An 81,176-nucleotide genomic window follows, 5' to 3' on the forward strand; every position below is an offset into this window, starting at 1 on the left:
GCGCTTGCCGCTGCCCGTCTTGCCCCGACGGCGCGCCGTTTCGCTCACCGCGCACCAGCCGCCCTGCGCGTCGTTCCATACCAGTGAATAAGCCTTGTTCATTTGGAGTCCTTTTTATTCGATTGATAAATTATTCGATTGATAAATGTTCGTGCGAAATAAAACCGCCGATCACGCCTGCTCAGAAATACTGAGCAGCCTGAACCCATACGCTCGGCGCGCGGGTCGGCGAATCGCCGCCCCGGCCGAGCGGCAGTGCCGCCGTCAGCGAGACCTGCCGCTTGGTACCGAACCAGCTCGCACCGATACCCGCCGCCTGCATGTGTTTCGTATTCCGTTCGTTCGTCCATGGACGCCGGCTGATCTGCACGGCGCCCGCGTCGACGAACATGCTGACCTGCCACCCCGGCGCGGCGAGATAACGCAATTCCGCGCTGGCCTGCCAGCCCTGGTCGCCGCTCCCTTCGCCGAGCGCGTACGCACGCACGCCGTACGGGCCGCCCAGACTGAATTGTTCGGAAGAGTCGAGATTGCGCGACGCGAGCTGTGCGCCGACCTGCCCGTATAGCTGGAACCGGCCGCCCAATGCCTGAATCCGCTGCAGGTCCAGATTGAGCTTCTTGAAGCTGCCGATCGTGTTCGTCAGCGGATTCGCCTGAAGCAGGTCGCTGCTGCGCAAGCGCCCCACGCCGAACATCACCGAGAAACCGGTGCGGCCGCCGCCCAGCCAGCCGTCCTGGCCGTTGCCGCTGAGCCCGAAGGTCCACAGGCCGACATTCTTGTCGTTCACCAGCGAGACCATGCCGTAGGTGTCGTGCAGGTTCTTGTTCTCGTATTGCACCTGCGCCGTGACGCTGAGATCGCGCGCCCGCACGAGCGGTTGGGCGACGTAGACGGTCTGCACGCTGGCGCGCCCGCTCAGCTCGACATCCGCAAAGCGCCCCGCCACCCGGTAGTTCAGCGACGAATACGCGACGCCGACCCGCGTGGATGCCGGCCCCACCGGCACCTGATAGGCGGCGCGGGAATAGCGTTGCCGCTCGTCGCTGACGAGCCCGCGCAGGCTCAGGCGATCGCCGAGCCGCAGCGGCGCATTGACGTCGATGCTGCCGGTGACGCGATAGCGCCCCGTCGACACGCCCCCGTAGTTGTCGAATTCGAGCGATCCGGAGGCCGGCGGCCCGCGTTCGGCGTCGACGACGAGATCGGTGGTGCCCGGTGCTTCGCCGGGGCGCAGCGTGCCGCGCGCGCCGACGCCCGCCAGATCGTCGAGCAGCAACAGGCTGCGTTCGAGGCTGGAGCCGCGGACGACGTCGCCCGGATGCAGCGCGGCCAGCGGCTGCCGCAACACGGCAGCGATCACGCGGGACTGGTTCTGGATCTCGATCTTGCCGTAGCGCCCCTCGGCGACTTCGATGCGCACGACCCCGTTCTCGATGTCCTGCTTCGGCAGATAGGCGCGCGCGAGCACATAGCCGCGCTCGCGATAGTAGGCAGTGATCCGCTCTGCCGCGCTTTGCAGGTCGGCAAACGTGAGCGAATCGCCTGCCAGCCCGGCGACGAGCGCCTGCAGCGTGGCCGTGTCGAATACGGTGTTGCCGCTGACGTCGAACGCGCGCACGGCGATGCGCGGCCCGGCGGCCGGTTGCGGCTGCGCGGCGCTTTCGGAGGGGACGATCTCGAGATCGGGGGCGGCTTCCGGCGGCAGCGCCGGCCGCGACGTTTCGACGTCGCGCATCGTCGCCCCGGCAGTCGGCACTTGCGCGTGCGCCTGCCCGGGCGCGCTCGCGACGCCCGCGCCCCACAACAGCGACAGGCACAGCATGCCGCCAGCGCTTCGAAGCGCGCGCGGAACACCGCGACCGTCGATGGATACGGCCGGCGCACCGGCTGCACACACCCCCGCGACGACAACACTGCCGATGTCATTCCGGCAACGGACGACGATTCTTCGTTGATCTACCCACATGCGCCACAGCATCCGAAGTGCAGTCGCCGGAACGCTCCGGCGATCAATTTATTCGGCGGATGCTACAGACAGACAATCGGGATGTATGTAGATCAGGTACGAAATTTACGCGGTAATTCTCGTTCAAATGCAGTCGCGTACTAAGTCACTTTCTTCAAAGATAGCAATCCTATTGATCTGTCCCGACCGGACAGGCATCGTTCGTGCGTGATCGACGCGTCGGCCGCACCAGCCGGCCCCCTCTCGACACGACATGCGCCGCGACGGCGACCACCGCCGGCTTCACGCGCGCCGATGCGCGGCGGTCGCCGCCGCGAGTGCCGCGAACCCCGCCGCCCCGGCGAGCAGCGCCGCGGCCGCGACCCACAGCGCCGGCGTGAACGATCCGTATCGGGCAACCAGCGGCGCCGCCACGAGCGGCCCCGCGATCTGCCCGACGCCGTACGACGCGGTCGCATAGCCCATCAGCCCGGCCGCGCGCTCGCCGTGCAGACGCCGCGCCTCGCGCATCGCGAACAACGTGATCGCGGTGAACGGCAGGCCGAGCAACGCACTGCCGACCGAAAAGCCGGCCGCATTCGGCCATACGATTCCGGCCGCGATGCCGAGCGCCTGCAACGCGCAGCCGGCCGAGAGCAGCAACCGGTTGTCCCAGTGGCCGGGCAACCGCGAAGCGGCGATCGCGCCGACGATCAGCGCCGCGCCGAACATCGGCCAGAACAGGTCGGGCCACGGCGAAGCGGCCGGCAGCGCGCCGCGCGCGATCACGGGCAGGAATGTCGCGGTGATGATGTAGCCGAAGCCCGGCATGCCGTACAGCACGACGAGCCACGCGGCGTCCGCGCGGTGGCGACGTGCGCCGGCCGGCGCCGCGGAAGCTGCCGGGGTAGCGACAGCCGCGTTCACGGCCGCTCCGACGGCGGGCACGACCGCAAACGTGCGCCAGATCGCGACCGACAACACGGCCGACAGCGCCGCGAAACCCAGCCAGCCGGTCGCCGCGCGATGGCCGGCCAGCACACTGCCGATCAGCCCCGTCGCCACGATGCCGACGCCGGGCCCCGCGTAGATCACCCCGCTCCACTCCGGCGCGTACAGTTCGGCCAGCCGCTTCAGCCCCCATTGCGACATGAACACGAACGTCCACGCACTGACGACGCCCGCGACGAAACGCACCGCGAGCCACAGGGGCAGCGGATGGCCGACGCCCATCGCGGCGGTGAGCAGCACGGTGGCCGCGAGACCGAAGCGGACCATCCGCGCGGGCGCGACGCGCAGCGCCGCGCAACTGACCGCGCCGGCGAAATAGCCCGCGTAGTTCGCCGACGCGAGCCAGCTGCCGGCCTTCAGACCGATCGAGCCGTCGGCAAGCATCAGCGGCAGCAGCGGCGTGAACGCGAAGCGACCGACGCCGAGCACGATCGCGAGGCCGGTCATGCAGGCCAGCGCGACCACGCGGGCTTGGCGGTCGGCTTCGTCTGACGAAAGCGCGTGGACGGCGGACGGTGCATCGGGACGGGACATGGCGGCGGCACGGGCCGCCGCATGCGATGCGCCGGCCGGAACGGAAATCGGGACGACCTCATCCTAGCTTGACCAGATGTTCTCGAAAAATGAATAATCAAGAACACATCCATCCCTCGGAGAGAATCATGGATCTGGCGGCACTGGCGATTTTCCGGGCGGTCGTGCGCGAGAACGGCGTGACGCGCGCGGCGGCCAAGCTCAATCGCGTGCAGTCGAACGTCACGACGCGGATCAAGCAGCTCGAGGAGGAACTCGGCGCGGCGCTGTTCGTGCGCGACGGCCGCCGGCTCGTGCTGACGCCGGCCGGGCATACGCTGCTGCCCTACGCGGAGCGTCTGCTCGCGCTCGCCGACGAGGCGCGCGACGCGGTGCGCGAGGACACGCCGCGCGGGCGGCTGCGGCTCGGCACGATGGAAAGCACGGCGGCGAGCCGCCTGCCGGCCGTGCTCGCGCGCTATCACCATGCCTGGCCCGACGTGTCGCTCGAACTGGTGACGGGCACGACCGGCTGGCTGATCGACCGCGTGCGCGACTTCGAGATCGACGCCGCGCTGTTCGCGCGCCCGCCCGCGCCGGAGACGCTGCCCGACACGTTCGAGACGGCGCCGATCTTCCGCGAGGACCTGGTGCTGCTGACGCCGCGCGGCCATCCGCCGGTGCGCACGCCGCGCGACGTGATCCTGCCGACGCTGATCGCGTTCGAGCGCGGCTGTACCTACCGGAAATACGTCGAGCAATGGTATGCCGCGCACGAGGTGAAACCGGCGCGCGTGCTCGAACTCGGCTCGTATCACGCGATCGTCGCCTGCGTCGCGGCCGGCGCGGGCATCGCGGTCGCGCCGCGTTCGGTGCTCGACCTGCAGCCCGAGACCGGCAACATCGCCGCGCACACGATTCCCGCACTCGAAGGCATCGATACGCTGCTCGGGTGGCGGCAAGGGTATGCGTCGGCGGCGCTCGCCGCGCTGCGCGATGCGCTGGTCGACGCCGCCCGGCAACCCGGCGGTGCGGCAAAGCCGCCGGTGGCCGTGCCGGCCTGAAGCGCCGGGCAGCCGCAGCCGCGCCCGCGCCGGCCGGCCCCGCAAACGCGAAGGCCCGACCGGCATCAACCGGTCGGGCCTTCGTATTTGTCACGCGATGCCGCCGTCAACCGGACGGCATCGTATCGGCTGCGACGATCAGAGGCGTTCCTCGACCCAGCCCTTCACGCCGGCCAGCGCACCCGGCAGGTTGTCAGGCTCGGTGCCGCCCGCCTGCGCCATGTCCGGACGGCCGCCGCCCTTGCCGCCCACCTGCTGCGCGACGAAGTTCACGAGCTCGCCGGCCTTGACCTTCTTGCTCGCGTCGGCCGTGACGCCCGCGATCAGGCTGACCTTGCCGCCTTCGACGGCCGCCAGCACGATCGCCGCGCTCTTCAGCTTGTCCTTCAGCTTGTCGACCGTTTCGCGCAGCGTCTTCGCGTCGGCGCCGTCGAGCGTCGCGGCCAGCACGTACACGCCGCCGATTTCGACGGCCTGCTGCGCGAGCTCGTCGCCCTGGCTCGATGCGAGCTTCGACTTCAGCGCGCCCAGCTCCTTCTCGAGCGACTTCACCTGGTCCTGCACCTGCGCGATGCGCTGCGTGAGCTCCGACGGCTGCACCTTCAGCGCGGCCGCGGCTTCGTTCACACGGGTGTCGAGCGCCTGCACGTAACGCAGCGCGTTGTCGCCGGTGATCGCCTCGACGCGGCGGATGCCGGCCGCGACGCCGCCTTCGACGATGATCTTGAAGAAGCCGATGTCGCCGCTGCGGCTCACGTGCGTACCGCCGCACAGCTCGCGCGAGAAACCGAGGTCGAGCACGCGCACTTCGTCGCCGTACTTCTCGCCGAACAGCGCCATCGCGCCGCCCTTGACCGCTTCGTCGTACGGCATCACGCGCACGATGCCCGGTGCGTTCGCGAGGATTTCGGCATTGACGATCTGCTCGACGCGACGGATTTCGTCGTCCGTCATCGGCGCGTTGTGCGCGAAGTCGAAGCGGGTCTTTTCCGCATCGACCAGCGACCCCTTCTGCTGCACGTGCGCGCCGAGCACTTCGCGCAGCGCCTTGTGCATCAGGTGGGTGGCCGAGTGGTTGCGCTGCGTGCGCGCGCGGCGATGCGCGTCGATCTCCGCGCGCAGCACGTCGCCGACCTTCAGCGCGCCCTGCTCCAGCGTGCCGTGGTGGCCGATCACGTCGGCCTGCACCTTCAGCGTGTCAGCCACCGCGAAGCGCGTCGACGCATTCGCGAGCACGCCCTGGTCGCCGACCTGGCCGCCCGATTCCGCGTAGAACGGCGTGTGGTCGAGCACGACGACCGCGTCCTGGCCGGTTTTCACTTCGTTCACCGACGAACCGTCGACGTACAGCGCGACGACCTTCGCGTCGTCGAACGCGATTTCCTCGTAGCCGTGGAACGTGGTTTTCGCGCCCGTGTATTCGAGGCCCTGCGTGGCCTTGAACTTGCCGGCCGCGCGCGCCTGCTCGCGCTGGCGCGCCATCGCGTCGTCGAACGCCGGCTCGTCGACCGTCATCCCGCGCTCGCGGCACACGTCGGCCGTGAGGTCGAGCGGGAAGCCGTAGGTGTCGTGCAGCTTGAACGCGAGCTCGCCGTCGAGCACCTTGCCGCCCTTCGCCTCGACGTCGGCCAGCGCGGCCTCGAGGATCGACATGCCGTGCTCGATCGTCTCGAAGAAGCGCTCTTCCTCCTGGCGCAGCACGTCGGTCACGCGCTGCTCGGCTTCCTTCAGCTCCGGATACGCGACGCCCATCTCGGCGACGAGGTCGGCCACCAGCTTGTGGAAGAACGCGCCCTTGCGGCCGAGCTTGTAGCCGTGGCGGATCGCGCGGCGCACGATCCGGCGCAGCACGTAGCCGCGGCCTTCATTGCCGGGGATCACGCCGTCGACGATCAGGAACGAGCACGCGCGGATGTGATCGGCGATCACCTTCAGCGAGTTGTTCGTGAGGTCGCTGATCTCGGTCACGCGCGCGGCGGCCTTGATCAGGTTCTGGAACAGGTCGATCTCGTAGTTGCTGTGCACGTGCTGCAGCACCGCGGCGAGACGCTCGAGGCCCATGCCGGTGTCGACCGACTGCTTCGGCAGGCGCGTCATGTTGCCCTGCGCGTCGCGGTTGAACTGCATGAACACGAGGTTCCAGATCTCGATGTAGCGGTCGCCGTCTTCTTCGGGCGATCCCGGCGGGCCGCCCCACACGTCCGGGCCGTGGTCGTAGAAGATTTCCGTGCACGGGCCGCACGGGCCCGTGTCGCCCATCGTCCAGAAGTTGTCCGACGCGTAGCGCGCGCCCTTGTTGTCGCCGATGCGGATGATGCGCTCGGTCGGCACGCCGACTTCCTTCGCCCAGATGTCGTACGCCTCGTCGTCTTCCTGGTAGACGGTGACCCACAGCTTGTCCTTCGGCAACTGGTAGACCGTGGTCAGAAGCTCCCACGCGAAGCGGATCGCGTCGTGCTTGAAGTAGTCGCCGAACGAGAAGTTGCCGAGCATCTCGAAGAACGTGTGGTGGCGCGCCGTGTAGCCGACGTTCTCGAGGTCGTTGTGCTTGCCGCCCGCGCGCACGCTGCGCTGCGCGGTGGTCGCGCGCGAGTACGGGCGCGGATCCGTGCCGAGGAAGACGTCCTTGAACTGGACCATGCCCGAGTTCGTGAACATCAGCGTGGGGTCGTTACCGGGCACGAGGCTCGACGAGCGGACGATCGTGTGGCCCTTCGATTCGAAGAATTTGAGGAATTTCTCGCGGATTTCGGCAGCTTTCATGGCGTGCGGGGACAGTCTGGCAAAGACGGCTTCAAACGCCGGCGCCCTGGGCGGGGCGCGGCGGCATGGATTTGGAAACGATCGATTATACGGGATCGGGGCCGGCTTCCGGGCAAAGCGCGGGCAAAGCGGCCGGGCCCTTCCCGGGTCCGGCGCCGGCCCGCGACCGGCGCGAGCGGGCGCCCGGCCCCCTGCGCGGCCGATTCGCCTTAAGATGCTCGGCATGCCAATCGGCCGTGCCCCGGCAAGGCAGGCCAGCCATGAAAGGAGACGATTCGACGATGGGTGCCCTGAGCCATATCCGCGTGCTGGACCTCACCCGCGTGCTCGCGGGCCCGTGGTGCGCGCAGACGCTCGCCGATTTCGGCGCGGACGTGATCAAGGTCGAGCGCCCGGGCGCCGGCGACGACACGCGCCACTGGGGGCCGCCGTACCTGCAGGACGCGGACGGCGCCGACACGGCCGAAGCCGCGTACTACCTCGCGGCGAACCGCAACAAGCGCTCGGTGACGATCGACATCGCGACGCCCGAAGGCCAGCGGATCGTGCGCGAGCTCGCCGCGCAGAGCGACGTCGTGCTCGAGAACTACAAGGTCGGCCAGTTGAAGAAATACGGGCTCGACTACGCATCCCTGCGCGCGGTGAAGCCCGATCTCGTCTACTGCTCGGTCACCGGCTTCGGCCAGACGGGCCCGTACGCGCACCGCGCGGGCTACGACTTCATCGTCCAGGGCATCGGCGGCTTCATGAGCATCACCGGCGAGCGCGACGGCGAGCCGGGCGGCGGCCCGCAGAAGGCCGGCGTCGCGATCGCCGACCTCTCGACCGGCCTCTACTCGACGATCGCGGTGCTCGCCGCGCTCGCGCACCGCGACCGCACCGGCGAGGGCCAGTACATCGACATGGCGCTGCTCGACGTGCAGGTCGCGCTGCTCGCGAACATGAACACCAACTTCCTCGCGAGCGGCAAGCCGCCGGTGCGCTGGGGCAACGCGCATCCGAACATCGTGCCCTACCAGACGTTCCAGACGCGCGACGGCTGGATCATCGTCGCGGTCGGCAACGACGGCCAGTTCCGCAAGTTCGTCGAGGCCGGCGGCCGGCCCGGGCTGGCCGACGACGAGCGTTTCGCGACGAACCCGTCGCGCGTGCGCCACCGCGACACGCTGGTGCCGATCCTCGCGGAGATGGTCAGGGCGCGCGACAAGGCCGACTGGATCGACGCGCTCGAAGCGGCCGGCGTGCCGTGCGGGCCGATCAACGATCTGGACGAAGTGTTCGACAACGAGCAGGTGATCGCTCGCGGGATGCAGGTGTCGCTGCCGCATCCGTGCGGCGCGGACGCGAAGCTCGTGCGCAACCCGATCCGGATGAGCGCGACGCCGCCCGACGCGCGCACGGCCCCGCCGCTGCTCGGCGCGCATACCGACGACGTGCTGCGCGACATGCTCGGTTACGACGACGCGAAAATCGCGGCGCTGCGGGCGAAACAGGCGATCTGAGCGCGGTTGCCGGCCCGGGTGCGCGCCGGCATGCTGCGTGCGCCGCGCGCCGTCAGGCGCGAGCCAATGCGTCGAGCCAGCCGCGCGCCGCGGGCCAGTCGCCGAGGCCGCTGTCCGCATTGATGTGGCCGCGCGGGCCGATGTCGTGGAAGGCGCTGCCCCATGCGTTCGCGCACGCGCGCGCGAACGCGGGCGACCCGTACGGATCGTCGCGGCTCGCCACGACGGCGGTCGGAAACGGCAGGCGCTCGTGCGGCACGGGCCCGAAGCCGTGCGCATCGTCCGGAAACGCGGGGCCGGCCGGATCGGGCAGCGCGACGAGCAGCGCGCCGCGTACTTTCGCGAGCGCGGCCGGGCGGGCATAGCGCGTCGCCCACCACGCGGCCGTCAGCGTGCCGAGGCTGTGCGCGGCGATCAGCACGGGGCCGGGCGCGGCCTCGACCGCGCGGTCGAGCGCGAGACACCAGCCGTTGCGGAATGCATGCTCCCAGTCGGGCATCGCGACGCGCGAGAAGCGTGCATCGGCGCGCTCCCAGCGGCTCTGCCAGTGGAGCGGGCCCGAGTTGGCGTAACCCGGCAGGACGAGAACGGGGAAATGGCTCATGGAAGGTGCGTCGACGCGTGAAATCGTTATGTGGCGTCGACGCAGTGTCGCACACCCGTTCCTCCCTGATGCTGCCTGTCTGAACGAAACCGGAAGGATGTGCGTGGGGTCGGGTCGGGACGCGCCGGGTGCGGCGTCGCGACCGGTGGCGAGCCGCCGTGCCGGCGGCCCGCGTCGTCGGTCAGCGTACGTTCGCGCCGACGATGCCGCCTGCCGCGGCGCCGGCGACCGTGCCGATCGGGCCGCCCGTGATCAGGTAGCCGAGCGCGCCGCCCGCGGCCGCGCCGATGCCGGCGTTGCGCTGGGCATGCGTCATCGCGCATGCGCCGAGCTGAGACAGGACCGCGACGATCACGGCGGTACGAACGACAAAAGTGGTCTTCTTCATCATGGTTCCAGGTATTCCCCGCCCTGCGCCCATCCGCACGACGGCATTCGATTCGGTGCCGCCATCATAGGGAAGGCCAAACAGCGCGGGCAATCCGATTTACGTCGTGTTACAGCCGACACAATATCGAGATAAACCGGCGAAACCGCCTTCCGCCGTGCCGCGAGCCGCGCGGGACGCACCCCGGTCAGGTAGAATCACGGGATTAAACCGGCGCGACGCGCCGACACAGACACAACCTGACGCCACCGCATGAGCACCGAACGCAACGACGCCCCCGCGGCTTCCAATTTCATCCGCAACATCATCGACGACGACAACCGCACCGGCAAATGGGGCGGCCGCGTCGAAACGCGCTTCCCGCCCGAGCCGAACGGCTATCTGCACATCGGGCACGCCAAGAGCATCTGTCTGAACTTCAGCGTCGCGCGCGACTACGGCGGCGTGTGCCACCTGCGCTTCGACGACACGAACCCGGAAAAGGAAAGCGTCGAGTACGTCGACTCGATCGTCGACGCGGTACGCTGGCTCGGCTTCGACTGGCGCAAGGACGCGGTCGATCATCAGTATTTCGCGAGCGACTACTACGACAGGCTGTACGAGTTCGCCGAGCTGCTGATCAAGCGCGGCAAGGCCTATGTCGACAGCCAGAGCGCCGACGAGATGCGCGCGAACCGCGGCTCGCTGACGGAAGGCGGCAAGCCGTCGCCGTTCCGCGACCGTACGCCGGAAGAAAACCTCGACCTGTTCCGCCGCATGAAGGCCGGCGAGTTCAAGGAAGGCGAGCACGTGCTGCGCGCGAAGATCGACATGGCTTCGCCGAACATGAACATGCGCGACCCGGTGATCTACCGGATCCGCTACGCGCACCACTACCGCACCGGCGACGCGTGGTGCGTGTACCCGATGTACGACTACACGCACTGCATCTCGGATGCGCTCGAAGGCATCACGCATTCGCTGTGCACGCTCGAATTCGAGGATCACCGCCCGCTGTACGACTGGGTGCTGAACGAACTCGCGGAGGCCGGCATCTTCTCGCGCCCGCTGCCGCAACAGATCGAATTCTCGCGGCTGAACCTCACGTACGCGATCACCAGCAAGCGCAAGCTGCTGCAGCTCGTCACCGAAGGCCACGTCGACGGCTGGGACGACCCGCGGATGCCGACGATCGTCGGCGTGCGCCGCCGCGGCTTCACGCCGGAGAGCATCCACCTGTTCTGCGACCGGATCGGCGTGACGAAGATCGACTCGTGGATCGACATGAGCATCTTCGAAGGCGCGCTGCGCGACGACCTCGACGACAAGGCGCCGCGCACGGTCGCGGTGCTCGATCCGCTGAAGCTCGTGATCGACAACTATCCGGAAGACCTCGAGGAAGCCTGCACGGCGCCGGTGCACCCGCACCACCCGGAGCGCGGCGTGCGCACGTTCCCGATCTCGCGCGAGCTGTGGATCGAGCGCGAGGATTTCGCCGAGAACCCGCCGAAGGGGTATTTCCGCCTGTTCCCGGGCAACAAGGTGCGCCTGCGCTACGGCTACGTGATCGAATGCACGGGCTTCGACAAGGACGCCGACGGCAACGTCACGGCCGTGCACTGCAACTACTTCCCGGACAGCAAGTCGGGCACCGAAGGCGCGAACAACTACAAGGTCAAGGGCAACATCCACTGGGTCAGCGCGAAGCATGCGCAGCCGGCCGAAGTGCGGATCTACGACCGCCTGTTCAAGGTGCCGCATCCGGACGCGGGCGGCGCGAACTTCCTCGAGGCGCTGAATCCCGATTCGAAGAAGATCGTGCAGGCCTACCTCGAGCCGGGCAACGCCGATATCGCGCCGGAAACGCGCCTGCAGTTCGAGCGCCACGGCTACTTTGTTGCCGATCGTGTCGATTCGAAGCCGGGCAAGCCCGTGTTCAACCGGATCGTCGGGCTGCGCGACAGCTGGGGCAAGCCGGCCTGACGGCCTGCCGCGCACGGCGTCGACAGCCGTCGTCGCGCGACCAGAAAAAAACCGGCCTCAGGCCGGTTTTTTTATTGCACGCATCGAAGCGGAACGCGGCAGCGAGCGCCGCCGCGCGCGGTCACGCGCCCGACAGGCGCCGATGCAGCGCCGCCAGCGACAGCTTCGTGCGGAACAGCCGCGCGAGGCTGCGGCTCACATACGCGTCGACGTCGCCCGGCACGGTCCAGCGGTACGCATCCATCTCGGGAATCATCGAACCGTCCCGGCGGCTCGGGAACAACGACGTGCACGTGCAGCGCGCGGGATCGATCTCGCCGTCGGCCACCAGCACCGCGAACAGGTGCAGGTCCTTGTCGTGCCGATACGCGAAGCAGCCGAGATCGACGAGCCGCGCCGGCGCGAAGACGATGCCGGTTTCCTCGAGCAGCTCGCGCAGCGCGGCATCGACCGGCGTCTCGCCCGGTTCGCCCTGCCCCTTCGGGATGTCCCAGTGCGTGGTGTCCGTCGCATGCGCGAGGAACACGCGGCCGGCCGCATCGAGAATCACGACGCCGCACGACACCGTGCGCGGCGCGCCGCTCCGCCTCATCGCGCGTGTGCTCAGCGCTTCTGCAACTGCCACTTGCCCGCGGCCGTCTTGCAGTAGACGGGCTTGAGCGTCATCGTCTGGCCCTTCGCGGTGATTTCGGTGGCGATTTCGCGGCAGGTCTTGCCGTCGCTCTCGGACGTGGACGGCGTCAGCTTCGCATCGATCTGCGTGCCCCGGCCGCTGCTCTGCCACGTCGTGGTCTCGCCGTCCTTGCCTTCGTCACGCACCTGCGCGGCGGCCTGGGCGAGCGACGCGCGGTCGGCCTTGGTGAAATAGCTGATCGGCGTATCGTTCAGGAAGTTCAGGTTGTTCTGCGCATGGGCGGGCAGCATCGCGGCTGCGCACGCGGCGCCGGCCAGCACGCGCGTGACGATGGAAAGGGATGCACGCATCGACATGTTGTTCTCCTTGGATGTTCGATCGAACGACGCGGTGCAGGCCGGCGAACCGGCACGCACCGCGCCCGTCAGCGAGCGAGCATAGCATGCGTGCCGTCGGCGCCGCCTAGTGCGCGGCCGGCGCGGCCGTTTGCGGATACCCGTCGGTCAGCGTGCCCAGGAACGCGATCACGTCCTTGATCTCGGCCGTGTCCAGCGCCGGCGCCTCGCCGCGCTTGCGGTCGAACGGCGCTTCGCGGTTGATGTTCGGCCAGTAGCGCTTCGGCAGGTCGTCGTAGATCTGCACCTTGCCGTGCACGACCGGGTAGAACTTCTCCGGATGGATGTCGCGTTCGACGTAGAAGCGCATGACGTCCTCGAGCGTGTGATACACGCCGTTGTGGAAGAACGTCTTGCGCAGCGCGACGTTGCGCAGCGACGGCGTGCGGAACAGCCCGCAGAATTCGTCGCGGCCCTTCAGGTCGGTGCGCTCCGGGCCGCACGCGCCGAGATCGTGGAAGCGCGGGTCGCGGTTGACGGGCAACGCGCGGTTGCGCGGCACCGCGATCGCGATCAGCCCGAAATCGCTGAACTGCGGCGGCGTGCCGTCGAGCGCGCGCTGGCTGATGTGGCAGCTCGCGCAATTGCCCTTCTTCTCGTCGTTGAACAACTGCAGCCCGCGCATTTCGGCCGGCGTGAGCTGCGCATGACCGGCGAGATACGCGTCGTACTTGCTCGTGTACGGCGAGAACAGCTCGGGCGTCTGCTCGAAGGTCTCGAGCGCGCGCAGCACGGCCTTGAACGTCGCCGCGTCGTCGTCCAGCACCTTCACGCCGAACACCGCGCGGAATTCGTCCGCGTACGGGGCGGCCTTCACGGCCTGCGCGACCTTCGCGGGCGAACTGTTCATCTCGAACGGCGACGTGAGCGGAATGCGCGCCTGTTCGGCGCCCGTATCGACGCGGCCGTCCCACGTGAGGCCGCCCGTCGGGCCCGCGTCGACGCTCTCGTCGCCTTCGTCGTCGGAATCGTGGAAGTGCTCGGTGAACTGCGGCACGCCCTGCAGGTACTTGAGCGACGGCACCGCGCGAAAGCCCGAGCGCTTCATGTCGTCGCCGCCGAACTGCACGGCCAGCGCGTTGGACGGCCCGAACGCGTGATCGGGGCTGTGGCACGACGCGCAGGCAAGCTTGCCGGAACCTGACAGCGTAGGGTCAAAGAAAAGTTGCTTGCCGAGCGCCGTCATCCGGCGCACGCCTTCGTAAACTTGTGCACGCGTCTGCGGCTGGTTCGTCGCGACCACCGCCCCCGTGGCGGAAGCCGTTGCGGACGCAACCAGATTCGCGGCGCCCGGCGCACTCGCCGCGCTCGCGGCCTGCCCGGATGGCGCCCCCGCGCCCGGCTGCCCGTCACAGCCGGCAAGGGTTGCAAGCGTGGTGGCCAGCGCGAGCGCGCCGGTCAGGTGCAGCCACGAACGCGCGAACGCGCCGGCTGTCGGTTGGCGAGGCTTCATCGAGTCGTCGGAAAGTGGGTTCATGAGCGGCCGGAGTTTATGTCAGCCGCATGACCGTTACATGACGGTCGATCGACAGCTAATCGAAAGGACGCCTACACCCGGCTGTCAAATCGAGCCCTCAAAATGCTTACAGCCGGACATGCCACGGTTACCCTCGCGAACCGGCGGTACACGGATGCTCCGGTTCCCCACGCGACAAGAGAGAGATAGAGAGTACAACGGATGAAAAACCACGCCTGGATTCGCTTTACACCGATCGCCGTTGCCGCGGCCGCCGCCCTCACCGCCTGCGGCGGCGACGACGTGCAGCAGCAAGGCCTGTCGACGGTGAAGAACGTCGTCGTGATCTACGCCGAAAACCGCAGCTTCGACAACCTGTACGGCAACTTCCCCGGCGCGAACGGCCTGCAGAACGTGACCGCGGCCAGCGCGCAGCAGAAGGACCGCAACGGCCAGGCGCTCGCGACGCTGCCGAAGGTCTGGGGCGGCCTGACCGCCAAGGGCGTGACGCCCGCCGTGACCGAGGCGATGACGGCCAACCTGCCGAACGCGCCGTTCGCGATCGACGATCCGAACGGCTTCAACACGTCGATGAGCGTGACGACGCGCGACCTGTATCACCGTTTCTACGAGAACCAGATGCAGATCAACGGCGGCAAGAACGACATGTTCGCCGCGTGGGCCGACTCGGGCGGCCTCGTGATGGGCCACTACACGCCCGACGCGACGAAGCTGCCGCTGTGGAAGATCGCGCAGCAGTTCACGCTCGCCGACAACTTCTTCATGGGCGCGTTCGGCGGCTCGTTCCTGAACCACCAGTACCTGATCTGTGCGTGCGCGCCGTTCTACGCGAACGCGGACAAGAGCCCGGCCGCCGGCTCGATCTCGGCCGTCGCGGCGGACGGCAAGTCGCTGCAGCTCGCGAGCAACTCGCCGGCTTCCGCGCTCGACGGCATTCCGAAGTTCGTGAATTCGGGCAACCTGACGCCGGACTTCTACGCGATCAACACGATGCAGCCGCCGTATCAGCCGAGCGGCAACAAGGCCGCCACGGGCGGCGACCCGAACCTCGCCGATCCGTCGGCCGCATCGACGCTGCCGCCGCAGACGCAGCAGAACATCGGCGACCTGCTGACCAACGCGGGCGTGTCGTGGGCATGGTACGGCGGCGCGTGGAGCCAGGCGCTGCAGGCCGCACAGAGCGGCACGGCGAACGTGATCTACGGCCCGAACATGACGGCCCCGAACTTCCAGCCGCACCACCAGCCGTTCAACTACTACGCGAACCAGGCGCCCGGCAGCACGAGCCGCGCGCAGCATCTGCTCGACGGCGGCACCGACGGCAGCGCGTTCATCAAGGCGATCGACGCGGGCACGCTGCCGCAGGTCTCGTTCTACAAGCCGCAGGGCAACCTGAACGAACACGCGGGCTACACGGACGTCTCGACCGGCGACCAGCACATCGCGAACCTGCTCGCGCACCTGCAGGCGAGCCCGCAGTGGAAGAACATGGTCGTGGTCGTCACGTACGACGAAAACGGCGGCTTCTGGGATCACGTGTCGCCGCCGAAGGGCGACCGCTGGGGCCCCGGCACGCGGATTCCGGCGCTCATCGTGTCGCCGTTCTCGAAGAAGGGCTTCGTGGATCACACGCAGTACGACACCGCGTCGATCCTGCGCTTCATCACGCGCCGCTTCTCGCTGCCGCGCCTCGCGGGCCTGCAACAGCGCGACGACGCGCTGAAGGCCAACGGCGCGCAGCCGATGGGCGACCTGACGAACGCGCTGCAGCTGTCGCCGAACCTGTAACGGCACGACGCGGCACCGGCCGGCATCGATGCCGGCCGCACCTGACGAAGGGCGACCCGGGTCGCCCTTCGTCGTTTCACGGATGCACGCGTGCCGGACGCCGGCCCCGGTGGGCGCGCTGCCCGGAGCCGTCGCATGCGAACCGCGCGCCGCGAGACGCGCGCTACCACCCGTACTTCATCTCGACGCCAATGTAATCGGCGTTGTGCCCGCCCGCCTGCCGGATCGCATCGCCGACCTGGAAGTGCACGGCCTCGATCGCGCCGATCAGGTTCGCGGCGATCGTCCAGTCCGCGCGCAGCTGCACGTACATCCCCGTCCACAAGCCGCCCTTGCCGGCCGTGCCCGGCACCACCGCGTTGCCCTGCTGGTAGACCGCGTCGCCGGTCGTCTCGCGCCACTGGAACCCGAGCGCGCCGAGCAGCGACAGCGCCGGCGACGGCTTCAGCGTCACCGACGGCTTCACGTGGATCAGGTTCGCGTAGCCGGTGAAGCCTGCGAGCGTGAAGTAATAGCCGTTCGGGAACAGCGGATTGAAGGTTTCGACGCGGCCGTCGTGCGGATGGCGATCGCCCGACGCCGCGTCGACCTGGAGCGCGACGCGCGGCGACCACGGCGCATCGAGCCGGTAGCCGGCAATCGAGCCCAACGCCCACGCGCGGATCGTGCTGCCGCCGACCGTGCCCGTCTGCAGCATCGTCTCGAGATCCCAGTCGAAGCGGCCCTGCGTGCCGGTGTAGCGCAGGTCCCACACGTCGCGCCGCTCGGCGCCGCTCGCATCGAGAAACCGCGCGTTGCCGCGGTTGTAGCGCGACCAGTAGCCCGACAGGTCGCCGGGCCCGACCGACTGCCGCTCGAAGCGCACGCCGCTGAACGTCAGGTCGCGGTTCGACACGTCGTCGAACGCGGACACGCTGCGGTTCTGCACCGGCTGCGTCGCATACGCGATGAAGCGCCATTTCCGGTATTCGTAGTCGGCCCACACCGCGTCGAACGCCTGCCGCACGTTCGGGCCGTCGCGCGCGGCGATGAAGCGCTGCAGGTCGAACGCCATCTCCTGCCGGCCGACGCGGAACTTGAACGTGCCGCCGCCGAGCGCGCCCGTGTAGGTCGCGAACGCCTGTTCGAGATCGAGCGGATTCCTGTCGACCGGCGCGATCGTGTTCTTGCCGAATGCGCGATCATCCTGCAACTGCACGAAGAACTGCCAGTGCGAACCGAGATGCGCATCGGCGTGCACTTCGACGCGCTGGATCAGGTACGTATCCGATTGCGCGGAACCGATGCCGAACAGCGGCGCGTCGTTGGTTTCCAGGCGCTCGCGCAGGTTCACGCCGAGCGACAGGTACGACGCCGGATCGTTGCCGAGCGGGATGTACTTCAGGCCGTCGAGCGGCGCGCGCGGCACGCACGGATTCGCGAGCGCCGACCAGTCTTCCTGCCAGCGGTTGAACAGCACGGCCGGCCGCGCGGCCGGGCACGCCGACGCGCTCGCGCCGCCGGCGGCGGCCGGCGCCGATTCCGCCCGCGCCGCATCGACGCTCGCGAACAGCAGCCCGGCCACCACCGACGCGCGCGCAACGCGGTCGAGACGCGCCCCGCCCCGCCGCGCAATCATGCACGCTCCGGCGCGGCCGGCCGGGCGGACATGCCCGTGCATGCCGCCAGCGCCACGAGTGCGCCGGCCGGCGCGAGCAGCGCCCAGAACCCGGCCTGGCGATAACCCAGCGCACCGGCCGCCGCGCCGAGTGCGAACGCGACGATCGCCGGCCACATCTTCGCGAAGCGCGCACGCGCCGCGGCGCGCACGCTGTCGGGCGTGCCGGCGGACAGCAGGTCGACGACGTCGAGAATCGCCTGCGTGACGTTGCCGGTCATCACCGTGTTCGGCACGCCGGTGCGCGCGATCACGCGCGGATGCGCGTTCTGCACGCCCATCGCGAACGTGCCGACGATGCCGGTCAGCAGCACCGGCAGGCCGTCGGACTGGATGACGGGCGACGCCCACACGCCGGCCGCGCAGAAGCCGAGCAGCAGCAAGCCCTGGACCGCATGCAGCGCACGCGCGCCCTGCCAGGCCGGCCGCCCGGCAAACGCGCGTGCGATCAGGCTGCTCGCGACCACCCCGCACACGAACGCCGGAAACACGCTGAGCTTCAGCAGGACGCCCTGCCCGAACCCCGCGGCGCCCGCGCCGATCAGCACGAAGTTGCCGGTCACGTGCGCGGTGAAAAGGCCGAACAGCGCGACGAAGCTCAGCGTGTCGACGAAGCCGGCCACCGCGGCAAGGATCGTGTCCTCGTGCTTCATCGCGCCGCGCCCGCGTGGATCTCCGCGATATAGCCGCCCGGGAACCGGACCAGCGCCGCGTCGCGGCCGTCCGACGTGTACTGCGGCACGAGCACGCTCACGCCCGCGGCCTGCGCGCGCTTCAGCGTCGCGGCGAGATCGGGCACCTCGTAGCCGGTCATCTCGCGGCCGAACGGGTACGGCAGATGGCCGTCCGTCGCGAGCACGGTCATCCTGCCGAAGCCGGATTCGATGCGGATGCGGCGATACGTGTCGCCCGGCCGGCCGATCTCGACGCCCGGGGCGTTGCGAACGTCCGACACGACCTTGCCGTGCGAGAACGCGACGAAGTCGCGCACCAGCGTGTCGGCGCTTTCCGGCGACACGTACACGCGGTTCTCGGGCACGGTCTCCAGCGCGTCGTAATGCGGCGCCTCGGTGTGCCAGTAGAGCTGCATGTTCACGCCGCCCGGCCAGCGGATGATCGCGTCGCGGCCGATCGGATCGGGGAACGTGTCGACGACCACGTCCGCGCCGTGCGCACGCGCCGACTTCATCGCGACATCGAGATCGGTGACGAGATAGCCGGTGCGCTCCGAACAGAACGGATACGGAATCGGCGTCTTGAAGCCGAACACCGAGATCGTGCCGGCCGGCGTGAGCACCAGTTGCGACATCGTCTGGCTCGGCGTGGGCGTGACCTGGAACACGCCCTGCTTCGATTTCTTGCCGCCGAACGTCGCGACGAAGCTGTCGGTGAATCGGTCGAAATCGTCGGGCGGCACGCACACGTGGGTCGTGTCGTACTGCGGGCCAACCGCCACGGCCGGCGTCGCGACGGCCTTCGCGGCCGGAGTCTTCGCGAAGGCGACGGGCGCGACGGCAAGCCCTCCCGCGATCATCACGGCGAGCAACACGGATCGAATGGTTTTCATGACAGGTTTTCCTGGTTGTTTCATCGTCATCGGGTGGTGCGGCCGTCGCCGGCCGGATGCTTCGCATCGGCGAGCAGGGTCGCGAGCACGAGTGCCGCGATCAGCCCGAGATGTTCGAAAAAGCTGTTGAGCGCCGTGAAATGCGCGGGGCCCGTGCGGTTCCAGAAGTCGTTCGCCACCGCCATCGCGACCAGCGTCAGCACGCCGAGGCCGCCGGCGCCGAGCCACGTGAAGCGGCCCAGCAGGATGCACAGCGAACCGGCAATCTCGACCGCGATCGCGAACGCCGCCCACAGTGCGGGCGGATGCAGGCCGAAATGCGCCTGCTCCGCCACCGCGCCGTCGAAATCCAGCGCCTTCGCGACGCCGCCGATCAGGTACGCGGACACCAGCGCGAGACGCGCGAGCGGCAGGACCCACGGCTGCGCCAGCAGCGCGTGGACCCACGCCGGGTTGCCGGTGCCGCCGGGGTTGGTCGGAGCCGCCATGTCAGACCGCCCAGCACGAGCAGCCGAACGCGCCCCAGAACCCCTTCGCGTCCGAGGTCGGCAACGCACTGCCCCACGCGCCCGCATGCGCATGCTGATGCACGTTGCACGCGTTCGCGCAGCCGCACATCGCGGCGGCCGCCGCGCGCTGCAGCGGTGCGCCGGCGCGCTGCGTCGCGCCCCAGCCGCCGTAACCGCCGTACTGGCGCACCGGCGACCAGTCCGGCATCGCCGGCGGAACCGGCGCATCGTGCGACGCGAACGGCCCCGCGCCCCACACGATCCTGCCGCCGACCACCGTCAGCAACGCGGACGTGTCGACGATCTCGTCCTCCGCGCAACTGAAGAAATCGCGATCCGGGACCACCAGGTCGGCAAGCTGCCCCACCGCGATGCGCCCCTTCCGCCCCTCCTCGTTCGAGAACCACGTCACGTACTCGGTCCACATGCGCAGCGCCGTCTCGCGGTCCAGCAGGTTGCGCTGCGGGTACAGGCGCAGCCCGCCGACCGTCCGGCCCGTCACGAGCCACGCGAGCGACACCCACGGGTTGTACGACGCCACCCGCGTCGCGTCGGTGCCGGCCGACACCTTGAGGCCCTTCGACAGCATCTTCGCGACCGGCGGCGTCGCCTCGGCCGCCTGTGCGCCGTAGCGCTCGACGAAGTATTCGCCCTGGTACGCCATCCGGTGCTGCACCGCGATGCCGCCGCCCAGCGCGGCGATGCGGTCCATCGAGCGCTCCGAGATCGTTTCCGCGTGATCGAAGAACCAGTTCAGGCCCGCGAGCGGGATGTCCCGGTCGACCTTCTCGAACACGTCGAGCGCGCGGCTGATCGTCTCGTCGTAAGTCGCATGCAGGCGCCACGGCCAGCGGTTCTGCGCGAGCACGCGCACGACGCCTTCGAGGTCGTCCTCCATCTGCGCCGGCAGATCCGGGCGCGCCACGCGGAAGTCCTCGAAATCGGCCGCCGAGAACACCAGCATCTCGCCCGCGCCGTTGTGGCGGAAGTAGTCGGTGCCGTCGTGATACTTCGTGCTCTTCGTCCAGTTCACGAAGTCTTCCTTCTCCGCATTCGGCTTCTGCGTGAACAGGTTGTACGCGATCCGGATCGTCATCTCGCCCGCGTCGTGCAGCTTGCGGATCACCTCGTAATCGTCGGGGTAATTCTGCGACCCGCCGCCCGCGTCGATCACGCCGGTCACGCCGAGCCGGTTCAGCTCGCGCATGAAGTGGCGCGTCGAGTTGTACTGGTACTCGAACGGCAGCTTCGGCCCCTTCGCGAGCGTCGCGTAGAGGATCGTCGCGTTCGGGTTCGCGAGCAGCAGCCCGGTCGGGTTGCCCGCCGCGTCGCGCAGGATCGTGCCGCCCGGCGGCTCGGGCGTGTCCTTCGTGTAGCCGACCACGCGCAGCGCGGCCGCGTTCAGCAGCGCGCGGTCGTACAGGTGCAGGATGAACACCGGCGTATCGGGGGCGGCCGCGTTGAGTTCGTCGATCGTCGGCAGGCGCTTCTCGGCGAACTGGTGTTCGGTGAAGCCGCCGACCACGCGCACCCACTGCGGCGCCGGCGTGATCGCGACCTGCCGCTTCAGCATGTCCATCGCGACCGCGAGCGAGCGCACGCCGTCCCAGCGCAGCTCCATGTTGTAGTTCAGGCCGCCGCGGATCACGTGGCAGTGGTTGTCGATCAGGCCCGGCAGCGCGCTGCGGCCGCCGAGGTCGACGACCCGCGTCGCATCGCCGGCGAGCGGCATCACGTCCGCGTCGCGGCCGACCGCCACGAAGCGGCCGTCCTTGATCGCGACGGCCGTCGCGACGGGGTTCGCGCGGTCGAGCGTCGTGATGCGGCCGTTGTGCAGGATCAGATCGGGTTGATTGTCAGTAGCGCTCATGAAGTGTCCTCGATGCAATCAGAAGCCGAGCCAGTGGCGGACCGGTGCGACCGCCGCGACGCCGATCAGCATGCCGGCCAGCCCGACCAGGGCGATCAGCGGCGGTGCGGGCGAGCGCACCTTGACCACGCTGTAGACGACGCCGACCAACGCGCCGGCGCCCAATGAAACTAGATACGATTCCATCCGCCCCTCCCGACTCGATTAGAATGACCCGCAATGCCGCCCGGGCGCCGTGCGCGGGCGGCGCGATCCGCCGCCGCCCCGTCGGCTTCGCTTTCCTGCCACGCTTTCCTGCCATGCAACATCTTCCCGATCTCGAAGCCTGGGCCATCTTCGCGCGCGTCGCGGAGACCGGTTCGTTCGCCAAGGCCGCCGACCTGCTCGGCGTGTCGCAACCGACCGTGTCGAAAGCGATCGCGCGCCTCGAAAAGCGCCTCGGCTCGATGCTGCTGTACCGCACGTCGCGCAAGCTGTCGCTCACGCCCACCGGCGAGCTGCTGCGCGACCGCGCGATCCGGCTGCTCGCCGACGCCGAGCTGATCGAGGACGAAGCATCCGCGCACGCACTCGAACCGCATGGCCTCGTGCGCGTGAACGCGCCGATGTCGTTCGGGCTGCGCCACCTGTCGCCGGTGCTGCCCGCGTTTCTCGAACGCTATCCGCGCGTCGACATCGACCTCGTGCTGACCGACCACTTCGTCGACATCGTGTCGGGCGGCTTCGACGTCGCGATCCGGATCGCCGAGCTGAACGACTCGTCGCTGCGTGCGCGACGCCTCTGCTCGGTACGCCGGCCGCTCGTCGCATCGCCCGCGTATCTCGACCGGCACGGCCGGCCGACCCATCCGGGCGAGCTCGACCAGCACGTGTGCCTGACCTACACGAACATCCCCACACCCGACTACTGGCGCTTTCGCCACGTCACGTCGAACGACGAATTCGGCGTACCCGTGCGCGGCCGCATCCGCACCAACAACGCGGACGTCATCGCCCCCGCGCTGGTCGCAGGCCACGGTCTCGCCCTGCAGCCGACGTTCCTGGTCTGGGATGCACTGCAACGCGGCGAGCTCGAGGAAGTGATGCACGACTGGAAAATCGCCGATATCAACGTCAACCTCGTGACACCGCCGGGCATGCTGCGCGCCGCACGCGTGACGGCCCTGCTCGACTTCCTCGTCGAACATCTGTCCCACGCGCCGTGGGCGCTGCCGCCCGTCTGAGCCCGCGACCGCCGGCGGCCCGCTACTTCGCCGGTACGGCCGGAATCGACTCGTGCGGCGTCGCGGTGCGCTGCGCCGCCTTGTGGACCATCGTGTACGCGTAGTCGACGCCCATCCCGTACGCGCCCGAGTGCTCCTTCGCGACCGCCATCACCGCGTCGTAGGTGTCGCGGCGCGCCCAGTCGCGCTGCCACTCGAGCACGACCTGCTGCCAGGTGACGGGCACGACGCCGGCCTGGATCATCCGCTGCATCGCGAAGTCGTGCGCATCCTTCGACGTGCCGCCCGATGCATCCGCCACCATGTAGATCTCGTAGTCGCCTTCGAGCATCGCGCTGAGCGCGAACGTCGTGTTGCAGACTTCGGTCCACAGGCCCGACACGACGACCTTCCTGCGGCCGTTCGCGGCCAGCGCGTCGCGCACCTTCTGGTCGTCCCACGAATTCATCGACGTGCGTTCGAGCGTCTTCTGGCCGGGAAACACGTCGAGCAGCTCGGGGTAGGTGTAACCCGAGAAGCTGTCGCTTTCGACCGTCGTGATCGTGGTCGGGATGTCGAACGCCTTCGCGGCCTTCGCGAGCCCGACGACGTTGTTCTTCAGCGTTTGCCGGTCGATCGACTGCACGCCGAACGCCATCTGCGGTTGCTGGTCGATGAAGATCAACTGGCTGTTCTCGGGGGTGAGGACTTCAAGCTTCGGGTTGCTCATGGCACGAATCATCCTTCTGGACAGGGAACGTTTGAGGCTTGCCTCGACCTGTAAACGGCGAGGAGCCGACTGTGCGTTGCTCCGGAACTGCGTCATCCGGTTGCAGCCATTTAATCGGAAAAGTCGCGGCTCGGACATCCAAGAAACGGAATCGATCGAATTCCGAAAGCGGGGTCTCTCCGAGGCGGTCCGCCCTTTTGTTCGGCACGGAAACCCGATACGCTTCCTGCACATTGGAGGCCCGCCGTTCGCCCCCCGACCGTCACGAGAGGTTTTCATCATGAAGCCGTATTTTCTGTCGCTGCTCGCCGGCATCCTCGCCGGCGTCATCTACGGCGCGCTCGGCGTGAACGCGCCGGCGCCGCCGGTCGTCGCGCTCCTCGGCCTGCTCGGCATGCTGGCCGGCGAACAGATCCTGCCGCTCGCGCGCCGGCTGCTGTCCGGCCACCGGCTGCCGGCCGCATGGCGCGATGCACAATGCGGCCAGCACCTGTTCGGCGCGCTGCCGGGCGCGGCCGCGAACGACCGCAAGCCGTCGTGACGCAAGGCTCATGACCAACGTCGAACTGTTTCATTACCTGCTGCTGTTGATCTGCGGCGCGGGCGCGCTCACCTGGCTCGCCGAACGGATCTCGATTCCACCGGCCGTCGTGCTGCTGCTCGGCGGTTGCGCGGTCGCCGTCGCCGGCAGGCGCGTGCCCGACATGGACCCGGCGCTGCTGCTCGCGGCCGTGCTGCCGCCGCTGCTGATGTCGAGCGGGTTCTATACCGCGTGGAAGGAATTCCGCCAGGAGCTCGCGTCGATCGCATCGCTCGCGCTCGGCGCGGTGGTGTTCACGACCGTCGCGGTCGCGCTGGCCGTGCATGCCGCGAACCCCGCGCTGCCGTGGGCCGCCTGCTTCACGCTCGGCGCGATCGTATCGCCGCCCGACGCGGTCGCGGCGAAAGCGATCCTGCAACGCCACCCGCTGCCCGCGCGGCTCGTCGCGGTGCTCGAAGGCGAAAGCCTCGTCAACGACGCGTCGGGCCTGCTGCTGTACCAGATGGCCGTCTCGGCCGCGCTCGCCGTGTCGATCACGGCGGCAAGCGCCACCGGCCTGTTCTTCTCGCTGACGCTGATCGGCATCGCGGTCGGCCTCGCGTGCGGCCATGCGATGTGCTGGGTGCTGCCGCGGCTGCGCGACCCGATGCTCGGCATCGTCGTGACCTTCGCGATGGCATGGGGCAGTTACGGGATCGCGGAAGCCGTCGACGGCTCGGGCGTGCTGTCGGTCGTGACCTGCGGCCTCGTGCTCGGCGTGCGCCAGCATCGCGTATTCGACGCCGACATGCGGATCAAGGCGAAGGCGACATGGGAGGCGATCGTGTTCGTGCTCGACGCCCTCGTGTTCATCCTGATCGGTCTCGCGCTGCACGCGATCCTCGCCCGCGTGAACCACGAAGGCGCGCTGCTGATCGCCGGCCTGCGCGTCGCGCTGCCCGCGACGGCCGCCGCGATCGGCGCGCGCGTCGTGTGGGTGTTCGTCGCGATGTGGCTGCCGGGCCGCCTGCGCGCGCCGCGCGCGGGCCGCCCGCCCTGGTCGTGGCGCGAGGCCGTCGTGCTCGGCTGGTCGGGCATGCGCGGCGTCGTGAGCCTCGCGGCCGCGATCGCGCTGCCAGGCAACTTTCCCGGCCGCGACCTGATCCTGTTCAGCACCTTCCTGCTGATCATCGCGACGCTGGTCGTGCAGGGCGGCACGCTCGCGCCGCTGATCCGCATGCTGAAGCTCGGCCCGGCCGCGCGGCACACGATGTCCGAACACGCGGTACGCGCGCAGACGTTCGGCGCGGCGCTCGCCGAACTCGACGCGCTCGAACGGCGCGGATCGGACCTCGAACGCCAGTCGCTCGAGCGCCTGCTCGCCGAATACCGCAATCGCGTCGCGTTCAACGAACGCGCGCACCGCGACGGCGCCGAACCGGCCGGCGTGCGTGCGCGAATGCTGCGCGTCGAACTCGAACTCGTCGGCGTATCGCGCCGCGCGCTGCTCGACCTGCATCGCGACGGCAAGGTCGACGATACGGCGCTGCACCGGATCGAATCCGAACTCGATTTCGAGGAGCTGCGCCTGCAGCGCCTGCTCGAACCGTAACGCCCGGCGATGCCGCCGGCCCTCCCCCTTTTTCCCATGGAACTGCAATGAGCGAACTGTCCGTCGAAGCGAGCATCGGCCCGGTCGACTACCTCGTCCACTTCAACGATGGCGTCCACCAGTGGCGCGCCGACGAACCCGCGTCGCTCGGCGGCGGCGATACGGCGCCGACGCCCGTCGCGCTCCTGCTGTCGAGCCTCGGCGCGTGCACCGCGATCACGCTGAAGATGTATGCGCAACGCAAGGGCTGGCCGCTCGCCGAAGTGCACGTGAAGCTCGCGCACGAACCGGGCAGCGCGGGCAGCACGATCGTGCGCCGCATCACGCTCGACGGCGACCTGAGCGGCGAACAGCGCGAGCGCCTGCTGCAGATCGCGAACGCGTGCCCGGTACACAAGATCCTCACCCATCCGATCGCGATCGACACCGCGATCGCCTGACGTCGCCCGCATCGACCACGAGATCCCCACCATGTCCGCCTCGATCAAGACCCTGCTCACGCCGCGCGAAAGCGACATCGGCAACCTCGTCGTACGCCGCGTGCTGCCCGCGCGCGCCGCGCGCCTCGTCGGCCCGTTCATCTTCTTCGACGAGATGGGGCCCGCCGTCCTGCCGCCCGGCCAGGGTATCGACGTGCTGCCGCATCCGCACATCGGGCTCGCGACCGTCACCTACCTGTTCGACGGTTCGCTGATGCATCACGACAGCCTCGGCTTCCGGCAGAAGATCGTGCCGGGCGACGTGAACTGGATGACGGCCGGGCGCGGCATCGTGCATTCGGAGCGTTCGCCCGACGAGGACCGGCCGCGCGCGCAGCCGGTGCACGGCATCCAGACCTGGGTCGCGCTGCCGGTCGAGCACGAAGACACCGCGCCCGCCTTCGTTCATCATCCGGCCGACACGCTGCCGTCGTTCTCGCGCGACGGCGCCAGCGTGCGCGTGATCGCGGGCGCCGCGTTCGGGCTCGCGTCGCCGGTCGCCGTGTTCTCGCCGACCCTCTATGCGTATGCGGAATTCGCGCCGGGCGGCCGGCTCGCGCTCGACGCCGAGCACGACGAACGCGGCGTGTACCTCGTCGACGGCGATCTCGCGATCGACGGCACGCCGCTCGCCCCCGCGACGATGGCCGTGCTCGAACCGGGCGCGACCGTGGCGCTCGCCAGCGCGAACGGTGCGCGCGTGATGCTGCTCGGCGGCGCGCATCTGCCGGGCGATCGGTTCATCGAGTGGAATTTCGTGTCGAGCGAGCGCGCGAAGATCGAGGCCGCACGCGCGGCGTGGGCCGCGCAGACCTTCGGCAAGGTGCCGGGTGAAGAAGACCAGTGGACGCGCCAGCCGGAGCGCAACGCGCAGTAAGCCGGGCCGGCCGTCCGCCGGCCGGAGACGGCCCGCGCATCGGCCGGCCGTCGTTCGCCTATCGCGTCAATCCCATCAGCTTCGCGAGCGTCGGCCAGCGGTCGAGCGACTCGATGAACGCGCGGCGCGCCTGCTCGTCGACGTAACGCTCCGGATCGAGCGCGGGCAGGTGGCGCGCGAGGCCGATGACGTCGTTCGGTTGCGACAGGCGATCGTCGTCGCCTTCGCCGGGAAGGATTACTGTTCGTCGATCCATACGCCATCCGGAGTTTTCACCGCGTAACCCGCGGCCGTCTGTATCGTCACCGTGCCCTCGTTCTCGCCCACCATCCGCGTGCGCGGCAGGTCGGCCGCGTACTGCGCGAGCGTCGCGCCCGGCTTGAACGGGCTGTTCGACACGAGGTTCGACATCAGCTGCGCGAGCGCGAGGAAGCTGGTGGGCTGCTCGATCACGGTCGTCGCGCCGTGGTTGCCGGCGAAGCCGACGAGCCGCACGCCCACCGGCCCGTGCACGATGCGCGGCGTCGGAATCTCGCGCAGGCCCGCAACCTGGTTCTTGTCGCCGCGCAACGCGGCGCCGTGCTCGGGTACGAACACGATCACCGCGCGGCGGCCCGATTGCGCGATCAGGTCGGCGAGGCGGTCGAAATCGCCCATCAGCTTCGTCGCGCGCTGCGGATACGAGTCGATGCTCGTCAGCGAGCTGCCGACGACCCGGTTGCCGTCGTGCAGGCTGATCGTGTTGTAGTACAACGCGACCGGGCCCGGCACCGACGCGCGCTGCGCGTACCAGCCCGCGAGCGTCGCGTAGTCGTCCTTGATCGGCGAACCGTCGAACGCGTGCATCGCGACGGGCGCGGCCGCGTTCGAGATCATCGGCGCATCGGGCACGCCGAGGTTGTCGTGAATCACCTGCAGGAAGTTGTCGAAGTGGCCGTCGTGGTTCAGCAGCGACTGCACCGAGTAGCCGGCGCTCGCCAGTTGCGAGAACAGGTGGCACTGCGGCGGCGCGGGCTTGTACAGGTCGGCATGCGCCTCCTGCCCGCAGCTCGCGCGCAGCACGCGGATCGCGGCCGGGCCGCTGTAGCTCGCCGCCGTGCTGAAGTTCGTGAACAGGTAGTCGAAATGGCTCAGCATCGGGTGGTTGCGCACCTTCGCGGCGTCGAGGTCGTCCCACGACAGCGAGCAGACATGCAGCACGATCACGTCGAACTGCGCGGCCGGATCGTTGCCGAGATGGCCGAACGCGACCTGGCGCTGCGACTCCTGCGTGCGGAACGTCGCGAGCGCGGCGTTGTGGTCCTCGGGCTGGTCGGCGCGCGCGGCTCCCGCCGCGTTCGCCTGCTGCTGCGGCAGCGGCGCGACGACGCGCGCCATCAGCCCGTTGCCGGCCTGCCACAGCGGCATCGCGATCAGCACGGCCAGCACGAAGGTCGCGACGCGCAGCCAGCGATTGACGATGAAGTACACGATCAGCGCGCCGGCCACCGTCAGCACCAGCACCGGCGGCAGCAGGCGCGGCAGCAGTTCCATCCAGTAGTCGAGGCGGAACGTGCTCACTTCGCGCGCGGCCTCGACGAGACGGGCGAGCGGCGGCGCATGCAGTTCGCGCGCGAGCAGCGGCACCGCGATCGCGAGCGCGACCAGTTGCCGGACGATGCGCCACGCGCGCTGCCGGATCGGCGCGCTCGCCGCGAGCGCCACCGCGAACGCGAGGTTCGCGAGCCACCACGGCTGCAGGCGCCCGGTCGCGAACATCGCGAACTTCAGGATGAAATACAGATTCCAGAACGTCATCTAAACCACTCCATGATGGGCGCCGCGTCAGTCGCGCGCCCGATCGAGTTTCGGCGCCAGCATGGCCCGCAGGCCGCGCGCCGCACCCTTCCACATCCGCACATAGCCGTCCACGCCGACGCGCAGCACCTCCTTCAGCCCGCCGAGCGGCGTATCGGCGCGCTCGCCCGCGTGCCAGTCGAGCCACGCATCCGCGCGGCCGAACGTGCACTGCACGAGCTGGCGCTCCTGTTCGAGCGTCAGCTCGTCGAAGCTCACGCCGACATGGGTCGGCGTCACGCGGCTCACGCGCACCGGGAACGGGAACGGCCGGTCGCCGCGCGTCACGCACACCGTCAGCGTGTCGCCGACCGCGAGCGTGAGCCCCGGCACCGCCTCGAGGCCGAGGCCGCCGGTCGAGTAGTCGCTCGTGAAGCACGCGGCCGTCGAGCCGTCGGCCAGCAGCAGCGTGGCCGGCACGCGCATCGCGATGCGGTGCGTGACGCGCACCTGCCGGGTTTCGCGTGCGACCGCCAGCGCCGCGCCGAGCATCGCGAGGTTGTAGGCGGTCCAGCCGAGCGTGATCAGGATCGTCGACGCCTCGTCGCCCTGGTCGGCCACGAGCCGCCACACGCCGGCGACGATCGCCAGCACGTTCAGCGCGAACAGCACGAGATACGGCTTCGACGTCGACCAGTCGACGTAGCCTTCGTCGATCTTGCCGCCCTTGTCGGTCACGTTGAACTTGCCGTGCTTCGGGCTGAAGAACGCGACGGTGGTCGGCAGCGCGATGTACCACGCGAGCACCGATTCATAGACCTCGGCCCAGAACGAGTGACGATAGCGCCCCTGCATCCGCGAGTTCGCGACGTTCGACAGCACCAGGTACGGAATCACGTAGCTCGCGAGTGCGAGCGCCGATGCGTTGATGAAGTACAGGTGGAAGAACAGGTACGCGAGCGGGATCGTCAGGAACACCAGCCGCGGAATCCCGTAGAAGAAATGCAGCATCGCGTTGCCGTAGCAGATCCGCTGGATGAGGCCGAGCCCGCGCCCGAGGAACGGGTTGTCGATGCGGAAGATCTGCGCCATCCCGCGCGCCCAGCGCGTGCGCTGCTTCACGTGGCCCGCGAGGCTCTCGGTCGCGAGGCCGGCCGCCTGCACGGTCGGCAGGTACGCGGACGTATAGCCGCGCCGGTGCAGCTTGAGCGCCGTGTGCGCGTCCTCGGTCACGGTCTCGACCGCGACGCCGCCCACCTCTTCCAGCGCACTGCGCTTGAGCACCGCGCACGAGCCGCAGAAGAACGTCGCGTTCCACAGGTCGTTGCCCGACTGCACGAGCCCGTAGAACAGGTTGCCCTCGTTCGGGATCTCGCGGAACGTGCCGAGGTTGCGCTCGAACGGATCGGGCGAGAAGAAATGGTGCGGCGTCTGCACGAGCGCGCACTTCGGGTCGCGCAGGAACACGCCCATCGTCGTCTGCAGGAACGAGCGCGTCGGCACGTGATCGCAGTCGAAGATCGCGATGTATTCGCCGTGCGTCTTCGGCAGCGCGCGGTTGATGTTGCCGGCCTTCGCGTGGCGGTTGTCGTCGCGCGTCAGGTAGTCGATGCCGGCCTCGGCCGCGAACGCCGCGAACTCGGGGCGGCGGCCGTCGTCGAGCAGGTAGACGCGCAGCTTCGCCGCCGGCCAGTCGATGCTCTGCGCGGCGAACACCGTCGGCTTCACGACCGACAGCGGCTCGTTGTAGGTCGGGATGTAGATGTCGACGCTCGGCCAGCTGTCGGGATCGTCCGGCAGCGGCACGACCGTCCGGTCGAGCGGCCACGCGGTCTGCACGAAGCCGAGCAGCAGGATCATCCACGTATAGGCTTCGGCGCCGTACAGCAGGTAGCCGGCGACGGCCTCGACCGGGCCGCGGAAATCGAGTGTCTGCGTGGTGCGCCACCAGACGTAGCGCAGGGTGGCGAGCAGCGCGAGCGACGCGAGCGCGAGCGTGGGCAGATGGCCCGGCAAGCGGCGCAGCGCGAGCGCCAGGAGCGCGACGATCGCGAAGAACGCGAACTGCGCGCCGGGCATCAGCGGCGACATCCCGGCCGCGGCCCACAGCAGCGCACCGGCCGCGAGCAGCAACGGCGCGAGCCAGCGGCGCCGGCTGACGCCGTTCGCGCGGGCGTCGAGCCACCCGCCCCAGCGGGCCCACGGCAGGCGCGCGAGCATCGCGTCGAAGCGCCGGCCGGCGGCGCGCGCGATGACGTAGACGGGCACGACGAGCGTGTCGAACCAGGCCAGCGGATCGCGTGCGGGGCGGCCATCGGCCGTGCGCGGCGCACGCACGATCGCGCGCCACAGCCATTCGCGCGGACTGAGCGGCTGCAGCACGCCCCAGTCGTGCGCGAGCCGCAGGAACGCGACGCGCACCCAGCGGCGCACGTAATCGGGACGGCCCGGCGGCGGCGCGTGGAACAGCAGGCGCACGAGCCAGTCGACCGTCGTACGCTGCGCCGGCAGCCCGATGCCGCGTGCGAACCAGTCGGCTGCCCGGCGGCCGGACGCGCGCAGGCGCGACGCGACGCGCGCCTTCATCGCGCCGCTCCCCGGCGACCGGCCGCGGCCGCCGCCAGCCACGCGTCGACCCAGTTCGCGACGCCGTTCAGGTCGTGCGACGCCTGCGAGTACGGCGCGTCGTCGAAGATCCAGCTGCCGCGCGCGAGCGCCTCGGGCAACGCCGCGTCGACGTGGATCCGCTGCTCGAGCATCGACGCCGGCCCCGCGACCGCACGCAACATCGCGAGCGCGTCGCGCTGCATGTCGCGCGCCGGATTCAGCCGGTTCACGACGATCTGCAGTTCGCCGCCGCCGGCGCGCAGCGCGCCGAGCCGGGCGGCCGTCGTCGCGCAGGCGGCCGGTTCGGGCGGGACCACGACGAGCGTCAAGTCCGCCCGGCGGATCGCCTGCTCGGCCTGCGTCGACGGATAGCGGGCGGTGTCGACCAGCACGACGCCGTCGGCCGGCAACGCGATCTCGTCGAGCGCGTTCGACAGCCATGCCGGATCGGCCGCGAGCCGCGCATCGCATGCGGCCGCGCCGGCCGCATCGACCTGCCCGTACGGCACGAACAGCACGCCGTCGGCGTTACGCCACGTATGCGCATGCCACGGCTCGACGCCGCCGAGCACGCTCTGCGCGAGGCCGTGTTCGGCCAGCGTATCGAGGCCGAGCGTCGCGCCCATCAGGTTCTGCGCATCGAATTCGACCGCGACGACCGGACGGCCGCGGCGCGCAAGCAGCACCGCGAGCGCGGCCGCCAGCGTGGTGCGGCCGGCGCCGCCGGTCGTCGACGTAATGGCGATCGTCTTCATCGCGCCGCCTTGCCGGCCGGCTCGGCGCCGGGCAGCAGCCGCCCGCGCAGCGCGACCGGCACGAGTTCGCACGGCACCGCGTTGCGCAGGTCGATCCCGCGCGGCGCACGAAAACCGCGGCCGATGCCGAGGTGCTGTGCGACGATCCACACGGGCACCGCGATCACGATGCCGGCCAGGAAACCGATGACGAGTTCGGCGATCATGCAACCCCCTGCTTGCGCAGCGGCATCGCGCTGCGGGTGGCGCCGCGCGTACGCGCGGCGGGAATGACGGGCGCCGATGCGTCGCCGGGCGCGTGCGTCGCACGGAGCGCCTCGAGCGCGACGATCGCATCGATGGCGTCGATCGCATCGCTCACCTCCGCCGCTTCGGCCGATGCCGCGTCGCGGCCGGCACGCACGGGCGGCGTGGCCGCGAACAGGTCGCTGTAGTCGGCGATCGGCGCGCGGCGGTTCTCGGCCTTCAGCGCCTCGAGTTCGGTGTCGATACTGCCCTTGCCGAGACACACGACGCGGTCGGACAGCGTGTCGACCGGCACGTCGAAGATGCGCGTGAGCGCGTCCTCGGCGTCGGCCGGCTCGCACGCGAACAGAAACACGTACAGGTGCCCGGCATCGGCCGTCACGACGTCGCCCGCGCGGCGCGGCCGGCAATGCCGGAGCGCGTCGACGTGCGACACGCCCGGCAGCAGCGCGATCTTCGCGAGCGTGTGCGGCAGCGCGAGCACCGCGCCGCGATCGAGCACCGCGCGCATCCGCTGGCAGAACGCGCCGACCGGCAGATAGCCGAGCACCGGATCGCCGAGTGCGGCCGCGAGCGCCGCGCGATAGTCGGCCGCGACGGGCCGCGCATAGAGCTGGCCGCGCAGCGCGTGCACGGCGGACTGGATCCGCGCCACCGGCAGGTCGCGCGCGACGATGCGGCTCGCGCCGACGCTCAGCACCAGCATCTCGAACTGATGGCGCAGCACCTCGCCGCGCTCGACGATCACGATCTTCAGCGCGCCGCCGCACTGCCGGCGCAGCGCGTGCACGCTCGCGCACAGCGCTTCGAGCTGCGCATGCGAGCGGAACACGAGCACCGCGGTCGCCGCCTGGGCATGCGCGCAGGCCGCGACGACGGCCGCGTTGTCGCTGACGATTTCCCAGCCTTCGGGCACGCGGTTCGCGCCGTCGAGCACCGCGCGGCAGGCGACGACGCGATCCTCGTCGCTCGCGAGCTTCATCCGTTGCGCGGGCTCGGTCGCATCGCCGTCGACGCTCGCCGACAGCCGGCCGTCCGGCGCGAAGCGCAGCGGCCGCACCTCGCCGGCCGCGAGCGTGTCGCCCGCGCGCCAGAAATCGACGATCCACAGCAGCTCGCCATGCGTGCGCTGCAACTGCGCGACGCCCGAGCAGACGCCGTGGAAGCCGCTGCGCGGCGCGCGATCCGCGTCGCGCACGAGCGGCGCGTCGTCGGTGCGCGCTTCGTCGGCCGCACGGGTCGCTTCGGGATCGAGCAGCAGCACGAGCGCGATCCGGCGCGACCGGCACCAGTCGGCGAGTGCATGCGCCTCGTCGGCCAGCGCGCTCGGGTCGTCCCAGCTGAACCAGCGCTGCGCGCCCTCGATGAAATACAGCGAACGCGCGCGAAAGCCGTAGCGCTGCATCGCACGCAAGCCGCCGGTGAGCCGCGCGAATGCGCCCGGCGCGGCGCGGCGCGATGCGGGATCGGCGGCCGCCTCGGCCGCCGGCGGCATCGCGAGCACGTTCAGGTTGCGCGGCCAGCCGGCCGGCTGGGCGCCGCCCGCGAAGCCGCGCGCCTGCATCTGCCCGGCCACGGCGGCCGCGTCTCGCGCCAGCACGACGGTCACGTTGCGCGTGCGCGCCTGCCGCACGCTTTCCCAGACGAGCGCGTCGCACGCCGGCGTGCCGGCGGCCGCGTAGATCGCGTACAGGCCGCCGGCCTCCAGCTGCGTCCATGCGTCGGGCAGGCCGTCGATCGCCAGCCGGTTCGGCGCACCGGCGCGACCGCCGGCCGGCCCCGCGCGCAACAGCATGCGCAGGCGGCCCAGCAGGCCGGCGGGGCCGGACGCGGGACGGGTCGAATCGATTTCAGTATTCACGACGTACCCCTAGTAATCCGAGTAGAGCCGCACCGGCGTCGGCGTGACGAGCCAGCTGCGTTGCGCGCGCGCGTCGAACGCATAGCGCAGGTACACGAGCGCCGAACTCGGCGCGTAGTCGTGCGAACGGTCGACGTGCAGCTGTGCGCCGACGCTCAGGTGCGGATTCACGCGGTATTCGACGATGCCGTTGACGCCGTACGAGAACGACACGCCGCCCGTCGAGCTGCCCGCGTACACGAACCCGGCCGCCACCTGCTCGGCCCGCAGGCTGGAGAACGTCGGGTAATACAGCGAATCCTTCTCGTAGCTGTTCGAGATCCCGCCCGTGACGGTGAAATCCCACGACAGTGCATCGTGCCGCCCCGCCCATTCGATCGGCACGCCGAGCGACAGGTAGCGTTGCGGGCTGTAGTAGCCGCCCTGCCCGTACGTGTAGTAGCGCAGGTTCTGCGCGTAGTGCCACGCATTGCCGACCAGCCCGGTGCTGATCTTCATCGTCGCGCGCTCGTACACGGGCACCGTGAAGCCCGTGCGCAGCGTGACTTCCGCATTGCGTTCGACGTCGCGGCCGGACAGCACGCCCGCGCCGAGTTCCGCGAACAGGTTGGTGCGGCCGATGTCGACCGACGCGCGCAGGTTCACGCCGTCGCGCCGCACGCCGCCCCAGACCGCGCCCGTCCACGGGTCGCGCATCCCCGCGTACGACAGCACGCTGCTCGTTTCCGGCCGCCGCGACGCGTTCACCGAGAAACTGGCCGGGCCCGCGTCGAAGCGGTAACGCACGCCGCCGACGAGGTAATGCACCGGGAAACCGAGCGGCGACGTGCCCAGATCGAAGCGCCACGCGTCCGACAGGTAGCCCGCGCCGAGCGCCACGCCCGTGGCCGTCTGGTGCAGCGACCCCGGCGGATTCGCGATCGCCGCGGCGCTCAGGGCGTTCAGCGCCCTGAGCGCCGCGTAGGTGCCGAACGTCCTGAGTGCGTACGCGTTCGGGTCGCTCGTGTCGAGCGTGCCCGGGTCCAGGCGCACGGTGTCGACCTGCGCGAACACATGCCCGTCGTAGCGGACCGGCATCTGCACATAGACCGGCACCTGCTGGGCGCGGTACGACGAGATGCCCTCGTCGCCCGACTTGTACGCGGGCGTCCAGCCGGTTTCGATCTCGGGATTGCGCCGCTGCTCGAGATCCGCGAACGCGGCCTGCGCGGGCGTCAGGCCGTCGCGGCCCGGGCTCACGCCCGCCGTGCGTTCCTGCGACCGCGACAGCCGGTACAGCGACGCCGCGTCGTCATAGCGGCCCCGGGCCTCGGCCACGCGCCCGGCCGCGACCGTCACGTCCGCCCGCGCCGGATACGCGGCCTGCAGCCGGTCAGTCACCTGCGCAGCTTCGTCCGGGCGACGCAGCGCGTTCAGGCGGCGGACGGCCGACAGCTGCGTGTCGACGTCGTCGTCCGGCGTACGCGCGAGCACCGCCTGCACGCGCGCCAGCGCGGCCGCGCGGTTGCCGTCGTCCTCGTCGATCCGTGCGAGCGCGAGCTGTGCATCGGCATCGTCCGGCGTACGCGCGACGACCGGCGCGAGCGCACTGCGCGCCGCATCGTAATGGCCTTGCGCGCGTTCGAGATCGGCCAGTTCGATCGTATAGCGCTTGTCCGCACGGCCGGCCGGGCTCGCCCGGTCGAGCCGCCGGCGCGCCTGCGCATAGTCCTGCTGCGCGATCGCATCGTCGGTCTGCCGCAACACGAGCCGCAGCGACTGATCCTCGAGCCTCGCCGTCTGGGCGGGCGTCAGCGACGCGTCGCGGCGCAGCGCGTCGAGCCACGCGGCGAGCGCGTCGTCGCGCCCCGCGCTGCCGAGCAGGTCGCCGTAGCGCAACCGCACGTCCGCATCGGCTTCGCGCGGATGCGCGGCGATCCAGTCGTGCAGCAGCGCGAGACCGCGCTCGGGTTCGCCCGCGTCGATCCACTGCGCGCCGATCGCGGCGAGCATGTCGGGGTCGTCCGGCGCACTCGCCTGCGCATGCGCGAGCGACGCGGCCAATGCCGCGCGATCGCCGCGCCCGAGCGCACCGCGCGCGTCGGCCAGCGCGCCTTCCGCGTCGAGCTTGCGCGCGAGCGCGCGCATCCCGTCCGAACGCTGCGCGTCGGCAACGGGCGCGAGCGCGGCCTGCGCGCCGGCCACGTCGTCGAGCGAGTTGCGGTACAGCGCGGTCGCATAGCGCATCTCGGGCGTATCGCCTTGCGCGAGCCCGTCGTCCATCACCGTGCGGCCGAGCTGCGGCAGCCCCATGTCGCGATAGAGCCGCGCAAGCGCGAAGCGCGTCCACGCCGCGTCCGGCGCCGCGCGCACGGCTGCTTCGTAGCGTTGCGCGGCCGGCCCGCGTTCGCCCTTGTCCGCGAGCGCGCGCGCCTGGTTCGCGAGCTGCTCGGCCCGCAGGCCGTCGAGCGCGCGGCGATCGTCGCGGCCCGTCACGCGGCCTTGCAGCGCGTCGAGCAGCGGCCCGATCCGGTCCGCGCGGCCGGTGTTTTCATACAGCGTGGCCGTGCCGCGCACGGCCGACAGGTTCGGCGAACGCGCGGCCAGCAACTCGCGCAGCAGCGGTTCCGCGCGCGCCCAGTCGCGCTGCGCGAGCAATGCGTCGGCGAGCTGCAGCTTCGCGTCCGGGTTGCCCGGCTGCATCGCGAGCGCGGCCCGCGCCGCCCGCTCGGCGTCCTGCGGGCGCCCCGCGGCGGCGGCGGCCCGGCCTTGCGCGAGCAGCCCCCAGAATTGCGCGGTGCGCGCGAGGCCCTGCCATTTGCCGCGCTGGTCGGTCGCGAGCGTCGCGGCCCGCGCGAACAATGCGCGCGCCTCGTCGTGCCGCCCTTCACGCAGGCGCAGCAGGCCGAGGCCGCCGACCGCGTCGGCGTCGTCGGCGCGCGCCCGCACGGCGCGCGCGAGCAGCGGATCGGCGGCGGCCAGGTCGCCGTGCGCGAGCGCCTGCAGGCCGCGCTGCTGCGCGATGTAGTCGGGATTGCGTTCGAGCTGGCGCTGCGCGTCGCGCTGGCGATCCAGCGCCGCGGCGCGGTCGACGAATTCGGTGTCGTCCGGCACGAGCGCGAGATACGCATGCAGCGCATCGAGATAGGCGAGATCGCTGCCGGCCGACTGCAGCACGCGCCGCCACAGTGCCATCGCCTCCGTATGGTCGGCGTCGGTGCGTTTCGCGAGCGCCGCCGCGATCCGGCCCGCCTCCGGCCGCGTGTCGGCGCGCTGGTTCAGGAGCCGCACGAGCGCCATCGACGCGCTCGTGTCCTGCGGGTCGGCCGCGACCGCGCGGCGCAGCGCGGCGATCGCCGGCTCGCGCCCGCCCGGCGCGTTCGACACGATCTGGTAGTACTCGGCGCCGAGCGCGCCCGACGGCGCGCCGTTCGGGAACAGCGCGACGATCCGCCGGGCCGCTTCTTCGGCGCGGCCGCTGCGCGCGAGCAGGCGGATCTGCGCCATCTCGCCGCGCCCGCTCGTCGCGACACGGTATTCGTCGGCCGCCCGCCGCGTCGCCGGCGCATTCGGCGCCTGCGCCCGCAGGCGCGCGAGCGAGGCCTGCGCGCCTTGTGCATCGCCGAGCCGCAGCAGCACGCTTACCTGCTCGGCCAGCAGGCCGGGATCGCCCGGCGCGATCAGCAGACCCTTGCGCAGCGCGTCGCGCGCGAGGTCGTCGCGATGCTTGACGCCCCACATCCGTGCGACGGCCAGCTCGCGCTGTGCGTCGGCGGACGCGGAAGTCGCCGGCGTCGCCGCGCCCGGCGCCGCCGCGCACACCGACGACACGAGCCACGCGAATCCCGCGACATGCGGCACGACGCGCGTCAACGGGCGGCGCACGAACGGCCTCCCCAGCGTGCGTCGAGCGTGCCGTCCGCGTCGAACCGGTAGCGCCCTTCGCGCCAGCCGAGGCCGAACAGCGTCAGCACGCTCGTGTAGTAGCCGGGCGCCGACTGGCGCGCGAGCGTCTCGGCGCGGGCCGCCTGCGCATCCGCGAGCGCGCGCTGGCCGCGCGCGTCGAGGAACGGCACGGCCGCCGCCGAGAACCCGCCGTTGCCGTCGTTCGGCCCCGCGACGCCCGTCGTCGTATCCACCTTCTCCGGCGGCGCGCCATGCGCGGCGATATGGTCGGCGAACGGCGCGAAGCGTGCGAGCAACGGGGCGGCGAGCGGATCGGCGCGATCGAGCATGCCGGCCCACAGATACACGCGGATCGCGTTGTACGCGCTTTCCGCCCGCGTGTCGCGATCGGGCCCGAACCCCGTGCCCGCGCGATACAGCGCCCAGTCGGGCGAAAAACCTTTCGGCGCCGTGTCGAGCAGCACGCGCCCGGTGCTGGCGGCCAGCGCCGCCCAGCGGCGGTCGTCGGGCAGGCGCGCGCCGAGCGCGCGGATCACCTGCGGCGGCGAATAGCTCGGGTTCACGCGCCACTGGCCGTCGGCCAGCCGGAACCCGGTCGGCCCCGGCAGCAGCGTCAGGCCGAGCCCCGGCACGGTCGCCGTCTCGGTGTCGAGCACACGCCTGGCGAGCAGCGCGCCGCGCGCCGTATAGCTGCGTTCTTGCCACAGCCGCCCGGCCTCGACGAGCGCATACGCGATCCACAGGTCGGCGTCCGACGCGGCGTTCGCGTCCAGCACGCGCCACGCGCCGTCGGGCGCACGGCCCCACAGCCATGCGGGCAGATGCGCGCTCAGGTCGCCCTGCGCGAGGTTGTTCTCGGTCCATGCGAGGATCGTGTCGAACGTGCGCCGGTCGTTCGCGACCAGCGCGAAGAACAGTCCATATGCCTGCCCCTCCGATACCGTGCGTGAATCGGCCGAGCCGACGTCGATCACGCGGCCGTCGGCCGAGATGAAATCCCGTTTGAACGCATCCCAGCGCGGCCACGCCGCGCCGCATCCCGCACCGCCCGCCTCGACCGCGTTGCCGGCCGCGGCCTGCGCGCGCGCAGCCGTGCCGGCCGCCGCGCACGCGAGCACAACCGCCAGCGCGCATGCCGCGCCGGCGCGCCGCGCCGGCCGCATCGCCCGTCGCTTCGCCATTGCCCGCGCCATCCGTTACATCCCCCGTCGACGCGCGGCGATTCGCTGCAGCACGCTGAACACGCCGAGCGCGAGCAGCAGCCCCGCGACGACGCCGACCGCGCCGAGCACGACCGGATGCTGCGCCGCATGCGTCCACACCCGCGCATACCACGGCACGAAGCCGACCACGTAAGGCTCGCCGATGCGCAGGCTGTCGACCTGCCCCGGCCGTACCAGCGCGAGGTCGCCCTGCAGTTGCGACACGAGCCCGGCATTCTCGAACACGTTGAGCAGATCGCCGAGACGCGGCTGGTCGGTCGCCGTCAGCGCGACGACGCTGCGCCCGCGGCTGCCCGGCAGCTCGAACCCGGCGAGCGCCGCGAGCGACCCCGTCTGCTCGATGTGCGCGCCGCCGTCGGCCAGGCCGACGCCGTTGCGCCAGCGCTCCTTCACCGAGAACGCGACGCGCGCGGCGCCCTCGCCGCCCGTGCCGCCCTGCTCGCCGATCACGAGCGGCAGCGCCGAGCGCCAGTGCGCGAGCAGCGGCGACGCGGGCGAGCCGTCGATCACGAGCAGGTCCTTGCTGCCCGACAGCGCGGCGACGTCGCCGGGCCGCGCGACCTGCACGCGCAGCGCCGGGTAGCCGGTCCATTCGCCCATGTGGCCGAGCATCGTCAGGTACGCCTCGAGCTCCTGCGGCGACGGCCGGTCGGGCAGCACGACGGCCGTCTGCGACAGGTCGGCGAAGCGCGTGAACGGGAAGCCGCTGTTCGCGAAGAACGCGAGGTTCGGCAATTGCGCGTAATGGACGAAATGCGAGAAATCGATCGTCGAATCGGGATCGATCGCCGCGCGCTGCGGCTCGGTGGCGGTGCTCGAACAGAGCCCCGTCTTCTGCGAGTCAAGCGTGAACCGGAACTGCAGCTGGTTGCCGCTGCCGACCCGGAATGCCGGGATGTCGACGTCGCTCGTCACGCGCCCTTCCGGCACCGACAGCAACGGCAGCTGCATGCGGCCGTGCGCGTCCTCGGCATGGGCCGGCCCGAGCCGGTAGGACTTCACGAGCTGGTCGTTGATCTCGACGGCGAGCGTCGAGTTGTCCTGCACGGTCGGCGCCGTGTAGCGATAGCGCAGCGTGATCGGCACGCCCGCCCCGTTCCACGAATGGAGATCGGCCGGCACGCGCAGGTTCAGGCGGATCGCGTCGGGCGAGGTGCCGCGCACTTCCAGGTCGCGCACGTCGGGCACGAGCTCGCGGAACGCGATCGGCCGGTTCACCGGCAGCCAGCGCGGCGCGTCGTACGGCTTGCGCGGCGCGCCGAGATCGACGTGCGCGACCGTGGCGGCCGGTCCCGACAGCGCCGCGCGGCCGAGCACGAGCGTCGCGACCGCGTCGTCGACCTCGGCCGCCGTGCGGCCCGTGACGACGAGCAGCTTGCGCGCCGGCGCGGCCGGGTTGTCCACCACCGCGAGCAGCGGGCCGTTGATCGGCGGCAGCGCGAGGCCGGCCGGCAGCGTCGCGGCCGTGCCGACCACCACCGCCTGGTCGCCGGCCGGCAGCGCGGACGACACCGGGAAACGCGCATGCCGGTAGTCGGCCAGCGCGCCGAACCAGGACGCCAGCACGCCCGCGCTGCGCAGCGTCGCCGAATCGGGCGATGCCGGCAGCACGAACGGCAGCCGCACGCGGCCGTTGTCGCGCCGGTCGAAGAACGGCGCGGGCAGCAGCGCGAGATCGTTCGGCAGGCGGACCGGCGACTCGTCGAGAATCAGCTCGCTCGTCGGGCTCACGTCGGCCCACAGCGCCGAGTTCGCGGGATCCTCGCAATGGTCGAGCGTGTAGTGCGCGATCAGCCGCACGCCGATCTGGTTGAAATCCGAGAAGTAGCGCGGATCGACCGGAATCTCCTGCGTCACCGTGCGGCCCGCCTGCGCGGCGTCGAACGGGACGGTCGCCACGACCTCGCCGTTTATCGACACCTTCAGGTGCGACATCGGAAACACCAGCGCCGGCGAATACGCATAGGTCAGGCGCAACCGCGCGCCCGTGACCACGCGATCGAGCCGCACGCCGGCGTTGATCGTGCGCGCGTCGTCGGCGCCGCGCAGGCGCAGCGGATCGAACGCGCCGAGCGACGCGAACGGCAAGCGCACCGTCGTCGCCGGCAGGCCGGCGGAGGGCGTGCTGGCCGCCGCGGGCGCGGCCGCGAGCACCGGCGCCGGCGCAGTGCCGGCCGCCGATGCGGCTGCCGGCACCGCCGGCATCGGAGCGGCCGACAGCGCGGCCGCGTGGAATGCGCCGACCATGGCGGTCGACAGTACGAACAGCGACAGGGCAGGCTTCATGTGCCGCTCCATTGCGCCCGGGTCATCCGGTCATCCGCCGCGTCGAACCCGACGCGCGCAAAGCAGCTATGCCCGTGAGTGCATATCCTCACTGCTTCCCTCATATCACTAACTGGCCTGAATCAATTATCGAAACGATGCGGTGATTTCTTTAATCCCTGTCATCGTGTTGCGTGCGCCTGGCACTGGCACCCGCCTATTCGTCACACTATCTCAAAAATCGGACAAAACTTACCCCGATTCGCGCAGGCGAGGCGAAAAAGCCTCGATCCGGTCGAAACTGCGGCGTGAACGGGACGAACGGTAAGAATTGCGCCATTGTCGGCGGACGAGCCGAACGGCATACTGCCGGCGCGATGCGGCCGGCCGCCGGCGGTCCGTTGCGGATCGCGCTGGACGCGCTGCCGCAAGGCGGCGCGTATGCTACCGCAAGCTTGCGCCGCACGACGCATTTTTTTCTTCACGGATCACCGACTTGGATCAAATCGCCGACACCGCCACCCCGTCCCCGGATACGTTGCTGCGCATCATCGCGGTACAGACCGAAATCGCGAAACTCGGCCTCGATCTCGGCAGCGTGATGGCCTACGTGGCCGAACAGGTGCCGCGACTCACCGGCGCGAGCGCCGCCGCGGTCGAGTTCGCCGAGGGCGACGACATGGTGTACCGCGCCGCGTCGGGCACCGCCGCCGGCATGCTCGGCCTGCGGCTGCGGCGCTCGGGAAGCCTGTCGGGCCTGTGCGTGCGGCAGGGCCGGTTGCTGCACTGCGTCGATTCGGAAACCGACCCGCGCGTCGATCGCGATGCGTGCCGCCGGGTCGGCCTGCGCTCGATGCTCGTGATGCCGCTCACGCATGCCGACACGACGGTCGGCGTCCTGAAGGTGATGTCGCCGGACGTCGACGGCTTCTCGCAAGCCGATGCCGGCACGCTGCGGCTCACGGCCGACCTGATCGCCGCCGCGATGTTCCATACAGCGCGCAACGAGGCGAACGAGCTGTACCTGCGCGCGACGCACGACGCGCTGACGGGCCTGCCGAACCGCGCGCTGTTCTACGACCGCCTGCGCCAGTCGATGCACACGGCGCTGCGCGCGAACGGCCGGCTCGGCATTCTGAACATCGACATGGACGGGCTCAAGCCGATCAACGACGGCTTCGGCCACCGCGCGGGCGACGCCGCGCTGCGCGAGATCGCCACGCGGATGCAGGCGGCGGTGCGGCGCTCCGACACGGTCGCGCGCGTCGGCGGAGACGAATTCGCGGTGATCCTGCCGAACATCGGCAACCGCGACGACGCGCAAGCGCAAAGCACGCGGCTCGCGCGGCAGGTCGGCGAACCGTTCGAATTCGAGGGGCGCCCGCTGCCGCTCGGCGTCAGCGTCGGAATCGCGCTGCTGCCCGACGACGGCACCGACATGAACGCGCTGATCGAGCACGCCGACCAGGCGATGTACGAAGTCAAGCGGACGCGGTCGCAGCGCACGGCGCGCGCGTAACGGGCGCGCACACCGGCGTCAGCCGATCTGCGGAACGGCGATCGCGAGCCCCACGACGAGCCACTGCAGGATCGCGACCAGCATGGCCGCCCGACACAGGCCGACCGCGCCGCGCACCCGCGCGTCGAGCGGCCGGCCGGCCTTCCCCGCGTCGATCCAGCCGAGATCGGCGAGTGCCCGATCGAGCGCCGCGAGCCCCTCGTCGACCGATGCCTCGCCCGACGCCGTGCGCGCCAGCGCGGCGAACAGCCTGCGGTCGATCTCGATGCGCACCGCGTACCACAGCGCCGCGATCCCCGCCCCCGTGCTGACGACGGCCAGCAGCACGCGCGCGACGGTCGCCGGCGCCCAGCCCGACGCAAGCCACCACCCTGCTCCGGCCGCGGCCAGCGCGGCCGCGATCGCCCAGGCGCCCGCGTCGAGCGCGCCGCGCGCGGCGGCGATCCGGAACGGTGCGGACGGATCGCGCATCACCGGCCTCCCGCGCCGCGACGGCGATCGATCCAGTGCTGCAGCACGGCCACGCCCTCGTCCGACCACACCGCGCGCGGCCGCAACGCACGCACCGCGGCCAGCGCGTCGCGCGCATCGCCGAGCCCGTGCCGCATCGCCAGCCACGCGGCCGCGCACAGCACGCTGCGGCCGTAGCCGAGCGCGCAGCACACCAGCACGTCGCGCCCTTCGCCATGCAGCCGTTCCAGGGCCGCGACGGCCTGCGCGAGTTGCGCGGCCGTCGGCGCGACCAGATCGAGCTGGGGCACGGCCGCATACGCGAGCGACGCGTCGGCCGCCGCCCAGCGCGGCATTTCGGCGGTCAGGTCGAGCAGCGCGGTGAAGCCGTGGCGGCGCACGTCGCGCGTCGTCGGCGTGCGGCCGATCGAGACGCGTTCGTCGATCCGCACCGGCGCCGGCTGCCGGAACGTCCAGGCCCGCGAATTGACGAACGCGCCGGCGATCGTCGGCGCGAGCAGCCAGCGGACGAACACCGGGTAACGCCCGTGCGCGTCCTTCAGGAAGGCGCCGGGCGCGCCGCGCCAGTAGATCCACGCGACGCACGCGAGCGCCAGCGCGACCCACCCCGCGGCCAGCGCCCAGCCGGGTGCGTGCGGCACGCACACCAGCGCCGCGAGCGCGAACGCCGCCGCGCCGAGCGCGTAGCGGCGCGCGAGCGCGCGGCCGGCCGCACCCGGCGACGCGTCGGCGCCCGGCAGCCGGCCCGACGCATCGCGCAGCGGAAACAGCAGCAGCGCAAGGCAGCCGACGGCGGCGCCGGTCGGCACGTCGATCGCGTGATGCTGGTAGGTCGTCAGCACCGACACGCCGATCGCCGCGAACCACAGATGCAGCACGGCGCGCGCGACCCTGCCGCGCAGGTGCCGCGCATAGACGGCCCACAGCACGACGAGCAGCCCGATATGCAGCGACGGCGCCTGGTTGAACGGCTTGTCGAACCCCATCAGCAGCGTGAACAGCGCACCGGCCACGCCGCCCGCGTCGGGCCGCTCGAACCCGAAACGCAGCGGCCACGCGATGAAGCACGCCACCGACACCAGTTGCACGGTCAGCAGCCGCTTCACGTGATCGAGCAGATCGGCGCGGCGGGTCCAGAAGAAGAACGACAGCGCGTACAGCAGGTCGATCGACCAGTACGGCACGATGGTCCACGGCACGAACGGAATCGCATGTTCCCAGCCGAACGCAAAGGTCGGCACCGCCGCGCGACGCGCGGCGAGCCAGTTCGCGAAGCCGTAGGTCGAGAAGAACACGGCGCCCATCGCCGCGAGCCAGCCGACGCGCAGCGCCAGCGACGCGTCACGCGCGCGGCCGTCCACCGGCTCGGCGAGACCGCCCGCGCCGCCGCCGAGCGCGCTCATGACGCGTCGATCCGCTGCGCGAGGCTCACCGAGAAGATGCCCATTTCGTCGATCCGCTGCTCGAGCTTGCGGAACCCCGCCCGCGCGACGAGTTCGTCCATCTCGGCCTGCGAGCGGCGGCGCATCACCCAGGCCGCCTCGCCGCGATGATTGTTGAGCACGCGCGCGATGAATTCGATCTGCGGATGCCACGGCTGCCCCGTATAGACGAGATAGCCGCCCGGCGGCACGGCCTGCGCGAGCCCGCGCAGCGAACGCTCGATCAGCGCGTTCTCGCCGAACAGCTCGTAGAGCCCCGACACGATCGCGAGCGTCGGCCGCGGCTCGAGCGTCGCCAGCGACGCCTCGTCGAACGCGTCGCCGCGCTCGAAGCGCGCGATCGGCTCGAGGCCGCGCTGCGCGATCAGCACGCGCCCGGCCTCGACGTTCGGCGGGCTGTAGTCGCGCAGCGTGATGTCGTCGGGCGCCGCGCCGTCGCGCTCGGCCGCCGTCGCGATCGCATCGAGCACGTAGCGCCCGTGCCCCGCCGCGATGTCGACGATCCGCACCGGCGTGCCCTGGCCGCGCAGGCGGCCGATCGCCGCGCCGATCAGTTCCTGCAGATGCACCTTGCGCTGGCGGATCCCGACCCAGCCCGGCGCATCGAGGTAGGTGCGGTCGATCAGCGCGCCCACGCCGAGCCGCCCCTGCGCGCGGTTGCGGTACACGTAGTCGAGCGTCGAGCCCGAATCGAAGCCGAGCCGCAGCCCGAGCGCGATGCCGTCCGACAGCGCGCCGCCGGCCTTCAGGCCGGCGCGCGTGAGCGCCCAGTACGCACGTGCGAACACGTTCGCGGGCGGCCGCCCGAGCGCCGCGTACTCGTCGTGGAATGCGCCGCGCCGGTCGGCGTCGGCGAGCGACACGCGCGGGCTCGGCGCGTCGAATTCGCGCAACACGAACGCGCGCAGCGGCGCGAGCGCCTGTGCGCGATCGCGCTCGCCGAGCGTGTCGTGATAGAAGCCCGGCAGCACGATGCGCTCCTTGCGCGCCGAGCCGAGCCGTTCGAAGAAGCGGTCCTGCGGGCCGCGATGCACGACCCAGTCGGCGCCCGAGATCAGCAGTTGCGTCGGCACCGTGATCGCGGCCGCGTCGGCGACGATCCGCTGCGCGGTGTCGTGCAGGTCGAGCAGCATGTTGACCGCGATCGGCCGCGTGATCAGCGGATCGGACGCATAGCTCGCGATCCGCTCGGGATCGTGCGTGAGGAATTTCGGCTTCACGTAGCTGTTCACGTAGAACAGCCCGCGCAGCCGGTGCATCAGCCGCAGCCCCGGCCGCGCGAACGGCACGTAGAGCTTGATGTGGAACGCCGGCGACGCGACGACGAGCGCGCGGATCGGCGGTGCGTAATCGTGCACCCAGGTCGCCGCGAGCACCGCGCCGACGCTCTGGCCGACCACGGCGACATCCTCGATCGCGATGCCGTGCGTGTCGCGGATGTGTTCGACGAAGGTCTGCAGGTCGCGCACCGATGCGGCCGCGCTCGGGCTGTAGCCGCGCGCGCCCGGCGAGCGCCCGTGGCCGCGGGCGTCCCAGGCGAAGAAGGCGAAATCCGGCAGGTCGAGTTCGTCGACGAGGTGCGCGACGCGCGCCGAGTGTTCGTGGCCGCGATGCAGCAGCACGATTGCGCCGCGGCAGCGCGGGCCGGTGGCCGGCCAGTGACGATAGAACAGCGTTTCGCCGTCGTGCGTGATGAAGTCGGCCTCGCGGGCCGTGCGTGCGTTCATGCTATTTCTCTCGTTTCGTTATTCGAATCATATGGCGCCGCCCTCCGGCGCCGGGTACCGCCACTGCGCGATGCCGTGCTCAGCCGCCCTTTTCGGCGATGCCGGCCTGGACGCGGCGCACGACGGTCACGATCGACAGCACGATCAGCAGCCGCCACAGCCACGCGGCGATGCTGCCGACCGGAAAACCGAGCCCGATCCACAGCGCGAACGCGCCCAGGGCGAGCGCGCGGTCGCTCTTGCCGAACGGGCCGTCGTAGCGGCGGCTCACGCCGACCAGCGGGCCGATCAGCCCCGCGCATTCGACGATCGCCGCCGTCAGCGCGAACAGCCAGACGTCTGCCGCAGCGAACGCCGACACCGCGAGGAACGGCAGCACCAGCGCGATATCGGACACGACGTCGCCGAGTTCGTTCAGATAAGCGCCGAGCGTACTCTTCTGGTTGTGCTCGCGCGCGAGCATTCCGTCGATCGCATTGAGCGCCATCCGCACGAACAGCCACAGCGGAATCAGCAGGAACAGCGCGCGGGCGAATACGCCGAGCCCGGCGAGCGCGCCGACGACGATCGAGCCGCCAGCCGCGAACAGCGTGACCTGGTTGGCCGTGACGCCGCGTGCGGCGAGCGAATTCGCGAACGGACGCAGGCGATTCTGGAATTTGGGTTTGAGTGCGTAGAGGCTCATCGTTTTATTTGCGCGGCACAGTCGGATACGTTCGACGCCGCCATGCCCCAGGCGGCGCAACGGCCCACGTCGGCCTGTCGTGGACGGCCCTAATCGTCGCCGAGCGGCCCCGATGCGTCAAGCGTGCACGCGGCCCGCCGGCGCGGCGCCAAATCTGGCGTTTTTGGCGGAAACTCGCGATAATCCGCTGGCCCGGCCGCAGCGACAATCGTTCGACCTGTAGCCGGGCACTCGTGCAACAGCCGATCATCACGCCGCCGAACGGTGCACGCGCCGCGACGCGACAGCGGTATGACGGCGACTCGTCCGATTATCGCGGACCTGCGACAGGCAGCCACGAATTTGAAAAAATTTAAACAAAGGCCGTCCGGCGCGCATCCTGCCGCGCCGGCATTCCGGGATCCGGCCCGCCCTTGCGGCGGCCGGGCATGCAGGCAGGAGGCGCAGCGCCGATGAACATCCTCAACGTCTGGCAGCGCGACTTCCTGCTGTCCATCGTACGGCTCGTCGCCGGTGCGTATCCGGTCTGGCATCAGGCGCCGCCGACCCCGACACAGAAGATCTATTTCTCGAACCACACGAGCCACATCGACACGCTCGCGATCCTCGCCGCGCTGCCGCGCGACGTACGCGCGGTCGTGCGACCGGTCGCCGCACGCGATTACTGGGACAGCAGCGACCTGAAGCGCCATATCGCGCAGAAGCTGCTGAACGTCGTGCTGATCGATCGCCACCGCGAGTCGGGCGGCGACCCGCTCGACCCCGTGCGCGACGCGCTCCGGCAAGGCCATTCGATCATCATCTTCCCCGAGGGCACGCGCGGCGCCGAGATCCTGCCGCAGCCGTTCAAGAGCGGGCTGTTCCATCTCGCGACCGAGTTTCCGCACGTCGCGCTCGCCCCCGTCTATCTCGAGAACCTGCAGCGGATCATGCCGAAGGGCGCGATCTGGCCGGTGCCGCTGATCTGCAAGGTGCACTTCGGCGCGAACGAGGCGCTCGACGCGCAGGAAGACAAGCCGACCTTCCTCGCCCGCATGCGCGACGCGGTCGTCGCGCTCGCGCCGCCGCAGCGGCCGGCCGGCTGAACGCGGCCCCCCCTTTCCTTTTTCCGGATATACCCATGCGAACTCTCTTCTGGGAACTGGTCGCGGGCGTCACGGGCGTGCTCGTCGTCGCCACCGTGATCGGCGCGATCCTCGGCGCGCGCAGCGGCGGCGCGAGCACGACCATCGACAACCTGAACCAGCGCATCCGCGCGTGGTGGGCGATGATCGCGATCATGGTCATCGCCATCAGCCTCGGCAACAACATCACGTATCTCGTGTTCGCGGTGCTGTCCTACCTGACGCTGCGCGAATTCATCACGCTCACGCCGACCACCGCGAGCGACCATACGACGCTGTTCATCGCGTTCTTCGTCGCGATCCCCGTGCAGTACCTGCTGCTCGGGATCAACTGGTACGGCATGTATTCGATCTTCGTGCCCGTGCACCTGTTCTTCGCGATGTCGCTCGTGTCCGCGCTCACGCAGGACACGCGCGAATTCCTGAGCCGCAACGCGAAGATCAACTGGGCGCTGATGGTGTGCGTATACGGCCTGAGCCACGCGCCGGCCGTGCTGATCCTCGACATCCCGCACTACACGGGGCAGAACCCGCTGCTGCTGTTCTTCTTCCTGTTCGTCGTGCAGATCAGCGACGTGCTGCAGTACGTGGTCGGCAAACTGTTCGGACGACGCAAGATCGCGCCGCAGCTGTCGCCGTCGAAGACGATCGAAGGGTTCGTCGGCGGCGGCCTGCTGGCGACGCTGTGCGGCGCGGCGCTGTATCGCGTGACGCCGTTCAGCTTCGGCGCGGCGTTCGGGATCTCCCTCGCGATCGTGATCGCGGGCTTCGTCGGCGGCCTCGTGCTGTCGGCCGTCAAGCGCTCGCTCGGCACCAAGGACTGGGGCTCGATGATCGCCGGCCACGGCGGGATGCTCGACCGGGTCGACTCGATCTGCTTCGCCGCCCCGGTGTTCTTCCACCTCGTGCGCTACCTGTACGTGTGACGCCCGGGCGGGCGGCGCGACGCCGCCCGCGCCGTCGCGCGCGCATTCAGTATCCCTCGCGCAGCGCCTTCGGCACGACGTAGCGGCCGCGCGCGGCGTCGAACTTCACCGTGTAGCGCGCGTGGAGATCCCGGTCGCCGCGCGAACCCGTCTCGGTCACCGTCAGCGGATAGACGTCGCCGCTGGCCGTCGTGTCGGGCACGATCGTGAACGTGCGGCTCTCGCAATGCGACTTCGCGTTCCCGCAATCGAGCGAGCCCTGGTTGTCCAGCGCTTCGTCGATCCGCGGCGCGGCCTCGACGAGCGCATTGCCGTACGGCAGCCAGATCGACCGCATCGCCATCGTGTAGCCCTGCAGCGTGACGCCGTCGCCGATCGTGAAGCCGAACAGGTGCGGACCGTAGCGCTCGATGCGCACGGTGCCCGGCTCGCCGTGCTTGCCGGACGCGATGTCCGCCTTCTTCACCACCGGCGCGAGCGTCTTGCCGTCCGCGGCCGGCTTCAGCACGTACAGGTCGATCGTGCCGGTCGTGCCGTCCGAATCCATCCCCGGCATGCCGTTCTGCACGGCCGCCTCGGTCTCCCCGCACATCGCGAGCAGGTAGCGCGGGCCGTCGGCCGTCGCGACGCGCAGCGAACCGCACGGCGCATAGATGAAATCGCCCGGGTCCGACTGCCAGCCCTTGCGGTCCGCGCGCCAGGTGCCGTAGCTGTCGTGGATGAACGCCTGCAGCAGGCCGTCGGACGCGATCGGCCCGGCGGCGCGCGCCGCCGGCGGCGACGCCGCCCACACCAGGCAGGCAACGGACAGTGCCAGACGTCGCACCAGGGGATGAGCGGATGAAATCATGTCGGCGTCGAGAGCAACGAGGAACAGTATGGAAAACAGACGGCCGGCAGCATCGACGCGTCAGCGCGGTTGCGCGACCGGTTCGGGATCGAAGGCCGCCAGCCCGGGCCACGCCGCCCGGCCCCACGCGCCGTCGGCCGGCGCAAGCCAGCGCTGCAGCGTCGCGTCGTCGAACGCCTTGCCGAACGGATCGGCACGAAATCCGGCCACCCATTGCCTGCGCCCCGCGATGTATGCGCCGCCGAAATCCGCCCAGCTGCCGAAACAGTCCTGCGCGCGCTGCGCGTTGAGCAGCAGCACCCGCCACGCGGTGTCCGGCCCGGTCCAGCCCATCAGCATCGCCACGCGCGCGAGGAACGCCATCCGCGCGCAGGCGAACGCGAGCGCCGCGCGCGGATCGTCGGTCGGCTGCAGCCCATGCAGGTCGGCGCGGAACCACTGCGTCTCGAGCACGCGCGCCAGATGCGCGCGCGCATCGTCGTCCGTCGCATCGGTGCGCAACTCCATCTGATGCAGCATCTGCGCGCGCAGGAACTTGCGCGACGTGTCGTTCAGGTGGCTCGTCTGCGCATCGTCGAAACCCGTGAACCCCGTCGCTTCCACGTACGGATGCGCGAGCAGCAGCGCCCAGTGCTTGCGGGCCGACAACGCGGGGCGACGCGCGACGCGCCCGCGGACGTAGCGCACGATCCGCCACAGCACGAACAGGGCAACGATCAGCTTGAATATCATGGTCTTTGCCCCTTCATGCGCGCGCGGCGGCGTCGCGCGGCGCCTCGTATCCGGGCCAGCCCACCTCCTCGGTTGCAAACGCGGGCGGCGCCTCGTCCGCACGCGCGGCCGGCGCCAGCGTCGCGCGCACCGCGTAGCGCACCGAACCGGCACGCGGCGGCCGCGCCTGCAACAGCTCCGGTTGCCGCGCGGCGACCAGCCACTCGACGGTCGGCGTCGGCTCGGCGAGCCGCCCGAACAGCTGCGGATGGCGCGCGACGAGCCGCGCTTGCGACGCGGCGTCCGTCACGTCCTCGATCCGGCACCACCCCGAGGCGGTATGGACGACGCCGAGCGCGATGCAGTCGGGCGGCGTGCGATCCGTCGTCCCCAGCGCATTCAGGCAGGCCAGTACGTCGTCGACGTAGCGCTCGACCGGCGGCCGGTTCTGTTTGCCCTTGACCTGATCGACGTCGAGGCCGCCGTCCGCGCGCACCGTGACGCCGATCGTGATGTGCGGCTGGCCGCTCGCGTCCCGGAAGCTCAGCAACCGCAGCGTGCGCGCCTCGATCGCTTCCGCATAGCGCCCGCCATAGCCGCCCGCCAGCGCCTGCCGGTCGGCGAACTGGCCGAGGCAATGGCGCATCACGTAACTCTCGAACGCCATTTCGGCGCGCAGCAGCGCACTGTCGGGCAGGAATTCGACGAAGCGCCCGTTGGCCGTGTCGCACCACGTACGCAACGCATCGGGCTGGCTCTCGCGCCAGCCGCGCGCGATCCGGGACGCCATCTCCGCGTGCTCGCGCTCCCACAGCGCGAGCGCCTGCGGGCAATTGACCCGATCGAGCTTGCCCTCGAGCCCGGTCCCCTTGCGCGACTCGAGAAACTCGACGAGCGTGGTTTCGAGCGCGAGGAGCGCCGCGTCGTTCGGGTCGACCCAGACGACGGGCGCCTGCCGGCCGGCGTCTGCGTCGCCGGCCGTCTTCGCATCGGCGCCGAAGCGCCTGACGACCCACGCCGGCGGCGCGGCCTGGCCGAGCGCCTGGCGCGCGTCGTCGAGCGAGACGATCGTGCGCGCGGGCGCGAAGTTCGCGACGACATGCCGGTAGAAATGGTTGAGCAGCCACGCGCGCACGGCGTCGGCGTCGCCCCGTGCGCTGCTGCGCGCGGCGATCGCCGCTTTCAGCGCGTCGGCGTTCAGCGCATTGCGCGGCGCGTAACCGGCCCGCCGGCCGACGGCCGTCATTGCCAGAACTTCCACCAGCGCTTGTTCGGCGCGGCCGCCGCGCCCGCCCCCGCCGGCGCGCCGGCCTCGCGGATCCGCTGCTTGATCATGTCCACGTTCAGGTCGGTCGGTTCGGCCGATTGCCGGTTGAGGACCAGCACGCGCTCGTAGAAATACTTCACGTCCGGCTGGCGGCCCAGTCCGTACGCCGCGTCGGCCGCCGCGGTCAGCACGCCGAGGTCGTTCGATGCGTCGGCCTGCGCCCGCGCGGCGTCGTACAGCGCCGCCGCCTGGTCCGCGTGAGACTCCGACATGTAGGTGACGAACACGAATCGCGCCACGAGCGCATCGTCGGGCAAACGGTCGTCGAGCTGATCGTGTTCGCGCTGCCAGCCGACCAGGCGCTCGAGCCAGATCGGCAATTCGTTGCTGCGCTCGACGCGGTACAGCGCCCGCACCACGTCGCACACGTACCAGTTCGGATCGTGCCGGCTGTAACCGTATTCGGCAGCGTAATGCCACAGCTGCTCGGCGGCCTCGAGCATCTCGTCATCCTTGCCCTGGCGCGAGAGCGCGTAGCGGACCCCGTCGTAATGCTCGGCAAACGAGCTCGCCGCGATCCCGTTGCGATGCAGTACCAGCGCCTCGTCGAAACGCTCCTGGCCGCGATAGAGAATCGCGAGGTTGTTGCAGAGCATCGAATACAGGTGCGCACAGGCATCGTACGGATGCCCGTTGCCGGTCTCGAAGAAATGCTCCATGCTCGCGCGGCCCTGCTCGTAGACGGCGATCCGCATGCGCTCGAGATCCGCGCGCACCGGGGCCTGCTCCGCCGCCGGCAGTGCGTCGATCGCCTCCTCGGCCGCGTCGTCGATCGCACCGGCGAACCCGTAGCTCCACAATCCGCTGGGCAGCGACGGCGGCGGCAGTTTCATCGCGGCGGCGACGCCCAGCGCGCGGATGCACGCTTCGGTCAGCGCGAACGTGGTGCGGTTGTCGACCATCTCGCCTTCCTGCGCGGCCGCGAGCAGGCGCGCGGCCTGGGTCGTCGCGTCGATACGGCCGGTTTCGCCGTCGTAGACCGCGGCGAGCCGCGCGATCCACGGATGGTCCGGCACGCGCCGCCGCGCGACCTCGCACGCGGCATCGGCCACCGCGTAGCGCGCGTCGTCGCCTTCGAGCGAGCCGAGCGCGGCGAAGATCTCGCCGTGCGCCGGCGAGCGCGCGGCCAGCGCATCGGGTTGCTCCGCGCCGAGTTCGACGAGCCGCTCGAAGGTCGGCTCGAAGCCGGCCGCGCGCATCGCGCACAGCGGCCACCAGACCGACGTATCGGACGGCTCGGCCAGGCGTGCGTGGATGATGTGCCCGACCCGGTCGAGCATGCTGCTTTCGACCTGGTACACGTGGAAGAACGCGCGCCGCCCGGCGTCGTCGAAACGGCCGGCCTCGAGCAGCCACGGCAGTTCGTATTCGATGAAGTCGTCGCTGCCGTCCGACTCGAGGCTGTGACGCGCCATCTCGCAGCGGGCAAGCGCGCCGTCGAGATCGCCCTGCGCGTGCGCCGCCCGCGCGTCGAGCCGCGCCAGCCGCACCTCGGTCTCGCGCCGCGGCGGCGGCGTCCAGCCGGCGACAAGCGCCTCGACGGCCCGGCGTATCGTCGCGCACTGCAGCGGCGCGAGCTCGATCATCGCGTTGCCGACCCGCAGCCAGTCGTCGACGTCGATGTCCTGGTCCGCCCCGGCCGATGCGACGGCCGCCACCGCGGCCTCGGCCGCCGCGCGCGCCTCGTCGTTCCGGCCGAGACGCCGCAGCGCCCACGCCCGCAGGCATTGCCGGTTCGCCTCGTCCGATGCGCGGAACGCGGCGCGCTCGGCGATCGCGCCGCACAGCACGTGCCGCAGTTCGACCGCGTCGAGCGCGTGCTCGGCATGATCGTATTCCAGCGTATCGAGAATGCGTGCGCGCACGTAGCGCCCGGCATCGAGCGTCGGCGACGCGAGCACGATGTCGCGCATCTGGCCGATCTCGTGCGACACGGCGTCGTTCTCGCCCAGGTGCCGGGCGATCTGCAGCCGGTACAGCGCGAGTTGCATGCGGATATCGGGCTGCACGTCGGGCTGCGCGGCGTCGTGTACGCCCGTGCCGTCGTCGTCGATCACGGCGCGCGCGGCAGCCGGATCGCCGGCGTGCATCCAGAGCGCATGCAGGCGCGCGATCGCGTCGAGCGAATCGGCGCGCAACGGCTGGGCGCGCAAGCGGGCCGCAAGGTCGCTCGCGCGGCTCGAGTCGCTTTCCTCGAGATCGGCTTCGAGCCGGTCCATCAGGGTGTCGAGGGGCTGGCCCGTCAAGGGCATCGTGGTTGTATCGATATTGGTATTGGTATTGGCGCTGGGAGTCATCGACTTCTCCGTCTCGGAATCGCGATAGCTTATCAGGAGACGGACGGGTCGCGGCCTCGTCATTCGCGCCGGCCGGCGTTACGATCTCGTTCTTCACTCCCGGACCCGCTCGATACGCACGGCGCATCGACCGGTCCTGCCCGACGCGGAACACGCATGAACCTGACCTTGCAGGATGTCGCATGGCACCGGTCGGTCGGGCGGCTCATCGAGTCGCTCGACCGGCCGGGCTTCTGGCTCGCCCTGATCCGGCTGATCGAGGAATACGTCGCGGTCGACAGCTGGGTCGCGCTGACGTTCGGCGACGGCCGCCCGCTGGTGCTCGCCGAATGCCCGTACGAAGGCGGCGGCCCCGATCCGCTGTTCCGCGACTACGTGCAGGGCCTGTACCAGCTCGACCCGTTCTACATCGCGAACCGCGACGCGCCGAGGAGCGGCCTGTTCCGGCTGTCCGACGTCGCGCCCGAATGCTTTCGCGACACCGAGTACTACACGCTCTATTTCACGCACAACGTCGTCGAGGACGAGGTGCAGTTCAACGTCGTGCTCGACGACGCGCGCACGCTGTGCCTGTCGCTCGGCAGCAAGCGGCGCTTCAGCCCCGAACAGGTTGCGCTGCTCGACCTGATCCGGCCGTGGGTGGCCGGGCTGATGCGGCAGCGGCTGGCATTCGAGCCGGCGTGCGCCGAGCACGGGCCGTCGCGCCGGCCCGGCGCGCACGACGGCTTCGAGCAGGCGATGGCGCGGCTCGGCACGCCGCTCACCGCCCGCGAACTCGACGTGATCCGGCTGATCCTGAGCGGCCGGTCGAACAAGGAAGTCGCGAACAAGCTGGCGATTTCAGCGGAAACGGTCAAGGTGCACCGGCGCAACATCTACGGGAAGCTCGCGATCAATTCGCAGTCCGAGCTGTTTTCGCTGTTCCTCAACGCGCAGGCCGGCGGATGACGCACGGCCCGTCCGGGCCGCGCCGCCTCCGCCCCGCGCGGCGCATCACGCCGGCGTCGTGCCGGCCGCCGGACGCGCGAGCTTGAATTCGCCGACCGTCTGCGCGAGCCGCGCCGCCTGCTCGCGCAGCAGCGCCGCGGCCGCGGCGGACTCCTCGACGAGCGCCGCGTTCTGCTGCGTCGCGTGATCGAGTTGCGACACCGCCTGGTTCACCTGCGCGAGCCCGGTGCTCTGCTCGTTCGCGGCAACCGTCATTTCCGCGATCACGCTCGAAATGCCGCGCACGCCCTCGACGATCTCGTCCATCGTCGCGCCGGCCGTCTGCACGAGCCCCGACCCGCCCTCGATCTTGTCGACCGACGCCTCGATCAGCTGCTTGATTTCCTTCGCGGCCTGCGCGCTGCGCTGCGCGAGCGTGCGCACCTCGCCCGCGACGACCGCGAAGCCCCGCCCGTGCTCGTTCGCGCGCGCCGCCTCCACGGCCGCGTTCAACGCGAGGATATTGGTCTGGAACGCGATGCCGTCGATCACGCCGATGATGTTCGAGATTTCGGTCGAGGCCGCCGTGATCTCGCTCATCGTCGCGACCACCCGGCTCACCACCTCGCCGCCGCGCATCGCCACGCCCGACGCCGATTCCGCGAGCCGGTTCACCTGCGTCGCCGCATCGGCCGAGTTGCGTGCGGTGCCGGCGATCTCCTCGAGCGCCGCCGCCGTCTCCTGCAGGCTCGACGCCGCATGCTCGGTGCGGCTCGACAGATCCTGGTTGCCCTGCGCGATCTCCGCGCTCGCGACGCTCACGGATTCGCTGAAGCCGCGGATCTCCAGCAGGATCGCGCCGATCTTCTCCGCAAACACGTTGAACGCGCGCGCGATCTGCGCGGCTTCGTCGTCGCCGTCCGCCTGCAGCCGCTTCGTCAGGTCGCCGCTGCCGCTCGCGACGTCGGTCAGCGCGTCGCGCACCAGCAGCACGCGCCGGAACGCCGCGTTCGTCAGCGCGCCGACGAGCGCGGCCGCGATGCAGGCCACGATCACGATGGCCACGAGCGTCGTCGTCGCCACGGCCCGCATGCCGGCCGTCACGTCCGCCTGGTCGAGCGCCATCACGAGCGACCAGTCGGTACCGGCGATCGTGCGGGCGCGCAGCAGCTTGGTCACGCCGTCCACCTCGACCGCCACCGGCTCGGTCACGGTCTGCAGCCCGGCGAGACGCTCGGGCGTCAGCGCCGGCGACAGCTCCGTGGCCGGTTTCATGATCAGGTCCGTCTTCGCGCCGGCGATGAGGCGCCCGCTGCGGTCGACCAGGAACGCGAAACTCGCGGGCGTCGGATGCATCGACGCGACGATCGCGCTGGCGCGCTCCAGGTAGAGGCTCGCCGCCAGCACGCCCTTCAGCGCGCCGCCCCGGACGACCGGCGCCGCGAACGCGAACGCCGGCTTGCCGGTCGTCGCATCGCGGTACAGCGCGGTGACGACCAGCCGGCCGGCGTCGACGGCCTGCCGGTACCACGGCCGCGCGGTCGGATCGTATCCGGGCGCAAGCGGGACGTTCGAGAACGCGGTGCGGTCCGGCAGGCCGAGCGTCAGCACCTGGAAGCCGCCCGACTTGCCGAGCAGCGTCAGCGCCGGCACCGGATCGCCTTCGCCGACCGCCAGCGTGTCCGCGAGCGCCTGGGTCTGCTGCGCCCGGCTCGCGATCCACTCGTCGAGCGCCAGCGCATGGCCGGCCAGAACCGACTGCAGGTTCCGGTCGATGGTTTCGTCGTTGTGGCGCTTGACGACCTCGTAGACGAGGCCTCCCGTGACGGCGAGCGCCGTGACGACGATGGCGACGCAAGTTGCCAGGATTCGGGTGCGAATGGATGACAGCATGGTGACGGCGATCTCCGGTTGCGCGTTGTTATCGAACAGTCAAATGAGTACGCAAACGGATTTAACGACCTGCCGCCCCGCGACTTGAGGTTTGACAGGTCAGACCACTCAAAAAAAGTGGATGCTCCCGGCCACGGCCCCGGGAATCAATACCCCCGACGGGTTAACACGCCGGCAGGATGGGAAACCGGCGGGATCGGCGCATACTGGGCCCTCCTTGCCCACCCCTTCCGGCGCCCCGGCGACCGGCCCCAGCGACATCGCCCATGAAACTGAAGCTCGACATCGTCCAGCTCGCCGGCCGCGACGGCGACACGCACTACAACCTGCAGCGCACGCTCGAGGCGATCGCGACCTGCGCGCCCGGCACCGACATCGTGATGTTTCCTGAAGCGCAACTCACCGGCTTCCTCGATCCGTCGAACCTCGCCGAAGTCGCCGAGCCGCTCGACGGCCCGAGCGTCGGCGCGGTCATCGCGGCCGCCCGTGCACGCGACGTCGCGGTCGTGGTCGGGCTGATCGAGAACGACGGCGGCCGCTTCTACAACACGACCGTGTTCGTCACGCCGGACGGCGTCGCGCTGCGCTACCGCAAGACGCACCTGTGGGTCAGCGAGCGTGGCGTCGTGCTGCCCGGCGACCGCTACGCGACGCTCGAGTGGCGCGGCGTGCGGATCGGCCTGCTGATCTGCTACGACAGCGAATTCCCCGAAACCCGCCGCGCGCTTGCCGCCCTCGGCGCACAGGCGATCCTCGTGACCGACGGCAACATGGAACCGTACCGCTACGTCCACCGCACGTCGGCAACGGCGCGCGCGATGGAGAACCAGGTGTTCACGGTCGTGGCCAATCGGGTGGGCGGAAGCGCGCACGATGTCGTGTTCGCCGGCGGCAGCCTCGCGGCCGATCCGTTCGGCAACCTGATCTTCGAAGCCGGCGCTGCCGAATCGCGCCATGCGGTCGAACTCGATTTCGACCAGCTCGCCGCGGCGCGCGCCGTCTACGACTATCGCGACGACCAGCGCCTGCACATCGCCGGCGAACGCATCGAGCACGCGGACGGGCGCCGCGAACTGCTGATTCCGTGACGGACCCCGGCCGGCGCCGGGCGGCAACGCCCGCCGTCACGCCGGTCAAGTCGGGCACGTCGACCGCCGGCAGCGCCGAACCGGCCGGCCTGGCGTTGCCGTGCGCGCCGGGCGCGAGCGAGCGCATGACGCGGCCGCCGAGCGCATCGCGCACCATGCCATTGAATGCGCCGAGCGCCGGCAATCCAATTCATCACGCACGGCATCGCCGCGCACGATGCCCGCGAGCCATTGCTTCGCCGCCTGCACATCCGGATTCCAGATGCGTGCGCAGACGATCGGAATGATGCGGAACGGCGCACGTGAAGCACACGCCCTGACGGAAAACGGCGGTGCGCCCGGCGCTTACTCGGCGGCCGGATCGATCTGCAGCGATTCGCCGATCGCATAGAAACTGCCGCCCGCGATGTAATGCAGGCTGCGCAGCTCGGGATCGGCCGACTCGAAATGCCAGTGGCCGTCGCGAAACACGCGCGTATCCGACCACGCCGCGACCACCTCGCCGATGAACAGGTCGTAGGCCTGCTGGTTGTGCGGCTCGGGAATCAGCCGGCACGCGAGCCAGGCCGAGCAGCCGGCGACGAACGGCAGGTCGTGGCCTTCGATGTCGAACAGCGTGACGCCCGCGTCGCTCAGCTTGGTCGGCCGCTCCGCGAGACTGTGGCTGCCGACCGCGTGCGTCAGCCGGATTTGCGCGGCCGTCGGCACCTGGATCACGAACATGCCGCTGCGCTCGACGAACTCGCGCGTCTTCGCGGACTTGTCGAGCACGACCGTCAGCTTCGGCGGCATGAAATCCAGCCCGCACGCCCACGCGGCAGCCATCACGTTGTCGACGCCGTCGTGACGGGCCGATACGAGCACGGTCGGGCCGTGATTGACAAGGCGGTAGGCTTTCTTCAGCTCCACCGGAGCGATGTGACGGTCCATACGGGTTCCTTGGAGAACGGCGCGCACGGCGGGGTGCCGTGCGGCGCGACGCCGGCCCGCGCGCCTGTGCGCGGCGCGGCCGAAGCCGGCATTCTCGCACCCAACTTCGATCGGCGCAGCGCGGTTACTTCGCGAACAGTTGGCCGATGTCGCGGAACGCCTTGAATTCGAGCGCATTGCCGCACGGATCGAAGAGGAACATCGTCGCCTGTTCGCCGACCTGCCCCTGGAACCGCACGTACGGCTCGATCACGAACGTCACGCCGAACGACCTCAGCCGCTCGGCCAGCGCTTCCCAGCTCGCCCAGTCGAGCACGATCCCGAAATGCGGCACCGGCACGTCGTGGCCGTCGACGGCATTCGTGTGCGCGCTTTCCTGCGACGCGGTCTTCGGATGCGCATGGATCACGAGCTGGTGCCCGTAGAAGTCGAAGTCGACCCATTGCGCGCTCGAACGCCCCTCCTCCAGCCCGAACACGCGGCCGTAGAAATCGCGCGCGGCCGGCAGGTCGTAGACCGGGATCGCCAGGTGAAACGGGGAAAGACCCATGGTTGCCTCGTGATGGAACGCTCGCATGACGCGAGGACGGCACCATGGTAGACAACGTCGAGCAAAAATAAAATCAATATATAGTTGGCTGATTCACAAATGGAATCGATGAATGATCCGCGAACTGAAAACCCTCGTCGCGGTCGCCCGGGAAGGCACGTTCGCGGCGGCCGGCAACCGCATCGGGCTGACGCAGGCGGCCGTGAGCGCGCAGATGCAGCGTCTCGAAGCCGAACTCGGCTTCGCGCTGTTCGACCGGCAGGGCCGCTCGGCGCGCCTGAACGAGAGGGGCCATCACGTGCTCGACCAGGCGCAGGCGCTGATCGGCCTGTACGAGAGCCTGAGCTCGACGGCCCCCGGCTCGCCGGCCGCCGTGCGCGTCACGATCGGCGCGATCGCGTCGGTGCAGAACGCCCTGCTGCCGGCCGCGCTCGCCGATTTCCATCGCCGCCATCCGGCATGCCGCACGCGCGTGATACCGGGGCTGTCGATCGAACTGGTCAACCGGGTCGACGCGGGCGACATCGACATGGCCGCGATCATCCGGCCGCCGTTCGCGCTGCAAAGCGACCTGCACTGGACGACGCTCGCGCAGGAGCCGTTCCGGCTCATCGTGCCGCGCGGCGTGACGGGCAAGGACTGGGCCGCGCTGCTGGCAAGCGAGCCGTTCGTCCGCTACGACCGCGCCTCGTTCGGCGGCCGCCAGGTCGATCGCTTCCTGAAGAAGATGCACATCGCGGTGCGCGACACATGCGAACTCGACGAGCTCGATGCGATCGTCAAGCTGGTCGAGCACGGCGTCGGCGTCGCGATCGTGCCGCAGACCGCCGCGTATCGCCGCTGGCCGGCGGGTGTGCGCGCGATCGATCTCGGGCGCCACACGTTCCACCGCGACATCGGGCTCGTGCATCGCGCGCCGCACGCGATGTCCGAGCCGGCGCAGGCGCTCGCGCGGCTGATCGAAGCGGCGGCGCGGCGGCGCGGGTCGCCGCGGGCCGCGAGGCCGGCGTAAGCGTGCGCGCCGCCGCTCAGCGCCGCCCGGCCGCCCAGTCGACGGCCGCGTCGAACAGCGCGATCCCGGCCGGCGACAGGGTCGCGAACGTGTCGTTGTCGAGGAAGAACATCACGCGGCGGGCCGGCGCGAGCGCTTCGCAGTCCATCGTCGCGCCCTTCTCGTACGCGAAGATCGCGGCCTTCCCGGCTTGGCCGTACACGGTTGCGATCGTGATCGCGCCGAGCCCCGGCTCGCCCCGGCTCATCGGCGCCTGCCTGCCGCACACGTTCGTCGCGCCGGCCGGCAGCCCGGCCGAGATCCGGTGCGGCGCATCGACGAGCCACAGGCAGCGCTCCTGGCCCGTTTCGCCGAAGTCGACGTCATGACGCTTGCCCGTCATCGCGAGATCGTCGAGCAGGTCGTTTTCCCCAGGTCACGAGCGGCCCGGCATCGCGGGCGCAGCCGGGCGCGCGGCGGCGCCGATATGTGAGACGGATGGAAACCATGATCGGGAAGTCGGTGGACGATGGGCCAGTGCTGCTTTCACTTCCCATGTCACGCGAACCTCGAAAAACAGCTCGGGCCGGCGTCGATTTTTTCGCCACGCTTACGAGCGGGCCGGCACGACCGTCGCCCAGTAACGCGTCACGTAGCGGACGTCGATCGGCAACGTCGCCTTCAGCGTGTCGAGCACGCGCGCGGGATCGTCGAGCGGATAGGTCCCCGACACGCGCAGGTCGGCCACGGCCGCATCGCAGCGCAGGCTGCCGCGACGATAGCGGTCGAGCTCGGCGACGAGGTCCGCCAGCCGCATGTGCGACGCGACGAGCATGCCGTCGGTCCATGCGGACGCGTACGCATCGAGCGGCGCCGGCGCGCCGATCGCGGCGCGCGTGAAATCCGCGCCCTCGCCCGCCGCGATCATGCGCGTACCGGCCGCCGCATCGACGGGCCGCACGCGCACCGCGCCGGCGAACACCTCGAGATGCGTCGCGCCGTCGCGCTGCCGCACCGCGAAGCGCGTGCCGAGCGGCTGCAACTCGCCCTGCGCGGTCGCCACGACGAGCGGCCGCACGGGCGCGCGATCGTCGTGGCCGCTCGTCACCATGATCGTGCCGCGCAGCAGGCGCAGGCTGCGCACCGCATCGTCGAAGCGCACGTCGAGTGCCGTATCGGTATCGAGCACGACGACCGTGCGATCCGCGAGCGTCACCGTGCGCCGCTCCCCGAGCGCCGTGCGCAGGTCGGCCGGCCAGATCGCCGCGCGCCGCGCGGGCTCCGCCATCCATTCGGCACCGCCCGAGAACAGCAGGACGATCAGTACCTTGATGACCGCCTCGCGACGCCCCTCGCGCGCCGGCAACAGCGCCGCGCGCGCGGCCTGCGGGTCGAGCCCGGCCGCCGGCCGGCCGAACCCGCGCTGCATTGCTTCGATATGTCGCCATGCCGCGTCGTGCGCCGGATCCTCCGCGCGCCAGCGCGCGAGCGCGGCGACGAACGCGTCGTCGGTGCGGCCGGCCTGCCGGTCGACCCACCATTCGACCGCGCGGCGCGCAACGTCCTGCGGCACGGCCGGCGCTCCCGGGGCGGCCATCGGTCAGGCCGCCATCGCGAAGAAGCACTGCGTGCCGGCTTTCACGAGATAGCGCTTCGCCGTTGCGAGCGACACGCCGAGCTCGCTTGCGATCTCCGCCTGCGTGAGGCCGTCGAGCTGCGCAAGCAGGAACGCGCGCTTCGCCGCGAGCGGCAGGCCGTCGAGCATCCGGTCGATTTCGAGCAGCGTCTCGAGCACGACGGCCCGCTCCTCGGGCGACGGCGCATATGTCAGCGGGCGCTGCGCGAGCGCGTCGAGATACGCGCGCTCGATCTGCTCGCGCCGCCAGTGGTTGCTCGGCACGCGCTGCGCGACCGTCGTCAGGAGCGCGCGCGGTTCGTCCGCGCCGATCGGCTCGTCGCGCGCGAGCAGACGCATGAACGTGTCGTGCGCCAGATCGGCCGCGCGGTGCGCGCAACCGAGCTTCCGGCTCAGCCAGCCGCGCAGCCACGCGTGGTGGCCGACATGGAGGGCGTCGATTTCTCGATGGAGAGACAGCTTGTCAGCGGACATGGCCGGGTTCCGGAGGCGCAGGCGTCAACGATTTTGTAAATGCGAATGATTATTATATACAAAAGTAAGCTTGCGCCTGCGGTTTCGATGCGCGACGACGACGGTGCGGCGCGGCCGGCGACGCCACCGCGCCGTCGCGAGCGACGAGTCATGCCGCTAACACATCCCTTACAGCCCGGTCGATTCAATTCGTTCAATAATCATTTGACGGATCGATAACAATATTCCGGCCGCCGTCGTTTTCCCGGAAATCGCGGGAAATTATCTCGGGATCTGCAAGACCTCATTCAAAAATGGCGCAATGAAAAATCATTGATGCGCGATTTCCAACAATTCAAATCCTTCAATGGCGAATTCCGGAGGAGATCCCTGTCTTCGCCAGGCTACAAGAGAGAATTTCATTTTTGCCGTTTCAGGCGGCCTCGGTAGTCTCCTGCCATTCCGGATCACGAACACCAACGAATGCGCAAGGAGATGAAATGAAACGCACGGCCCTCTCGCTGATTTCGCTCGCGTCATGCGCGACGATACCCGTCGCACATGCGCAGTCGAGCGTCACGCTGTATGGCGTGATCGACACGTCGCTCACCTACGTGAACCATGCGCAGGGCAAGGACAACGCGTGGATGCTCGGCAACAGCAGCGCGGGCAACCTGGCAGGAAGCCGCTGGGGCGTGAAGGGCACCGAGGATCTCGGCGGCGGGCTGAAGGCGCTGTTCCAGCTCGAGGACGGCTTCGACCCGAGCAACGGCCGGCAGGGCCAGGGCGGCCGCCTGTTCGGCCGGCAGGCGTTCGTCGGCCTGACGAGCGACCGCTACGGCACGCTCACGTTCGGCCGCCAGTACGATCCGCTCATCGATCTCGTACAGGGCATCACCGCCGACAACACGCTCGGCAGCGTGTTCGCGACGGCGGGCGACGTCGACAACTACGACAACAGCTTCCGCGTCGACAACGCGGTGAAATTCACGTCGGCCGTGTATGGCGGCCTGCAGTTCTCGGCGATGTATTCGTTCGGCGGCATCGCCGGCAGCACGGGCGCCGCCAATTCGTATTCGGCTGCCGTGTCGTACAACAACGGGCCGTTCAGCGTCGCGGGCGGCTACTTCCACGCGACCAACAGCCCCGCGTCGAACGGCCTGCGCAGCGACTGGGCCAGCTCGTCGGACGGCACGTTCGACGGCCCGGTCAACAGCGGCTACGCGAGCGCGCACTCGATCGGCATCGCGCGCATCGCGGGCCAGTACGCCGCCGGCCCGTTCACGTTCGGCGTCGGCTACAGCAACGCGCAGTACCGCCGCGACGCCAGCTCGGCGTTCGGCTCGAACGAGCACTACGACACGGGGCAAGGCTTCGTGAACTACCAGGCGACGAACGCGCTGCTGGTCGGCCTCGGCTACAGCTACACACGCTCCGGCGGCGATACGTCGGCCACCTATCACCAGGTCTCGGCCGGCGCGGACTACACCCTGTCGAAGCGCACCGACGTCTACCTGAGCGCTGCGTATCAGCACGCAAGCGGCCGGACCGGCGACGGCCAGGGCGGCTCGATGGCCGCGCAGGCGTCGATCGGCTCGTACGGCTATGCGGGCACGAGCTCGCAGACGATGGTCAATCTCGGCCTGCGTCACCGCTTCTGATCCGCAACGGCCGGCCGCGCGGCCGGCCGGATCCGCGTCGAACGGCATGGCGGTTTCGGCCGCCGAGGGTTTTCGCACGGCCTTTCATTGCCCTTTTCCCTTTTATTGCTCTTTTCGGCCGTTGCCCTTTTCGGCCTGAAAACCGGTTGCCGTGAAATTTCCGACGTATTTGATTCAACCCGGTTTTCCCGGCACGCATGACCTTGTGCGCCGTTATTCCCGGCGCCGCCATTAAGCCGGCATTCGCCGAAACAACCGGGCATTCTTGCCGATTGCGCGTTGCCGCTCCCCTCACCGGACACGATTCCGATGCGTCGCAAGCGCACCGGCAAATGCAAAGGAAAGTTCGACGCGAGCCATTTACCTGCCCGCTATGGCAAACTTCGCGTCTGCGTAATTTCCTTGCACCGGGCGGCCGGATTCCGCCCCATCCTGCCATGCCGCGTCAGACCACCTGTTCGATCAGCCACGAAACGCTGAAAATCGCCTCGACGATCGCAATGTCGTGCGTGCTGCACGGCGTCGCGCGGGCCGATTGCCTCGACGACGCGGCCGCGTTCCAGCACGTGAGCGTCAGCCTGATGCGCGGGATCGCGCAGGTCGAATCGGGCATGAATCCGAACGCCGTCAACACCAACACCAACGGCACGGTCGACATCGGCCTGATGCAGATCAACAGCACGTGGCTGCCGACGCTCGCGCGCGAAGGCATCACGCGGGAAAGCCTGTTCGACGCATGCACGAATGCCTATGTCGGCGCATGGATCCTGTCGCAGAACATTCGCCAGCTCGGCCCGAACTGGAACGCAATCGGCGCGTACAACTCCGCGTCGCCCGACAAGCGCCTCGCCTATGCGCGCAAGGTCTATGATGCAATCCGGACCATGCCGGATTCGCCGGATACTCCCATGCCCATCCTTCCACCTTCCTTTACGCCGCCGCAGCAGGCACAGGCGTACAACCCGTTCGCGAGCCTGAGCGTGTCCGCCCCGCAGCAGATCACCCGCCCGCGCACGATCTCGCCGGCCGCGCCGCCCCCTCAACCGCCGCAGGGCGGCCCCGCCGGCCCGGCCGGCACGTACAACTTCGGATGGACGGTCACGGGGGCGGACCAGGCCAAGCCGACCCAGGTCTTCGACGACGGTGCGCGGATCTACGTGCAGTTCAGCGACATGAAGCACGTGCCGGCGATCTTCACCGAGACGTCGGCCGGGCGCGTGCTGATGTCGTGGGAACTGCAGTTTCCGTATGCCGTCCTGACGCGCCCCGCGCAAACGTTAATCTTCCAGCTCGGGCCGTTCGAGGCGCGCGCGCAGCGCGGCGCGGGCGGCGACGCCGGCATGACCGCTCAGGCCGGCGCGACCGGCGCGACGACGGCCGCGGGCGCCCCCGCGACGAAGAAGCCGGGCAACGCGGCAGCGAATGCGGCAACGACGACGGCGGCCAGTCCGCCGGCAAAACGCACGGCATCGGCCGATGCGCTGTGGTATCTGAATACGCCGTCGACGTCGGGAACGGCCACGACCGCGAACACGGCGAACACGCCGACGCCCTCGCCCGCGTCGAACGCGCCGGCCACATGGCCCACCGCGGTGACGTCAGCCACGCCGCCCGCCGCCACGCCCCAGGCGCCGGCCGCGACGCCGCCGGCCACGCGCGTCAGCACCGACGCGCTCTGGTATATCTCGAAGTAACCCGCGGGCCGGTACGACGGTCCCGTGCGCGCGGGCCCGGTTGCTCACCCGCGCCGCACCCAGATCACCTTGCCGTCGCGAATGCCGAGATTGCGGCGTTCCTGACGGTAGTCCATCGTCCCCGGCAACGCCTTGCCGTCCCGCTCGAGCACGCGCCACAGGCAGCCGTCCAGTTGCGCCGCCGCGTCCGCCTCGGTCGTTCCGACCAGCGCATCGTCCGGCCCCGCGTCCGCCTTGCACGCCTGCCCGCCATTCGTGGGCGGACCGCCCGCGCTCGTGTTCTTCGCGTCCATGTTCGCGCATCCCGCAAACGTTGCGCTCGCAACCAGTGCCGTCAGCATCGCGATCGTCTTCTTCATCGGTTTCTCCCTTTCGTGCCCGGCGGAACGCGGGCGATGCGCCGGCCGAGCGGGCGGCGCATGGGCGACGGCTGCCGTCGCACGAAGCCAGGTCGGCTCGGCGCACCCCGGCCGCGACTCCGGCATTTGAGCCGTAGCCGTAGCCGTAGCCGTAGCCGTAGCCGTAGCCGTAGCCGTAGCCGTAGCCGTAGCCGTAGCCGTAGCCGCCAGCATGTTACCGCACGCGGCACGGCGCCACGGTGCGTGCATGCGGCATGCGCGCCTGCCGCGGCAATCCGCTCAGAACTTGTAGGTGGCGCCGGCGATCCCGTAGTAGTTGCTGCGCGACTGGACGATCGGGCTGTCGCCGTAGCGGCCGAGCAGCCGGGTCACGCCGCCGGTCGCGTGCACGGACCAGTGCCGCGACAGCGTCCAGTTCCACGCGACCGCCATCGATGCGCTGTCGATCCCGCCGCTCGTCGAATACGGCCGGAACCGGCTCGTCATCGACTGTGCGTCGGTCACTCCGTAGAACGTCTGCGTGTAGCGCCCCGAGCCCGCGTGTACGGTACCCGTCACGACGATCTCGTGCTGCGAGGTCTTGAAGACGGGCACCGCGAGATCGACGTGGCCCGACACGCCGCGCGACGTGTGCGTCACCGGCGTATCGATCGTGACGCTCAGTTCGGCCGCGTCGAACAGCGTCACGCCCGCGCGCACGCCGACCAGCACCGAGCCCGGAATCCGGCCCATGCCCTTCAGGTAGTCGGAGCCCGGCAGGTCGAAGCGGTTTTCGTCCGCACGGCCGGCGTCGTAGCTCACGGCCGCCGACACGAACACGCCGTGCGGCAGGTTCAGCTTGTAGCCCGCCCCCTCGGTGCTGTCGATGAAGAAGCCGTTGCCGAAGAGCGCGGAGAACGACGGCGCGACGACGCCGCGATACTGGTTGCTGCCCTGGTAGCGCGGCGCGAAACCGCCCCCGAGCGACAGCGAATACTGGTTTTCCGCATGGGCGGCGGCGGCGAGGGTCAGCCCGGCAAGCGGCATGCAATAGCGGTAACGGCGAAGGATTGGGCGCACAATATTGAGATAAGAGTGACGGAGCCCGCAGTCTAGGTGCCGCCTTGCGCCAAGACTGTCCCGAATCTGCGCAGAATCTGTGCTCAATTGTGTTCGATTGTCCGAGATTGTCGTACCCGTCCCCCGGCCCTCCACGCGCCGGATAGAATTTGCGTGCCGCGCCGCCCTCCGCCTGCCGGGCGGTGAGATCGCGCGTGCATTCTGAGGAGACCATGAACGACAATCCGCTCAAATACCGCGTGCTGCTGATCGAGGACGACGACCGCCTCGCGCAGCTCGTCCGCGAATACCTCGACGGCTATGAATTCGCGGTGACGGTCGTACGGCGCGGCGACCTCGCCGTCGCCGCGGTGCGCGAGCACCAGCCGGCCCTCGTGATACTCGACCTGATGCTGCCGAACCTCGACGGGATGGAGGTGTGCCGGCGCATCCGCGCGTTCACCAATATCCCCGTGCTGATCCTCACCGCACGCGCGGATGTCTACGACCAGATCGCGGGCCTCGAGACGGGCGCCGACGATTACGTGACGAAGCCGATCGAGCCGCGCGTGCTCGTCGCGCGCGCCCGCGCGCTGCTGCGCCGCGCGCAGCCGGCCGCCGCGGAAGCGCCTGCCGTCGCACCCACGGCGCTGGTGTTCGGCGAGCTGACGATCTCGCCGCCGAACCGCACCGTCACCTGGCGCGGCGAGCCGGTCGACCTGAAGACCGCCGAATTCAACCTGCTGCTGATCCTCGCGCGCGCGGCCGGTACCGTGCTGAGCCGCGACGATATCCTGAAGCAGTTGCGCGGGATCGAGTTCGACGGGCTCGACCGCTCGGTCGATTCCGGCATCTCGAAGCTGCGCCGCCGTTTCGAGGATGCGTCGTCGGAGCCGCACAAGATCAAGACGATCTGGGGCCGCGGCTACCTGTTCAGCCCTTCCGCGTGGGACGAATAAATGCTGCGTCCGTTGATCAGGCTGTACCTCGTCGTGATCCTGTTCGTCGGCGCGTCGATCATGTTCATCCAGCTGACGTTCGACCGGATCTTCTACGAGCGCGTCGCGCAGGCGCAGCGCGACTCGCTGTCGACCTACGCGTTCGTGCTCAACGACTACCTCGAACGCCATCCGGGCGGGCAGCGCGCGCTTGCGCTGCGCGAACTCGCGCAACACGGCAACGAGGGATTCGGCTTCATGTCGATGCCCGCCGCCCGTGCGCAGCTGAGCGGCACGCCGCTGCGCGATCTCGATGCCGGCCGCATCGCGATCAGCTACAACGGCAAGGACTACTACATGCCGCTCGCCGACGGCTCCGTGCTGCACGCGCGGCCGAACGAAGCTCCCGATCTCGACATCAAGATCTACGCGTACCTGCTGCTCGCGCTCGGCACGCTGTTCGCGGTCGTGCTGTGGCTGCACTATCACTGGCGCGACCTGCGCAAGCTGCGGGACGCCGCGCACGCGTTCGGCGCCGGCACGCTGTCCACGCGCGTGAAGCTGTCGGGCAAGTCGAACATCTTCGAACTGTCGCAGCAGTTCAACGACATGGCCGAGCGCATCGAGGCGTCGATCAAGCAGCAGCGTGAAATGATGCACGGCATCTCGCACGAACTTAAGACGCCGCTCGCACGGCTCGAATTCGGGCTCGCGCTGCTCGCCGAACCCGACGAGACGGGCCGCATGCGCGAACGCCGCGACGCGCTGCGGCGCGACGTGCGCGAGCTCGACGAGCTCGTCACCGAATTGCTGACGATCGGCCGGCTCGAACAGGGGGCGAGCCAGCTCGCACCGATGGAAGTCGGCATCGATGCGCTGATCGACAGCGTCGCCGGCAGCGTCGCGAACGACGTTGCCGATCGCGGCATCGCGCTCGACGTGTCGACGCTCCACGCGCCCGCGACCCATGTGTGCGACCCGAAACTCGTCGCCCGCGCCCTGCTGAACCTGATCCGCAACGGCGCGCGCTATGCGTCGCGCACGGTGCTGCTCGCCGCCGAAAGCGACCGGGCCGGCGCGCTCGTGCTGAGCGTCGACGACGACGGCCCCGGCGTTCCGGTCGCCGAACGCGCCCGCGTGTTCGAGCCGTTCCAGCGGCTCGACTCCAGCCGCGACCGGCAGACCGGCGGATTCGGGCTCGGCCTCGCGATCGTGCGACGCGTCGCGCAGGTACACGGCGGCGACGTGCGGCTCGAGGATTCTCCGCTCGGCGGCGCACGCTTCGTGATCACGCTGCCCGCGCGAACACTGCCGGAAGGTCTCTTCGACGTGACGGGCGCGCTCGTCCATTCAAACGCGCCGGGCCGCGGTACGGGCACGGCCATGCCGCGGCCATAAAGCGTGCGACGGGCGCCGCTGCCGCCCTCGCTTGATCGCCTGATCGCCTGATCGCCTGATCGCCTGATCGCTTGAGCACCTGCCCCAAGCCGCCGCATGCGCCCCACTCACCGGCGCCGCAGCAGCGCGACGAAGAACAGGCTGCCGAACATCGCGGTGACGACGCCGATCGGCAGATCCTCCGGCGCCGCGAGCGTACGGGCGGCGACATCGGCCCACACGAGCAGGATCGCCCCCGTGAGCGCGGCCACCGGCAGCAGCCTGCCGTGCTCGGCGCCGACGACGCGACGGCACAGATGCGGCGTCACGAGCCCGACGAAGCCGATCGCGCCGCTCACCGCGACCATCGCCCCCGTCGCGAACGACGCGACGACGAACACCTCGCGCCGCATCCGCGCGCTCGGCACGCCGAGCGCGGCCGCCGCGACATCGCCCGACATCAGCGCGTTCAGTTCACGACGCCGCGCGTACAACGCGCCGCCGGCAAGCACCGCGCACACGGCCGGCACCGGCAGCAGATCCCAGCGCGCGAGCCCGACGCCGCCGAGCATCCAGAACAGCACCGACGACGCGGCGCGCTGATCGCCGAGATACAGCAGCAGGTTGCCGAACGCGGCCATCATGAACGACACCGAGACGCCCGCGAGCAGCAGCCGGTCCGATTCGAGCCGGCCGCGCCGGTAGGCGAGCGCGACGACGCAGGCGGTCGCCGCGAGCGCACCCGCAAAGGCGGCGGCCGACAGCGTAAACGGGCCGAACGCCGCCCCGGCCAGCACCGTGACCGCGACGGCGCCGAGCATCGCGCCCGCGCTCACGCCGAGCAGGTGCGGATCGGCCAGGCGGTTCGCGGTCGCCGCCTGCAACGCGACGCCGACCGCCGCCAGCGTCGCGCCGACGATCGCGGCCAGCAGCGCGCGCGGCATGCGGATCAGCCACACGATGCTGTCGTCGCCCGCGGCGGCCGCGAACCCGCCGGCCGCGCCGAACGCCGACGCGACGTGCGCGGCGACGATCCGCACGGCAGCCGGCATCGCGATCGGCGCCGGCCCGAACGCGGCCGACGCGACGATCGATACGGCCAGCAACAACGCCAGCGCAGCCACCGTCGTGCGCAGGCCGGGCCGCGTCGCCCGCACCGGCACGCTCATCGCGCCGGCCCGGCGAACGCGGCCGGATAGAAAGCGCGCGCGAGCGTCTCGACGGCCGCGACGTTCTCGGGGCCCGGCGTCGCCGCATCGTACGGAACCACGACGAAACGCCGGTCGCGAATCGCGGCCACGCGCGCGAGCGACGGCTGGCTCAGCAGGAACTGCTGCTTCTGCCCGGCCGTCACCGCCGAGTAGTCGACGATCACGATCACCTGCGGATCGCGCGCGACCACGCTTTCCCAGCTCACCTGCGTCCAGCTGCGCGGCACGTCGTCCATCACGTTGCGCGCGCCGGCCGCCGTCAGCAGCGCGGTCGGCATCGCGAGCCCGCCTGCCGTCATCGGCTTGTCGGTGCCGCTGTCGTAGACGAACACGCGCAGCGGCGCCGGGCGCCCGATCGCGCGCGACACCGCCGCGAGACGCGCACGCATCGCGGCGACGACCTGCGCGGCGCGCGCCTCCACGCCGAAGATCCGGCCGAGATTGTCCAGGTCGCGAAACACGTCGTCGAACGACGCGGCCGACTGCTTCATCACGTGCGAACACGATTCGGTCAGCTCATACGTCCGGATGCCGAACGGCGCGAGGGTCGCGGGCGTCACCGGTCCGCCGACGTGCATCCCGTAGTTCCAGCCGGCGAGATAGAAGTCGGCGCGCGCGGCGGCCAGCACCTCGAGCGACGGATACTGGCTCGCCAGTTCGGGCACGCCGCGCAGCGCAGCGCGCACGTGCGCGGTGCCCGTCTTCCAGCCCCCGATGCCCGTGTAGCCGACGAGCCGGTCCTTCAGGCCCAGCACGAGCATCATCTCGGTCAGGTTGACGTCGTTGCTGACCGCGCGCGACGGCGCGCGCTCGAACGTCACGTCGCGATCGCAGCTGCGCACGGTGACGGGATATGCCGCCGCGTGAACGGCGGCGCAACCGAGCGCCGCGGCAACGAGCAGCCGGCGGGATACGGCGGACAAGGCGGGAAAGCAGAGCATGGCGGTCATTCCGGATGAAGCGGCGTGATGCGCGGCCGGCCCGTGACGGGGTGGCGGTCGACGAGCGCGGCGACGCCGAACACGTCGCGCAGCAGCGCGTCGGTCAGCACGTCGGCCGGCGCGCCGGACGCGACGATCCGGCCGTGCGCGAGCACGTGGAGCCGGTCGCAATACGCGGCCGCGAGATTGAGGTCGTGAATCGTCGCGAGCGTCGCGATGCGCAGGCGTCGCACGCGCGCGAGCAGTTCGAGCTGATGCCGCAGGTCGAGGTGATTGGTCGGCTCGTCGAGCAGCAGCAGCTCGGGCTGCTGCGCGAGCGCGCGGGCCAGCAGCGCGCGCTGCTTCTCGCCGCCCGACAGCGACGCGAAACGCTGCGCGCGACGCTCGACGAGACCGACGTCGCGCAGCGCGGCGTCGACGATCCGGCGATCGTCCGCCGATTCCCCGTCGAGTGCCCGCTGGTGCGGCGTGCGGCCCATGCCGACCAGCTCGTCGACCGTCAGCCCGAAATCGTCCGGCGTCTCCTGCTGCAGCACCGCGATGCGCTGCGCGACCGCGCGCGGCCGCATGCGCCACACGTCCCGGGCGTCGAGCGCGACGCGGCCCGCATCGGGCCGGGCGTAGCGGAACACGCAGCGCAGCAGGCTCGTCTTGCCGCTGCCGTTCGGGCCGATCAGCCCGACGAACTCGCCTTCGGCCACGCTCAGCGTCACCGAATCGAGCACGGCGACCGCGCCGCCGGGGGACCAGCTCACGCGTTCGATGTCGAGCATGTGCGCCACGGGATCTTCGCCTCGCTCAGAAACGCATCGTCGCGACGAGCTCCGCCGAGCGCGACGGGCCGAGCAGCCATTGCTCGCCGCCGTTCGACGTCGTCACCGCATACGTGCGGTTCGCGAGATTGCGCAGGTACAGCGCCAGCTCGGTGCGCGACGTCGGCTGCCAGCGCAGCGATGCGTCGAACACCGTGTACGACGGCACCTGCACGCGGTTCGCGTCGTCGCCGTACGTCGCGCCGACGTAGCGCATGCCCGCATTCGCCTGCCAGCGCTCGGCGAACGCCCAGCCGAGCCACAGGTTCGCCGTCTGCTGCGGCACGCCGGACGGCACGTTGCCGGCGCGCGACACGATCGCGCCGCCGACCTTCTGGTCGAACACGTCGTAGCGCGCGCGCAGCAGCGCGACGTTCGCATCGATCGTCCAGCCGTACGGCAGCCGGGCGCCGCCCGTCAGTTCGGTGCCGCGCGACGACTGCCTGCCGACCTGCTGGCGCAGCGCCGGATTGAACGGATCGGTGCTGAGCAGGTTGCGCTTCGTGATGTCGTATACGGCGAAGGTCCAGTACGCACGGCCGTCGAGCAGCGTCTGCTTGACGCCCGCTTCCCACTGTTCGCCGGTCGCGAGCCGGTAACCCGCCTGCGACGCGGACAGCGTCACGAGCGAGCCGAGCCCCTCCGCGCCCGTGGTGTACTGCGCATACGCGCTGAGCGTCGGCGCGACCTCGAGCACGAAGCCCGTGCGCCAGCCGACGTTCGCGAATCGCTTGTCGAAGCCGGCGCCGGTGGCCGCCTGCTCGCGGCTGAACGCGATGTGGTCGTAACGCAGGCCGCTCACCCACGCGAGCCGCGGCAGCACCTCGAGCCGGTTCTCGGCGAACACCGCGGCCTGCCGCGCCCGCGTGCTGAACTGCGGCACCGTCGGGTCGGGGCTCGCGAACACGCCGGGATCGAAGCCGTGCGCGGCCACGGTCGATTCGCCGCCATACGGCGAATTGTTGGTGCCGTCGAACGTGATCTGGCTGAATTCCGTCCCCACGACGAAGCGGTTCGCGCGGCCGAACAGCGTGCCGTCGACGCGCGCGCTCAGCCGGTCGCCGATCTGCCGCTGGTGGTGGCCGATGTCGAGATAGTCGCTGCGCGTCACCTGTCCGGTGGCGGGTTCGAGCGCATACGATTCCGCATTGCGCCAGTGGCGGTTCGACGTCAGGTAGTAGAGCTGGTTGTCGATCGTCACGCCCGCCGTCGGCCGGTAGCTCGCCGACAGTCGCGTCCACTGGTCGTAGTACGCAATCGTCGCATCGCCGACGTTGTAGTTGAGCTTGCGCAGCGACGGATCGAGCACGCCGTTCGGCGCCGGCACGCCGTAGTACGTCGCCGGCATCTGGCGGCCGTAGTCGTAGTCGAGCGTCAGCGTGAAGCGCGGGCTCACGTCGAACTTCAGTGCGCCGCCGACCGCCGTCGTATGCGTGTCGGCACGCGCCGCGAGGCCGTTGGCGCGCGCATCGCTCGCGTAGAAACGGTACGACAGCCGCGGGCCGAGCGCGCCCGTCGTGTCGACCGCGACGCGCTTCGCACCGTCGGGGCCGACACCGACCTGCAGCGTCGTCTCGCGGGCGCGCTGCGGCCGCTTCGGCACCACGTTCACGACGCCGCCGATCGCCCCTTCGCCGTACAGCACCGACGCCGGGCCGCGCAGCACCTCGATGCGCTCGACCGACCAGGTATCGAACGGAAACGTGATCGTGCCGGCGGCCGGCATGAGCCGCACGCCGTCCAGCAGCGTCATCACCGATTCCTGCCCGCTGAAGCCGCGCACGCTCAGTGCGGTGCCGCCGGTGCCCGGCGCCATCGCGCTCGCAAAACCGGCCGTGCGCGTGACCGCGTCGAGCACCGTGCGATCGCCGCGCGCCTCGATCGTGTCGGCCGTCACCGTCTCGACGCTCGCGGGCGTGTCGAGGCTCGCGAGCCCGAGCCGCGAGCCCGTTTCGAGCGGCAGCGTCAGCGGATCGGGCGGCGCCGCGCGCGCGGCGACGCTGATGGCGGGCAGCGTGTGGCGTTCGTCCGGCGCCGGCGCCGCCGTTTCGGCGGCCAGCGCGCCGGAGGTCGCCATCGCGCAACCCAGCAGGGTCGCGCATCCGTGCGCGGCGTGCGCGCGCCAGCCCCCGTCGTCGCGACGCGACGGGGCATGCCGTCGTGCGTCGCGAGTCCGCATGTGTTTCGTCTTCGTCACTTCGTATCGGTCGTCGTGTGGTTCCATCGCCTGCGGCCTGGCCTCCCCTGCAACCGCGGCCAGCCGGCGACGCAAACGTCGGATGATACGTTATATCAAGTGAATCGTCAGGGTTTTGTCAGGAATCGCGGCCCGATGCGCCCGGTGTAACCGCGAACATGCATCGCCCTATCAGTTTCGCTGCAATCGTTCAGTACTCCAGCACACTTTCAAACGATTCCCGTACCCCGGGGAATGGACTGGCAGCGCCCCGGATGCGCATCGCTGCCGACAACGACGACGCCGCACATGCGATACCGGAATCGCACGCACCCGTCCGGCATGCGACTCGCGGCCCCTGCGCGAGGGCCCCGCCGCATCCGCCGCATTACGCCCCGTTACCCCGCCGGACGCCACCCGCATCGCATCGAGCCGCGCCCGCGCGGCGCCTGCCCGCTCCCGCCGGCCGAATTCCGCGGCGACGTTTGCTTACACACCGCAAAGGCTTTTCATCATCGACCCCGTTAGCCTTGAATCACCGCGCAAACGATCGTTCCGCGCCACCCGATCCAACCTTCGATACGCTGGACTGCTCATCATGAAAACACTCACCGCCCGTCGCGAAGCAAGCGCCCCGTACCGTCGCATCGCATTCATGCTGGCCGCCTGCGGCGCCGTCGTGGCAGCCTGGTGCGGCGACATCGCGCCGGCCGCCGCGCAAGTCGTGGTGCTCGCGCCGCCCGCGCCGGTCTATGAAGCCGCACCGGCGCCGCGCGCCGGCCATGCCTGGGCACACGGCTACTGGGGCTGGCAATACGGCCGCTACGTCTGGGTGCCCGGCCACTGGAACGAGGTCGAACGCCGAGTCGTGGTCGCGCCGCCCGCCCCGCCGGTCGCCCCCGTCGCGCAGGTGATGCGGCTGTCCGCCGACGCGCTGTTCGCGTTCGATCGCGGCGACCTCGCCGACATCCTGCCGGGCGGTCGCGCCGACATCCGCGAGATCGCGGCGAAGCTGAACGCCACCCGCATCGGGCGCATCGAAGTGCGCGGCTACACCGACCGGCTCGGCGCGTCGGCGTACAACCAGCAGCTGTCGCAGCGGCGCGCGGACGCGGTGAAGGCGCTGCTCGTCGAGCAAGGCATTCCGGCCGACCGCATCGACGCGCGCGGGCTCGGCGAACAGGATCCGATCACGCAGTGCACCGACAATCAGTCGCACGATCGCCTGGTCGCGTGCCTGCAACCGGATCGCCGCGTCGAGATCGTGACGTTCGCGCACACGGACGACCGCTACGCGCCGCCGCCGCGGTCGTGACGCGCGCCGCGCCCGGCCGGCGCGGCGAACCCGCCTACAGCGGAAAGCTGAACTGCACCCACAGCTTGTCGCCCTGCGACCGGTTGCGCACCGCGAACTCGTGCTGGTACTTCACGACCACACCCGAAGCCGGCCCCCACATGTAACGCAGTTGCGGGCCGATGGCGACCGACTGTCCGCGAAAGCCGTCCGACGCGACCTTCACGCCGTCCTGCGTATCGTCCGTGAACTGCTTCAGCACCGTGCCCTGCACGCCGAGCTGCACGCGCCGGTCGATCGAATAGCCGATCAGGTAGTCGAGCACCGCCACTGCGCCCGAGTGGTACTGCGTCGCGTGGTTCGGCGAATTCAGCTCCAGCAGCGTGGTCGTCGAGATCTCCCAGTCGCGGCCCGGAAACCACGTCGTGCTGACGTACGGCAGGAACGCATAGGTGTTCAGCCCCGGGTTCGCGATCCGGTTCACCGCATACGCGCCGGTCGGCACCGCGAACGACGGCGAGAAGAACGCGAAGAAGGTCTTCGATGCGTTCGCGTAGTTGATCATGAGCGGCTCGAGGATCACGTCGCCGAGCGACGTATGATTGCCGGTGCCGCCCGGCGTCGACAGGTGCAGATGCACGATCGGCACGATCGCGCTGCTCGACAGCGAGAACGGCCCGAGCGTCGCGTCCCAGGTATGGACGACGCGCGGCGTTTCCGCGACCAGGCTCAGGTGGAAACCCGGCACCGCGCTGCCGCCGTCCGGCCCGGCGAAGCGGTTCGACGTGTAGTAAAGCGAATAGTTGAAGTACTGCGTGCCGCCCGGCGGCGGCAGCAGCCCGTTCATCACCGTGTTGACGCCGAACGGATAGCTGATCTGCCCGCCTTCGGTAGCCGATGCCGGAACGTGAACGGCTCCGGCGATCAGGAGTGCCAACGGCACCCGTCGCAATGCGTGTTTCATGTCGTCTCCAAACCGGATTGTTGTCGTGTGATCGCGAGCCGCACACTGCCGGCCCGGGGAGACGGAATGTAAAACGCCAGGCGGCGGCGAAAAAGCCGACGCCCGGGAGAACAGTTCTCCGTTACGCGGAGAAATGGGCCGCGGTGCGGCGCGGGCGCGCGCTCAGCCGCCGACTTCCTGCCATTTGCGCGCGAGGCCGAGGCGCTCGAAGCGCTCGATCAGGAACTCGGTGAAGACGCGGATCTTCGCCGGCTGGTGACGGCGGCTCTGGTACGCGATATTGACGGTCAGCGCCGGCAGTTGCCAGTCGGTGAGCACCGGCACCAGCTTGCCCGCGACGATATCGTCGTGAATGATGTAGAGCGGCTGGATCAGGATGCCGAAGCCGGCGAGCGCGGCCGCGCGGATCACCTGCCCTTCGTTCGCATCGAGCACGCTCTTGATCGTGACCGACTGCTTCTTCGCGCCCTGGCGAAAATGCAGCACGTACGGATCGTTCGCGAGGTTGTAGACCAGCATCCGGTGGGAGCCCAGCGCGTCGGGGGTCGCGGGCGCCCCGTGCTTCGCGAGATACCCGGGCGACGCGGCCAGCACGCGCCGCGTCTCGGCGAGCTTGCGCACGGTGATGCCCGAATCGGCCTCGTGCTCGCGCGTGCGGATCGCCACGTCGATGCCGGCCTCGATGAAATCCGGATAACGGTTCGCCGCGACGATCTGCACGTTCAGGTTCGGGTAACGCCGATGAAACTCGGGCAGCGCCGGCGCGATGTAGATCGACGCGAACGACACCGATGCCGTCACCCGCAGCGTGCCGGCCGGATTGACGCTCGCCTCGTTGACCGCCGCGTCCGCCTCCGACATCTCCGTCAGGATCGCCACGCAGCGCCGGTGGTACTCGTGCCCCGCATCCGTCAGCCACAGACGGCGCGTGGTCCGCTCCACGAGCCGCGCCGCCAGGCGCTCCTCCAGCGCGTTCAGGCAGCGGCTCGCCGCCGCGCTCGACATGCCGAGCCGCTCGGCGGCCTTCGACAGGCTGCCCAGTTCGGCCACCTGCACGAAAAATTCGATCTGCGTCCACTTGTCCATACGTCCGATTATTCCACCCAGCGGAGAACAAAACTCCTTTCAACCATCTTTTTTACGGCTTCGGGAGGAATTAATGTTACGTCAACGCGCCATCGAACGACATCAGGAGACAACCCCAATGCGCAATCTCAACGAAGACACCATCACGCAGGCCGTGATCGCGTCGCTGCGCGGCTGCCGCGACGAGCGGCTGCGCACCGTGATGACCAGCCTGGTCCAGCACCTGCATTCGTTTGCCCGCGACACCCGGCTCACCGAAGCCGAATGGCAGGCCGCGATCGGGTTCCTGACGGCGGTCGGCCACATCACCGACGACAAGCGCCAGGAGTTCATCCTGCTGTCCGACGTGCTCGGGCTGTCGACGCTCGTCACCGCGCAAAACCATGCGAAACCGGCCGGCTGCACGGAGGCGACCGTCTTCGGCCCGTTCTACGTCGAAGGCAGCCGCGAGTTCGGGATGTTCGACGACATCGCGAACGGCGCGTGCGGCGCGCCCTGCTTCGTAGCGGGCCATGTGCGCGGCATCGACGGCACGCCGGTGCCGCACGCGTCGCTGGAAGTCTGGCAGGCCGACGAGGACGGGCACTACGACGTGCAGTTGCCGGCCGACGACGGGTCCGTCACGCATCGCGCGCGCGGCCGGCTGCGGACCGGCGCGGACGGCCGTTACGCATTCCGCTCGATCCTGGCCGAGCCGTATCCGATCCCGCACGACGGCCCCGTCGGCGCGATGCTCGAGGCGCTCGGCCGCCATCCGTGGCGCCCCGCGCACCTGCATTTCATGATCGAGGCGCGCGGCTACGAAACGCTGATCACGCACGTGTTCCGCGACGGCGACCGCTATCTCGACTCGGATGCGGTGTTCGGCGTCCGCTCGACGCTCGTCGCCGACTGGGTCCGGCACGCGCCGGGCACCGCGCCCGACGGCTCGCGCATGGACACGCCGTTCTACACGCTCGATTACGACTTCGTGCTGAATCCGTCGGAGCGTGCCGCATGATCCGCCACGTCGTGATGTGGAAGGTTGCCGGCGAGACCGATCGCGAGCGCGCGGCGGCGCGCACCGACGTGAAGGCGGCCTTCGAGAGCCTGCGCGGCCGGATTCCGGGCATGACGCACCTCGAGGTCGGCGCGGATTTCAGCGCGGCCGACTACGCGTGCGATCTCATTCTCGTGGCCGAATTCGAATCGCGCGCGGCGCTCGACGCCTATGCGAAGCACCCTGAACACGAACGCGTGCGCGATGCGCTGACGGGCTTGCGCATCGCGCGCCACCAGGTCGACTACGCAACGGAGTAACGGCGACATGAACTTCATCTACCAGGCGCGTCCCGCACGCGTGATCTTCGGCGCGGGCAGCCTGCAGCATCTCGAACGCGAAGTGCTGGAACTGGGTGCGCAGCGTGCGCTCGTGCTCTGCACGCCCGAGCAGCGCGACCTCGCGCAACGCATCGTCGAGCGCCTCGGCGCGCGCGCCGCCGGGCTGTACGACCGCGCGACGATGCACGTGCCGATCGAAATCGCCCGGGACGCCCAGGCCTTCGCCCGGTCGCACGAGGCCGACTGCGCGATCGCGATCGGCGGCGGCTCGACGATCGGCCTCGGCAAGGCGATCGCGCTCGAAAGCAGCCTGCCGATCCTCGCGATCCCGACGACATACGCGGGCAGCGAAATGACGCCGATCTACGGCCTGACCGAAGGCGGCGTGAAGCGCACGGGTTCCGATGCGCGCGTGCTGCCGAAAACGGTGATCTACGATCCCGAGCTCACCGTCACGCTGCCCGTCGAGCTGTCGGTGACGAGCGGCATCAACGCGATCGCGCACGCGGCGGAAGGCCTGTACGCGAGCAACGCGAATCCGGTCATGAGCCTGATCGCGGAAGAAGGCATCCGCGGTCTTGCGCGCGGCCTGCCCGGCGTGCGCAGAAACGCCGCCGATCCCGGCGCGCGCAGCGATGCGCTGTACGGCGCGTGGCTGTGCGGAATGGTGCTCGGCAACGTCGGCATGGCGCTGCATCACAAGCTGTGCCACACGCTCGGCGGCAGCTTCAATCTTCCGCATGCGCAGACCCATACGGTCGTGCTGCCGCACGCGCTCGCGTACAACGCGGCGCACGCGCCGGACGCGCTGCAGCGCATCGCCCGTGCGCTCGGCACGACCGACGCGGCGTACGGCATCCATGCGCTGGCGCGCGACAACGGCGCCCCGGTCTCGCTGAAGGCGATCGGCATGCAGGAGGCCGACCTCGACCGGGCGGCCGATCTCGCGGCCGCCAACCCGTACTGGAACCCGCGTCCGATCGAACGCGACGGCCTGCGCGCGCTGCTGCAGGACGCCTTCGACGGCAGCCCGCCCCGCCCGGCCGTGCGCTGACCCCGACGCACCCC

69 protein-coding genes and 1 pseudogene are annotated in these 81,176 nt (G+C 70.1%); 23 read left to right on the forward strand and 47 right to left on the reverse strand.

Features of this window, described 5'->3' with window-relative positions:
* The 3 genes from GQ56_RS47255 to GQ56_RS0124880 all read right to left on the reverse strand — a co-directional run.
* Positions 1-102 (reverse strand): ESPR domain-containing protein (locus GQ56_RS47255; RefSeq protein ID WP_152601845.1); only part of this gene is annotated, 102 nt, incomplete at its 3' end.
* Between the two features lie 79 nt (positions 103-181).
* Positions 182-1,825: a ShlB/FhaC/HecB family hemolysin secretion/activation protein gene (locus GQ56_RS0124875; RefSeq protein ID WP_235212757.1), complete on the reverse strand. Its 1,644-nt coding sequence runs from the start codon at positions 1,823-1,825 to the stop codon at positions 182-184.
* Between the two features lie 426 nt (positions 1,826-2,251).
* Entirely contained in the window at positions 2,252-3,493 is a 1,242-nt protein-coding gene (locus GQ56_RS0124880; RefSeq protein ID WP_031401218.1) for a YbfB/YjiJ family MFS transporter, read from the reverse strand.
* Between the two features lie 128 nt (positions 3,494-3,621).
* Between GQ56_RS0124880 and GQ56_RS0124885 the strand changes: the two genes are divergently transcribed.
* Positions 3,622-4,536, forward strand: coding sequence for a LysR family transcriptional regulator (locus GQ56_RS0124885; protein ID WP_031401219.1), 915 nt, complete (start codon positions 3,622-3,624; stop codon positions 4,534-4,536).
* 138 nt (positions 4,537-4,674) lie between these two features.
* On the opposite strand, the gene alaS is transcribed toward GQ56_RS0124885, so the two are convergent.
* Positions 4,675-7,299: an alanine--tRNA ligase gene (alaS, locus tag GQ56_RS0124890; protein WP_031401220.1), complete on the reverse strand. Its 2,625-nt coding sequence runs from the start codon at positions 7,297-7,299 to the stop codon at positions 4,675-4,677.
* A 281-nt stretch (positions 7,300-7,580) separates the two neighbouring features.
* Here alaS and GQ56_RS0124895 point away from each other — a divergent pair, with 281 nt between their 5' ends.
* Complete coding sequence (locus tag GQ56_RS0124895) at positions 7,581-8,801, forward strand: CaiB/BaiF CoA transferase family protein (protein ID WP_031401221.1); 1,221 nt, start codon at positions 7,581-7,583, stop codon at positions 8,799-8,801.
* Positions 8,802-8,853: 52 nt separating this feature from the next.
* On the opposite strand, the gene GQ56_RS0124900 is transcribed toward GQ56_RS0124895, so the two are convergent.
* Both GQ56_RS0124900 and GQ56_RS0124905 read right to left on the reverse strand, forming a co-directional pair.
* Positions 8,854-9,405 (reverse strand): RBBP9/YdeN family alpha/beta hydrolase, encoded by a 552-nt coding sequence (locus GQ56_RS0124900; protein ID WP_031401222.1) that lies wholly within the window; start codon positions 9,403-9,405, stop codon positions 8,854-8,856.
* Between the two features lie 181 nt (positions 9,406-9,586).
* Positions 9,587-9,796 carry an ornithine acetyltransferase gene (locus tag GQ56_RS0124905; RefSeq protein ID WP_031401223.1) on the reverse strand — a complete coding sequence of 70 codons (210 nt, stop codon included), beginning with the start codon at positions 9,794-9,796 and terminating at the stop codon, positions 9,587-9,589.
* Between the two features lie 249 nt (positions 9,797-10,045).
* Here GQ56_RS0124905 and GQ56_RS0124910 point away from each other — a divergent pair, with 249 nt between their 5' ends.
* The gene (locus GQ56_RS0124910) at positions 10,046-11,755 is read left to right on the forward strand and encodes a glutamine--tRNA ligase/YqeY domain fusion protein (RefSeq protein WP_031401224.1); all 1,710 of its coding nucleotides are present in this window, start codon (positions 10,046-10,048) and stop codon (positions 11,753-11,755) included.
* A gap of 121 nt (positions 11,756-11,876) precedes the next feature.
* On the opposite strand, the gene GQ56_RS0124915 is transcribed toward GQ56_RS0124910, so the two are convergent.
* The 3 genes from GQ56_RS0124915 to GQ56_RS0124925 form a co-directional block, all read right to left on the reverse strand.
* Positions 11,877-12,347: an NUDIX hydrolase gene (locus GQ56_RS0124915; RefSeq protein ID WP_031401225.1), complete on the reverse strand. Its 471-nt coding sequence runs from the start codon at positions 12,345-12,347 to the stop codon at positions 11,877-11,879.
* An 11-nt stretch (positions 12,348-12,358) separates the two neighbouring features.
* Complete coding sequence (locus GQ56_RS0124920; protein ID WP_031401226.1) at positions 12,359-12,745, reverse strand: hypothetical protein; 387 nt, start codon at positions 12,743-12,745, stop codon at positions 12,359-12,361.
* 106 nt (positions 12,746-12,851) lie between these two features.
* On the reverse strand, positions 12,852-14,237 hold the full coding sequence (locus GQ56_RS0124925) for a cytochrome-c peroxidase (protein WP_031401227.1): 1,386 nt from the start codon (positions 14,235-14,237) through the stop codon (positions 12,852-12,854).
* Positions 14,238-14,462: 225 nt separating this feature from the next.
* Between GQ56_RS0124925 and GQ56_RS0124930 the strand changes: the two genes are divergently transcribed.
* The gene (locus tag GQ56_RS0124930; protein ID WP_031401228.1) at positions 14,463-16,049 is read left to right on the forward strand and encodes an acid phosphatase; all 1,587 of its coding nucleotides are present in this window, start codon (positions 14,463-14,465) and stop codon (positions 16,047-16,049) included.
* A gap of 163 nt (positions 16,050-16,212) precedes the next feature.
* Here the strand turns inward: GQ56_RS0124930 and GQ56_RS0124935 are convergent, their stop codons facing one another.
* The 6 genes from GQ56_RS0124935 to GQ56_RS39560 are packed head-to-tail and all read right to left on the reverse strand — an operon-like array spanning position 16,213 to position 21,838.
* A complete protein-coding gene (locus tag GQ56_RS0124935) occupies positions 16,213-17,667 on the reverse strand; it encodes an alginate export family protein (protein WP_031401229.1) in 1,455 nt (484 codons plus the stop codon).
* The gene (locus tag GQ56_RS0124940; RefSeq protein ID WP_031401230.1) at positions 17,664-18,359 is read right to left on the reverse strand and encodes a YoaK family protein; all 696 of its coding nucleotides are present in this window, start codon (positions 18,357-18,359) and stop codon (positions 17,664-17,666) included. Before GQ56_RS0124940 ends, GQ56_RS0124935 begins: the two co-directional genes overlap by 4 nt.
* Positions 18,356-19,273: a VOC family protein gene (locus GQ56_RS0124945; RefSeq protein WP_031401231.1), complete on the reverse strand. Its 918-nt coding sequence runs from the start codon at positions 19,271-19,273 to the stop codon at positions 18,356-18,358. The genes GQ56_RS0124940 and GQ56_RS0124945 overlap by 4 nt, the downstream gene beginning before the upstream one ends.
* 26 nt (positions 19,274-19,299) lie before the next feature.
* Positions 19,300-19,761 carry a DoxX family protein gene (locus tag GQ56_RS0124950; RefSeq protein WP_031401232.1) on the reverse strand — a complete coding sequence of 154 codons (462 nt, stop codon included), beginning with the start codon at positions 19,759-19,761 and terminating at the stop codon, positions 19,300-19,302.
* A 1-nt stretch (position 19,762) separates the two neighbouring features.
* The gene (locus GQ56_RS0124955) at positions 19,763-21,652 is read right to left on the reverse strand and encodes an amidohydrolase (protein ID WP_031401233.1); all 1,890 of its coding nucleotides are present in this window, start codon (positions 21,650-21,652) and stop codon (positions 19,763-19,765) included.
* Positions 21,653-21,670: 18 nt separating this feature from the next.
* Positions 21,671-21,838, reverse strand: coding sequence for a DUF1427 family protein (locus GQ56_RS39560; RefSeq protein WP_034198092.1), 168 nt, complete (start codon positions 21,836-21,838; stop codon positions 21,671-21,673).
* A gap of 113 nt (positions 21,839-21,951) precedes the next feature.
* Between GQ56_RS39560 and GQ56_RS0124965 the strand changes: the two genes are divergently transcribed.
* Positions 21,952-22,875 (forward strand): LysR family transcriptional regulator, encoded by a 924-nt coding sequence (locus tag GQ56_RS0124965; RefSeq protein ID WP_031401234.1) that lies wholly within the window; start codon positions 21,952-21,954, stop codon positions 22,873-22,875.
* A 22-nt stretch (positions 22,876-22,897) separates the two neighbouring features.
* Here the strand turns inward: GQ56_RS0124965 and GQ56_RS0124970 are convergent, their stop codons facing one another.
* Complete coding sequence (locus tag GQ56_RS0124970; protein ID WP_031401235.1) at positions 22,898-23,584, reverse strand: hydrolase; 687 nt, start codon at positions 23,582-23,584, stop codon at positions 22,898-22,900.
* 280 nt (positions 23,585-23,864) lie between these two features.
* On the opposite strand from GQ56_RS0124970, the gene GQ56_RS0124975 reads away from it, so the two are divergent.
* Genes GQ56_RS0124975 through GQ56_RS0124990 form a run of 4 tightly spaced genes read left to right on the forward strand, consistent with a single transcriptional unit; the run spans position 23,865 to position 27,072 of the window.
* On the forward strand, positions 23,865-24,125 hold the full coding sequence (locus GQ56_RS0124975) for a DUF1427 family protein (protein ID WP_031401236.1): 261 nt from the start codon (positions 23,865-23,867) through the stop codon (positions 24,123-24,125).
* Positions 24,126-24,135: 10 nt separating this feature from the next.
* Positions 24,136-25,716 carry a cation:proton antiporter gene (locus GQ56_RS0124980; RefSeq protein ID WP_031401237.1) on the forward strand — a complete coding sequence of 527 codons (1,581 nt, stop codon included), beginning with the start codon at positions 24,136-24,138 and terminating at the stop codon, positions 25,714-25,716.
* Positions 25,717-25,763: 47 nt separating this feature from the next.
* Complete coding sequence (locus tag GQ56_RS0124985; protein WP_031401238.1) at positions 25,764-26,156, forward strand: OsmC family protein; 393 nt, start codon at positions 25,764-25,766, stop codon at positions 26,154-26,156.
* Between the two features lie 31 nt (positions 26,157-26,187).
* On the forward strand, positions 26,188-27,072 hold the full coding sequence (locus tag GQ56_RS0124990; protein ID WP_031401239.1) for a pirin family protein: 885 nt from the start codon (positions 26,188-26,190) through the stop codon (positions 27,070-27,072).
* Between the two features lie 58 nt (positions 27,073-27,130).
* On the opposite strand, the gene GQ56_RS0124995 is transcribed toward GQ56_RS0124990, so the two are convergent.
* From GQ56_RS0124995 to bcsB, 9 genes are read right to left on the reverse strand one after another with little or no spacing between them, the layout of a single operon-like run.
* Positions 27,131-27,328, reverse strand: a complete 198-nt coding sequence (locus GQ56_RS0124995) for a hypothetical protein (protein WP_031401240.1) — start codon at positions 27,326-27,328, stop codon at positions 27,131-27,133.
* Positions 27,310-28,869, reverse strand: a complete 1,560-nt coding sequence (gene bcsG / locus GQ56_RS0125000; RefSeq protein WP_031401241.1) for a cellulose biosynthesis protein BcsG — start codon at positions 28,867-28,869, stop codon at positions 27,310-27,312. The genes GQ56_RS0124995 and bcsG overlap by 19 nt, the downstream gene beginning before the upstream one ends.
* Positions 28,870-28,896: 27 nt before the next feature.
* Positions 28,897-31,434 (reverse strand): UDP-forming cellulose synthase catalytic subunit, encoded by a 2,538-nt coding sequence (gene bcsA, locus GQ56_RS0125005; RefSeq protein ID WP_031401242.1) that lies wholly within the window; start codon positions 31,432-31,434, stop codon positions 28,897-28,899.
* The gene (bcsQ, locus tag GQ56_RS0125010; RefSeq protein WP_031401243.1) at positions 31,431-32,210 is read right to left on the reverse strand and encodes a cellulose biosynthesis protein BcsQ; all 780 of its coding nucleotides are present in this window, start codon (positions 32,208-32,210) and stop codon (positions 31,431-31,433) included. Before bcsQ ends, bcsA begins: the two co-directional genes overlap by 4 nt.
* Positions 32,207-32,416 carry a hypothetical protein gene (locus GQ56_RS0125015; protein WP_031401244.1) on the reverse strand — a complete coding sequence of 70 codons (210 nt, stop codon included), beginning with the start codon at positions 32,414-32,416 and terminating at the stop codon, positions 32,207-32,209. Before GQ56_RS0125015 ends, bcsQ begins: the two co-directional genes overlap by 4 nt.
* Entirely contained in the window at positions 32,413-34,317 is a 1,905-nt protein-coding gene (bcsE, locus tag GQ56_RS0125020) for a cellulose biosynthesis protein BcsE (protein WP_031401245.1), read from the reverse strand. The genes GQ56_RS0125015 and bcsE overlap by 4 nt, the downstream gene beginning before the upstream one ends.
* A gap of 9 nt (positions 34,318-34,326) precedes the next feature.
* Complete coding sequence (locus GQ56_RS0125025) at positions 34,327-38,181, reverse strand: cellulose synthase subunit BcsC-related outer membrane protein (protein ID WP_031401246.1); 3,855 nt, start codon at positions 38,179-38,181, stop codon at positions 34,327-34,329.
* Positions 38,166-39,395 carry a cellulose synthase complex periplasmic endoglucanase BcsZ gene (gene bcsZ / locus GQ56_RS46660; protein WP_031401247.1) on the reverse strand — a complete coding sequence of 410 codons (1,230 nt, stop codon included), beginning with the start codon at positions 39,393-39,395 and terminating at the stop codon, positions 38,166-38,168. Before bcsZ ends, GQ56_RS0125025 begins: the two co-directional genes overlap by 16 nt.
* A 3-nt stretch (positions 39,396-39,398) precedes the next feature.
* Positions 39,399-41,711 (reverse strand): cellulose biosynthesis cyclic di-GMP-binding regulatory protein BcsB, encoded by a 2,313-nt coding sequence (bcsB, locus tag GQ56_RS0125035; RefSeq protein ID WP_031401248.1) that lies wholly within the window; start codon positions 41,709-41,711, stop codon positions 39,399-39,401.
* 475 nt (positions 41,712-42,186) lie between these two features.
* Between bcsB and GQ56_RS0125040 the strand changes: the two genes are divergently transcribed.
* Positions 42,187-43,209 (forward strand): sensor domain-containing diguanylate cyclase, encoded by a 1,023-nt coding sequence (locus GQ56_RS0125040; protein WP_031401249.1) that lies wholly within the window; start codon positions 42,187-42,189, stop codon positions 43,207-43,209.
* Between the two features lie 18 nt (positions 43,210-43,227).
* On the opposite strand, the gene GQ56_RS0125045 is transcribed toward GQ56_RS0125040, so the two are convergent.
* From GQ56_RS0125045 to GQ56_RS0125060, 4 genes are all read right to left on the reverse strand, one after another.
* Positions 43,228-43,680: a hypothetical protein gene (locus GQ56_RS0125045; RefSeq protein WP_031401250.1), complete on the reverse strand. Its 453-nt coding sequence runs from the start codon at positions 43,678-43,680 to the stop codon at positions 43,228-43,230.
* Positions 43,680-45,083: a phosphatase PAP2/dual specificity phosphatase family protein gene (locus tag GQ56_RS0125050; RefSeq protein ID WP_031401251.1), complete on the reverse strand. Its 1,404-nt coding sequence runs from the start codon at positions 45,081-45,083 to the stop codon at positions 43,680-43,682. The genes GQ56_RS0125045 and GQ56_RS0125050 overlap by 1 nt, the downstream gene beginning before the upstream one ends.
* Positions 45,080-46,849, reverse strand: coding sequence for a bifunctional alpha/beta hydrolase/class I SAM-dependent methyltransferase (locus GQ56_RS0125055; RefSeq protein WP_031401252.1), 1,770 nt, complete (start codon positions 46,847-46,849; stop codon positions 45,080-45,082). Before GQ56_RS0125055 ends, GQ56_RS0125050 begins: the two co-directional genes overlap by 4 nt.
* A 79-nt stretch (positions 46,850-46,928) precedes the next feature.
* On the reverse strand, positions 46,929-47,534 hold the full coding sequence (locus tag GQ56_RS0125060; RefSeq protein ID WP_031401253.1) for a CDP-alcohol phosphatidyltransferase family protein: 606 nt from the start codon (positions 47,532-47,534) through the stop codon (positions 46,929-46,931).
* Between the two features lie 452 nt (positions 47,535-47,986).
* Here GQ56_RS0125060 and GQ56_RS0125065 point away from each other — a divergent pair, with 452 nt between their 5' ends.
* Positions 47,987-48,619: a lysophospholipid acyltransferase family protein gene (locus GQ56_RS0125065; protein ID WP_031401254.1), complete on the forward strand. Its 633-nt coding sequence runs from the start codon at positions 47,987-47,989 to the stop codon at positions 48,617-48,619.
* A 35-nt stretch (positions 48,620-48,654) separates the two neighbouring features.
* A complete protein-coding gene (locus GQ56_RS0125070) occupies positions 48,655-49,584 on the forward strand; it encodes a phosphatidate cytidylyltransferase (protein WP_031401255.1) in 930 nt (309 codons plus the stop codon).
* Positions 49,585-49,630: 46 nt separating this feature from the next.
* Here the strand turns inward: GQ56_RS0125070 and GQ56_RS0125075 are convergent, their stop codons facing one another.
* From GQ56_RS0125075 to GQ56_RS0125090, 4 genes are read right to left on the reverse strand one after another with little or no spacing between them, the layout of a single operon-like run.
* Entirely contained in the window at positions 49,631-50,434 is an 804-nt protein-coding gene (locus GQ56_RS0125075) for a hypothetical protein (RefSeq protein ID WP_031401256.1), read from the reverse strand.
* A 60-nt stretch (positions 50,435-50,494) separates the two neighbouring features.
* A complete protein-coding gene (locus GQ56_RS0125080) occupies positions 50,495-51,166 on the reverse strand; it encodes a DUF1266 domain-containing protein (RefSeq protein WP_031401257.1) in 672 nt (223 codons plus the stop codon).
* A gap of 13 nt (positions 51,167-51,179) precedes the next feature.
* On the reverse strand, positions 51,180-52,406 hold the full coding sequence (locus tag GQ56_RS0125085; protein ID WP_200878002.1) for a hypothetical protein: 1,227 nt from the start codon (positions 52,404-52,406) through the stop codon (positions 51,180-51,182).
* Complete coding sequence (locus GQ56_RS0125090; RefSeq protein ID WP_152601846.1) at positions 52,388-54,769, reverse strand: hypothetical protein; 2,382 nt, start codon at positions 54,767-54,769, stop codon at positions 52,388-52,390. Before GQ56_RS0125090 ends, GQ56_RS0125085 begins: the two co-directional genes overlap by 19 nt.
* A 156-nt stretch (positions 54,770-54,925) precedes the next feature.
* On the opposite strand from GQ56_RS0125090, the gene GQ56_RS0125095 reads away from it, so the two are divergent.
* Positions 54,926-55,717 (forward strand): response regulator transcription factor, encoded by a 792-nt coding sequence (locus GQ56_RS0125095; RefSeq protein ID WP_031401260.1) that lies wholly within the window; start codon positions 54,926-54,928, stop codon positions 55,715-55,717.
* 45 nt (positions 55,718-55,762) lie between these two features.
* Here the strand turns inward: GQ56_RS0125095 and GQ56_RS0125100 are convergent, their stop codons facing one another.
* Complete coding sequence (locus GQ56_RS0125100; protein ID WP_031401261.1) at positions 55,763-57,589, reverse strand: methyl-accepting chemotaxis protein; 1,827 nt, start codon at positions 57,587-57,589, stop codon at positions 55,763-55,765.
* A 266-nt stretch (positions 57,590-57,855) separates the two neighbouring features.
* Between GQ56_RS0125100 and GQ56_RS0125105 the strand changes: the two genes are divergently transcribed.
* On the forward strand, positions 57,856-58,677 hold the full coding sequence (locus GQ56_RS0125105; protein ID WP_031401262.1) for a nitrilase-related carbon-nitrogen hydrolase: 822 nt from the start codon (positions 57,856-57,858) through the stop codon (positions 58,675-58,677).
* 345 nt (positions 58,678-59,022) lie between these two features.
* Here the strand turns inward: GQ56_RS0125105 and GQ56_RS0125110 are convergent, their stop codons facing one another.
* Entirely contained in the window at positions 59,023-59,607 is a 585-nt protein-coding gene (locus tag GQ56_RS0125110; protein ID WP_031401263.1) for a flavin reductase family protein, read from the reverse strand.
* A gap of 124 nt (positions 59,608-59,731) precedes the next feature.
* Complete coding sequence (locus GQ56_RS0125115; RefSeq protein ID WP_031401264.1) at positions 59,732-60,157, reverse strand: VOC family protein; 426 nt, start codon at positions 60,155-60,157, stop codon at positions 59,732-59,734.
* 112 nt (positions 60,158-60,269) lie between these two features.
* Here GQ56_RS0125115 and GQ56_RS0125120 point away from each other — a divergent pair, with 112 nt between their 5' ends.
* Positions 60,270-61,169 carry a LysR family transcriptional regulator gene (locus GQ56_RS0125120; RefSeq protein WP_031401265.1) on the forward strand — a complete coding sequence of 300 codons (900 nt, stop codon included), beginning with the start codon at positions 60,270-60,272 and terminating at the stop codon, positions 61,167-61,169.
* 16 nt (positions 61,170-61,185) lie between these two features.
* Here the strand turns inward: GQ56_RS0125120 and GQ56_RS39565 are convergent.
* The 3 genes and pseudogenes from GQ56_RS39565 to GQ56_RS0125135 form a co-directional block, all read right to left on the reverse strand.
* Positions 61,186-61,597: pseudogene (locus GQ56_RS39565) on the reverse strand (hypothetical protein); the annotation flags it as partial.
* A 161-nt stretch (positions 61,598-61,758) separates the two neighbouring features.
* Positions 61,759-62,745, reverse strand: coding sequence for a FecR domain-containing protein (locus GQ56_RS0125130; protein ID WP_031401266.1), 987 nt, complete (start codon positions 62,743-62,745; stop codon positions 61,759-61,761).
* Positions 62,746-62,748: 3 nt separating this feature from the next.
* Positions 62,749-63,258 (reverse strand): sigma-70 family RNA polymerase sigma factor, encoded by a 510-nt coding sequence (locus tag GQ56_RS0125135; protein WP_031401267.1) that lies wholly within the window; start codon positions 63,256-63,258, stop codon positions 62,749-62,751.
* Between the two features lie 479 nt (positions 63,259-63,737).
* Between GQ56_RS0125135 and GQ56_RS0125140 the strand changes: the two genes are divergently transcribed.
* Positions 63,738-64,898, forward strand: a complete 1,161-nt coding sequence (locus tag GQ56_RS0125140; RefSeq protein WP_031401268.1) for a porin — start codon at positions 63,738-63,740, stop codon at positions 64,896-64,898.
* A 437-nt stretch (positions 64,899-65,335) separates the two neighbouring features.
* Positions 65,336-66,592, forward strand: a complete 1,257-nt coding sequence (locus GQ56_RS0125145; RefSeq protein WP_031401269.1) for a lytic transglycosylase domain-containing protein — start codon at positions 65,336-65,338, stop codon at positions 66,590-66,592.
* 44 nt (positions 66,593-66,636) lie between these two features.
* Here the strand turns inward: GQ56_RS0125145 and GQ56_RS0125150 are convergent, their stop codons facing one another.
* Both GQ56_RS0125150 and GQ56_RS0125155 read right to left on the reverse strand, forming a co-directional pair.
* On the reverse strand, positions 66,637-66,951 hold the full coding sequence (locus tag GQ56_RS0125150) for a hypothetical protein (RefSeq protein ID WP_031401270.1): 315 nt from the start codon (positions 66,949-66,951) through the stop codon (positions 66,637-66,639).
* A gap of 279 nt (positions 66,952-67,230) precedes the next feature.
* Positions 67,231-67,977: a MipA/OmpV family protein gene (locus GQ56_RS0125155; protein WP_031401271.1), complete on the reverse strand. Its 747-nt coding sequence runs from the start codon at positions 67,975-67,977 to the stop codon at positions 67,231-67,233.
* Between the two features lie 245 nt (positions 67,978-68,222).
* Between GQ56_RS0125155 and GQ56_RS0125160 the strand changes: the two genes are divergently transcribed.
* Positions 68,223-68,948, forward strand: a complete 726-nt coding sequence (locus GQ56_RS0125160; protein WP_031401272.1) for a response regulator — start codon at positions 68,223-68,225, stop codon at positions 68,946-68,948.
* Positions 68,949-70,325 (forward strand): ATP-binding protein, encoded by a 1,377-nt coding sequence (locus tag GQ56_RS0125165; protein WP_031401273.1) that lies wholly within the window; start codon positions 68,949-68,951, stop codon positions 70,323-70,325.
* Between the two features lie 107 nt (positions 70,326-70,432).
* On the opposite strand, the gene GQ56_RS0125170 is transcribed toward GQ56_RS0125165, so the two are convergent.
* Genes GQ56_RS0125170 through GQ56_RS0125185 form a run of 4 tightly spaced genes read right to left on the reverse strand, consistent with a single transcriptional unit; the run spans position 70,433 to position 75,345 of the window.
* The gene (locus GQ56_RS0125170; protein WP_031401274.1) at positions 70,433-71,473 is read right to left on the reverse strand and encodes a FecCD family ABC transporter permease; all 1,041 of its coding nucleotides are present in this window, start codon (positions 71,471-71,473) and stop codon (positions 70,433-70,435) included.
* Positions 71,470-72,465 (reverse strand): ABC transporter substrate-binding protein, encoded by a 996-nt coding sequence (locus GQ56_RS0125175; protein ID WP_031401275.1) that lies wholly within the window; start codon positions 72,463-72,465, stop codon positions 71,470-71,472. Before GQ56_RS0125175 ends, GQ56_RS0125170 begins: the two co-directional genes overlap by 4 nt.
* The gene (locus GQ56_RS0125180; RefSeq protein WP_031401276.1) at positions 72,462-73,238 is read right to left on the reverse strand and encodes an ABC transporter ATP-binding protein; all 777 of its coding nucleotides are present in this window, start codon (positions 73,236-73,238) and stop codon (positions 72,462-72,464) included. The genes GQ56_RS0125175 and GQ56_RS0125180 overlap by 4 nt, the downstream gene beginning before the upstream one ends.
* Before the next feature lie 16 nt (positions 73,239-73,254).
* On the reverse strand, positions 73,255-75,345 hold the full coding sequence (locus tag GQ56_RS0125185; RefSeq protein ID WP_031401277.1) for a TonB-dependent receptor: 2,091 nt from the start codon (positions 75,343-75,345) through the stop codon (positions 73,255-73,257).
* 697 nt (positions 75,346-76,042) lie between these two features.
* Between GQ56_RS0125185 and GQ56_RS40235 the strand changes: the two genes are divergently transcribed.
* On the forward strand, positions 76,043-76,759 hold the full coding sequence (locus GQ56_RS40235) for an OmpA family protein (RefSeq protein ID WP_052007327.1): 717 nt from the start codon (positions 76,043-76,045) through the stop codon (positions 76,757-76,759).
* A 34-nt stretch (positions 76,760-76,793) separates the two neighbouring features.
* Here the strand turns inward: GQ56_RS40235 and GQ56_RS0125195 are convergent, their stop codons facing one another.
* Together GQ56_RS0125195 and GQ56_RS0125200 are read right to left on the reverse strand one after the other, a co-directional pair.
* On the reverse strand, positions 76,794-77,702 hold the full coding sequence (locus GQ56_RS0125195) for a SphA family protein (protein WP_031401279.1): 909 nt from the start codon (positions 77,700-77,702) through the stop codon (positions 76,794-76,796).
* Positions 77,703-77,864: 162 nt separating this feature from the next.
* Complete coding sequence (locus tag GQ56_RS0125200; protein WP_031401280.1) at positions 77,865-78,788, reverse strand: LysR family transcriptional regulator; 924 nt, start codon at positions 78,786-78,788, stop codon at positions 77,865-77,867.
* Between the two features lie 118 nt (positions 78,789-78,906).
* Here GQ56_RS0125200 and GQ56_RS0125205 point away from each other — a divergent pair, with 118 nt between their 5' ends.
* Genes GQ56_RS0125205 through GQ56_RS0125215 form a run of 3 tightly spaced genes read left to right on the forward strand, consistent with a single transcriptional unit; the run spans position 78,907 to position 81,162 of the window.
* A complete protein-coding gene (locus GQ56_RS0125205) occupies positions 78,907-79,788 on the forward strand; it encodes an intradiol ring-cleavage dioxygenase (RefSeq protein ID WP_031401281.1) in 882 nt (293 codons plus the stop codon).
* Positions 79,785-80,087, forward strand: a complete 303-nt coding sequence (locus GQ56_RS0125210; RefSeq protein ID WP_031401282.1) for a Dabb family protein — start codon at positions 79,785-79,787, stop codon at positions 80,085-80,087. The genes GQ56_RS0125205 and GQ56_RS0125210 overlap by 4 nt, the downstream gene beginning before the upstream one ends.
* Before the next feature lie 7 nt (positions 80,088-80,094).
* Positions 80,095-81,162, forward strand: a complete 1,068-nt coding sequence (locus tag GQ56_RS0125215; RefSeq protein WP_031401283.1) for a maleylacetate reductase — start codon at positions 80,095-80,097, stop codon at positions 81,160-81,162.
* Positions 81,163-81,176 lie beyond the last annotated feature (14 nt).

Origin of the sequence: Burkholderia paludis, from assembly GCF_000732615.1 — a bacterium.
Lineage (GTDB): Bacteria > Pseudomonadota > Gammaproteobacteria > Burkholderiales > Burkholderiaceae > Burkholderia > Burkholderia paludis.

Excerpts from the sequence above, each read along its gene's own strand:
- GQ56_RS0124980 (WP_031401237.1), top strand. The coding sequence starts at position 24,136 with ATGACCAACGTCGAACTGTTTCATTACCTGCTGCTGTTGATCTGCGGC.
- bcsB (WP_031401248.1), bottom strand. The coding sequence starts at position 41,711 with ATGAAGCCTGCCCTGTCGCTGTTCGTACTGTCGACCGCCATGGTCGGC.
- GQ56_RS0125100 (WP_031401261.1), bottom strand. The coding sequence starts at position 57,589 with ATGCTGTCATCCATTCGCACCCGAATCCTGGCAACTTGCGTCGCCATC.
- GQ56_RS0124895 (WP_031401221.1), top strand. The coding sequence starts at position 7,581 with ATGGGTGCCCTGAGCCATATCCGCGTGCTGGACCTCACCCGCGTGCTC.
- GQ56_RS0125080 (WP_031401257.1), bottom strand. The coding sequence starts at position 51,166 with ATGATATTCAAGCTGATCGTTGCCCTGTTCGTGCTGTGGCGGATCGTG.
- GQ56_RS0125050 (WP_031401251.1), bottom strand. The coding sequence starts at position 45,083 with ATGAGCGCGCTCGGCGGCGGCGCGGGCGGTCTCGCCGAGCCGGTGGAC.
- GQ56_RS39560 (WP_034198092.1), bottom strand. The coding sequence starts at position 21,838 with ATGGAATCGTATCTAGTTTCATTGGGCGCCGGCGCGTTGGTCGGCGTC.
- GQ56_RS0124880 (WP_031401218.1), bottom strand. The coding sequence starts at position 3,493 with ATGTCCCGTCCCGATGCACCGTCCGCCGTCCACGCGCTTTCGTCAGAC.
- GQ56_RS0124875 (WP_235212757.1), bottom strand. The coding sequence starts at position 1,825 with ATGCTGTGCCTGTCGCTGTTGTGGGGCGCGGGCGTCGCGAGCGCGCCC.
- GQ56_RS0125110 (WP_031401263.1), bottom strand. The coding sequence starts at position 59,607 with ATGGACCGTCACATCGCTCCGGTGGAGCTGAAGAAAGCCTACCGCCTT.
- GQ56_RS0125150 (WP_031401270.1), bottom strand. The coding sequence starts at position 66,951 with ATGAAGAAGACGATCGCGATGCTGACGGCACTGGTTGCGAGCGCAACG.
- GQ56_RS0125155 (WP_031401271.1), bottom strand. The coding sequence starts at position 67,977 with ATGCCGCTTGCCGGGCTGACCCTCGCCGCCGCCGCCCATGCGGAAAAC.
- GQ56_RS0125120 (WP_031401265.1), top strand. The coding sequence starts at position 60,270 with ATGATCCGCGAACTGAAAACCCTCGTCGCGGTCGCCCGGGAAGGCACG.
- GQ56_RS0125060 (WP_031401253.1), bottom strand. The coding sequence starts at position 47,534 with ATGAGCCTCTACGCACTCAAACCCAAATTCCAGAATCGCCTGCGTCCG.
- GQ56_RS0124975 (WP_031401236.1), top strand. The coding sequence starts at position 23,865 with ATGAAGCCGTATTTTCTGTCGCTGCTCGCCGGCATCCTCGCCGGCGTC.
- GQ56_RS0124995 (WP_031401240.1), bottom strand. The coding sequence starts at position 27,328 with ATGGATCGACGAACAGTAATCCTTCCCGGCGAAGGCGACGACGATCGC.
- alaS (WP_031401220.1), bottom strand. The coding sequence starts at position 7,299 with ATGAAAGCTGCCGAAATCCGCGAGAAATTCCTCAAATTCTTCGAATCG.
- GQ56_RS0125055 (WP_031401252.1), bottom strand. The coding sequence starts at position 46,849 with ATGAACGCACGCACGGCCCGCGAGGCCGACTTCATCACGCACGACGGC.
- GQ56_RS0124965 (WP_031401234.1), top strand. The coding sequence starts at position 21,952 with ATGCAACATCTTCCCGATCTCGAAGCCTGGGCCATCTTCGCGCGCGTC.
- GQ56_RS0125185 (WP_031401277.1), bottom strand. The coding sequence starts at position 75,345 with ATGGCGACCTCCGGCGCGCTGGCCGCCGAAACGGCGGCGCCGGCGCCG.
- GQ56_RS0125070 (WP_031401255.1), top strand. The coding sequence starts at position 48,655 with ATGCGAACTCTCTTCTGGGAACTGGTCGCGGGCGTCACGGGCGTGCTC.
- GQ56_RS0124930 (WP_031401228.1), top strand. The coding sequence starts at position 14,463 with ATGAAAAACCACGCCTGGATTCGCTTTACACCGATCGCCGTTGCCGCG.
- GQ56_RS0124915 (WP_031401225.1), bottom strand. The coding sequence starts at position 12,347 with ATGAGGCGGAGCGGCGCGCCGCGCACGGTGTCGTGCGGCGTCGTGATT.
- bcsA (WP_031401242.1), bottom strand. The coding sequence starts at position 31,434 with ATGAAGGCGCGCGTCGCGTCGCGCCTGCGCGCGTCCGGCCGCCGGGCA.
- GQ56_RS0125200 (WP_031401280.1), bottom strand. The coding sequence starts at position 78,788 with ATGGACAAGTGGACGCAGATCGAATTTTTCGTGCAGGTGGCCGAACTG.
- GQ56_RS0124935 (WP_031401229.1), bottom strand. The coding sequence starts at position 17,667 with ATGATTGCGCGGCGGGGCGGGGCGCGTCTCGACCGCGTTGCGCGCGCG.
- GQ56_RS0125170 (WP_031401274.1), bottom strand. The coding sequence starts at position 71,473 with ATGAGCGTGCCGGTGCGGGCGACGCGGCCCGGCCTGCGCACGACGGTG.
- GQ56_RS0125210 (WP_031401282.1), top strand. The coding sequence starts at position 79,785 with ATGATCCGCCACGTCGTGATGTGGAAGGTTGCCGGCGAGACCGATCGC.
- GQ56_RS0124990 (WP_031401239.1), top strand. The coding sequence starts at position 26,188 with ATGTCCGCCTCGATCAAGACCCTGCTCACGCCGCGCGAAAGCGACATC.
- GQ56_RS0125205 (WP_031401281.1), top strand. The coding sequence starts at position 78,907 with ATGCGCAATCTCAACGAAGACACCATCACGCAGGCCGTGATCGCGTCG.
- GQ56_RS0125075 (WP_031401256.1), bottom strand. The coding sequence starts at position 50,434 with ATGATTTCATCCGCTCATCCCCTGGTGCGACGTCTGGCACTGTCCGTT.
- GQ56_RS0125105 (WP_031401262.1), top strand. The coding sequence starts at position 57,856 with ATGAAACTGAAGCTCGACATCGTCCAGCTCGCCGGCCGCGACGGCGAC.
- bcsQ (WP_031401243.1), bottom strand. The coding sequence starts at position 32,210 with ATGAAGACGATCGCCATTACGTCGACGACCGGCGGCGCCGGCCGCACC.
- GQ56_RS0124925 (WP_031401227.1), bottom strand. The coding sequence starts at position 14,237 with ATGAAGCCTCGCCAACCGACAGCCGGCGCGTTCGCGCGTTCGTGGCTG.
- bcsG (WP_031401241.1), bottom strand. The coding sequence starts at position 28,869 with ATGACGTTCTGGAATCTGTATTTCATCCTGAAGTTCGCGATGTTCGCG.
- GQ56_RS0124905 (WP_031401223.1), bottom strand. The coding sequence starts at position 9,796 with ATGATGAAGAAGACCACTTTTGTCGTTCGTACCGCCGTGATCGTCGCG.
- GQ56_RS0124945 (WP_031401231.1), bottom strand. The coding sequence starts at position 19,273 with ATGAAAACCATTCGATCCGTGTTGCTCGCCGTGATGATCGCGGGAGGG.
- GQ56_RS0125160 (WP_031401272.1), top strand. The coding sequence starts at position 68,223 with ATGAACGACAATCCGCTCAAATACCGCGTGCTGCTGATCGAGGACGAC.
- GQ56_RS40235 (WP_052007327.1), top strand. The coding sequence starts at position 76,043 with ATGAAAACACTCACCGCCCGTCGCGAAGCAAGCGCCCCGTACCGTCGC.
- GQ56_RS0124970 (WP_031401235.1), bottom strand. The coding sequence starts at position 23,584 with ATGAGCAACCCGAAGCTTGAAGTCCTCACCCCCGAGAACAGCCAGTTG.
- GQ56_RS0125130 (WP_031401266.1), bottom strand. The coding sequence starts at position 62,745 with ATGGCCGCCCCGGGAGCGCCGGCCGTGCCGCAGGACGTTGCGCGCCGC.
- GQ56_RS0124900 (WP_031401222.1), bottom strand. The coding sequence starts at position 9,405 with ATGAGCCATTTCCCCGTTCTCGTCCTGCCGGGTTACGCCAACTCGGGC.
- GQ56_RS0124910 (WP_031401224.1), top strand. The coding sequence starts at position 10,046 with ATGAGCACCGAACGCAACGACGCCCCCGCGGCTTCCAATTTCATCCGC.
- GQ56_RS0125045 (WP_031401250.1), bottom strand. The coding sequence starts at position 43,680 with ATGCGCGATCCGTCCGCACCGTTCCGGATCGCCGCCGCGCGCGGCGCG.
- GQ56_RS0124950 (WP_031401232.1), bottom strand. The coding sequence starts at position 19,761 with ATGGCGGCTCCGACCAACCCCGGCGGCACCGGCAACCCGGCGTGGGTC.
- GQ56_RS0125145 (WP_031401269.1), top strand. The coding sequence starts at position 65,336 with ATGCCGCGTCAGACCACCTGTTCGATCAGCCACGAAACGCTGAAAATC.
- GQ56_RS0125135 (WP_031401267.1), bottom strand. The coding sequence starts at position 63,258 with ATGTCCGCTGACAAGCTGTCTCTCCATCGAGAAATCGACGCCCTCCAT.
- GQ56_RS0125195 (WP_031401279.1), bottom strand. The coding sequence starts at position 77,702 with ATGAAACACGCATTGCGACGGGTGCCGTTGGCACTCCTGATCGCCGGA.
- bcsZ (WP_031401247.1), bottom strand. The coding sequence starts at position 39,395 with ATGGCGCGGGCAATGGCGAAGCGACGGGCGATGCGGCCGGCGCGGCGC.
- GQ56_RS0125115 (WP_031401264.1), bottom strand. The coding sequence starts at position 60,157 with ATGGGTCTTTCCCCGTTTCACCTGGCGATCCCGGTCTACGACCTGCCG.
- GQ56_RS0125140 (WP_031401268.1), top strand. The coding sequence starts at position 63,738 with ATGAAACGCACGGCCCTCTCGCTGATTTCGCTCGCGTCATGCGCGACG.
- GQ56_RS0124955 (WP_031401233.1), bottom strand. The coding sequence starts at position 21,652 with ATGAGCGCTACTGACAATCAACCCGATCTGATCCTGCACAACGGCCGC.
- GQ56_RS0125215 (WP_031401283.1), top strand. The coding sequence starts at position 80,095 with ATGAACTTCATCTACCAGGCGCGTCCCGCACGCGTGATCTTCGGCGCG.
- GQ56_RS0124920 (WP_031401226.1), bottom strand. The coding sequence starts at position 12,745 with ATGTCGATGCGTGCATCCCTTTCCATCGTCACGCGCGTGCTGGCCGGC.
- GQ56_RS0125090 (WP_152601846.1), bottom strand. The coding sequence starts at position 54,769 with ATGACTCCCAGCGCCAATACCAATACCAATATCGATACAACCACGATG.
- GQ56_RS0124985 (WP_031401238.1), top strand. The coding sequence starts at position 25,764 with ATGAGCGAACTGTCCGTCGAAGCGAGCATCGGCCCGGTCGACTACCTC.
- GQ56_RS0125095 (WP_031401260.1), top strand. The coding sequence starts at position 54,926 with ATGAACCTGACCTTGCAGGATGTCGCATGGCACCGGTCGGTCGGGCGG.
- GQ56_RS0125165 (WP_031401273.1), top strand. The coding sequence starts at position 68,949 with ATGCTGCGTCCGTTGATCAGGCTGTACCTCGTCGTGATCCTGTTCGTC.
- GQ56_RS0125015 (WP_031401244.1), bottom strand. The coding sequence starts at position 32,416 with ATGATCGCCGAACTCGTCATCGGTTTCCTGGCCGGCATCGTGATCGCG.
- GQ56_RS0125175 (WP_031401275.1), bottom strand. The coding sequence starts at position 72,465 with ATGACCGCCATGCTCTGCTTTCCCGCCTTGTCCGCCGTATCCCGCCGG.
- GQ56_RS0125065 (WP_031401254.1), top strand. The coding sequence starts at position 47,987 with ATGAACATCCTCAACGTCTGGCAGCGCGACTTCCTGCTGTCCATCGTA.
- GQ56_RS0124940 (WP_031401230.1), bottom strand. The coding sequence starts at position 18,359 with ATGAAGCACGAGGACACGATCCTTGCCGCGGTGGCCGGCTTCGTCGAC.
- GQ56_RS0124885 (WP_031401219.1), top strand. The coding sequence starts at position 3,622 with ATGGATCTGGCGGCACTGGCGATTTTCCGGGCGGTCGTGCGCGAGAAC.